Annotated in this window: 119 protein-coding genes, 9 tRNA genes, 11 pseudogenes and 2 riboswitches (1 of these 141 cut by a window edge); of the genes and pseudogenes, 45 read left to right on the top strand and 94 right to left on the bottom strand. The window is 42.8% G+C overall.

Annotated features, from left to right (window positions below; genetic code table 11):
* Positions 1–23: 23 nt before the first annotated feature.
* From AR442_RS01575 to AR442_RS01590, 4 genes are all read right to left on the bottom strand, one after another.
* Positions 24–97, bottom strand: a tRNA-Gly gene (locus AR442_RS01575).
* Between the two features lie 8 nt (positions 98–105).
* Positions 106–182 (bottom strand) — tRNA-Arg (locus AR442_RS01580).
* 302 nt (positions 183–484) lie between these two features.
* Positions 485–1903: a sugar porter family MFS transporter gene (locus tag AR442_RS01585; RefSeq protein WP_014417062.1), complete on the bottom strand. Its 1419-nt coding sequence runs from the start codon at positions 1901–1903 to the stop codon at positions 485–487.
* Between the two features lie 428 nt (positions 1904–2331).
* Positions 2332–3333 (bottom strand): NADPH:quinone oxidoreductase family protein, encoded by a 1002-nt coding sequence (locus tag AR442_RS01590; RefSeq protein WP_053285509.1) that lies wholly within the window; start codon positions 3331–3333, stop codon positions 2332–2334.
* A gap of 127 nt (positions 3334–3460) precedes the next feature.
* Here AR442_RS01590 and AR442_RS01595 point away from each other — a divergent pair, with 127 nt between their 5' ends.
* From AR442_RS01595 to AR442_RS01620, 6 genes are all read left to right on the top strand, one after another.
* Positions 3461–3925 carry an SRPBCC family protein gene (locus AR442_RS01595; RefSeq protein WP_014417060.1) on the top strand — a complete coding sequence of 155 codons (465 nt, stop codon included), beginning with the start codon at positions 3461–3463 and terminating at the stop codon, positions 3923–3925.
* Positions 3926–4036: 111 nt separating this feature from the next.
* The gene (locus AR442_RS01600) at positions 4037–4891 is read left to right on the top strand and encodes a manganese catalase family protein (RefSeq protein WP_022552682.1); all 855 of its coding nucleotides are present in this window, start codon (positions 4037–4039) and stop codon (positions 4889–4891) included.
* A gap of 237 nt (positions 4892–5128) precedes the next feature.
* Positions 5129–6691 (top strand): APC family permease, encoded by a 1563-nt coding sequence (locus AR442_RS01605; protein WP_017419163.1) that lies wholly within the window; start codon positions 5129–5131, stop codon positions 6689–6691.
* Between the two features lie 116 nt (positions 6692–6807).
* On the top strand, positions 6808–7389 hold the full coding sequence (locus AR442_RS01610) for a TetR/AcrR family transcriptional regulator (protein ID WP_007409294.1): 582 nt from the start codon (positions 6808–6810) through the stop codon (positions 7387–7389).
* A 72-nt stretch (positions 7390–7461) separates the two neighbouring features.
* Positions 7462–7791: a DMT family transporter gene (locus AR442_RS01615; RefSeq protein WP_003156023.1), complete on the top strand. Its 330-nt coding sequence runs from the start codon at positions 7462–7464 to the stop codon at positions 7789–7791.
* Complete coding sequence (locus tag AR442_RS01620) at positions 7791–8105, top strand: DMT family transporter (RefSeq protein WP_003156024.1); 315 nt, start codon at positions 7791–7793, stop codon at positions 8103–8105. The genes AR442_RS01615 and AR442_RS01620 overlap by 1 nt, the downstream gene beginning before the upstream one ends.
* Positions 8106–8164: 59 nt before the next feature.
* Here AR442_RS01620 and AR442_RS01625 read toward each other — a convergent pair whose 3' ends face one another.
* From AR442_RS01625 to AR442_RS01635, 3 genes are all read right to left on the bottom strand, one after another.
* A complete protein-coding gene (locus tag AR442_RS01625) occupies positions 8165–9379 on the bottom strand; it encodes a CynX/NimT family MFS transporter (RefSeq protein ID WP_012116961.1) in 1215 nt (404 codons plus the stop codon).
* The gene (locus AR442_RS01630; RefSeq protein WP_014417058.1) at positions 9369–10055 is read right to left on the bottom strand and encodes a FadR/GntR family transcriptional regulator; all 687 of its coding nucleotides are present in this window, start codon (positions 10053–10055) and stop codon (positions 9369–9371) included. The genes AR442_RS01625 and AR442_RS01630 overlap by 11 nt, the downstream gene beginning before the upstream one ends.
* Before the next feature lie 120 nt (positions 10056–10175).
* Complete coding sequence (locus AR442_RS01635) at positions 10176–10892, bottom strand: GntR family transcriptional regulator (protein ID WP_014417057.1); 717 nt, start codon at positions 10890–10892, stop codon at positions 10176–10178.
* A 178-nt stretch (positions 10893–11070) separates the two neighbouring features.
* Positions 11071–11170, top strand: a riboswitch (purine riboswitch).
* A 54-nt stretch (positions 11171–11224) separates the two neighbouring features.
* Here AR442_RS01635 and AR442_RS01640 point away from each other — a divergent pair.
* Positions 11225–12385, top strand: coding sequence for an MFS transporter (locus tag AR442_RS01640; RefSeq protein ID WP_053285508.1), 1161 nt, complete (start codon positions 11225–11227; stop codon positions 12383–12385).
* A gap of 51 nt (positions 12386–12436) precedes the next feature.
* On the opposite strand, the gene AR442_RS01645 is transcribed toward AR442_RS01640, so the two are convergent.
* Entirely contained in the window at positions 12437–13003 is a 567-nt protein-coding gene (locus AR442_RS01645; RefSeq protein WP_014417056.1) for a YdhK family protein, read from the bottom strand.
* 196 nt (positions 13004–13199) lie between these two features.
* On the opposite strand from AR442_RS01645, the gene AR442_RS20585 reads away from it, so the two are divergent.
* On the top strand, positions 13200–13373 hold the full coding sequence (locus AR442_RS20585) for a hypothetical protein (RefSeq protein ID WP_007409301.1): 174 nt from the start codon (positions 13200–13202) through the stop codon (positions 13371–13373).
* A gap of 52 nt (positions 13374–13425) precedes the next feature.
* Here AR442_RS20585 and AR442_RS01650 read toward each other — a convergent pair whose 3' ends face one another.
* Together AR442_RS01650 and AR442_RS01655 are read right to left on the bottom strand one after the other, a co-directional pair.
* A complete protein-coding gene (locus AR442_RS01650; RefSeq protein WP_014417055.1) occupies positions 13426–14784 on the bottom strand; it encodes a serine hydrolase domain-containing protein in 1359 nt (452 codons plus the stop codon).
* Between the two features lie 137 nt (positions 14785–14921).
* Positions 14922–15191, bottom strand: a complete 270-nt coding sequence (locus AR442_RS01655) for a hypothetical protein (protein WP_007409303.1) — start codon at positions 15189–15191, stop codon at positions 14922–14924.
* A gap of 231 nt (positions 15192–15422) precedes the next feature.
* On the opposite strand from AR442_RS01655, the gene AR442_RS01660 reads away from it, so the two are divergent.
* Positions 15423–15677 (top strand): hypothetical protein, encoded by a 255-nt coding sequence (locus tag AR442_RS01660; RefSeq protein WP_014417054.1) that lies wholly within the window; start codon positions 15423–15425, stop codon positions 15675–15677.
* Positions 15678–15734: 57 nt separating this feature from the next.
* On the opposite strand, the gene AR442_RS01665 is transcribed toward AR442_RS01660, so the two are convergent.
* The gene (locus AR442_RS01665; RefSeq protein WP_014417053.1) at positions 15735–16928 is read right to left on the bottom strand and encodes a macrolide family glycosyltransferase; all 1194 of its coding nucleotides are present in this window, start codon (positions 16926–16928) and stop codon (positions 15735–15737) included.
* 142 nt (positions 16929–17070) lie between these two features.
* On the bottom strand, positions 17071–17757 hold the full coding sequence (locus tag AR442_RS01670) for a GntR family transcriptional regulator (protein ID WP_014417052.1): 687 nt from the start codon (positions 17755–17757) through the stop codon (positions 17071–17073).
* A gap of 182 nt (positions 17758–17939) precedes the next feature.
* Here AR442_RS01670 and AR442_RS01675 point away from each other — a divergent pair, with 182 nt between their 5' ends.
* The gene (locus tag AR442_RS01675) at positions 17940–18998 is read left to right on the top strand and encodes a tartrate dehydrogenase (RefSeq protein ID WP_014417051.1); all 1059 of its coding nucleotides are present in this window, start codon (positions 17940–17942) and stop codon (positions 18996–18998) included.
* Positions 18999–19045: 47 nt separating this feature from the next.
* Here AR442_RS01675 and AR442_RS01680 read toward each other — a convergent pair whose 3' ends face one another.
* The 4 genes from AR442_RS01680 to AR442_RS01695 all read right to left on the bottom strand — a co-directional run bounded on the left by AR442_RS01680 (position 19046) and on the right by AR442_RS01695 (position 22566).
* Positions 19046–19828, bottom strand: a complete 783-nt coding sequence (locus AR442_RS01680) for a class I SAM-dependent methyltransferase (protein WP_014417050.1) — start codon at positions 19826–19828, stop codon at positions 19046–19048.
* Between the two features lie 35 nt (positions 19829–19863).
* Positions 19864–20481: an NUDIX hydrolase gene (locus tag AR442_RS01685; RefSeq protein ID WP_014417049.1), complete on the bottom strand. Its 618-nt coding sequence runs from the start codon at positions 20479–20481 to the stop codon at positions 19864–19866.
* Positions 20482–20656: 175 nt separating this feature from the next.
* Complete coding sequence (locus AR442_RS01690; RefSeq protein WP_044803011.1) at positions 20657–21529, bottom strand: DMT family transporter; 873 nt, start codon at positions 21527–21529, stop codon at positions 20657–20659.
* A gap of 215 nt (positions 21530–21744) precedes the next feature.
* The gene (locus AR442_RS01695) at positions 21745–22566 is read right to left on the bottom strand and encodes a MerR family transcriptional regulator (protein WP_053285507.1); all 822 of its coding nucleotides are present in this window, start codon (positions 22564–22566) and stop codon (positions 21745–21747) included.
* Between the two features lie 131 nt (positions 22567–22697).
* On the opposite strand from AR442_RS01695, the gene AR442_RS01700 reads away from it, so the two are divergent.
* Both AR442_RS01700 and AR442_RS01705 read left to right on the top strand, forming a co-directional pair.
* Entirely contained in the window at positions 22698–23156 is a 459-nt protein-coding gene (locus tag AR442_RS01700; protein ID WP_014417046.1) for a GNAT family N-acetyltransferase, read from the top strand.
* Positions 23157–23313: 157 nt separating this feature from the next.
* The gene (locus tag AR442_RS01705) at positions 23314–24057 is read left to right on the top strand and encodes a sulfite exporter TauE/SafE family protein (protein WP_021495024.1); all 744 of its coding nucleotides are present in this window, start codon (positions 23314–23316) and stop codon (positions 24055–24057) included.
* 41 nt (positions 24058–24098) lie between these two features.
* Here the strand turns inward: AR442_RS01705 and AR442_RS01710 are convergent, their stop codons facing one another.
* The gene (locus AR442_RS01710) at positions 24099–24938 is read right to left on the bottom strand and encodes a helix-turn-helix transcriptional regulator (protein ID WP_014417044.1); all 840 of its coding nucleotides are present in this window, start codon (positions 24936–24938) and stop codon (positions 24099–24101) included.
* A 108-nt stretch (positions 24939–25046) separates the two neighbouring features.
* Between AR442_RS01710 and fabF the strand changes: the two genes are divergently transcribed.
* Positions 25047–26282 carry a beta-ketoacyl-ACP synthase II gene (gene fabF, locus AR442_RS01715; protein ID WP_014417043.1) on the top strand — a complete coding sequence of 412 codons (1236 nt, stop codon included), beginning with the start codon at positions 25047–25049 and terminating at the stop codon, positions 26280–26282.
* A 28-nt stretch (positions 26283–26310) separates the two neighbouring features.
* Here fabF and AR442_RS01720 read toward each other — a convergent pair whose 3' ends face one another.
* Both AR442_RS01720 and AR442_RS01725 read right to left on the bottom strand, forming a co-directional pair.
* Positions 26311–27522, bottom strand: coding sequence for a Bcr/CflA family efflux MFS transporter (locus AR442_RS01720; protein WP_014417042.1), 1212 nt, complete (start codon positions 27520–27522; stop codon positions 26311–26313).
* Between the two features lie 145 nt (positions 27523–27667).
* Entirely contained in the window at positions 27668–28801 is a 1134-nt protein-coding gene (locus AR442_RS01725; RefSeq protein WP_014417041.1) for a glycerol dehydrogenase, read from the bottom strand.
* 282 nt (positions 28802–29083) lie between these two features.
* Between AR442_RS01725 and AR442_RS01730 the strand changes: the two genes are divergently transcribed.
* From AR442_RS01730 to AR442_RS01745, 4 genes are all read left to right on the top strand, one after another.
* Positions 29084–29941 (top strand): YitT family protein, encoded by an 858-nt coding sequence (locus AR442_RS01730; RefSeq protein WP_014417040.1) that lies wholly within the window; start codon positions 29084–29086, stop codon positions 29939–29941.
* A 115-nt stretch (positions 29942–30056) separates the two neighbouring features.
* Positions 30057–30584 carry a GNAT family N-acetyltransferase gene (locus tag AR442_RS01735; protein WP_014417039.1) on the top strand — a complete coding sequence of 176 codons (528 nt, stop codon included), beginning with the start codon at positions 30057–30059 and terminating at the stop codon, positions 30582–30584.
* A 276-nt stretch (positions 30585–30860) separates the two neighbouring features.
* Positions 30861–32489, top strand: a complete 1629-nt coding sequence (abc-f, locus tag AR442_RS01740) for a ribosomal protection-like ABC-F family protein (protein WP_014417038.1) — start codon at positions 30861–30863, stop codon at positions 32487–32489.
* Positions 32490–32615: 126 nt separating this feature from the next.
* Entirely contained in the window at positions 32616–33338 is a 723-nt protein-coding gene (locus tag AR442_RS01745) for a gamma-glutamyl-gamma-aminobutyrate hydrolase family protein (protein WP_014417037.1), read from the top strand.
* A gap of 33 nt (positions 33339–33371) precedes the next feature.
* Here the strand turns inward: AR442_RS01745 and AR442_RS01750 are convergent, their stop codons facing one another.
* From AR442_RS01750 to AR442_RS20775, 5 genes are all read right to left on the bottom strand, one after another.
* Entirely contained in the window at positions 33372–35525 is a 2154-nt protein-coding gene (locus AR442_RS01750; RefSeq protein ID WP_053285506.1) for an MMPL family transporter, read from the bottom strand.
* A 98-nt stretch (positions 35526–35623) separates the two neighbouring features.
* Positions 35624–36259, bottom strand: a complete 636-nt coding sequence (gene ydfI, locus AR442_RS01755) for a two-component system response regulator YdfI (protein ID WP_053285505.1) — start codon at positions 36257–36259, stop codon at positions 35624–35626.
* Complete coding sequence (locus AR442_RS01760; RefSeq protein WP_079891268.1) at positions 36252–37469, bottom strand: sensor histidine kinase; 1218 nt, start codon at positions 37467–37469, stop codon at positions 36252–36254. The genes ydfI and AR442_RS01760 overlap by 8 nt, the downstream gene beginning before the upstream one ends.
* A 154-nt stretch (positions 37470–37623) precedes the next feature.
* The gene (locus AR442_RS20955; RefSeq protein WP_014417033.1) at positions 37624–37746 is read right to left on the bottom strand and encodes a maltose O-acetyltransferase; all 123 of its coding nucleotides are present in this window, start codon (positions 37744–37746) and stop codon (positions 37624–37626) included.
* Between the two features lie 118 nt (positions 37747–37864).
* Positions 37865–38119, bottom strand: a complete 255-nt coding sequence (locus AR442_RS20775; RefSeq protein WP_014417032.1) for a maltose acetyltransferase domain-containing protein — start codon at positions 38117–38119, stop codon at positions 37865–37867.
* A gap of 146 nt (positions 38120–38265) precedes the next feature.
* On the opposite strand from AR442_RS20775, the gene AR442_RS01770 reads away from it, so the two are divergent.
* From AR442_RS01770 to AR442_RS01800, 7 genes are all read left to right on the top strand, one after another.
* Positions 38266–39303 (top strand): ROK family protein, encoded by a 1038-nt coding sequence (locus tag AR442_RS01770; RefSeq protein ID WP_014417031.1) that lies wholly within the window; start codon positions 38266–38268, stop codon positions 39301–39303.
* Positions 39300–40514, top strand: coding sequence for an MFS transporter (locus AR442_RS01775; protein WP_053285504.1), 1215 nt, complete (start codon positions 39300–39302; stop codon positions 40512–40514). Before AR442_RS01770 ends, AR442_RS01775 begins: the two co-directional genes overlap by 4 nt.
* A gap of 150 nt (positions 40515–40664) precedes the next feature.
* Complete coding sequence (locus AR442_RS01780; RefSeq protein ID WP_007409324.1) at positions 40665–40910, top strand: hypothetical protein; 246 nt, start codon at positions 40665–40667, stop codon at positions 40908–40910.
* Positions 40911–40927: 17 nt separating this feature from the next.
* Entirely contained in the window at positions 40928–41296 is a 369-nt protein-coding gene (locus AR442_RS01785) for a spore coat protein (RefSeq protein ID WP_021495034.1), read from the top strand.
* Between the two features lie 18 nt (positions 41297–41314).
* The gene (locus AR442_RS01790; RefSeq protein WP_014417028.1) at positions 41315–42451 is read left to right on the top strand and encodes a zinc-dependent alcohol dehydrogenase; all 1137 of its coding nucleotides are present in this window, start codon (positions 41315–41317) and stop codon (positions 42449–42451) included.
* A gap of 18 nt (positions 42452–42469) precedes the next feature.
* On the top strand, positions 42470–42676 hold the full coding sequence (locus tag AR442_RS01795) for a hypothetical protein (RefSeq protein WP_014417027.1): 207 nt from the start codon (positions 42470–42472) through the stop codon (positions 42674–42676).
* A gap of 7 nt (positions 42677–42683) precedes the next feature.
* Complete coding sequence (locus tag AR442_RS01800) at positions 42684–42983, top strand: spore coat protein (RefSeq protein WP_014417026.1); 300 nt, start codon at positions 42684–42686, stop codon at positions 42981–42983.
* A 65-nt stretch (positions 42984–43048) separates the two neighbouring features.
* On the opposite strand, the gene pdxR (AR442_RS01805) is transcribed toward AR442_RS01800, so the two are convergent.
* On the bottom strand, positions 43049–44437 hold the full coding sequence (gene pdxR / locus AR442_RS01805; RefSeq protein ID WP_053285503.1) for a MocR-like pyridoxine biosynthesis transcription factor PdxR: 1389 nt from the start codon (positions 44435–44437) through the stop codon (positions 43049–43051).
* 126 nt (positions 44438–44563) lie between these two features.
* Between pdxR (AR442_RS01805) and AR442_RS01810 the strand changes: the two genes are divergently transcribed.
* Entirely contained in the window at positions 44564–45448 is an 885-nt protein-coding gene (locus AR442_RS01810; RefSeq protein WP_053285502.1) for a DMT family transporter, read from the top strand.
* 76 nt (positions 45449–45524) lie between these two features.
* Here the strand turns inward: AR442_RS01810 and AR442_RS01815 are convergent, their stop codons facing one another.
* On the bottom strand, positions 45525–46103 hold the full coding sequence (locus AR442_RS01815) for a TetR/AcrR family transcriptional regulator (protein WP_021495037.1): 579 nt from the start codon (positions 46101–46103) through the stop codon (positions 45525–45527).
* 258 nt (positions 46104–46361) lie between these two features.
* On the opposite strand from AR442_RS01815, the gene AR442_RS01820 reads away from it, so the two are divergent.
* Together AR442_RS01820 and AR442_RS01825 are read left to right on the top strand one after the other, a co-directional pair.
* A complete protein-coding gene (locus tag AR442_RS01820; RefSeq protein ID WP_053285501.1) occupies positions 46362–47552 on the top strand; it encodes an MFS transporter in 1191 nt (396 codons plus the stop codon).
* A 196-nt stretch (positions 47553–47748) separates the two neighbouring features.
* Positions 47749–48111: a hypothetical protein gene (locus AR442_RS01825; protein WP_014417021.1), complete on the top strand. Its 363-nt coding sequence runs from the start codon at positions 47749–47751 to the stop codon at positions 48109–48111.
* Positions 48112–48152: 41 nt separating this feature from the next.
* On the opposite strand, the gene AR442_RS01830 is transcribed toward AR442_RS01825, so the two are convergent.
* Positions 48153–48773, bottom strand: coding sequence for an FMN-binding negative transcriptional regulator (locus AR442_RS01830; protein ID WP_014417020.1), 621 nt, complete (start codon positions 48771–48773; stop codon positions 48153–48155).
* A gap of 117 nt (positions 48774–48890) precedes the next feature.
* Between AR442_RS01830 and pdxR (AR442_RS01835) the strand changes: the two genes are divergently transcribed.
* Entirely contained in the window at positions 48891–50273 is a 1383-nt protein-coding gene (gene pdxR, locus AR442_RS01835; protein ID WP_014417019.1) for a MocR-like pyridoxine biosynthesis transcription factor PdxR, read from the top strand.
* A 30-nt stretch (positions 50274–50303) separates the two neighbouring features.
* Here pdxR (AR442_RS01835) and AR442_RS01840 read toward each other — a convergent pair whose 3' ends face one another.
* Entirely contained in the window at positions 50304–51593 is a 1290-nt protein-coding gene (locus tag AR442_RS01840) for a Na+/H+ antiporter NhaC family protein (RefSeq protein WP_014417018.1), read from the bottom strand.
* A 226-nt stretch (positions 51594–51819) separates the two neighbouring features.
* Positions 51820–52224, bottom strand: coding sequence for a MerR family transcriptional regulator (locus tag AR442_RS01845; RefSeq protein ID WP_007409338.1), 405 nt, complete (start codon positions 52222–52224; stop codon positions 51820–51822).
* 159 nt (positions 52225–52383) lie between these two features.
* Between AR442_RS01845 and AR442_RS01850 the strand changes: the two genes are divergently transcribed.
* Positions 52384–53433 carry an NAD(P)-dependent alcohol dehydrogenase gene (locus tag AR442_RS01850; protein WP_014417017.1) on the top strand — a complete coding sequence of 350 codons (1050 nt, stop codon included), beginning with the start codon at positions 52384–52386 and terminating at the stop codon, positions 53431–53433.
* A 58-nt stretch (positions 53434–53491) separates the two neighbouring features.
* Here the strand turns inward: AR442_RS01850 and AR442_RS01855 are convergent, their stop codons facing one another.
* From AR442_RS01855 to AR442_RS01890, 8 genes and pseudogenes are all read right to left on the bottom strand, one after another.
* Entirely contained in the window at positions 53492–54454 is a 963-nt protein-coding gene (locus AR442_RS01855) for an arsenic resistance protein (protein WP_014417016.1), read from the bottom strand.
* A gap of 166 nt (positions 54455–54620) precedes the next feature.
* Positions 54621–55859, bottom strand: a complete 1239-nt coding sequence (locus tag AR442_RS01860; protein ID WP_014417015.1) for an HAD-IIA family hydrolase — start codon at positions 55857–55859, stop codon at positions 54621–54623.
* A gap of 8 nt (positions 55860–55867) precedes the next feature.
* On the bottom strand, positions 55868–56686 hold the full coding sequence (gene thiD / locus AR442_RS01865; RefSeq protein WP_014417014.1) for a bifunctional hydroxymethylpyrimidine kinase/phosphomethylpyrimidine kinase: 819 nt from the start codon (positions 56684–56686) through the stop codon (positions 55868–55870).
* Positions 56687–56700: 14 nt separating this feature from the next.
* On the bottom strand, positions 56701–57459 hold the full coding sequence (locus AR442_RS01870) for a class I SAM-dependent methyltransferase (RefSeq protein ID WP_014417013.1): 759 nt from the start codon (positions 57457–57459) through the stop codon (positions 56701–56703).
* Entirely contained in the window at positions 57456–58466 is a 1011-nt protein-coding gene (locus tag AR442_RS01875; RefSeq protein ID WP_014417012.1) for a thymidylate synthase, read from the bottom strand. Before AR442_RS01875 ends, AR442_RS01870 begins: the two co-directional genes overlap by 4 nt.
* The gene (locus AR442_RS01880) at positions 58463–58927 is read right to left on the bottom strand and encodes a TIR domain-containing protein (protein ID WP_014417011.1); all 465 of its coding nucleotides are present in this window, start codon (positions 58925–58927) and stop codon (positions 58463–58465) included. The genes AR442_RS01875 and AR442_RS01880 overlap by 4 nt, the downstream gene beginning before the upstream one ends.
* Positions 58928–59004: 77 nt before the next feature.
* A riboswitch (TPP riboswitch) is annotated at positions 59005–59108 on the bottom strand.
* Between the two features lie 117 nt (positions 59109–59225).
* On the bottom strand, positions 59226–59606 hold the full coding sequence (locus AR442_RS01885; protein WP_014417010.1) for a hypothetical protein: 381 nt from the start codon (positions 59604–59606) through the stop codon (positions 59226–59228).
* A gap of 68 nt (positions 59607–59674) precedes the next feature.
* Positions 59675–60061: pseudogene (locus AR442_RS01890) on the bottom strand (dihydrodipicolinate synthase family protein); the annotation flags it as partial.
* Between the two features lie 276 nt (positions 60062–60337).
* Between AR442_RS01890 and AR442_RS01895 the strand changes: the two are divergent.
* Positions 60338–60835, top strand: a complete 498-nt coding sequence (locus AR442_RS01895) for a DinB family protein (protein WP_014417008.1) — start codon at positions 60338–60340, stop codon at positions 60833–60835.
* A 91-nt stretch (positions 60836–60926) separates the two neighbouring features.
* Here the strand turns inward: AR442_RS01895 and AR442_RS20780 are convergent.
* Positions 60927–61179: pseudogene (locus AR442_RS20780) on the bottom strand (GNAT family N-acetyltransferase); the annotation flags it as partial.
* A gap of 173 nt (positions 61180–61352) precedes the next feature.
* Between AR442_RS20780 and AR442_RS01900 the strand changes: the two are divergent.
* Entirely contained in the window at positions 61353–61694 is a 342-nt protein-coding gene (locus AR442_RS01900) for a YxeA family protein (RefSeq protein ID WP_014417007.1), read from the top strand.
* A 447-nt stretch (positions 61695–62141) separates the two neighbouring features.
* On the opposite strand, the gene AR442_RS01905 is transcribed toward AR442_RS01900, so the two are convergent.
* Positions 62142–63179 carry a flavin-containing monooxygenase gene (locus AR442_RS01905; RefSeq protein WP_053285500.1) on the bottom strand — a complete coding sequence of 346 codons (1038 nt, stop codon included), beginning with the start codon at positions 63177–63179 and terminating at the stop codon, positions 62142–62144.
* 61 nt (positions 63180–63240) lie between these two features.
* A complete protein-coding gene (locus AR442_RS01910; protein WP_053285499.1) occupies positions 63241–64182 on the bottom strand; it encodes a cation diffusion facilitator family transporter in 942 nt (313 codons plus the stop codon).
* A gap of 192 nt (positions 64183–64374) precedes the next feature.
* Between AR442_RS01910 and AR442_RS01915 the strand changes: the two are divergent.
* Positions 64375–64780 (top strand): annotated as a pseudogene (locus AR442_RS01915) (VOC family protein).
* A gap of 131 nt (positions 64781–64911) precedes the next feature.
* On the opposite strand, the gene AR442_RS01920 reads toward AR442_RS01915, so the two are convergent.
* From AR442_RS01920 to AR442_RS01950, 7 genes are all read right to left on the bottom strand, one after another.
* Complete coding sequence (locus AR442_RS01920; protein WP_014417002.1) at positions 64912–66258, bottom strand: FAD-binding oxidoreductase; 1347 nt, start codon at positions 66256–66258, stop codon at positions 64912–64914.
* Positions 66259–66656: 398 nt separating this feature from the next.
* Positions 66657–66956: a hypothetical protein gene (locus AR442_RS01925; protein WP_053285498.1), complete on the bottom strand. Its 300-nt coding sequence runs from the start codon at positions 66954–66956 to the stop codon at positions 66657–66659.
* Between the two features lie 242 nt (positions 66957–67198).
* Complete coding sequence (locus tag AR442_RS01930; RefSeq protein WP_017419203.1) at positions 67199–67384, bottom strand: hypothetical protein; 186 nt, start codon at positions 67382–67384, stop codon at positions 67199–67201.
* 194 nt (positions 67385–67578) lie between these two features.
* Positions 67579–67995: an NUDIX hydrolase gene (locus AR442_RS01935; protein ID WP_014417000.1), complete on the bottom strand. Its 417-nt coding sequence runs from the start codon at positions 67993–67995 to the stop codon at positions 67579–67581.
* Positions 67996–68319: 324 nt separating this feature from the next.
* The gene (locus AR442_RS01940; RefSeq protein ID WP_101560367.1) at positions 68320–69618 is read right to left on the bottom strand and encodes an MFS transporter; all 1299 of its coding nucleotides are present in this window, start codon (positions 69616–69618) and stop codon (positions 68320–68322) included.
* A gap of 92 nt (positions 69619–69710) precedes the next feature.
* Positions 69711–71099, bottom strand: a complete 1389-nt coding sequence (locus AR442_RS01945; RefSeq protein WP_014416998.1) for an aminotransferase-like domain-containing protein — start codon at positions 71097–71099, stop codon at positions 69711–69713.
* Positions 71100–71338: 239 nt separating this feature from the next.
* Positions 71339–72586, bottom strand: coding sequence for a Zn-dependent hydrolase (locus AR442_RS01950; RefSeq protein ID WP_053285496.1), 1248 nt, complete (start codon positions 72584–72586; stop codon positions 71339–71341).
* Positions 72587–72712: 126 nt separating this feature from the next.
* Here AR442_RS01950 and AR442_RS01955 point away from each other — a divergent pair, with 126 nt between their 5' ends.
* Complete coding sequence (locus AR442_RS01955; RefSeq protein WP_014416996.1) at positions 72713–73609, top strand: AraC family transcriptional regulator; 897 nt, start codon at positions 72713–72715, stop codon at positions 73607–73609.
* A 39-nt stretch (positions 73610–73648) separates the two neighbouring features.
* On the opposite strand, the gene AR442_RS01960 is transcribed toward AR442_RS01955, so the two are convergent.
* The 4 genes from AR442_RS01960 to AR442_RS01975 all read right to left on the bottom strand — a co-directional run bounded on the left by AR442_RS01960 (position 73649) and on the right by AR442_RS01975 (position 77427).
* Positions 73649–74809: a M20 aminoacylase family protein gene (locus AR442_RS01960; RefSeq protein ID WP_014416995.1), complete on the bottom strand. Its 1161-nt coding sequence runs from the start codon at positions 74807–74809 to the stop codon at positions 73649–73651.
* Between the two features lie 49 nt (positions 74810–74858).
* Positions 74859–76169 (bottom strand): SLC5/6 family protein, encoded by a 1311-nt coding sequence (locus AR442_RS01965; RefSeq protein ID WP_197535983.1) that lies wholly within the window; start codon positions 76167–76169, stop codon positions 74859–74861.
* A 77-nt stretch (positions 76170–76246) separates the two neighbouring features.
* Positions 76247–76624: a RidA family protein gene (locus tag AR442_RS01970; protein WP_014416993.1), complete on the bottom strand. Its 378-nt coding sequence runs from the start codon at positions 76622–76624 to the stop codon at positions 76247–76249.
* 137 nt (positions 76625–76761) lie between these two features.
* Entirely contained in the window at positions 76762–77427 is a 666-nt protein-coding gene (locus AR442_RS01975; protein ID WP_014416992.1) for a GntR family transcriptional regulator, read from the bottom strand.
* Between the two features lie 141 nt (positions 77428–77568).
* Between AR442_RS01975 and AR442_RS01980 the strand changes: the two genes are divergently transcribed.
* Entirely contained in the window at positions 77569–78765 is a 1197-nt protein-coding gene (locus AR442_RS01980) for a diaminopropionate ammonia-lyase (RefSeq protein WP_014416991.1), read from the top strand.
* A 105-nt stretch (positions 78766–78870) separates the two neighbouring features.
* On the opposite strand, the gene AR442_RS01985 is transcribed toward AR442_RS01980, so the two are convergent.
* Positions 78871–79347, bottom strand: coding sequence for a DinB family protein (locus AR442_RS01985; protein ID WP_014416990.1), 477 nt, complete (start codon positions 79345–79347; stop codon positions 78871–78873).
* A 202-nt stretch (positions 79348–79549) separates the two neighbouring features.
* Between AR442_RS01985 and cotR the strand changes: the two genes are divergently transcribed.
* The 3 genes from cotR to AR442_RS02000 all read left to right on the top strand — a co-directional run bounded on the left by cotR (position 79550) and on the right by AR442_RS02000 (position 81752).
* Complete coding sequence (cotR, locus tag AR442_RS01990) at positions 79550–80515, top strand: sporulation hydrolase CotR (protein ID WP_032866849.1); 966 nt, start codon at positions 79550–79552, stop codon at positions 80513–80515.
* A gap of 363 nt (positions 80516–80878) precedes the next feature.
* Complete coding sequence (locus tag AR442_RS01995; RefSeq protein WP_015239232.1) at positions 80879–81196, top strand: PadR family transcriptional regulator; 318 nt, start codon at positions 80879–80881, stop codon at positions 81194–81196.
* Positions 81183–81752 (top strand): DUF2812 domain-containing protein, encoded by a 570-nt coding sequence (locus AR442_RS02000; protein WP_017419206.1) that lies wholly within the window; start codon positions 81183–81185, stop codon positions 81750–81752. Before AR442_RS01995 ends, AR442_RS02000 begins: the two co-directional genes overlap by 14 nt.
* Positions 81753–81858: 106 nt before the next feature.
* Here the strand turns inward: AR442_RS02000 and AR442_RS02005 are convergent, their stop codons facing one another.
* The 8 genes and pseudogenes from AR442_RS02005 to AR442_RS02040 all read right to left on the bottom strand — a co-directional run bounded on the left by AR442_RS02005 (position 81859) and on the right by AR442_RS02040 (position 87159).
* Positions 81859–82539 (bottom strand): aspartate/glutamate racemase family protein, encoded by a 681-nt coding sequence (locus AR442_RS02005; RefSeq protein ID WP_014416986.1) that lies wholly within the window; start codon positions 82537–82539, stop codon positions 81859–81861.
* A gap of 442 nt (positions 82540–82981) precedes the next feature.
* Positions 82982–83758, bottom strand: coding sequence for a sulfite exporter TauE/SafE family protein (locus tag AR442_RS02010; RefSeq protein WP_029974195.1), 777 nt, complete (start codon positions 83756–83758; stop codon positions 82982–82984).
* Positions 83759–83817: 59 nt separating this feature from the next.
* On the bottom strand, positions 83818–84045 hold the full coding sequence (locus tag AR442_RS02015; RefSeq protein ID WP_003156135.1) for a sulfurtransferase TusA family protein: 228 nt from the start codon (positions 84043–84045) through the stop codon (positions 83818–83820).
* 33 nt (positions 84046–84078) lie between these two features.
* A pseudogene (locus AR442_RS02020) lies at positions 84079–85243 on the bottom strand (MBL fold metallo-hydrolase).
* Positions 85209–85778, bottom strand: coding sequence for a sulfurtransferase TusA family protein (locus AR442_RS02025; protein WP_053285494.1), 570 nt, complete (start codon positions 85776–85778; stop codon positions 85209–85211). The pseudogene AR442_RS02020 and the gene AR442_RS02025 overlap by 35 nt, the downstream one beginning before the upstream one ends.
* 65 nt (positions 85779–85843) lie before the next feature.
* Positions 85844–86212: a rhodanese-like domain-containing protein gene (locus tag AR442_RS02030; RefSeq protein ID WP_053285493.1), complete on the bottom strand. Its 369-nt coding sequence runs from the start codon at positions 86210–86212 to the stop codon at positions 85844–85846.
* A 44-nt stretch (positions 86213–86256) separates the two neighbouring features.
* Positions 86257–86739, bottom strand: coding sequence for a DsrE/DsrF/DrsH-like family protein (locus AR442_RS02035; protein WP_003156140.1), 483 nt, complete (start codon positions 86737–86739; stop codon positions 86257–86259).
* A 159-nt stretch (positions 86740–86898) separates the two neighbouring features.
* Positions 86899–87159: a metal-sensitive transcriptional regulator gene (locus tag AR442_RS02040; RefSeq protein WP_053285492.1), complete on the bottom strand. Its 261-nt coding sequence runs from the start codon at positions 87157–87159 to the stop codon at positions 86899–86901.
* Between the two features lie 600 nt (positions 87160–87759).
* On the opposite strand from AR442_RS02040, the gene AR442_RS02045 reads away from it, so the two are divergent.
* On the top strand, positions 87760–88221 hold the full coding sequence (locus tag AR442_RS02045) for a CarD family transcriptional regulator (protein ID WP_014416980.1): 462 nt from the start codon (positions 87760–87762) through the stop codon (positions 88219–88221).
* A gap of 644 nt (positions 88222–88865) precedes the next feature.
* Here the strand turns inward: AR442_RS02045 and cspC are convergent.
* From cspC to AR442_RS02055, 3 genes are all read right to left on the bottom strand, one after another.
* Positions 88866–89069 (bottom strand): cold shock protein CspC, encoded by a 204-nt coding sequence (gene cspC, locus AR442_RS02050; protein WP_003156143.1) that lies wholly within the window; start codon positions 89067–89069, stop codon positions 88866–88868.
* Positions 89070–89515: 446 nt separating this feature from the next.
* Positions 89516–89614 (bottom strand): molecular chaperone TorD family protein, encoded by a 99-nt coding sequence (locus AR442_RS21045; protein ID WP_074534332.1) that lies wholly within the window; start codon positions 89612–89614, stop codon positions 89516–89518.
* A 104-nt stretch (positions 89615–89718) separates the two neighbouring features.
* Positions 89719–90357: an NAD(P)-dependent oxidoreductase gene (locus tag AR442_RS02055; RefSeq protein WP_025650270.1), complete on the bottom strand. Its 639-nt coding sequence runs from the start codon at positions 90355–90357 to the stop codon at positions 89719–89721.
* Between the two features lie 196 nt (positions 90358–90553).
* On the opposite strand from AR442_RS02055, the gene AR442_RS02060 reads away from it, so the two are divergent.
* Both AR442_RS02060 and AR442_RS02065 read left to right on the top strand, forming a co-directional pair.
* A complete protein-coding gene (locus AR442_RS02060) occupies positions 90554–90997 on the top strand; it encodes an Rrf2 family transcriptional regulator (RefSeq protein WP_021495071.1) in 444 nt (147 codons plus the stop codon).
* A gap of 341 nt (positions 90998–91338) precedes the next feature.
* On the top strand, positions 91339–91680 hold the full coding sequence (locus tag AR442_RS02065) for an MmcQ/YjbR family DNA-binding protein (RefSeq protein ID WP_053285491.1): 342 nt from the start codon (positions 91339–91341) through the stop codon (positions 91678–91680).
* Between the two features lie 263 nt (positions 91681–91943).
* Here AR442_RS02065 and AR442_RS02070 read toward each other — a convergent pair whose 3' ends face one another.
* Together AR442_RS02070 and AR442_RS02075 are read right to left on the bottom strand one after the other, a co-directional pair.
* Entirely contained in the window at positions 91944–92369 is a 426-nt protein-coding gene (locus AR442_RS02070; RefSeq protein ID WP_053285490.1) for a MaoC family dehydratase, read from the bottom strand.
* A 125-nt stretch (positions 92370–92494) separates the two neighbouring features.
* Positions 92495–92869 (bottom strand): annotated as a pseudogene (locus tag AR442_RS02075) (cystatin-like fold lipoprotein); the annotation flags it as partial.
* A gap of 227 nt (positions 92870–93096) precedes the next feature.
* On the opposite strand from AR442_RS02075, the pseudogene AR442_RS20785 reads away from it, so the two are divergent.
* A pseudogene (locus AR442_RS20785) lies at positions 93097–93201 on the top strand (esterase); the annotation flags it as partial.
* 615 nt (positions 93202–93816) lie between these two features.
* On the opposite strand, the gene AR442_RS02080 reads toward AR442_RS20785, so the two are convergent.
* The 9 genes and pseudogenes from AR442_RS02080 to AR442_RS02100 form a co-directional block, all read right to left on the bottom strand.
* Positions 93817–95220, bottom strand: a complete 1404-nt coding sequence (locus AR442_RS02080; RefSeq protein WP_014416971.1) for an MFS transporter — start codon at positions 95218–95220, stop codon at positions 93817–93819.
* A 38-nt stretch (positions 95221–95258) separates the two neighbouring features.
* Positions 95259–95624: pseudogene (locus tag AR442_RS19730) on the bottom strand (BCCT family transporter); the annotation flags it as partial.
* Between the two features lie 705 nt (positions 95625–96329).
* Positions 96330–96448 (bottom strand): annotated as a pseudogene (locus AR442_RS21050) (IS1595 family transposase); the annotation flags it as partial.
* Positions 96405–96533 (bottom strand): hypothetical protein, encoded by a 129-nt coding sequence (locus AR442_RS20790; protein WP_228370356.1) that lies wholly within the window; start codon positions 96531–96533, stop codon positions 96405–96407. The pseudogene AR442_RS21050 and the gene AR442_RS20790, both read right to left, overlap by 44 nt.
* A pseudogene (locus AR442_RS02085) lies at positions 96490–96645 on the bottom strand (tetratricopeptide repeat protein); the annotation flags it as partial. The pseudogene AR442_RS02085 and the gene AR442_RS20790, both read right to left, overlap by 44 nt.
* A gap of 461 nt (positions 96646–97106) precedes the next feature.
* Positions 97107–98384 (bottom strand): hypothetical protein, encoded by a 1278-nt coding sequence (locus tag AR442_RS02090; RefSeq protein WP_029974936.1) that lies wholly within the window; start codon positions 98382–98384, stop codon positions 97107–97109.
* A gap of 181 nt (positions 98385–98565) precedes the next feature.
* Positions 98566–99734: pseudogene (locus tag AR442_RS02095) on the bottom strand (response regulator aspartate phosphatase).
* 238 nt (positions 99735–99972) lie between these two features.
* Positions 99973–100119: an NAD-dependent epimerase/dehydratase family protein gene (locus AR442_RS20240; RefSeq protein ID WP_123768418.1), complete on the bottom strand. Its 147-nt coding sequence runs from the start codon at positions 100117–100119 to the stop codon at positions 99973–99975.
* An 8-nt stretch (positions 100120–100127) separates the two neighbouring features.
* Complete coding sequence (locus AR442_RS02100) at positions 100128–100769, bottom strand: FMN-dependent NADH-azoreductase (protein WP_029974934.1); 642 nt, start codon at positions 100767–100769, stop codon at positions 100128–100130.
* Positions 100770–100964: 195 nt separating this feature from the next.
* Between AR442_RS02100 and AR442_RS02105 the strand changes: the two genes are divergently transcribed.
* From AR442_RS02105 to AR442_RS02115, 3 genes and pseudogenes are all read left to right on the top strand, one after another.
* Positions 100965–101468, top strand: coding sequence for an RrF2 family transcriptional regulator (locus tag AR442_RS02105; RefSeq protein ID WP_029974931.1), 504 nt, complete (start codon positions 100965–100967; stop codon positions 101466–101468).
* Positions 101469–102228: 760 nt separating this feature from the next.
* Positions 102229–103864 (top strand): annotated as a pseudogene (locus AR442_RS20960) (ribonuclease YeeF family protein).
* Positions 103865–103875: 11 nt separating this feature from the next.
* Positions 103876–104394 (top strand): hypothetical protein, encoded by a 519-nt coding sequence (locus AR442_RS02115; RefSeq protein WP_029974928.1) that lies wholly within the window; start codon positions 103876–103878, stop codon positions 104392–104394.
* A gap of 495 nt (positions 104395–104889) precedes the next feature.
* Here the strand turns inward: AR442_RS02115 and AR442_RS02125 are convergent.
* The 8 genes from AR442_RS02125 to AR442_RS02160 all read right to left on the bottom strand — a co-directional run bounded on the left by AR442_RS02125 (position 104890) and on the right by AR442_RS02160 (position 106174).
* A tRNA-Leu gene (locus AR442_RS02125) sits at positions 104890–104973 on the bottom strand.
* Positions 104974–105041: 68 nt separating this feature from the next.
* Positions 105042–105123 (bottom strand) — tRNA-Leu (locus AR442_RS02130).
* 8 nt (positions 105124–105131) lie between these two features.
* Positions 105132–105207, bottom strand: a tRNA-Lys gene (locus AR442_RS02135).
* A gap of 33 nt (positions 105208–105240) precedes the next feature.
* Positions 105241–105315, bottom strand: a tRNA-Gln gene (locus AR442_RS02140).
* 11 nt (positions 105316–105326) lie between these two features.
* Positions 105327–105401: transfer RNA gene (locus tag AR442_RS02145), tRNA-Glu, on the bottom strand.
* A gap of 19 nt (positions 105402–105420) precedes the next feature.
* A tRNA-Ser gene (locus AR442_RS02150) sits at positions 105421–105511 on the bottom strand.
* A 3-nt stretch (positions 105512–105514) separates the two neighbouring features.
* Positions 105515–105589: transfer RNA gene (locus AR442_RS02155), tRNA-Asn, on the bottom strand.
* A 135-nt stretch (positions 105590–105724) separates the two neighbouring features.
* On the bottom strand, positions 105725–106174 hold the full coding sequence (locus tag AR442_RS02160) for a SprT family protein (RefSeq protein ID WP_053285489.1): 450 nt from the start codon (positions 106172–106174) through the stop codon (positions 105725–105727).
* A gap of 99 nt (positions 106175–106273) precedes the next feature.
* Here AR442_RS02160 and cmpA point away from each other — a divergent pair, with 99 nt between their 5' ends.
* Complete coding sequence (cmpA, locus tag AR442_RS20250) at positions 106274–106387, top strand: cortex morphogenetic protein CmpA (RefSeq protein WP_003156164.1); 114 nt, start codon at positions 106274–106276, stop codon at positions 106385–106387.
* Between the two features lie 9 nt (positions 106388–106396).
* Here cmpA and AR442_RS02165 read toward each other — a convergent pair whose 3' ends face one another.
* From AR442_RS02165 to alr, 12 genes are all read right to left on the bottom strand, one after another.
* The gene (locus AR442_RS02165; RefSeq protein ID WP_053285488.1) at positions 106397–108556 is read right to left on the bottom strand and encodes a Tex family protein; all 2160 of its coding nucleotides are present in this window, start codon (positions 108554–108556) and stop codon (positions 106397–106399) included.
* A 72-nt stretch (positions 108557–108628) separates the two neighbouring features.
* Positions 108629–109231 carry a phosphoserine phosphatase RsbX gene (rsbX, locus tag AR442_RS02170; RefSeq protein WP_053285487.1) on the bottom strand — a complete coding sequence of 201 codons (603 nt, stop codon included), beginning with the start codon at positions 109229–109231 and terminating at the stop codon, positions 108629–108631.
* A complete protein-coding gene (gene sigB / locus AR442_RS02175) occupies positions 109231–110019 on the bottom strand; it encodes an RNA polymerase sigma factor SigB (protein ID WP_003156171.1) in 789 nt (262 codons plus the stop codon). The genes rsbX and sigB overlap by 1 nt, the downstream gene beginning before the upstream one ends.
* Positions 109985–110467 carry an anti-sigma B factor RsbW gene (gene rsbW / locus AR442_RS02180; RefSeq protein WP_007609591.1) on the bottom strand — a complete coding sequence of 161 codons (483 nt, stop codon included), beginning with the start codon at positions 110465–110467 and terminating at the stop codon, positions 109985–109987. The genes sigB and rsbW overlap by 35 nt, the downstream gene beginning before the upstream one ends.
* Positions 110464–110793, bottom strand: coding sequence for an anti-sigma factor antagonist RsbV (gene rsbV, locus AR442_RS02185; protein ID WP_003156176.1), 330 nt, complete (start codon positions 110791–110793; stop codon positions 110464–110466). Before rsbV ends, rsbW begins: the two co-directional genes overlap by 4 nt.
* A gap of 63 nt (positions 110794–110856) precedes the next feature.
* Positions 110857–111864 carry a PP2C family protein-serine/threonine phosphatase gene (locus AR442_RS02190; RefSeq protein WP_007609589.1) on the bottom strand — a complete coding sequence of 336 codons (1008 nt, stop codon included), beginning with the start codon at positions 111862–111864 and terminating at the stop codon, positions 110857–110859.
* A gap of 11 nt (positions 111865–111875) precedes the next feature.
* A complete protein-coding gene (locus AR442_RS02195) occupies positions 111876–112277 on the bottom strand; it encodes an anti-sigma regulatory factor (RefSeq protein WP_003156178.1) in 402 nt (133 codons plus the stop codon).
* Positions 112278–112279: 2 nt separating this feature from the next.
* Positions 112280–112645 carry an RsbT antagonist protein RsbS gene (rsbS, locus tag AR442_RS02200; RefSeq protein WP_007609584.1) on the bottom strand — a complete coding sequence of 122 codons (366 nt, stop codon included), beginning with the start codon at positions 112643–112645 and terminating at the stop codon, positions 112280–112282.
* Between the two features lie 4 nt (positions 112646–112649).
* Positions 112650–113471 carry an STAS domain-containing protein gene (locus tag AR442_RS02205; RefSeq protein WP_003156182.1) on the bottom strand — a complete coding sequence of 274 codons (822 nt, stop codon included), beginning with the start codon at positions 113469–113471 and terminating at the stop codon, positions 112650–112652.
* Between the two features lie 117 nt (positions 113472–113588).
* Complete coding sequence (ndoA, locus tag AR442_RS02210) at positions 113589–113939, bottom strand: type II toxin-antitoxin system endoribonuclease NdoA (protein WP_003156187.1); 351 nt, start codon at positions 113937–113939, stop codon at positions 113589–113591.
* Between the two features lie 5 nt (positions 113940–113944).
* Positions 113945–114226, bottom strand: a complete 282-nt coding sequence (endB, locus tag AR442_RS02215) for a type II toxin-antitoxin system antitoxin EndoAI (protein WP_003156188.1) — start codon at positions 114224–114226, stop codon at positions 113945–113947.
* Positions 114227–114345: 119 nt separating this feature from the next.
* A protein-coding gene (gene alr, locus AR442_RS02220; RefSeq protein ID WP_053285486.1) for an alanine racemase crosses the window boundary here: on the bottom strand, positions 114346–114409 show its 3' portion. 1106 nt of this gene lie beyond the right edge of the window; the window shows 64 of its 1170 coding nt (coding positions 1107–1170); its start codon lies off the right edge, out of view; the stop codon is at positions 114346–114348.

Consider the following 114409-nt stretch of genomic DNA (forward strand, 5'->3'; position numbering starts at 1 on the left):
TTAGTTTTCAAAGATCATTATAATGGAGCGGGTGATGAGAATCGAACTCACGACATCAGCTTGGAAGGCTGAGGTTTTACCACTAAACTACACCCGCGTTTGTATTGGCGCGCCCGAGAGGAGTCGAACCCCTAACCTTTTGATCCGTAGTCAAACGCTCTATCCAATTGAGCTACGGGCGCTTATCAGGCGACTTAACTATCATACTACCAATCAGTTATGATGTCAAGTGTTTTTTCATTTCTTTCGAAGTCTTTTTCTCGACTTCATTTATTATACACGATTTTGAGAATTTGCAAAGCCTTTTTTTCAAAAGATCATTTTCTCATTTGTCGTTATCGCTTTGTTCATCAGCGACGTTTAATAATATACCATGCACTTTAAATGAGGTCAACACTTTTACGAAACTTTTTTCTCACTTATTATTCCCTTCTATATAATAAATAAAAAAGCAGGATTCCTAGGAACCCCGCGTCTATTCAGATTACCCGCTCACCTCAGCTTCTGCGCTATTACGATCTGTTTTTTCATAAGCACGGAAGTTTTGTTCAAGCTGTTCGAGCGACAGACCTTTCGTTTCCGGAAGGAACCTTTTCACAAATATAACGGACGCTATCCCTAATAGAACAAAAATGAAGAAAGTTACAGACAATCCGATGTTGGCGAGCAGGACCGGAAAAGTTAAACCCACAAGGAAGTTCACGATCCAGAGGCAGAAGACAGTGACCCCCATACCAAGCCCCCGCAATCGAAGCGGGAATATCTCCGACAGCATCAGCCAGGTCACCGGAGAGACAGCCCCCTGCTGAAACGCAAGGAAAGTGACTGTTAATGAAAGAACCACATAAGGAAGAGCAGGCGATCCTTTCAGCACGACAGACAGAACTCCGATCAAAAGCAGCACCGCAGTCGTTCCGATCAGCCCCGTCATCAGCATCGGGCGGCGGCCGACTTTGCCGAGAAGCCATATTCCCACAAAAGTCGCGAGCACCGAAATCACACCGTTGGCGATATTGCCGATTAATGCGGCTTTTGTCTCGAAACCGGCATCTTTTAAAATTTGAGTTCCATAATACATAATTGAATTCACGCCGGTGAGCTGCTGCACTACCGCAATTCCGATCCCGATAAACACAATGCGGCGCACCCACGGAACGGCAAGATCCTTAAAGGCGGCCTGCTCCATCTCAGCTTCCTTATGAAAGGCAGATTCAATCTCAGCGAGCTCAGACTTCGCTTTCTCTTCATTCCTTATTCGCCGGAGAACGTGCAGAGCATCTTCTTTTCTTCCTTTAGAAACAAGCCAGCGCGGACTTTCAGGAACTTTCAGCATACCGAAAAACAAGAATACCGCCGGAAGGGCCGCGATAACGAGCATATAACGCCAGGCGTGAGAGGTATCACCAAGCACATTGCCGATGATAGCATTACACGTGAAGGCAAGCAGCTGGCCCGTTACAATCATCAATTCATTTTGGGTAACCATTCTCCCTCGGCTTTCCGCCGGCGACATTTCAGCCAAATACGCCGGAACGGTTACGGATGCTCCCCCAACGGCAAGCCCCAGCAGAAAACGGGAGATGATCATAACCGATACGTTAGGCGCCAGTGTACATCCAAGCGTCGCTGCAAAGAACAAAACGGCAAGGATAAGGATATTTTTACGTCTGCCGTTATAGTCCGACAATCTCCCTCCGAAAACTGCTCCGATCGCAGCCCCCAAGAGCAGGGAGCTCGCCACCATCCCTTCAGTCAAAGCCGTAAGATTAAGCTGGTCAGCTTCCGCCATAAACGGCAGCGCCCCATTAATTACACCTGTATCGTAGCCGAAAAGTAGACCCCCGAACGTCGATACCAAAATGATGGTTCTTAAAAATGAATGCTGGCTGCTATTTTTATTCATCTTCAAATCCTCCTAGTTTTTACACAGAGATAATATCGGAATATTCAGTTATCAATATTTACACCTATAACGTCTGCATACAAGTTCTGACCGTCCAAAACAGTTATATAAGAAGAAAATGATCTGAAAGCGTTATCATTTATAGTGATTATTCGCTCTCCTCTCTCGTCAAATTGTTATTTTATAGTTACTTTGTAGTGAAGTTATAATGATATTATTGGTACTTATGTTATCATCATAATTTTAAAAGCGCTTTCAGTCAATAAATATTTCAGAAAATTTTATAACTTACCTTTATATTACCTATATGTAATCAATTTATATTTTTAATCAACTCATTTTCACGATATACTCAATAGTTAATCTCTTTTCAATAAATAATTGATTATATATTGAAAACCCCCAATCAGCAGTTGGGGGTTTTTGTTTTATTCTTCGTTTATCGTAACGATCGTTCTCCCTCTCGCTTCTCCTTTTAAAAGGGCAGGAAGCGTATCCGGCAGCTCTTCAAGTGTAATTTCCTTTTGAATAAAGGCCTCCAGATCTGCAGGCTTGAACTCATCAGCTAAACGCTGCCATGTTTTCTTTCTTGTCTCCATCGGACAGAATACGGAATCGATTCCCAAGAGACTGACGCCGCGCAATATAAACGGGAAGACTGTAGCCGGGAGTTTCGTTCCCGCTGTCAGTCCGCTCACAGCAACTGATCCGCCGTACTGAATCTGGCTGAGAACTGAAGCAAGCGGCTCACCTCCGACCGGATCGACGGCCGCTGCCCATTTTTGTTTTTGCATCGGTTTTAACGTGCCGTTATACACTTCGTCACGGTGAATGACCGTCTTTGCTCCGAGGCTCTTCAAATAGCCGCTTTCGTCTTCTTTTCCCGTACTGGCCTCGACCTCGTAACCTACGGTTGAAAGAATGGAGACGGCAAAGCTTCCGACGCCGCCTGTCGCTCCCGTCACCAGCACCTTCCCTTTTTCAGGAGCGGCATGGTTTTCTTCAAGACGCTGGACGGACAATGCGGCAGTGAAGCCGGCGGTTCCGATCGTCATGGCTTCTTTAAGTGTCAGACCTTCAGGCAGCGGCACGATCCAATCTGCCGGAATGCGGGCCATCCCGCTATAACCGCCAAAACGGGAAACACCTATGCCGTAGCTTGTCGCAATGACTTTGTCTCCCTCCTTGAAACGGGCGTCATCTGAGGAAACGACGATTCCCGCTAAATCAATTCCCGGAACGAAAGGATACGACGTTACAATCTTGCCGTCAGGAATGGCAGCCAAGCTGTCTTTATAATTCACCCCTGAGTAGCAAACCTTAATCAGCACTTCACCCTCGGGAAGGTCCTGAACCGCCAGCTCCCGTACGCTGACTGAAAACCGGTCTTCACGTTGATCGACTACTAACGCTTTAAATTGATCTGTCATCACTACGTCTCCTTAAAATGAATTGAATGGCTTTGGAAAAGCATAGAATAAGTTTGATTTGATTTCAAATGTCCTGCCCCGTGTAGTATGATCAAAAGTAAAAACAGCGAAAGAGTGGTTACGCATCATGTCTGATAAACAAAACAAAGATAACAACAACAACAGCGGCAATCAGCCATTACCCGACATTATTCATACCGCCGTTTTCAAGGCGCCGATACAAGTTGTCTGGGATACGGTCTCCACTGCGGACGGCCTGTCTCTCTGGTTTATGCCGAATGATTTCACACCTCAAGAAGACAGTGAGTTTCAGCTGGAATCTCCGTTCGGTCCCTCTCCGTGCAAGCTGCTGGATATTGAAGCGCCGTACCGCCTTTCTTTTTCGTGGGATACGGAAGGCTGGATCGTTTCTTTTGTCTTAAAGGAAACGGAAAGCGGAGATACGGAATTCACTCTCATTCACGGCGGATGGAAAGAGCCGGAAGCCGTCATCAATAAAGTCAATCGGAAAAGCTCCGAGATTCACAGTACGATGGATCAAGGATGGAACGGGCTTGTCAACACGAAACTTCGCGGGGCGGTTGAGGCTTAACACAAAAGGACGGACACGCTTTCCGTCCTTTTTTTGATGCCGATACATAAAAACTGACTTTGCAAAGACACTAACAGAAGAACCGAAAACTTCTTTCAGGGGGCGCTGTTTATGTATTATTACAAAGAAGAGCTGATCAATATCATTAAACCGGACAAGCCGGACCCGGCCGCGGCCAAGGTGCTTCAGGAAATTTTAGGCGGGCACTACGGAGAAATGCGGACGATGATGCAATACTTTTTCCAAAGCTCTAATTTCAGAGGAAAAGAAAAACAGTTCCGCGATCTGCTTCGCGGTGTATTTTTAGAAGAGATCGCACACGTTGAACTCGTCCAAAGTACGATCAATGCGCTGCTAGATGAAAGCGGCGGTGAGGGCGCCGGAAATCAGGCAGCAGATCAGGCGCCGCTTGATGAAGCGGTGAAACACGCCAATCCGCACCATTTTATCATCGGGGCGCAAAGTTCTCTTCCTGTAGACGCCGGCGGCAATCCATGGAACGGGTCTTGGGTATACAACCACGGGAATCTGATTTCCGATTTATTGGACAATGTCGTGCTGGAATCAACCGGCGTGCTGCAAAAGACACGCATTTATGAAATGAGTTCAAATCAGACGTTCAGAGAAACACTCGGATTTCTGATCGTCCGTGACAACGCCCATCAAAATGCATTTACAAAAGCGTTGGAAACACTGGGTGTCGAATGGGGCAAATTATTTCCCGTGCCGAATTATGATATTGAAAAATACCCGGAATGCCGAAAATTCGTTGAGATGGGTTATCATAATACCCAATTTAATTTCAGACTGGATCCGACACGGATCGGAGAAATTCTGCAGGGAACGACGCCGAGCCGAAACGGCGGCGAATTAAGTGTGTCCGAGCCTCCTAAAGGTTTCCCCGTGCCGGAACTTCCCGAGCTTCCGAATGAGCACAGCCCCGGACTGAAAGATATGAACTTGTAACAAAAAACGCCTGTTTCGGGCGTTTTTTGTTTTTCTGAATATGAGGTTTGAATGTGTTTAAAACGGGGAATATAAGCCGGGAGATCTTGCCATACGGCCGTTATTATAATGTGAGCACATTGCTGTACATACTTCGTTTCGAAAGTTGTCCTAATTTTCCAGCCGGCCGGCTGGGTATGTTTGAATGATAATGGGAATTATGTAAAGAGAACAATGTCTTTTCTAAGGAGGCAGCGAATGTCTAAGCAAGGAAACTTCCAGAAAACTATGTCACTTTTTGATCTTATTTTAATCGGCATGGGAGCCATATTCGGTTCGGCATGGCTGTTTGCCGTCAGTAACGTCGCCTCTAAAGCGGGCCCATCAGGCATTTTTTCCTGGCTGATCGGCGGGGGAATCATCTTATTGATCGGCTTGGTTTATGCGGAACTGGGCGCCGCGCTGCCGCGGACCGGGGGAATTATCCGGTACCCCGTATATTCACACGGACACCTGGTCGGATATTTAATTTCCTTTGTCACCATTGTGGCATACACGAGTCTTATTTCTATAGAAGTCACGGCAGTCCGCCAATACGTGGCGTATTGGTTTCCCGGTTTGACCGTAAAAGGCTCCGATTCTCCGACAATTGCCGGGTGGATATTGCAATTTGCGCTGCTCTGCCTGTTCTTCCTCCTCAATTACTGGAGTGTCAAAACCTTTGCGAAAGCAAACTTCATTATTTCGATTTTTAAATATGTCGTACCGATTACGGTAATTGTGGTACTGATTTTTCATTTTCACCCGGGCAATATGACCGTTCACGGATTCGCGCCTTTTGGCTTCACCGGAATTCAGGCCGCGATTTCCACAGGCGGCGTCATGTTTGCATACCTTGGGCTGCATCCGATTGTGGCTGTCGCGAGTGAAGTGCAGAATCCGAAGCGGAACATTCCGATCGCATTGATTGTCTGTATTATCGTGTCTACTATTATTTACACCGTGCTGCAGCTCACTTTTATCGGGGCGATCCCGGCGGATACCCTGAAGCACGGATGGCCGGCTATCGGGACTGAATTCTCCCTTCCGTTCAAAGATATCGCCGTTTTGCTCGGTTTGGGGTGGCTGGCGACATTGGTCATTTTAGATGCGATTTTATCACCGGGCGGTAACGGAAATATCTTTATGAATACGACTTCACGTCTCGTCTATGCCTGGGCCAGAAACGGAACATTATTCAGCATTTTTTCTAAAGTCAATAAAGAAACCGGGACACCGCGTGCCTCCCTTTGGCTTTCGTTCGGTCTGGCTGTTTTTTGGACGCTTCCGTTCCCTTCTTGGAACGCTCTTGTCAACGTTTGCTCCGTCGCATTGATTCTGTCTTATGCGATTGCGCCGATTTCTTCTGCGGCGCTGAGAGTCAACGCGAAGAATATTAACAGACCGTTTTATTTAAAAGGGATGAGCATCATCGGACCGCTGTCGTTTATTTTTACCTCTTATATTGTATATTGGTCCGGATGGCGCACCGTATCCTGGCTTCTCGGTTCTCAAATTGTCATGTTTCTGATCTATCTCTGTTTCAGTAAATATGCTCCCAAAGATGATGTCAGCATACGGCAGCAGCTGAAATCAGCATGGTGGATCGTCGGCTTTTATGTCATGATGCTGATTTTCTCCTATCTCGGCTCGTTCGGCCACGGATTGGGCATTATCAGCAATCCGCTTGACCTGATTCTGATCGCCATCGGTTCGCTCGGTATTTATTATTGGGCAAAATATACGGGTCTGCCGAAGGCTATGATCGACAGTGATAAATGACGAATGCCGGAAAGAAGTTTGGTCTTCTTTCCGGTATTTTTATTTTAAAGGATGACAAAAAAGCGAACATGCGATAAAATGAATGACAGTCATTCATAAAAGGAGGAACCCCTCTATTGGCAAAACAAAGCTCGGGAAAATACGAAAAGATCCTGCAAGCCGCGATTGAAGTCATTTCTGAAAAAGGTTTAGACAAAGCATCCATTTCAGAAATCGTCAAAAAAGCCGGCACGGCCCAAGGTACGTTTTACTTATATTTTTCTTCTAAAAACGCACTGATATCCGCGATTGCAGAAAACCTGCTCGACACTACGCTGGACAGAATAAAAGGGAAAACGGACGGTTCTGAAGATTTTTGGACGTTGCTGGACATTTTGGTAGATGAGACATTTCACATCACCCGGCTTCATAAAGATATTATCGTTCTCTGTTATTCCGGTCTTGCCATCGATCATTCAATGGAGAAATGGGAAGCCATTTATCAGCCTTATTATTCCTGGCTGGAAGGCGTGATCAATACGGCCATTGAACAGGGTGAGGTCCACAGCGGCATTCATGTCAGATGGACGGCCAGAACGATTATCAACGTTGTCGAGAACGCGGCTGAACGGTTTTATATCGGCTGTGAACAGGATGTCGATCTCGAAGTATATAAAAAAGAAATATTCAGCTTTCTCAAAAGAAGCTTGCAGAAATGATTGGCGGAGACCGATCATTTTTGATCGCCGTAAAAATGACTGACATTCATTCATAACTGAGGTGACTGTATCATGTATTGGCTGCTTGTATTGATAGCCGGACTGTTAGAAGTCGTTTGGGCGTCCGCCCTGAAGCATGCGGATTCGCTCTTTGATTGGATCGGTATTTTCCTTCTGATTGCCGTCAGCTTTCTGATGCTGATCCGCTCTTATAAAAAAATTCCGATGGCTGCCGCATATACCGTTTTTGTCGGAATAGGCACCGTCGGCACATATGTAACGGGCGTCATTTTAGGCGAATCGTTTTCAATCGGGCAAATATTCTTTTTGGCTTTGCTGTTGTCCGGCATTTTAGGAATGAAGGTATTTACGAAAGAAACTGAAACAAGGGGTGAACATTAATGGCATGGCTGCTGTTATTTATTGCCGGAGCGGAGGAAGTTGTAGCGGCCGTTGCCATGAAACATATTGACGGTTTTAAAAAAAAGTGGCCGCTGATTGTCATGGTAACAGGCTTTATGCTTTCATTCTTTTGCCTTTCCGGAGCGATGCAGGTTCTTCCCACAGGTGTCGCGTATGCGGCTTGGACCGGCATGGGAAGCATCGGTGTTTCGGCCGTGGGCATACTTTGGTTTAAAGAAAAATTCAACCTGTCACAATTGGTGTCTCTGGGGCTTATCCTCATCGGTGTCATCGGCTTAAAACTGACAGCTTGACGGCCTGAGACAGCTTTTCAAATAAAAAACAAAGGACCCTAAGCGGGCCCTTTGTTTTTTTATGCTGTTTTGATCTGTTCCGCTTTTCCCGCTCCGACTCCGAAAATGAAGATCAGAACGGAGACTGCGATCAGCATGAATAACGGAACCGTCCAGCCGTGCGTGATGTCATGCAGCAAACCGAATACGAGCGGCCCGAACGCGGCAAGCAGGTATCCGAATGACTGTGCCATGCCGGAAAGCGCCGCGGCTTCATGAACATGCCGGGTCCGCAGGCTGAAGAACATCATCGCCAGACTGAACGCACAGCCTCCCGCAATTCCGATCAAAATGACCCATAGCGGAGTGAGAGCCGGGCTTCCGAAAAGAACGCCGGCAATGCCGATAAGGAAAAATAAAGCCGTCAGTCCGGCGAGTGCGCGCTGATTTTTCATTTTAGCGGCAGCGATCGGCACGATAAAAGTAATCGGCAGGACTGAGAATTGCATTAATGAAAGCATCCATCCCGCCTTACTTGAGCTGAGTCCATTCTGCTGAAGAATTTCCGGCAGCCAAGCGATGACGGTGTAAAAAATAAGGGATTGCAGCCCCATGAACATCGTCACCTTCCAAGCCAGCGGAGACCGCAGCAGACTGCTTTTCTTCTCTCCGTTTGTCCCAGTCGTGCGGACGGGCAGTTCGCGTCCTCGCATTTGCGGAATCCACATGACAAACGCAATGAAAGAAAGGATAGCCCAGCAGCCGAGCGCGCCTTTCCAGCCTAACCCCGCTGAAGAGGCGATCGGCACGCTGATGCCGGATGCAATCGCGCCGCACAGATTCATAGAAACCGAGTAGACGCCGGTCATGATGCCTAAATTTCCGGGAAACTTATGTTTAATGAGACTCGGCAGCAGGACGTTGCATACGGCGATCGACAATCCCAACAGGATCGTTCCGAAAAAGAGAGTGCCGATTCCGGCGATGGAGCGCAGCAGAGTTCCGGCTGTCAGGACAATTAATGATGACAGTAAGACAATCTCGGTCCCGAAGCGCCGGGACAATAAAGGAACAAACGGCGACAGACATGCAAAGGCCAAAAGCGGCACTGTCGTAATGGTGCCGGCAGCCGCATTGGTCATGCCGAGGCTGTCCCGAATTGAGGAAACGAGCGGCCCGACCGATGTCAGAGGCGCTCTGAGGTTGGCCCCTATCAATATGACTCCGATGACCAGCAATATCAGTTTTTTACGCTGACTTGCTTGCAGAATTTGATGTTCGTCTTTAATTTTCATGTTCATCCTCCATGTGTATTGTATCTTTAAATACTCTGATGTATTGGTTGACGGCCTCCATGGCCTGATCCGGTTTCTGTCCGATAATCGCGGCGGCAAGCTGGGTGTGGATCCGGATAGCAGGGGTGATTTCCAACAGGTTATGGACTGACGCACAAAGCGCCTCCGTCATATGCTCGTATAGATCAGAAAGCATGTTGTTATGGGCCGCCTGTACAATTGTTTTGTGCAGCTTAATGTCGGCTTCGGCATACCGTTTTCGATCTTCATTTTGCAAGGCCGCTTCACATTCATCCAAGCATGCCTTCAGTGCTTTCAGGTCTTCGTCATTACGCCTTTCCGCCGCCAATCGTGCAGCTTCTCTTTCGAGTGCGTATCTGACTTCTAATGTTTCAAGCAAATTTGATTTTTTAATATGGCGGTAAAATGCCGCGCCGAGAACACTGGATGAGCTGACATACGTACCGCTTCCCTGCCTTGTCTGAAGCAGGCCGGCATGTACGAGCGCCCGAATGGCCTCACGCAATGTGTTTCTGCTCACATCAAATTGCTTCATTAAATCCAGCTCAGGGGGAATGCGCGTCCCGACCGGCCATTTATCCGATTGAATTAACGATTCAATTTGCGCCACCACTTGTTCTACGAGCGACAGTCTGCTTGTTTTGGATATCTCCATCAAAACACCTCTGAAATTTGTAGGATGATTCTATCATTGGGTAATATAACATAAAAGAAGCGAAGATGTAAATCAGCGGCAACAAAAAAAGAGTGAGTTTTTCTCTCACTCTTCGGCGCTTTATGAACGTTTTATATTGACTGAGGTCACGACAAACTTGTCATGACGGTGGCGGGAAAATGAATATTCAAAGGGAGTGCCGTTGTCCAAAAAGCCTACATGCTCGACTTCAAGTATCGGGTCATCCGGCCGGCAGCCGAGATATTGCTGATCCATATCATCCGACTTGCACGCTCTGATTTTTCTGTGTGAGCCTGCGATTTTGAGCTGGAGTTCCCGCGTAATATGATCGTAGATGGAATGGTTGAGCACCTCGTCATTAATGCCGGGTATAAGGCTCGCCGGCATGTACGTTTTTTCAAGAACGTACGGTTCGCCTTCAACGATTCTGAGCCTCACTACATAATAGACGGGAGTCTTTTCATCGATGGCCAAATGTGCGGCGACATCTTGAGACGGAAACTGCACTTCAAACCGGATGACCTTGCTCTTGATATCTTTGCCTTTTAACAAATTGCTCAAGCCGAGAATTTCGTTGCTGACTACGTGAACGTGCTCATCCTGCATGGCTGATTGAATGATAAACGTGCCGTGCCCTCTTTTTCTGAAAAGCATCCCTTCAGCCGCAAGTGTATCAAGCGCCCGCTTCATCGTCATCCGGCTGCACCCGAACTCCGCAGCGAGCGTCTTTTCATCCGGGATCGGCTGATCTATGTCATATACACTGCTTTTAATCCTCTTTCTCATTTCGTTGGCGATTTTTTCGTACTTATTCATCGGTTTCCTCCGGCTGTATAATGTTTGATCTGTATAGACTCCTTACGGTTATCATAAATTTTTTTCCCTGCTTCATCAATGACGTTACAGGCGCCGATATTGAAATTTGAAAGGATTTCCTCGAATTTTCTATGGAATCTCCCTCACTATTATGGTAGAATTTTTTGCAGAAACGGACACAACCGAATATTGCATACATTGTATAACCTCAATGATATGGTTTGAGGGTGTCTACCAGGAACCGTAAAATCCTGATTACAAAAATTGTCCCGTACACTTTTTGTAATCAGGATTTTTTATTTTCTAAAAAATAAAAAAAGGAGTATCTGTACATGAATTTCAAAGTATTTCTGCTTGCAGCATCTACCATCGCAGTCGGATTGGTTGAATTAATTGTGGGCGGTATTCTTCCGCAAATCGCTTCCGACTTAGATATATCCATCGTCAGCGCAGGGCAGCTGATCAGCGTGTTTGCGCTCGGTTACGCGGTATCCGGCCCGCTGCTTTTGGCAGTGACGGCAAAGGCTGAACGAAAGCGGCTTTATTTAATCGCACTGTTTATTTTCTTCCTAAGTAATCTGGTCGCTTATTTCAGTCCCAATTTCGCCGTACTTATGGTGTCACGGGTGCTCGCTTCCATGAGCACAGGGCTGATTGTCGTCCTTTCTTTAACGATTGCTCCTAAAATCGTGGCACCTGAATACAGAGCGCGGGCGATCGGCATCATTTTCATGGGGTTCAGCTCCGCAATCGCTTTAGGCGTGCCTATCGGTATTATCATCAGCAATGCCTTCGGATGGCGCGTTCTGTTCTTGGGAATCGGCGTATTATCTCTCGTTTCCATGCTGATTATCAGCGTCTTTTTCGAAAAAATACCTGCTGAAAAAATGATTCCGTTTCGTGAGCAGATCAAGACGATCGGGACCGCCAAAATTGCCAGCGCACATCTTGTCACCTTGTTTACATTGGCGGGGCATTACACACTCTATGCCTACTTTGCGCCTTTTTTGGAAAGAACGCTTCATTTGAGTTCCGTTTGGGTCAGTGTATGCTACTTTTTGTTCGGTCTGTCAGCGGTATGCGGCGGCCCGTTCGGAGGCTGGCTGTATGACCGCTTAGGGGCATTTAAAAGCATCATGCTTGTGACCGTTTCTTTCGCTCTGATCCTGTTTATTCTTCCGCTGACAACGGTTTCTTTAATCATTTTCCTGCCTGCGATGGTGATCTGGGGATTGCTCAGCTGGAGCCTTGCGCCGGCGCAGCAAAGCTATTTAATCAAAATTGCGCCTGAGTCTTCCGATATTCAGCAAAGCTTCAACACGTCCGCTTTGCAGATCGGCATCGCGCTCGGGTCAGCCATCGGCGGCGGCGTGATCGGACAAACCGGTTCAGTCACAGCAACAGCCTGGTGCGGAGGTTTGATTGTCATTATCGCTGTCGCGTTAGCTGTATTCTCTTTAACGAGACCTGCTTTGAAAAGAAAATCCGCATAAATGTGAGACCGCAAAAAAGCCAAAGGAGTTCCTTCGGCTTTGGCGGTCTTTTTATTTTGCGGCAGCAAGCTCGTCTTCTGTCACCCATTTATGATTGGTTACTTTTTGGCCGCCGTCAGTCGGTGTATAGTCGACCATATAAACGGTTGTCTTTTTGGCTGAATCAATAACGGCTTCGGCGCCCTTCATGCCTTTCATATGGGATGCCTCGATCACGGCCTTGTCACCCGGTTTTAACGTTTTATTACCGGCGCCCTTCAGCTCTTCCTGAATGACCCATTTATGATCTTCGACGCGCTTTCCTCCCGTTTCCGGAGTGTAAGATACACTGTAAACCGTTGTATCATAAGCACCTTTTACGGTTCCTTGCGCATTTTTCATGCCTTTCATATGAGAAGCTAAAATCATGACGTCACTGCCGACCTTATAAGTCGGATTTTCGGCCTTCTTTAAACCTTTCGGCACCTCGGATGAACCTGAGTGATTCATGTCTTCGTGAGAGTGCGTTTCTTTGTCTTTCGCTTTTTCGCTTCCTCCTGAAGATTGGCTGTTGCATCCGGCAAGCGCCAGAACGGGGATCAGGAGAAACATGCTGAATAAAAATAGTCTCGCTTTCATTTCAAGAACTCCTTTGCCTTTTTGATTTTTCACTTTCCCTTTCGTTTCTTCGGTAAAACAAAAAGATGGCCTGTCATTTCTCCTAATTCTTCAAATCTCTCTTTATTGCCTTTCATCAGGTGAAATTGTTCACAAAATGTACACATTAATGGAGATGCAGTATAATTCAATTATCAGATAATAGGGGGAACTCATCATGAAAACGAAGGTTTTTGCGGTGGTATTGGGCGCTGTTTTAATGATTGCGGGGTTGGTTTTGGCAGAGGTTTCGCTTTATATGGAATACATCACAATGCTCGGAGCTATGATTTTTTCTTCTATATTTATGTCAGAGCCGAAAAGAAAATTTCGCGTCATCAAAGGGGTTTGACTTTTCTATTACCGCCGTCTTCTCAGGACGGCGGTTTTGTTTTGCATGTCACTCAGTCTATCCGCACAGCCGTTTCTTCTGTGCCGTCCTGATATAAAACAAAATGCGGGGCTGTTTGTGCTTTATCACCTGCAAATTCAATTTCAAGCGGCAGCGCCCTGACAAAATAACGGGTTTCCGTCATTGGGAATAATTCGAATGGTGTCTGCCCGTCTATTGTAAGATACAATCGGTTTTCTTTTACCGCCGCCGATGCATGTGTGTCATCCTGAAATGAGTAATTGCCGGTAAATCTGCTGTAAATCGCAGGATCGATATCTGCTTTTTTCTGATCTGCCGGACGTTTCGGAATCACGTATGGCTGATCAAATAAGATGTTTACAGCCGCGGCAATTACAGCTTGTTCAAATTGATACGATTGTTCCATATTGCTGAGATAAATCAGTGTTTTATTCTGGTCAATATACCGGATCATCAGAGTTGAATAGCCCGGCCAGCCTCCGTCGTGACTGATAACCTTCCCTTTTTGCCGGCTGTTTTGAATCATCCAGCCAAATCCGTATCCGAATTGCTCTTCTTCATTCCAATAGCCCGGTGTAAACGCTTGATCTTTAGACTCTTTGCCGATGATTTCTTCCGTATAAAGAGCCTGATCAAACAGATATAAATCTCTAATAGCGGAGTTAACGGTTCCGTCACCTTGAATCCCGTCAAGAAAGACGACATAATCGGTTTCCTCAAGATCATCCGGCAGCACATATTCTCCGGAATGAACATCATACACATAGCCATATGCATAGTTCGGGATGTTTTCTTTACTCAGCCTTCTGTTATAAATCCGCGTATCGTGCATACGAAGCGGATGAAATACGGCTTGTTTCATAAATTCAGCAAAACTCATGCCTGATACAATTTCTATAATAACCGCTAACACCACATACCCCGTATTACTGTACAGCCACTCCTTGCCCGGCGGGAAATAAGCATCCGGCTTATGCTGCTTAAGCATATCGATCACATCTTGATTAACGGCAATTCTGTCCCGGTCCCAATGTGTTAAGAACAACTCCATATAGTCCGGCAATCCTGACGTATGATGGAGTAAATGCCGAATGGTAATGCCCGGATAAGGAAAATCAGGAAGCCACTGCTCTATCATATCGTCATAACGCAGCTTCCCTTGCTGCTCTAAAATGATAACGCCCAAAGCTGTAAACGGCTTCGATACTGAGGCCAATTCAAAGACCGATTGGTCATTCAGCATCCTCTTTGTATTCAGTTCTGCAGCGCCGAATGCCCCCTGGTATAAGATGCGGCCGTTTTCCGCTGCCAATACAGCGCCGTTTATTTCATGCCTTTCGTCTAAAGTGCTGAAAAGCTGTTCAAAAGCTTGTTTTTTCTTATCGTTCATTTCACGAACCTCCATATACAAGCTGATTTACTCTTTTATACGAACGGCCGCTTTAGAAGTTTCAATATTTTCCCTTCTCGAAACACCAGTCAGTATACTGCCGCTTCAGGCAGCCGCGGAGGTTTGATGAATGTCTTTTATTCACACAATACTGTGCAGGCTTCAAATTCAACATGCTTCTCGTCTTTATTTGCACCGGCAATTTCCATGGTCGAAAACATCGCGCAGACGACGGCTTTGTATTCGTTCATGACGGTTTGAATTTCAATCAGGAACCGTTCGGATGAAGCCGCGTATTCCGTTACGTACTCTTTCATTTTGCCGATAATATCATCTGCCTGACGGCTGAAGCCGGCCGCCTCCAAGTCACTCTCAAACTGGTTTTTGTTGATCATATGAATATGCATTTTTAAAAGGCTCCTTTCAGCAGCATTTTGTGGTTATATCTACTGTAAAGGACAGGCTTGGATAAACTTTTAATAAAATATGAACAAAATATGAATTGGCTCATCGGCCTGACCGGCGGGCTTTCGGCTGTGCTCCGTTTCATTTGGACTACCTGAAATAATGACTTCTTTACTCTGTTAAAAACAGCTCATATATGATCTAATACCAGTAAAATGTTTAGGAGGCGGCCTATGTCAGCAGCAGGAAATCGGCAAAAATTTTGGGTCATGGCGATGCTTATAGCGGTCTTTGCCGTGTTCGTTTTCTCTTTTTCTGAGAATCATTCACAAAAGGACTGGCACACGGCGGTTGACCAGGCGTCAGTGAATGTCTTCGGCCAGCAGATCTTTGAAAAAGACCGTCTGGCAAAAACACTCGACGCACGTGAGGCAGAATCTCTTTTGACTCTTGTGAAACTTGCAAATGAAGAACATCACATCATCTAAAAGCCATTATAAAAAGCCTGTTTCCCTTTGGCAGAGGAAACAGGCTTTTTCCATGTATTATTGAGCATGTTTTTGTTCAATAAACCGGTCGATCCGGGCCAGAACATCCTTCATGTCCGTACAGTCTTTAAAGCTTTCATTAATGGCTTGAATGCCTTGTTTGTATTTTCCGTTATGCAGCACTTCTTTCGCGGCAAGCTTTACCTTTTCAGCGCTCACTTCATCTTTTTGCACGGTATAGCCTGCATCCAATTCAGTCAGGCGGCGCGCAACCATCGGCTGGTCTTTATCGTGCGGGATGACGACCAGCGGCACTTGATAATGAATGCCTTCATTTACACTGTTCATTCCGCCATGCGTGACAAACACGTCGGCTTGCTCCAGCACTTCAAGCTGCGGCACGTACGGGGCGATGATAAAGTTTTCCGGCGCCTGTTTGATTTTCGACAGATCGGCTTTTTCCCCGGCGGCAATGACTACTTTTCCTTCAAAATCTGAGAACGCGTCTATGCACAGATTGAAAAACGCTTCCGTGTCCCCGAGCACCGTTCCCATTGAGATATAAATGACTTTTTCATTCTTTAATGAGTCAATCGGGAAGTCGACGCGCCCTTTTCTCTTCGGAAAACTCGGACCGATAAATAAATACTCATCTCCGAATGTCTCACTTTCGGGCTGAAAATACCTGCTTGTATAGACGACGTTCAATTCACCTGTGTTGTTCATAAATTGAACCATGCTGTCAGGGGCGACACCGTATTTGTCTTTCATCTCGGCCAACAGCTCTTCACATTCCCTGTCCGGCTGAAACGGCACGCCCGATTCCGGATGGAGCGGCAGTATTTTCAGACGGTCTTCATTGAATAGGAAGGATGCTGAAGAAGAGATGCCGGGAATGTTGAGATAATCCCGCACCAGCTCTCCCGCACCGAATTTATCATAATAGACGGCGTCGAATTGAATGTCCTCTGACAGCCGCTGCACAATATGTAAAATCTCCAGTGACGTTTTGATATGAACCTTTAAAAATGCAAGTATGCCGGACGGACTGCCGGGATCAATAGGTGTCATTCTGAGCAGATCGCTGTGAAGATGAACTTTCGCCCCTACTCCTTCCAGTCTGCTTTTGTATTTTTCCGTTGAGATATAATGAACGTGATCGCCCCGTTCGCTGAAGGCCTTTGTCATACCCAAAGTCGGGTTTACGTGTCCTTCTGCGGGAAAATTGATCATCAGAATATGTTTCGCCATTTTTCAAACTCCTTTGCCTTTTTTGCGTCTCTTCCATATCCATCATAAATGACGCGGAAAAAATCATGCAAGGAACATCCGTCAGGTCTTTATGACGGTTCGATGACATCGGCAAAAAAAAAGACAAGGCTTTTCACCTTGTCTATCGTGATGATTCGTCTGTTTCTCCCGCTTTGAGCACGCCTTTCAGATGTTCTTCATCATGCTTGAGATGCTCCGTCATATATTGCACGGCTTTTGTTTTATCGCCCTTTTTTATTTCTTCAAAGACTTTCCGGTGCTCATGCAGGATAACCTCCGCACGGTCATCGCCTTTAAAATTAAGAACTCTGCAAAAATTAATCAGCACATTGACATGCTCAAGCAGCATGGCCAGCCGGCTGTTGCGGCTGAAATCCACAAGGAGCCGATGAAACGACTCGTTTAAGGAAATAATCTCAGTCTCTTTGACGCCTTTATTGATGGCTTCTTCCGTCTCCCGCAGCTGTTTTTCAATGAGGTCAATTTCACTCTCAGCCGCTTCATCAATAACGAGTTCGACCGCCAGTGATTCAAGTGACATTCTGATTTTATAAATCTCTTCAACATCCTTAACGGACAAAGAATAAATGACAAAGCCGTTTCGATCGTCTGCCGTCAAAAGCCCGTCCTTTTCAAGGAGCCGCATGGCTTCTCTGACCGGCGACCGGCTGACTCCGAAATCCTTGGCCAGCTGAGTCTCATTCAGCCGTTCACCCGGTTTAAAAATCCCGTCAAATATCATTTTTTTCAATTGGGAATAAAATTGCAGATAATACGGGATTGGCTTATCTAATTTAAAATTATCCATCTTTCCTACCTCTTCATACAATTTAGGCCTTATTGTTACCATGATCATATAACAGTTTATCTATGGAAGCAACATTCCCGAGCTTGTCAGCATATCGGATGTGGCGTAATATGGAATTATGATGAACGACGGTCGACGGTCTGCCGTAAACCGAAAACAATTCATTCAGAGGTGACGGAAACATGAAAACTTACAAGATTGCCAGCATACCGGGGGACGGTGTGGGGAAAGAAACAATTCCGCAAGCGGAGCGGGTGTTGAACGCGATCGCCGAATTACATGGAGGCATTGCCTTTGATTTCACTTCTTTTCCGTGGAGCTGCGAGTATTATTTGGAGCACGGGACTATGATGCCGGATGATGGATTAGAAACGTTACAGCACTTTGATGCTTTGTTTTTGGGAGCGGTGGGGAATCAAAAACTCGTCCCCGATCATGTTTCGCTGTGGGGGCTGCTCATTAAGATACGCCGGGAATTTGAACAGGTGATTAATGTGCGGCCGGCAAAGCTCCTGCCGGGAATCACTTCCCCCCTCGTTAACCCGAAGGATTTTGATCTGATAGTCGTCCGCGAAAACAGTGAGGGCGAGTACAGCTCTGTCGGCGGCAGAATCTATCAGGGTGAGGACGAAATCGCCATACAAAACGCGGTCTTTTCCCGCCGGGGTACGGAAAGAGTGATGCGGTATGCTTTCGAACTGGCGGAAAGTCGGCGGAAACACGTCACAAGCGCGACGAAATCAAACGGTATTATTCACTCGATGCCGTTCTGGGATGACATCTTTAAAGAGGTCAGCCGGGAGTACGCCGGGATTGAGACGGATTCCCAGCACATCGATGCACTGGCGGCCTTCTTTGTCACGCAGCCGGAACGCTTTGATGTCATTGTCGCTTCGAATTTGTTCGGAGATGTGCTGACAGATATCGGCGCGGCGATTATGGGAAGCATCGGAATCGCTCCCGCAGCCAACATCAATGTAAACGGCAAATACCCTTCCATGTTTGAGCCTGTTCACGGCTCCGCCCCGGATATTGTCGGAAAAGGAATTGCCAATCCTATAGGCCAAATATGGACGGCGAAATTAATGCTCGATTCATTCGGAGAAGAGGAACTGGGCCATCTCCTCTTACAATCTATTGAAACGGTCACAAACAGCGGCATTCTGACTCCTGATGTCGGCGGAAAACATTCAACGGAAGATGTCACTTCCGCTATTATTTCTCAAATCAAGAACAGATAATACGAAAAAACCGCGGGCAGGAAAACTGCACAGCGGTTTTTTTCGTCTCAGACGGGACGGACCGCGCAGAAACAGGCCGATTCACCTGTGAAGCCCGCAATACGGCCTGATTGATCCTTTTCTACAGAAAAAAACCGCTGTATATCACGAGGAGCATCCAGCATCTGTTTTTCCAGTAATGCGGCTTTCTCTTCAGTCAGGCCTGCCCGTTCACACCAGACGGTAAATTGAAATGGTTTCAAAAAGCAGACAGCGGATTCAATCCGGAAGCCGGCTGTCTCCAGAAAACGGAGCCATTCTGTTTTTTTCCACGCCCGAAAGTGGCTCTGATCCCGTTTCTTTTCAATGTCATTATAAAAATGGTCATATTCATCCTTTTCAGGTGCGGTATTGTCAATGAGAAGCAGTCTGCCGCCCGGTTTGACAACCCGAAACGCTTCATGAACAAAGGCTCTGACATCGGGAAAATGATGCGCCGCGATTCTGCATGTGACGATATCGAAAGCAGCATCGGAAAACGGCATCTTTTCAGCATCGCCATTTTCGAATGACACGTTCGTCCATCCGTTTCCGGTTATAAATGCTTCAGCGGCTGCTAACATTTCTTCCGTGAGGTCATATGCGATAACAGAGCGTACGAGAGGAGCGAGAGCGTTAGCCGTATGTCCGCCTCCCGTCGCGATATCCAGCACGTTCATATGCTTTTCGGCACCGGAAGCTGAAACGAGATACGCCAAATCCTCTCCTGCGGCGTGTCCTGGACTAGTCACATATTTCGCGGCGTTTTTGGCAAATTGCCGCTGCGCCTGCTGTTTAATTGAATCCTCCATTATAATCGGGCCCCCTTTTCTTTCTGATTGCTGCCTTAATCAAAATAAACGGGTTCGTCCGGATGTTTGAGATATGCAAACATCCTTTCAATCTGACTTTCCGTATTGCGGGCTTCAGATAGCGGCGGCAGTTCCGTTTCCGCAAAAAAGCCGGCCGCGCTTGTTTCCGTTCCCTCCCTGAGCCGGCCGCCGATGATCTCGCATTTGATAAACACTTTGTAAACGTGGACGGCGGACGGCGGATGGGAATGGCATTTCTTATCCATTACAGCTAACAGTTTAACGGGCTTTACGTCGATTCCCGACTCCTCTTTTACTTCTTTGACAGCGGTCTCGCCCGGAGAAATCCCGATATCAGCCCATCCGCCCGGCAGCGCCCATCTGCCGTCGCTTTTCTCTCTTACCATTAATATGCTCTGATCTTTAAAAACTGCCGCTCTGATATCAACTTTCGGAGTGGGATAGCCCGTGTCACCGGCGAATACGTCTTTAATGATTCTTTTGTCGATGCCGGTATGATGCGCCATGATATCCACGCTTATTTTTCTTATTTCTTCAAATCTCTCAATATCATATATGTCTTTGGAATAAGCCAGCCCCGCTTGCGCCGCGGATTGAAGCTGTTTTGCCCATTCAAGCCATTTTGGCTCCATTTTTTCACCGCCCGTTATGTTAATTGACGAAACCCTGAGGGTCCGGGTATTGCACCTTGAGAGTACCGGTGCCCATGATCCGTTTCTGCTCCTTGTTTTCTGTTTATGGAGGGGCGAATCCTGCCGGGAAAACAGAAAAAAGCCATTCATTTGCTGAATGGCTTTTTTTCATTTTCTATTTTTCTTTCATGACGAGAACGACGCCTGAAACAATAAGGGCCGCCCCGATCCAGAAGGTTCCTCCGATCGTCTCTCCCAGCAGCAGCCAGCCGAGCAATGTCCCGGAAAGCGGCTGAAAGAAGAAAAACAGACCGCCGCTTGCCGCATTCAGCAATTGCAATCCGCGATTCCAAAGCATGAACGCGCAGGCGGTTGAGATCACACCCAAATATAAAAGTCCGCCCCATATCTCAGGCCGGGCAAGCTGAGACAAAGGAATCTCCTGAAGCGGGCCCGCTGTAAACGGGGTCAGGATGACAAATGCGACGCAAATGGAATACGTTGTGACGACAAGCGGTGAGTAATGGCCGGGAACCCGTTTCATCAGCACGGACATCAAAGCCCATGTCAGCGCCGCAGCCAGAAGCGAGAGACCGCCGAGCTGGCTCGACATATCGAGATCTCCGTTCCCCACAATGAGCAATACTCCGATCGTCGCCAGCCCTGTCGATATTCCTTTTTTCAGCGTTAACCGCTCTTTCAACATCAGCCGGGCAAATACAACCATAAATGCGGGAGTGGATGCCGTAATAATCGCACCCATCTGCGCGGTTGATAATTTCGTGCCGATTTCCTGCGTGACGATCGAAATCGTGTTGCCGATCAATCCGATCGCAGCGATCAGTAATAAATCACGTTTATGAACTTTCCAGGATTGGCGTGTAAACAAACTGAGAATCAAAAGCGAAAGAAGCGCCACCGCATATCTCAGCCATACCAGTTCAAGCGGCGGAATGACCGCTACCACAACTTTTACAACGACATACATACCGCCCCAGATACTGGCGGCCAATGCCAAATAAATCGAACCGAACAATGTATTTTTCAATTTGATGCACCCTCCGTTATCATATTAGGTCACGTTATATGCCCTAACGGAGAGAAGCGCAGTCACTTTCCTCCATTAAGGGCGGAGAAGTGCTGCCGGTACATCATGTTCAAATAAGGGCGCTAGAAACATATCGTGTTTCACCTCAATTGCAATCTGATTTTTCTCATTATACAAGGTTTGTTAAAAGACGTAAATGAACGGCGGCATCGGCTTTATGGATTGCGGACTTGCAGCTGGATTCTTGTGATCTGATTGTCAAACCCGTCCGCCACAACCTCATCAAGCATATATTCTTCATATGCATAATCGCCCATTTCCAGCCCATACTCTTCAATAAACTGCATGATGCTGCGGTAAGCCGCTTCCGCTTCATCCCCTATTTGGTACCCGACGGCATAAAGCCCTTTCGGCTTGATATGGAGGTCTCTATTCTCTATGCCTTCTTCTGTCTTCATATAAAAATGGGTGTAGTTGTAGAATTCTTTTTTCAGAATCTGCTCCCGCGCAAACAGTCCGCCGACCGGATGCCCCTGATCGAGCTCATGTACCCGCATATAACGGATCAATTCGGAAATGGCGGCAGTGTATTGCCGTTCTGGCAAATGGAGTACGGGTCGTCCTATCATAAGTGTCTCTTCATCTAATCGCTGCAATGAGACGGAGGAAAAGTCTGTCTCCAAGGCTTGTTCGGTCAGCTTCACCTTTGTCTGAATCATCCTTTGCAGGTGCTCCAGCTTTTTGATTTTGCTTTCGATTTCTGAAGATTTCTCTTTTAAAAGCGTGATGATACCCTCAGGAGTTTTGTCTGTTAAGAGCGGTTTGATCTGCTTCAAGGGCACGCCGACCTCCTTAAACAGGCCGATGACCTGGAACAGTTCGAATTGATGATAGGAATAGTATCTGTATCCGTTCGCTTTTTTGATTTCCGGAGAAAGCAGGCCGATCTCGTCATAATGGAACAGGGTTTGTTTTTTTACGTGGCACAGTTTTGCAAATTCACCCGTTGTGAAGTATTTTCTGACGTCTTCGCTCATAATGCCTCCTTGACTATACGGTAACCATATCCTTTATGATGATCATTGTATCCGAGAGAAGGCTGATTCACAAATGGCTTACGCAATGAAAGCTTTACCGTCTCAAAAAAAGCGGAAGAGGAGTCTCAAGTATGACGATTGAAATCAGAACAGTCACGGAAGAAAACCGTGCCGATATACTGGCGCTTCATGTAAGGGAAAGCCAGACTTCATTTATTGAAACCGCGGAAGAGTGCTTACAAGATGCTGAGGATTGCCGGCATTATCAGCCGGCCGGTCTTTATGTTAACGGGGAATTGGTCGGCTTTGCCATGTACGGATGGTTTCCGGAATATGATGAGGAAAATGAAAACGGCAGAGTGTGGCTTGACCGTTTTTTTATTGATGAACGTTATCAGGGACGGGGATTGGGCAAGCTGTTGCTTGATGCCCTTATCCGCCATCTCGTTCGAATATATGATTGCAGACGGATTTATTTAAGCCTGTTTGAAGATAACGTCCACGCATTGCGGCTTTATCAAAAATTCGGCTTCTTATTCAATGGAGAGCTGGACTCAAACGGGGAAAAAGTGATGGTGAAAGAGCTGTAAACCCTCTGTATAAAAGCGATTCGGCTTCTTGCCAATACCTTAAATTTGAGGTAACATAAAGATATTAGACGACGGTCGACGGACTACGGTCGATTATTAAAACCTGATACAGCGGAGCGGAACATGGTGATCAGGCATCTAAATGGAGGAGAAGATTGTGCTTATTATACTCGTTATGTTTCTTCTCGGGATTATTCTCGGGTTTATCGGCGCCGGGGGAGCCGGTTTTGTCATTGCACTTTTAACTATACTGTTTCACGTACCGATTCATACGGCGTTGGGCACCTCCCTTGCCGGAATGGCTTTCACAAGTTTATCTGGGGCTTTCAGCCACTACCGTGAAGGCAATATTCAGATGAAAATCGGTCTCATCGTCGGCGTTTTTGCGGCATTCGGTTCGTTTTTCGGGGCAAGGCTTACTTCCCTTATCCCCGCAGATTTGCTGCATTACTTGACGGCGGGCATGCTGTTTTTATCTGCTCTGCTTATTTTAGTCCGGTTATTTATTGTAAAAGAAACACATGAAGATTCCGGACGGCAAAGCAATCTGAACATATGGGTGAAAGCCGTTGTACTCGGTGTCATCGCAGGAATCTTGTCCGGAACATTCGGGATCGGCTCTGCCCCTTTCATCCAAATCGGCTTAATGATTCTTTTGCGCTTATCTATCCGCCAGTCGGTCGGCACCACCATGCTTGTCATTATCCCGCTTGCGGTCGGCGGAGGACTCGGTTATGTGACGGAAGGATTTGTCGATTATATGCTGTTGGTCAAAGTGCTGATCGGAACGATGTGCGGCGCATATGTCGGAGCGAAATTCACCAACCTCGTGCCGAAAGTCATTCTGAAATCAGCCATCTTTTTAACACCGGCCATCGCCGGTCTCATGCTTTTATTTTAAACTGAAACGGGAGGCGGCCGCCTCCCGTTTTTTTCTGTTCTTCACCTGTTTTCGAAGAGCTTTTTCAGCTTTGCTTCCGTTTCGGTATGATCTACCGGCGTATACACACTGCAGCGCAGATCACTGTTGCCCTGAACCTGAAATGAAGTCAGGTTAAAGACCATTTTTCCCGCCTTCGCGTGGCGGAACTCAATTAATACTTCGGGTGCCGAGCTGACTTCGCTCTCATTCCACAGCGTATGAAATTCCGAATACGTTTTCTCCATTTCTTCTATAAACTGAGAATACCACGTATCAGCTACATACTGGCCGTAATACGTTCTGAAAATGGCGATGAATCCTTTCACAAAGTGCTCCCAGTTCACGGCTAAACTTCTTAATTCTTTTCTGGAAAACAATAGCTCTATGAGATTCCGTTTTTCAGGAGGAATTTGTTCAAAATCTAAAAACACGTGAGCCGCGGCCTGGTTCCATCCTACGATATGACACCGCCTGTCCGAGATAATGGTGGGACAATAACGGAGCTCCTGCAGGATTTTTGAAAGCGACGGGCTGATAACCGCTTCTTCCTCCGCGGTAAACGGCTGCTTCACGCCCTCCTCAATGGCAAGCGCGTATAAATAATTTCTCTCATCTTTGTTGAGCTGCAGCGCATCGGAAACGGCGTCCAATACGGCTGCGGACACTTTAATATCTCTGCCCTGCTCCAGCCACGTATACCACGTGGTGCTTACGCCGGCTAATTGCGCGACCTCTTCTCTTCGGAGTCCGGGCGTTCTTCTCCGTGTGCCCATCGGCAGCCCGGCCATCTGCGGAGAAATTTTGGCCCGCTGCGTTTTTAAAAACTCTGAAAGCGCCTGCAATCTTCCTTCTGGTATCATACCGAATCTCTCCTCTCTTACCCTGGTATTCATTATACTAGGATAATCAACAACTTGTAATAGGATAATTGCGAGTTACAATAAATACATACCGAAGGAGGAATGACCATGAAAAGAGTTGTGATCACCGGAATGGGAGTGATTTCACCTCTCGGCAATGATGTGCATACATTTTGGAAACACCTGACGGAAGGAAAATCGGGAATCTCTTTCATCGATTCGTTTGATGTCTCCGATTCAAAGACAAAAATAGCCGGCACCGTCCGTGATTTTGACGCAGAAGAAAGATGGGGCAGAAAAGAAGCGAGACGGCTTGACCGTTTCAGCCAGTTTGCTTTAGCGGCAGCGGAACAGGCGCTTGAAAGCTCCGGGATTCAGCTCGATCAGATTGACCGTGAACGCCTCGGCGTGTACGTCGGCTCGGGAATCGGCGGCATCACGACTTTGATTGATAACGTTCATACTTTAAATGAACGGGGAGCGCGAAAAGTGAGCCCGAGCCTTGTCCCCATGATGATCTCAAACGCGGCCGCCGCTCAAATCAGCATCAGATTAGGCGCGCTCGGCCCCTCACTTTCTCCCGTCACCGCGTGTTCCATCGGCAATACGTCGATCGGGGAAGCTTTCAACGCCATTCGGAATGATGACGCAGATATCATGTTTGCCGGGGGAGCGGAAGCGGCGATTACGAATTTGTCATTAGCCAGCTTCGGCAATGCCCACGCGCTGTCAGCGAGAAACGAAGACCCCGCCGCGGCAAGCCGGCCGTTTGACGCGGATCGCGATGGGTTTGTCATGAGTGAAGGCGCGGGCATCTTAGTATTGGAATCATTGGATAGCGCAATCGGCAGAAACGCCCCGATCCTCTGTGAGGTGCTCGGCTACGGCGCAAGCTCTGACGCCTATCATATGGTAGCCTCCCATCCGGAAGGAACGGGCGCATACCTGGCGATGAAAAACGCTTTGAAAAAGGCGAACGTTTCAGCGGAAGACATTGATGTCGTAAGCGCTCATGCGACAAGCACAAAAGCCGGAGATCTTTCTGAAACATTGGCCATCAAGACATTATTCGGGGAGCTTGCCTATGACATTCCGGTTACGGCCAACAAATCAATGCTCGGCCACATGCTTGGCGCGGCAGGCGGCGTTGAAGCCATCGCTCTGACAGAAAGCCTGAGACACGGCATCATTCCGCCGACGATCAATCTGCAGCACCCTGATTCGGCATGTGATTTGGACTATGTAGCAGACGGACCCCGCCAGCAATCGTTAACGATCGGCCTTTCCAACTCATTCGGCTTTGGGGGGCATAATTCGGCGATCGTGCTGAAGAAATATGAATAGCGGGCATCAAAAAAAGGAGTGAATCATTTCACTCCTTTTTTGCTTTCTCCGGTTTTGTTGTTAAGGCGAAAAAAGCGATGGAACCGATAACGGATGTCGTGAACATTATTGCCCCCATCGGCACGGCCGTCGCTTCATTCATCCCCACAAGCGGCGACACGATGGAACCGAGAAGAAGCGGAAGCATGCCGAGCAGTGCGCTTGCGCTTCCCGCGCGGTGTCCCTGCTTTTCCATCGCCAATGTAAAGGTGCTTGTCAGCGTCATGCCGATCGTAATCATATAAATAAAAATGGAAATCACCAGTGCCGCCAGCGGCCCGTGAATGATTGTCATGACGAGCAGAACGGCAGTCGCCGTCATCGCTGTAATCACGCCGATTCTCAGCAGGCTTTTTTCGTGAATGATCCCGCCGAAACGCCCGATGATAAAGCTTCCGGTAATGATCGCCAGACCGTTTATGCCGAATAAAACACTGAATACCTGAGGCGTTACTCCGTAAATATCCTGATACACGAAAGGCGTTCCGGAGACATACGCAAAGCTCCCGCCGTGAATAAAACCGACCGTCAGCGCATAGCCGATAAATGACCGATCCTTCAGCAGGCTTCCCATTGTCCGCACGGAATTTCCGATGGAGCTCGGAATCCGCTTTTCCGGCGGCAGGGTTTCTGTCAGCTTGAGCGCAATGATGATTACAAGCAAAAAACCGATAAACGTTAAAAAGAGAAAAATCGTATGCCATGATGCAAACGGAAGCAGTAAAATCGCGCCTCCCGTCATCGGCGCCACCATCGGCGCGACGGCGGTAATGACCATCAGCAGCGAGAAAAATTTAGAAAGCTCTCTTCCCGTAAACACATCTCTGACGATTGCACGGGATAAAACGAGTCCTGCCGAAGCGGTGAACCCTTGAAGAAAACGGGCAATCACTAGTGTTGCAATGTTCGGTGCAAGTGCGCAAAACAGAGAAAACAACGCAAATAAAAAAATACATAGTAATAACGGTTTTCTTCTTCCCTTCGCGTCACTTAACGGGCCGACAACAACCTGTCCGATTGTCAGCCCGATCAGACATGCGGTTAAACTGAGCTGGACAAGCGATGCGCGGGCGCTTAAATCTTCAGCGATTTCAGGGAAACTCGGCAGATACATATCTATATTGAGCGGCCCCAGTATCGCAAGCATGCCGAGAAGAAAAGCAAGCGCAAGCCGCTCCTTACCGGTCGGATTATGCAGCATATCGTTCCCACCTTTCCTTTGTCAATCTCTCAAAACATTTGTATATTGTATCATAATTTTTTCTTTATTTTTAAAAGTTTTCAAAGGGCACAAAAAAACCAAGGGCTGTAACAGCCCTTGGTTCCGGGTCACGCGGTAAAAGGTTTTACGCGTGTTTTTCTTTAAATGCTTTTGCGTATTGATCAGCCGCTATAATGGCATCCGCCACGTCGTCAGCCGTCACGTCAAAAGCGGCATGAATCGTTTCTTCTTCAATCGTCGCGGCTTCTGCCACTTTCATAATGTCCTCTTTAGATGCGTCTTTCAATTTGATGTCTTCAAGTGTGACAGGCAGCCCCAAGCTGATATAAAACGCGATATACCGCTCAATTTCCTCAAGCGAACGTTTTTCCAGCGCCAATTGAACGAGCGTGCCGAATGCCACTTTTTCACCGTGGGTCAAGTGATGGATTTCACCTTCAAGCGCGGTAAATCCGTTATGAATGGCATGTGCCGCAGCTAAGCCGCCGCTTTCAAATCCCAGTCCGCTCAGAAGTGTATTGGCTTCAACCACCGCTTCCAATGCGGGCGTAACGGCTTTCGCTTTCACAGACTCATAAGCGAGACGGCCGTATTTGAATAACACCGCTTCACATTTTTCCGCGATAGCTTCTCCGGCGATGGTAGGAATTCCGCCTGCCATCGTTTTACCGCCATTGGCGATGACACTGCGCGCCTCTATCCACGTCGCCATCGCATCGGCAATCCCTGATGCTAAAAAGCGCGGCGGAGCTTCCGCGACGATTTTCGTATCGACCAGAACCAAGTCAGGATTCTTATGATAGAAACGATAGTTTTCGAACGCGCCTTGTTCAGAATATACGACAGACAGCCCGCTTGTCGGAGCATCCGTTGAAGCGGCCGTCGGCACGATAACGGTGTAGCCGTTTATTTCATCTGATACGGCTTTGGCGGTATCAAGCGTTTTACCGCCGCCGACTCCGATGACAATAGTCGCGCCTGCTTTTTCTGCGATGCCGGCAATTCTTTTCATTTCTTCCTGGGAGGCTTCGCCGTTGAAAACCGCCTCTTCAGAAGAAATATTGCTTTTCTTTAATTCAGCCGTCACCTTGTGGCCCGCGATATCCCATACGGTTTTGTCCGCAATGACGACGGCTTTTTCACCAACGCCCTCCAGATGTCCGCCGATCGTTTCAATGGCGTTTTTTCCCTGCACGTATTTGGCCGGACTGATAAAAATTCGTTCCAATGTCATCATCCCTTCTTCGTTGTCTTTCATTACATTTCTCTTATTGATAGAGCAGAAATGAAAACTCTTCTGATATAATTCCTCGTTTTAACTTGATTTAAACCTCATATACACTGCAGAAAAATCAATTTTCACGGCATTGACAAGATGTGAAGGTGTCTATATAATCTTCGATATTGAAGCTGATCATTCTTTACTGAATGAACAAACGAGATTGTGAATGATTCGTCTTAAAAATTATTTAGTTCTGCTGGATAATTTTTGAGGCGTTTTTGTTTTTTATATATTTTTGACTGCAGAGGAGGTTTGCACATGAAGAACATTTGCAAGGATATACTGATGATTATGGCCGGAGCCTTTCTTATTGCGGCGTCCGTGGAATTTTTCGTCATCCCGAATCATTTAGGGGACGGCAGCACCGTGGGAATCGCTCTCGTGTTATATTATCTTTTCCATATACCTGCAAGTATTACGACTCTGGTTGTAAATTTGATTTTTATCGGGCTGGCTTATAAATTTTTAACAAAAAAAACGATTTTATACACGATACTCGGTACGGGGATGACTTCTGTTTTTCTCAGCGTCGTCAGCTTTATTCCGTTCGGCGTGCACGACATGGTGCTCGGGATTGTATTCGGCGCTCTGCTGATGGGAGCGGGGCTGGCATTGATCTTTATCGCTGACGGATCTACCGGCGGGACCACGCTTTTGGCGTATTTATTGAATTACACAAAGGGCTTTAACATCTCGAAAAGCATGTTTTATATGGATTGTGTCATCATTTTCGCATCCGTTTTAGCGATCGGCATCAATCACATGCTGTATACGTTTATATTCGTATATCTGTGCGCCAAAATCGTCGATATTGTCATTGAGGGTTTCCATAATAAAAAAGCCCTCACCATTATGTCTGACCAATACGAAGAAATCGCCAAAGCCATCACCTCTGAGTACGGCAACGCGGCGACGATTTTTTACGGATACGGGTATTACGGCAGCAAAGACAAGCGCATTATCTATGTCGTCATTAAAAAGAACGAATTGCTGAAAATCAAAAAACATGTTCAAAAAATTGACCCGAAATCATTTATCGTTATTCATGAAGTAAAAGAAGCTGTCGGAGGGCAATTCGGGTTTACAAACCTGCCCGCCGCCGCAAATGAAAAATAACCGCCTGCAGTGTATAGCTGCAGGCTTTTTTTATTCGGCTCTTCCCCGCTCAAAGGTTTTTACATCTTTCAATCGAAGTAGTAAATGAAACCTTTTTGATGGAGGAACATAAAAAATGAATATCAAAACTGACAGGCTCGTCATTCGGACATTTGAACCGGAAGATTGGCAGGATGTCTATGCGTACACATCAAATCCGAATGTCATGAAATATATACCAGAGGGTGTCTTTACCGAAGATGATGCCAGGAAATTCGTTACTGAAAACAGCGGTGAACATGCCGGGAAGTTTCCCGTTTTATTGAAGGATGAGAAAACGGTCATTGGCCACATTGCTTTTTTTCAGTATTTTGGCGATCATACGTATGAAATCGGCTGGGTGTTTCACCCGGAATATCAGGGCAAAGGATATGCTTCAGAGGCGGCGCGCGCCGTGCTGGCATTCGGGTTTAACAAGATGAAATTACACCGGATCATTGCGACATGTCAGCCGGAAAACACGGCTTCGCACCGGGTGATGGAAAAGATCGGGATGAGACGGGAAGGCTTTTTTAAAAAATGCATCCCCCATGATAATGAATGGTGGGATGAATATTATTATGCCGTTTTAGAAGAAGAGTGGGAAGTCTCCAATCTGGAATAAAAAGGCTTATACCCTTTGCTTTTACAGATAAGTGTGTGCTACACTGTTTGTAACAAATACGAAGGGATGATGGGTGGACAATGATTAACTAATCTTATTTTGACCGTTTGAAATCAAATATTTCAAATCAGAAAAAATAGGATTAGTCTGCCCATTTTCTATACGATACGAAAGCTATGTGAAAATAGCTTATTTGATCATGCACAGGTACGGCTAATCCTTCCAAATCAATTGGGAGGATTTTTTTGTCCTCCCTTTAAAGCGAGGGATTGACATATGAAAGAAATGTTAAAAATAAGCGGCATCAGTTATGAAATCAACAGCGTTCCCCTTTTTGAACAGATCAGCGCGAGCGTTCAGCAAGGTGACATCATCGGCGTTATCGGTAAAAACGGCGCCGGCAAATCGTTATTGCTGCAATTGATCTGCAATCAAAAAGCGCCGTCACAAGGACAGATTCAGATGATGCAAGATGTGAACATATATATGGTGGAACAAGAAACGGAAGCTTATGATTCCGGCCATCCGGAGCCTGCGGAGGCAGCCTTGTTAGAAAAGTGGAACGTGCCCGCACGCGCCTTTTCGCAATTGAGCGGCGGAGAAAAACTGAAAGCCCGTCTTGCCAAAGGTTTCTCCTCCTCAAGCAGCCTTTTGTTATTAGATGAGCCGACGAACCACCTCGATCAGCACAGTTTAGAAATACTGCTGAATCAGATCAAGAATTACAAAGGCACCATTATTTTCGTTTCGCATGATCGTGCTTTTATAGATGCAGCGGCGACAAAAATCTGGGCCATCGAAGGAAAGAAACTCATTGAACATAAAGGGAATTATTCAAGCTATATGGAGGTCCGCAAACAGAGAAGGCTGACACAGCAGCGGGAATATGAGAATCAGCAAAATATGATCAGACGGATTGAAGCTCAAATGAACGAGCTGAGCGCCTGGTCGAAAAAAGCCCACGCCCAATCAACGAAAATAGAAGGCTTTAAAGAATACCATCGTGTAAAAGCAAAACGCACGGACGCCCAGATTAAATCAAAGCAGAAGCGTCTTGAAAAAGAGCTTGAAAAAGTGAAAGCAGAACCGGTTGAAGCGGAGTATGAAGTCCGTTTTTCCATTGAGCACCGCAAAAAAGCGGGAAAGCGTTTTTTAGAAGTAAGGGATGTCACAAAGTCATATGACGGCCGAACGCTTTTCAAAAACGTGAATTTCACTGTGATGCACGGTGAAAAGATCGCGATTACAGGCCCGAACGGCAGCGGGAAAACAACATTATTGAAGGTCATCCTCGGTCAGGAAAAAGCGCAGGGCGGCATATGGATATCTCCGTCTGCAAATGTCGGATATTTAACCCAGGAAGTATTCGACCTTCCGCTTGATAAAACCCCCGAACAGCTTTTTTACAAAGAAACGTTCGAAGCAAGGGGCAATGTGCAATCCCTCATGAAGCATTTAGGATTTACCGCAGCGCAATGGACGGAACCCATCGGCAAGATGAGCATGGGAGAGCGGGTCAAATGCAAACTGATGGCGTTTATTCTGGAGGAGAAAGATGTGCTGATTCTGGATGAGCCGACAAACCACCTTGATCTGCCGTCACGCGAGCAGCTTGAAGACACTTTGGCCCGATACGACGGAACGCTTATCATCGTATCTCATGATCGCTACTTTCTCGAAAAGACGACGGACATCCGGCTTGATATCTCAAATGGCAGCGTCCGAAAACAATGGAAAGAATCTCCCTCCGTCAGGGACGATGCTGAAGAACTGCGATTAAAGCTTGAAACCGAACGGCAGGAAGTCCTCGGAAAACTCAGCTTCATGACTCCGGCTGATAAACAATATCGTGAGCTTGATCAAAAATTCAAAGAGCTGACGGAAGAAATCAAGAAATTGAAATGAATGTAAAAGCCCGTGATTGTCACGGGTTTTTTTTTTGAAAGTTCACGTATCATGAAGAATAATTTCAAACTGATTTGTACAACCTACGTTCAGATTTATTATGAGCATGGTTCAGGGGGGCAAAGAATGGCCAAACGCATCGGAATTACGGGAAACATTATGGCTGATCAATCCGGTCCTTTCCCGGGTTATAATCGGGCATATGTCAATAATGATTATATTCAGTCTGTTTCTGAGGCCGGCGGTGTGCCGTTTATACTGCCGGTGATTCAAGAGACGGCGCTTGTAAAGGAACAGGTCTCTCATGTTGACGGGATCATTCTGTCCGGCGGCCAGGACATAGACCCGCTGTTTTACGGCGAAGAACCTTTACAGGCTTTAAGAAAGACCTTTCCTGATCGGGACGCCTACGAGAAGGAGCTGATTCTCACGGCGGTTGCTTTAGAAAAGCCGATTCTGGCCATCTGCCGGGGGATGCATATGTTAAACGTCACTTACGGGGGAACTTTATATCAGGATCTAACACACGCTTCGTTTGCTGACATTAAGCATGACCAAGAAAAAGACCCGCCGTTAAAAACCCATCATGTTTCCTTTGAAAAAGGGACACGTCTCCATTCTTTGTTTGGCGATTCAGCGCGGGTGAATTCATTCCATCACCAGATCATAAAAGAGACGGCGCCTTCGTTTAAAGCCGCGGCTTATGCGAAAGACGGGGCCATTGAAGCGATTGAACGGACGGGTGAATTATTTGTCGTCGGCGTGCAATGGCATCCCGAAATGCTGACAAAAAAACATGAAGACATGAAAAAGCTTTTTTCTCTTTTCATGAATGCGATCAGCACATAAAAAAAGCAGATCATAACGATCTGCTTTTTCATTTTATTCTTCCGGTTTCTCCGGTGTTTTGCCTTGTGTCAGCTTATGGCCTTCGATATCCACATTCGGAATGATCTTATCCAGCCACTTCGGCAAGTACCAGGCCGCATGTCCCATCAGCTTCATGACACTCGGAATAATGGTCATTCTTACAATGAACGCATCAAAAAGAACACCGAAGGTCATTGCCAAGCCCATGGATTTGATCGTAGCTTCTCCCGCAAAGATGAATCCCGCAAAGACGAAAATCATGATCAGTCCCGCCGCTGTTACGACAGGTCCGCTATGTTTCAATCCGGCATGGATGGCTTGTACCGGATTTTTTGTTTTGACATATTCTTCTCTCATTCTGCTGACAAGGAATACTTGATAATCCATCGCCAGTCCGAAAAGAATACCGATCGCTAAAATAGGCAGGAAGGCGAGAATCGGGCCTTTTTCCGGAATGCTGAGCAAGCCGGTGAAATTCCCATCCTGCAGAACGAATACCGATAAGCCGAGTGTAGCGGTCATCGTCAGCAAAAAGCCGACGACGGCGGCAAGGGGCACGAGAAGCGAGCGGAAAACAACGGTCAGCAATACAAACGCAAACCCGACAATGAGAATGGCGAATTCCGGAATGGCATCGTTTAACCGATCTGAAATATCAATGTTCACCGCGGTTGACCCGGTGACGAGCAGGCGGATGCCGTTTTTGTCTGATCGTTTCCGTATATCCTGCACTAACTCTTTCGTTGCCTTATCATTCGGCCCGGTTTCAGGCACTGCCGTAATAATGGCATAGTCCCCTTTTTCGTTCGGCATGGCCGGTGTGACGCTCGCCACATTGTGCAAGTCCTTCATTTCGTTCACGGCGTCTTGAAATGCTTCACTTTTGTTCCCCTTGACCCCTTTTGCATCGGCAACAATTGTCAGCTTGCCGTTAAAGCCCTCGCCGAATCCTTTAGACAAAAGATCATAGGCGCGGCGATCCGGGCTGTCTTTCGCTTTCATTCCCGCATCAGGCAGCCCCAGCTCTAAATGCATGGCCGGCAGACTGATGACGGCTAAAAGAATAATGCTGAAAATGCTTAACAGAATAGGCTTCTTTGTAACGAAGCGCCCCCAGGCATTCGTGTCGGCGCTTTTCTTTTCTTTCTTCTTGTTTGATTTCGGAATCATCCGTTTTCCCACGATTGACAACACCGCAGGAACCAGCGTTACTGATGCCAATACAGCCATCAGCACACTGAGTGCCGCAGTCAATCCCATGGCAGACATGAACGGAATGCCGACAACGGTCAATCCGCAAAGCGCGACGATCACGGTCAGTCCCGCAAAAACGACGGCGCTGCCAGCCGTTCCCGCGGCTTTAGCGATCGATTCATTTTTTTGTACACCTTCGCCCAAAAACTGACGATGCTTCGTAAAGATAAACAGCGCATAATCAATCCCGACGGCCAGTCCGATCATTCCGGATAATGAGAGACTGACCGAGGCTATCGTAAAGAACTGTGTCCCGATTAACGTCAGCGCGACGCTTACGCCTAACCCAATCAGGGCCGTGACAATCGGAAGCCCCGCTATGACTAATGAACCAAACGTAATAGCCAGTACGACGAATGCCAGCACAACGCCGACAATTTCAGATACACCGCCGATTTCAACACCGGCCCCCGGCACATCGCCGCTGAGCTCCGTCTGCAGACCTTTGTCTCCTGCGGCGGACAGACTGTGTTTAATATGTGAAACAGACGCATCCGTAATGTCATCCGCCGCTTTTTTGTACGTAATATCGGCATATGCTACTGATCCGTCTTTAGAAATGGTTCCTGTCTCAAAAGGACTTGCAATCGAAGCGACTGAATGATCTGTTTTGATCTTCTTTAATGTCTCTTCAATCGCTTGTTTTTCCGGTTTTGACGTCAATTTCTTCCCGTCTTCAGCTCCGAAAATAACCCGTATGCTTCCTTTATCGGGACCCTTTGAAAATTCTTTTTGAATCATATCCATCGCCTTTTCAGAAGGTGTGTCGGGAATTGACATATCCTCAGAAAAAGCAGGTTTTAACGAGATGGCGATCACAATCGAAGCGATCAGTATCACGAGCCACGCACTGATCATTTTTAATCGATTGCGGGCAGACCATCCCCCTAATTTATATAAAAAACCAGACATCGAATACTCCTCTCCAATCATTACTTTCTGCCTAATTGTAGTTCACATTCACATAAAAAAAACGTACATAGGGGCATGTACGTTTGGGCAGTTTTTCATTATATATTCAGTTTCAGAATGCCTTTTTGCATGGCAATGGTGACGGCTTCCGTCCGCGAATCAGCGCCTAATTTGTTATAAATTGATGTTAATCTCGCTTTTACCGTCCGCTCTGAGATTCCTAAATCGAAGGCGATCGCTTTGCTTTTATGTCCTTGCGCAACGGCTTGCAGAACTATGATTTCCTTGTCCGTCAGCTGTGTTTCATTGGCATTTGCCCGTTCCATTTTCATTTCCCGGAAACGCCGCAAGATGTCCGGCTGCAGAAGCACTTCTCCCCTGACTGCCGCATCCATCGTATGAAATAAGGTTTCTGAGCTTGTGTCCTTCAGCAGATAACCGTTCGCGCCTGATTCGATGCCTTCTATCATCAGATGATCTTCATTATAGGTCGTCAAAATAATGATCGGCACATCAGAATGCTCTTTTATCTGTTTAATGGCTTCCAGCCCGCTCATTTCCGGCATGTACAGATCCATGAGAATGACATCGGGCTTTAGTTCCTCTGCGAGGCGGACGGCGGTTTTCCCGTTTTCCGCTTCTCCCGTTATGGTGTAATGGTCATTTGTTTCTATCAAAAGCTTCAGACCTTCTCTGACGACAAGATGGTCATCTGCTATTAACACTTTATACATGTTCCGCCTCTCCCTGAATTGGTATGATGATCTCAATTTGAGTCCCCGCTGATCTGGCGCTTGTTATACGGAAAGTACCGTTCATCATATTGACGCGTTCTTGTATCCCAAGCAGCCCGTAATGTCCGCTTTTTCTCATTTCTGTTCCGGCATCAAAGCCTTTCCCGTCATCTTTGACGGTTATGCGGATCTGTCTCTCTTCTTCCCGAACGGACACCCAGACATTCTTTGCTTCTGCATGCTTGGCGGCGTTTGTCAGGCCTTCTCCGATCATGTAATGGCAATTCTCCGCCGTATGAACGTCAAGCACATGATGCACGCTGTAATCTAAAAAACAAGACAGCCCGGAGGCTTCTGTAAAATGGTTGATTTGTTCAGTGATGCTTTCTTTTAAGAAACCGATCTCTTCTGATTTACTGCGAAGGTTATCAATGGCCGAGCGCGCATCAGCCAATGTGCCCTTCACTCTGTCCATTGACTGGCTGATGATGTCTTTCGCTCTGTCAGTGTTATCTTTCGAAAGATGAACTTGCACCGCTTCAAGCTGCATGTGCAAGCTGACCAATCCTTGGGCAAGCGTATCGTGTAAGTCTCTCGCCATCCGCTGTCTTTCATTCTGAAGCGTCAGCTGTTTCACTTGCCGGTGAGCGAGCTCTAATTTTTCAAGCGTCATCTGTGTTTTTATTTTTTCATCAACTTGCGCGAAAAATGTGGCCGCATACGTGATAATCACGATCATGATGGGAGCGGCGATAACGATGAAACGCAGCAGATGATGCGGATGCTCCTGATGCAGGGCTGTTATGGACATTAAAATGAAAAGATAGAGTATGAGCAACGTTTTTCCCTTATCCGCCATTCCGATAATCTGCCCGATTAAAAAGGCATAGAGACCGATGACCAGTGCGATATAGCCGCCGGTCATCAAGTTAGCCGATGTATATATGATAAATCCCTGTATGATGAAATAAAGAAACGTCTTTTTCTTCACCCAGCGATGGGAATGCCAGTGCAGCACGGTAAAAATGACGATCAATATCGTGAATAACAGCTGCAAAAAAACCGTCCAGCTTTCATAAATGTACTGCAAAGAAACTGATGCGGCATATACCATTAAAATAAACGCCAGACCGGGCACCCGAAGCGCAAGCATATGCAATGAGCGTCTGTCACGGGAGACGTAGTCTTCTTGATGTTTTGTACCAAACAATCTCTGTCCACTTCCTTTTAGCCGACCGGCCTCACGAGGTTTTATTCTATTTGTCATCATACCATATGTGCCTTCTTCTCACCTTCCCCTTCTGTCCCTGCATGACGGGTGAAAGAAAAAACAGCCTGCGGGATTGTTCGCAAGCTGTTTTTGTTCATATCTTTTTTATGACCTTCCCCGGGTTTCCGGCCATGACGGGATTTGGCGGGACGTCTTTCGTAACGACTGTACCGGCCGCAATGACGGAGTTTTCGCCGATGGTGACGAAAAATGACACAGCTGCCTCCGATCGTAATCGGAATGCCGTAACCGCTTTTATTTCTTCCTCCCGGCTGTATAGATCCCGACATTCGGCCCTATCATACAGTTATCGCCTATTCGCACGTCAGCCATGTCTAAATGGTGCAATTACAGCCGGCATAAAAATGATCACCGACATGAATATTGGTTCCGATATCACAGTGAAAGTTATGCTCGATGCCCGGTTTTTCCCCTGCCGTCCCGAACAATTCTCTGATGAGCGCTTCTTTTGTTTCAAACGCTTCCGGATCGGCGTCGTTTAATTCCCGGACAAGCCTATGCGCCCGGATGTTTTTCTTCCTCAGCTCTTCCGTTTCGCGTTCATAATAGATTTTGTTATCAGAACTCATGTGTCGAGCCTCCATTTTCAGCAAGGATATTCTGTTTATTCTCCGCTTGAAAACAATGTTAACCCGTCTTGACTGATTCGGTAAGTATATTTTAAACTACTTTTAATAAGTCTTTTAAAAAGTGATTAATAAAGGGGTGCAGAATCATGGCAAATACCATTAATAATACATCCATTGTAAAAAAAACGAATGAAGAAACAATCATTGAAGCGCTGCTGAAAACGGATGCGGCCACCATTTCCTTTCTCTCTCAACAAACAGGGCTCAGCGCCGCCACGTGCGGAAACATTTTACATGAATTAAAAGAACGCGGCGAAGTTATGGAACTGGAACCGAGCGCCTCAACAGGCGGAAGAAAAGCAAGGCAGTTTACGTTAAATGCGGACAGTCATTTGGTACTCGGCATATCCGTTAAAACAGAAGGCGGCGTCCATTCGATTGACGTCGCGCTGGCAGATTGGCACGGTGACTATATTGAAAAAGACAGCCACTTTTATGATGTCATCAATTATGACGTCATCGAACGGCTTACTGACGAATGGATAAGGCGGTTTCCCAATATAAAGGCGATCGGCATGGGGGTTCAGGGTGTGGTCAGCCACGGCATCATCGGCATTTGTGACACTGAAGAGCTGTGTGATATCCCGATGCAGGAAAGACTTGAAGCCAGACATTCTGTCAAGGTCAATGTAGAAAACGAGATGCATTACGCTTTGTACGGATTTTATCGCGATCAGCAATATTCCGTCCCGAAAACCATCGCCATGGCCGCATTTGTCAAAGACAACCCTCCGGGAGCGCGCTTCGTTATAGACGGGCGCTTAGTCAAAGGCAATACGCAATTCGCCGGAGAAATTTCTTATATTCCATTTGAAACGACACGGAAGCAGCAGCTTGAAAAGCTCTATTCACCTGATTCTTTTCCGGAACTGGCTGTTAAGATGACAAGCGCCATGATTTCAATCATCAATCCGCAGGCCATTGCGTTTATCGGAGAATTATCAAAGGGATTGGATATGGAACAGGTTTATGAAGCATGCTCCGCTTTTGTCCCGAAAGAACACATGCCCGAGCTGATTCTCATAGATGACATCCAGCCCTATTATCAAAAAGGATTGATTGCCATCACATTAAAATCTCTGCGTTTTCCGCTTCATTTGGCAGAGAGGGAACTGATTTCATGAGTAAACAGGGCATTCAAAAATGGAAACTTTCCCTTTTTTTTATTTTTTCGCTGCCCGGACTTGCTTTCTCATCCTGGATTTCCCGCACGCCTGAAGTCAGAGAAACGCTGAAAGCCTCGACTTCAGTGATGGGATTGATTATTTTCGGCCTTGCATGCGGCTCATTAATCGGTCTGTTAAGCGCCAGCCGGATCATCTCGCGGAAGGGAACCAGATTCGCAGCTCTGATCAGTGTTCTGATTGTCATTATCGGGATATTCGTCATCAGCGCAGGTGTTTTTGCCGCTTTCAAAAGCATCGTATTTGCCGGACTGATCATCTTCGGGCTCGGCTACGGACTTGCGGAAGTGGTCCTTAATGTAGATGGTTCCGCCCTTGAACGCGCCGCCGGGAAAACCATGATGCCCGCATTGCACGCATCGTTCAGCGCCGGCACATTGATAGGTGCGGGACTCTCCTCTCTCGCTATTTTATTCAAGGTTCCCGTGCTCGTTCACCTGCTGCTCATTGCCGGAATTGAGTTTATCCTGATTTTTACTTTCTTCCGGTTTCTGCCGGAGGACACCGGGAAAGAAGATGCCGTCTCAAGGCGGCAGGAAGTCTCAAGCGAAAAGCCGGAAAACGTCTGGACAGAGCCGCGCACACTGCTGATCGGGCTCATCGTGCTCGGAATGGCTTTCGCAGAAGGGTCGGCCAATGACTGGCTTCCGCTCACCATGACGGATGGTTTTCACGTGACGCACGCGCAAGGCACGGCGGTTTACGGGGTCTTCCTCACCGCTATGCTGATCGCCCGCATCTTTGGCGGGGCATTTTTGGACCGGTACGGACGCGTGCCCGTTCTTCGTCTCTGCACCGCCGTCAGTGTCATCGGACTTTCCCTTGTAATTTTCAGCGGAAACCTCACAGCAGCCGTAATCGGCGTCTTTCTTTGGGGAATCGGCGCCTCCCTCGGCTTCCCGGTCGGCCTTTCCGCAGCCGGCGATGACCCAAAAGGAGCAGTTAAGCGGGTCGGAGCAATCTCCTTCGTCGGCTACTGCGCCTTCTTAGTCGGCCCTCCCGTTCTCGGACTGCTCGGTGAAGAATTCGGCCTTGTTAAAGCACTGATCATCGTACTGATCGGCATCGTGCTCAGCGGGCTCGTCTCCCGCGCGGCAAAACCGCCCGCGCATCAGAAAAACGTTCATGACACCAACAGCCATTCCATGTGAACAAGAGGAAGCGATTGTGCTTCCTCTTTTTTTTGATGCACCGTCAGGCTTTTTCTCCGCTTTTTCTTACAAACAAAATTTGTAAGACTAGAGCTCTTTTCTCAGGGGAAATTAATTACGTATTTTTAGAAAGGGAGGTTTCAGACGATTATGGAAAAGCGTGAATTAGCGGCTCACGAGTCGCTGGACTTACATGAAATCATTAACTTCAAGACGCTTTGTGTAGCGAAATCCAAGCTCATGCAAGGGCTTGTGTTTGATCAGGATCTGAAAACGTTAATGGAAAAAGACGTTCAGCAAGCCTCTCAAGACCTGGCTGATCTGCAGGCGGTTTATGAACGGGCAACGTTTCAGGCTCCCGTTCCTCAAAACCGGCCGACTTCGATCATCAATTGAAAGGAAGGTAAGCATCATTGAATCATGACCATTTAGATCCGATCAATTCATTACATGTCCCTGAACTTGCGGATATGACATTCGCAATGGATTTTCTCATACGCGCCAAAGAAGGCGCCAGAAATACCGCCGTCGCTTTAACAGAAACCGCTTCACCTGATGTAAGAGCTTTGCTGCGCAAACAGCTCATGCAGGGAATCGCGATGCATCAGGAGATAACAGACTTGATGGTCAGCAAAAAGTGGTTTCACCCGCATGATTTGAGCGAACAGTATAAATTGGATCAGCTCTCTGCAAAAAATACCCTCATGGTCGGAAGCATGAACCTGTTTCCCGTTGAAACAAACAGAAAAGGGATGTTTGACCGCACACCTGATGAACACTAACACTGGAGGTATTACAGCATGAAGGCCGTAACGTATCAAGGAGTGAAAAACGTCGTTGTCAAAGACGTGCCTGATCCGAAGATTGAAAAACACGATGACATGATTATAAAAGTCACAAGTACGGCAATTTGCGGATCAGATTTACATTTAATCCACGGACTCATCCCGAATTTGCAGGAAGACTACATCATCGGCCATGAACCGATGGGCATCGTGGAAGAAACCGGTCCCGGCGTGACGAAAGTCAAAAAAGGCGACCGCGTCATTATTCCTTTTAATATCGCCTGCGGAGAATGCGTTTATTGTAAGAATCACCTGGAAAGCCAGTGTGATCAATCAAATGAGAACGGCGATATAGGCGCTTATTTCGGCTATTCAGGAAATGCCGGCGGCTATCCGGGAGGCCAGGCCGAATATTTGCGCGTTCCATTTGCGAACTTTACCCACTTTAAAGTTCCCGAAACATGCGAAGAACCGGATGAGAAACTGAGTGTTATTTCCGATGCGATGACAACCGGCTTTTGGAGCGTCGACAATGCCGGCGTAAAAGAAGGCGATACAGTTATCGTTCTCGGCTGCGGGCCCGTGGGCCTTTTCGCTCAAAAATTCTGCTGGTTAAAGGGAGCGAAACGCGTAATAGCCGTAGACTATGTCAACTACCGTCTCCAGCATGCGAAACGGACGAATAAAGTAGAAATCGTGAACTTCGAAGACCACGAAAATACAGGCAGCTACCTGAAGGAAATCACCAAAGGCGGCGCCGACGTTGTCATTGACGCCGTCGGCATGGACGGAAAAATGACGGATCTCGAGTTCCTCGCCAGCGGATTAAAACTTCAGGGCGGGGCGATGAGCGCATTGGTCATCGCGTCCCAAGCGGTGCGAAAAGGGGGAACAATCCAGATTACGGGTGTGTACGGCGGCAGATACAACGGGTTTCCCCTTGGCGATATCATGCAGCGGAACGTCAATATCCGATCAGGACAAGCTCCGGTCATCCACTATATGCCGTATATGTTTGAATTGGTGTCAACCGGCAAAATTGATCCAGGCGATGTTGTAAGCCATGTCATTCCGCTCAGTGAAGCGAAGCACGGCTATGAGATGTTTGACACGAAAACAGATGATTGTATTAAAGTTGTACTCAAACCTTAAAGAACGGAGGCTACAGAAATGGCCAGCGCCTTACATGAATTACTCGAAATTCAGGAGATGGCTTCTTTTAAGTCACTTTGTCTGACGAAATCCAAAACCATGAAAGCGCTCGTATCCGATCCGCAGCTGAAAGAAATCATGCAGCAGGATGTGGATACATCAACAAGGCAATTGCAGGAATTTGCCTCGATTTTATCTGATGCACAGCATGAAATGAGGAGATGAATCACGAATGAATCCGATTATTGAATACTTGACGGGAATGAATGCACTGACAGACCAAATTGTCGCAATGGATTTATTGAATTCGGCAAAAAGCGGTGTCAGAAACTATGCGATGGCGGCGACGGAAGCCGGAACGCCTGAAGTGAAAGCGATCCTCACCCGGCACTTAGAAGAAGCCCTTGACATGCACGAGCAAATCTCACGCTATATGATGGAAAAAGGCTGGTATCACCCGTGGAACACAAATGAACAAGTCCGGCTCAATTTGCAAAATATTGATACGGCGCTCCGCCTGCCCGTCCTATAAATCGTTTTGCTGCTGAGACTGCACCCCTGACTCAAGCTTCAGTATTTCAAACTGTGAGCTGCCTTTTACAGCGCCCAGGCGGCTCTCAGTTTTTTTATACCTTCTTGTATATTGGTTTCAGAAACCCCCGCGAAACCGAGAGAAACTGTTTTTTCAGGGAGCTGTTTTTGATAGGTGAGAGACACGGGATAGATTTTGACGCCTTGTTCCTCCGCCTTTTCAATCAGCTCTTTTTCACTGAAAGGCAGCTGAACGTCAAGTAAAATCCGCAGCCCGGAATTTTCTCCGCGAATCCTGACGTATTGTCCCAGCTCGCGCCGCACGGCCTCTAATAATACCGCTCTTTTTTTCCGGTACAGCTTTCTCATTCTGTTAATATGTTTCTGCCACTCTCCGCTTTTGATAAATTGAGCCAGCGTCAGCTGACTGTGGCAGGAGACGGTCTGCTTATATAAAGAAGCGATTTCCCTGCCTTTTTCGATAAGCGGCAAAGGAAGAATCATATAGCTGATGCGCAGCGAAGGAAGCAGAGATTGGGAAAACGTTCCCATATAAATAACACGGTGATGCTGATCAAGCCCTTGCAATGATGGGATCGGCTGGCCGGTGTATCGGAATTCACCGTCATAATCATCTTCTATAATGAATGATTGATGTTCCTTCGCCCATTTCAGCAGCTGAATCCTTCTGTTTACCGGCATAATCGTTCCTAACGTAAATTGATGAGAAGGCGTGACATATACAAGACGCGGCCGCTCTTCATTCAGCTTCCGGATACAGACTCCTTCATCATCGACGGGTATCGGAATGATCTTCATGTGATTGGCTTTAAAAATCTCCCTCGCTCTCGGATAACCCGGATCTTCATATCCGATGGATAGATTTGCTTCAAATATTATGCACAGCATTTGCAAAAGAGCAGGGTTTCCGGCGCCGACTATCACTTGTTCAGGAAGACAATTCACGCCGCGCGACTGATATAAGTATTCTGAAATGAGCGTTCTCAGTTCAAGCTCGCCCAAATCATCCCCGGGCCGATACAGCTCGTGCCCATATTGATCTAAGCTTGCAACCATGCTTTTGCGCCATGCCGAAAAAGGAAAATGAGCGGCATCCACAGTGCCGTAGTGAAAATCAATCCATTGGCGGTCTTCCTTCGCCTTTGTTTGAACAGGCGAAGCACCCGGCTTTTTCACATAGACGGCGTCCGAGTCATAATCGGCAAACCATCCGCTTCTCGGCTTACTGACAATATAGCCTTCGGCGGCAAGCTGTTCATAGGCACGCTCCACAGTCGTCTGACTGACGGAAAGCTGACTTGACAAAAGCCTTTTTGAAGGAAGCTTCAGTCCTTTAGGAATACGGCCCTGATGCATATTTTCCTTAAAATGCCGATAAAGCTGCTGATAAAGCGGAATATCCAGATCTCTATTTAAAAATGGCGTGATATCCATTTTTATTCCCTCCAAACTGGCATTCTTCTTTTTATAAAAACTGGCCATTTGTATAAGGCCAATTTCAGTTTATAGTCATTATAAACTTTGAAAATGGGTTTAGAAATATATATTGGAGTGATTGGAATGAATAAGGCCGCAAACGGCTGGATTAACGGATTTATCGGCGTGCTCATTTTCAGCGGCTCGCTTCCCGCGACCCGCTTGGCTGTAGCGGACTTTGATCCGGTATTTCTCACCGTATGCCGCGCCGCGATAGCCGGTATATTGGCAGGCGCTCTGCTCCTCATTTTTCAGGAGAAACGCCCTGCCAAAAGCGACATCATTTCATTAATAACAGTAGCGCTCGGCGTCGTGATCGGTTTCCCGCTGCTTACAGCATTAGCGCTTCAGCATGTCACATCCGCTCATGCCATTGTCTACATCGGGCTTCTTCCGCTTGCGACGGCGATCTTCGGCGTACTGCGAGGAGGCGAACGGCCCAGGCCGGTCTTTTGGATTTTCTCGGCTGCCGGCAGCATCCTCGTAGCCGGACATGCTCTGCTGCAAGGAGGGGAATCCTCTCCGCTCGGTGATACGTACATGATCGCTTCGATTATCGTGTGCGGTCTCGGTTATGCCGAAGGCGCCCGCCTCTCCCGGCGGCTTGGCAACTGGCAGGTGATCTCTTGGGCTCTCGTTTTATCGCTTCCCCTTATGTTCATCCTGTCTTTCTGCTTCATGCCGGACTCATGGTCAAACATCGGCGCGCCCGCACTGCTCAGTCTTGCATATGTCTCAATATTCAGCATGCTGATCGGCTTCGTATTCTGGTATCGCGGACTCGCCCAGGGAGGCATCGCCGCGGTCGGACAGCTGCAGCTTCTGCAGCCTTTCTTCGGACTGTTACTGGCCGCCATGATTCTCCATGAAAAAGCAGGATGGGAACTTGCGGCGGTAAACGTCGGCGTTATCGCTTGCGTGGCGGCCGCCCGGCAGTTCGCAAATCAATCAGAAAAGGCCGAACAATGAACTTGTTCGGCCTTTCATTATATTCCGCCCATAGGCAGCAGAAGTCTGCATCTCTTTCACATGATCCGAGTATTTTTCAGGCAGGCTGAACTCCCTTAAACGCACTCATCACCAGATCATGCACATAGGAATCATTCACCTCATCACCTGTGATCAACAGGCGATAGAAAATCGGTCCGTAAATGAGATCGATGCTTACGTCAATATCAAGATTCTCTCTTAATTCACCTTTTTGAATTCCCTTTTCCAGAAGGCCTTTCGCTTGGAGGCGGCGGGGCTGGAAAAATCGCGTGCGATATTCTTCCGCCAATTTTGCATCCAGCTGCCCCGCACCGATTAATTCCTTAATAACGGTTCCTTCCCGGCTCGTCAAAAACCTTGCTAAATTCGTGGCGTGGGTCAATATATCTTGCACTGTTGATCCTGTATCGGGCACAGGCAGTCTGTCCGTAGCGGTCGAAAGAAAGCTGTCCATGATAACGGCAGCCTTGTTTGACCACCATTTATAAATCGTTGCCTTACTCACTTTGGCACGCTCAGCAATTTTATCGACTGTCACCGCGTCAAAGCCATTTTCCAACAGTAGGTCATAGGCTGCAGAAAGAATCGCCTTATGTGTTCCTTCATCGCGCGGCCGTCCTCGTTTACTCTGCACATGAATCATTCCTTCCCGAATTATAAACGATACGTTCAGTATACTTAACCTGTATAAAAAAAGAAAACAGAAACCCATTTACAAAACTGAACGTTTAGTATATCATTTTCTTATAATAAAACTAAACGTTTAGTTTACAAAATAACTTGAGGGAAATCTTGATGAAACACAGACTCCAAAAGCCTCTGCGTAAAGGAGATGAATCAGCAAATCATTTATCAAGCATCATAAAAACCACTTAAAAAGGAGTTCATTCATATGGCTAAAGAAAACAAACAGACAGCAGATCAGGGAATTTCACCTGGTTTAACCCTTCTTCTCGCAATGGCATGCGGTATCATTGTCGCTAATCTTTATTATGCACAGCCCTTGGCAGGATTCATTAGTGCGGCAATCGGACTTTCTCCAAGCAGCGCCGGACTGATTGTCACGCTGACCCAAATCGGATACGTTGCCGGCTTACTGTTTCTCGTCCCTTTGGGAGACATTATCGAAAACAAAAAACTTGTCGTTGTATCACTCCTTCTAAGCGCAGCCGCTTTGACACTGACAGCATTTGTGAAGCATGGAACACTGTTTTTAACCGCTGCGTTTTTCATCGGACTGGGATCCATCGCAGCCCAAGTGCTAGTTCCGTTCGCATCATACCTTGCGCCAGACGCCGCACGCGGCCGGGTTGTCGGCAATGTGATGAGCGGCCTGCTGCTCGGTATTATGCTTTCCCGTCCGATATCCAGCCTGGTCGCTGATATATGGGGGTGGAATGCCATATTTGCTTTATCCGCCGCGTTAAGTGTTGTCCTGGCAATCATCTTATCAAAAGTGCTTCCTGCCAGAAAACCAACAGCAAACACAAGCTACACCGTCTTACTCGGTTCAATGTGGAAGCTGCTGCGCACGACTCCGGTCTTACGCCGCCGTGCCATTTATCATGCGTTTGTATTTGGCGCTTTCAGCTTATTCTGGACGACTGTGCCTTTATTATTGTCCGGTCCTGCTTTTCATTTTTCTCAAAAGGCAATCGCGCTGTATGCATTAGCGGGCATTGCGGGTGCAGCGGCTGCACCGATAGGCGGCCGTCTGGCTGATCGCGGCTTGACCCGGCTTGCCACCGGAATCGCTCTCGGTGTTGTCATCGTTTCTTTATTACTCCCGCTCATGATTCAGAGCAGCTCCCCCGTCGGAATAGCAGTTCTGGTGGCCGCTGCTATCCTGTTGGATATGGGGGTATCTGCCAATCTCGTACTCAGTCAGCGTGCCATTTTTTCGTTGGCACCTGAATTTCGCAGCCGATTAAACGGATTATTTATGGCAATCTTCTTTCTCGGCGGTGCTATAGGATCATCAATCGGAGGATGGGCATACGCCTCAGGCGGGTGGAGTATCACATTATGGATTGGAATCGCTTTTCCGGTCATAGCATTGCTTTATTTCACCACAGAGAAATAAGCCTTTCACCAAAAATAAGCCGTCAGGACCAAGCTGACAGCTTTTTTTGGTGTATTCTTCTTTACATCCATCCGAACAAAAAATCCGGATTCATGAAAAGATGATATTGATTCTTTACGCCCCGCTCACATAGCAGAAACGGTAAAACCATGTCATAATATGTTAAGAAATAATTGCGCCATAGGCAGGTGAACACATGAAGAAGTATTTATATAAACACCTTTTGTTAGCTCTCGTTTCGTCCGTTTGCTTTTTATTGGTCTTTTATGTGGGTTTAAAAATGACACAGGAAGACACACCGCCGTTGTCTTCTTACCCGTTTTACCTTTTTATTTATCTTTACATCGCAGCCGGATATTTGACGGTCGGCCTTGTTTTAGCTTGTATGACTGATATCTTGAAAAACCGCTGGACATTGAATAAAACGTCTTCCATTCTATTGAAACTTATCGTTTACTTCCTCATACCGTATGCTATTTTTCATTCTTTCTTCATTTTAATGGCGCCGTTGATTTATGTGCTGTTTGAGTCGTTATTCATCCTGAGAAAAGCTTCGTAACCTGAAAAAACATACCGCATGCTGCCGGTATGTTTTTAGTTTCAGTTGTTCGTAGTGATCCGTTTGATGTTTTCTTCCATCAAGCCGGAAATGAGCTGTTCGTTTGTATGAGGAATCTGTTTGAGCTGTTGCACGACCAGCCCTTGTCTTGCGGCTGAATGATTTTGACTCAGCTTTGCTTTCCCCTCTATTTTGCTGATTTTGATTTTAAAGCCTTTTACCCCTTTGTTCATGCCTGCCAGCAATTTCGCATCGACATCCTCTAATTTGTACGGGCTGTCGGGGCTTTCGTATTTCAATACGAGATCACTCATCGACTGCACGGTTTCTTCCTCATCCAAAAGCTCCGCCTCTCCGTAAACATGAACCGCCACGTAATTCCATGTGGGAACAGCCTGATTCGTCTCATACCATTTAGGCGAGATATAACAATGAGGCCCTTGAAAAACGGCTAACACGTTTTGGCCATCAATCTCTTTCCATTGGGGGTTCGGCAATGCAAAATGACCGTATAAGCATTCGTTATTCTTACTCATCATCAATGGCAGGTGGGTTGCATACGGCATGCCTTCCGCCGTTGAAAACAATGCTGCGAAACCATACTCTTTAATTACATCGCACGCTTCAGCTTCACTCAGCTGAAATGGAGCGGGAATATACATAAAAACTCTCCTCTCTGAACATGGATTGATAAAGCGCTTTCCGCTATAATAAGATATCAACTGACATTTAAAAAGGTACAGTTTTGAATAAATATACATGTCAGAGGAGAACATCTGATGAAAAATATGATTTTCGCTTTCGAAAGCGATACCCCGAAATACAAACAAATTTACGAGCAATTTAAAACATTGATTGAGCAGGGAAATATTCAGGCAGATGAGCGGCTGCCTTCAATTCGGGAGCTGGCAGATTCTCTGCGGGTAAGCCGTAATACAACGCTGATGGCCTATGATCTGCTTTTAGCGGAGGGATACATTCGCGGAGAAACACGCAAAGGTTATTTTGCAAATGAAGTAGAACCTTCTTTATTTCAACAAGAAAACGATGTTGTTTACGCTGAGAAAACCGAATCAACTCAGCCGATCCTGATTGATTTTCGTGCCGGAGCCGTCGATCAAAATCATTTTCCTCTGAAAACATGGAGAAAATTATACAATCAAGTTTTGACATCAGAGAAAAGCTTTCTGTACGGTGAACCGTTCGGCGAGAGAGACCTGCGTGAACAAATTGCCGCTTATCTCTTGGAATCCCGCGGAGTGAAAACAGATGCGGATTCCATTATCATCGGCAGCAGCACCCAGCAGATGCTGATATATCTCAGCCGGATTCTGAAAGAGGATTTTTCGGGAATGATCGTTGAAGACCCGGGATTTGACGGTGCCAGAGCGGCTTTTCAATTTCACGGGCTTTCTCTGGAGACGATGCCTGTCTATGAAAACGGAGCTGATTTTTCTCAATTACATGCAATGAAAGAAAAATTAATCTATGTGACCCCTTCCCATCACAGCCCTTACGGCGTAAGCATGTCCATTCAGCAGCGCCAAACTCTGATCAATTGGGTGAATCATAGAGAGGGTTATATTCTTGAGGATGATTATGACAGTGAATTCCGTTATACACAGCAGCCGTTTCCCGCTCTTGCTTCCATTCAATCAGACCGGGTGATTTATTTGGGGAATTTCTCAAAATCCTTTCTTCCGGGCATCCGCATAAGCTATATGGTTTTGCCGCAGCGCATTTTGCACCGGTATAAAAAAAGGTTTATTCATTTCGAAAGCACCGCTTCTTCGCTTAACCAGCTGACCATGGCTGAATTGATGAAGGCCGGTGAATGGACCCGCCATATTAAGCGCATGCGCATTGTTTATAAGCGCAAAATGCAGCACTTGATTTCACATGTAAAGCAGCAGTTCGGCGATCATGTGACGATCATCGGCGAGCAGTCGGGATTGTATATATTGGTGAGAGTTCACCTGAACTATACAGAAGAAACATTAATCGAACGCGCTTTTCAGTACGGAGTGAAGGTATATCCTACCGCCGTTTATTTTGTTGCCGAAAAACCCGAACCGCCGATCATAAAGCTGGGTTTCGCCCATCTCGATACGGATCAGATCACACATGGCGTACAGCTTTTAAGAAATGCTTGGCTGACATGAAAGAAAAAAGGCGCCGAACGGCGCCTTTTTTTATTTCGTATTTCTTGTGAATTTCGGCAGTCCAAATATGATGGCGGCGATGCCGCAGATTCCGATGAAAACGGGATAGAAAGAGTATGGCAGGATGCTGACTGGTGAAATATTCCCGAATTTTCCGGCTGATAACAGCTGCGCGCCGTAAGGAATCAATCCTTGAATCATGCACGAAAAGATATCCAGAATACTTGCCGATTTTCTGTTGTCGATGCTGAATTTATCAGCGATATTCTTTGCAATCGGCCCGGCTGCAATAATGGAGATCGTATTATTGGCCGCAGCCAGATTCGTCACGCTGACCAGTCCGGCAATGCCGGCTTCGGCGCCTTTTTTCGAACGGATTCGTTTCGTGATGAACTCCAGTAAAAAGTCGATCCCGCCGTTTTGTTTCATCACGCCGACCATCCCTCCGATCAGCATGGACAGGATGATCAGATCGCTCATTCCGGCAATTCCATCCGTAATCGCCTTAAAATAAGAGTCAAGCGTCAGGCTGCCGCCCGCTAATCCGATGATTCCCGTCAAAACCAATCCGCCGAATATGACAGCCATCACATTAATACCGATTAACGCAAAAACCAACACGGCGACATAAGGGAGCACCTTAATCCAGTTGTAAGATTCAGCACCCGTATGGCCGGCGTGGCCTGCCGGAATAAAAAATAAGATAATAACAGTCACAATGGCAGCAGGCAAAACAATCAGAAAGTTCGTTTTGAATTTATCCATCATTTGTGTTTTTTGCGTCCGGACTGACGCGATGGTCGTATCGGAAATAAAAGAAAGATTATCTCCGAACATAGCTCCGCCGACCACAGCCGCCATTGTAATCGCGCCGGAGATGCCAAGCTCTCCGCTCAAACCCGCGCTGATCGGCGCAACCGCCGCAATCGTGCCCATTGATGTTCCCATCGATATAGAAATAAAACAAGCAATGATAAACAGCCCCGGCAGCAAAAACTGCTGCGGAATAACGCTCAAAGCAAGGTTGACAGTTGAATGCACCGCTCCCATCGCTTCAGCCGCTGAAGCAAAGGCACCTGCCAATATAAAAATCATAACCATAATGATAATATCAGGATGTCCCGCACCGGAAGCGAACCATTCTATTTTTTGATTGAGCGATTTCTTCCGGTTAAATAACAGCGCAAAAGCTGACGCAATAATCGCGGCAATCAGGATCGGCAATTTATAAAAATCTCCGGTCACCAGACCAGAGCCGACAAAAAGCCCTACGAATAAGACTAAAGGCAATAACGCCCAAGGGTTCTTTTTATTGTTCATCTGGGTAAACCACCTCTTTTCAGCATTAAAGTCGCTAATCACAGTCTAAGCAACATTTCACACTTTAAAAGTCTGCAGTGAAAAAGTCAAGCTGAAAAAAGGATAAGTAATGATTGATAAGATAGAAAAAAAAGCTGTTTTGTTTCCTCTCTTTAAAAAATAAAAAAACCAAGGCTCGTTTCCCTTGGTACATTTCATGCGGCCCGGCGTCCGGGACACCTTCTCTTCATTCAGAAATACATTCAGCTTTCAATCTGTTTTTAAGTTTCGCTTCATTTTCAAGGATATCTTCGTAATCCTCAATCTTCCTGTTTAATCGTTTTATGGTTTCATCAATTTCCCTCTGTTTCTCCGTCAGCCTTTTCCTTTCATTTATCAGGATGTTTTTTCGGGGTTCGATCGTATGATCGGCTCCTTCAATAAATAAAGCGGTATATTCAATCAGCGCCTCAATCGACAGCCCGGCACTTCTCATGCATTTTATAAATTGAATCCAATTCACATCATCTTCGTCATAATCGCGGATGCCGCTTTCATCGCGTTTTACCGGAGGAATCAGTCCTATACTTTCATAATACCTAAGCGTTGCGGCTGATAACTCAACCTGCTTTGCAGCCTGCGCAATCTTCATATTCTTACCACCCGTCCTTCATACCTTTCATAAGCGTGCCATTATAGAATATCATTTCATAAAAAAATAAACCAAACTCCTTGACTTAAAGTCCGCTTTAACATTTAAAGTAAAACCGAACAGAGGATTCATCACTTTATCTTGGAAAGGAAGATAACCATGTGTAATAATCATCCGACTCGTGTATTAAGCGCTCCGCATGCAAAAGCTAAATTTGAGCGGACGACGATTGAGAGAAGAGCATTACGGCCGCACGATATCCTGATTGATATTAAGTACAGCGGGATTTGTCACTCAGACATCCACAGCGCATTCGATGAATGGGGCGGCGGAATCTTTCCGATGGTTCCCGGGCACGAAATTGCCGGAGTTGTGGAAGCCGTGGGTGAAGACGTCACCACATTTGCCGTCGGCGACCGTGTGGGTGTAGGCTGTTTTGTAGACTCCTGCGGGGAATGTGAATACTGCCTTAACGGAGACGAACAATATTGCACAAAAGGCGTTGTTCAGACTTATAATAACCTGGACTACGACGGAAACCCTACATACGGCGGCTACAGCCAGAAAATAGTTGTCACTGACAGATTCGTTGTCCGGATTCCCGATCAGCTGGATTTGGATGCTGCCAGCCCGCTATTGTGCGCGGGCATTACCACGTATTCTCCGCTGAAACACTGGAATGCCGGCCCCGGCAAAAAAGTGGCGATTGTCGGAATGGGCGGGCTCGGACATTTAGCCGTTCAATTCGCGCACGCTTTAGGCGCAGAGGTCACCGTCCTCAGCCGCTCAATGAACAAAAAAGACGAAGCGCTTGAATTTGGAGCCGATCATTACTTTGCAACAAGCGACCCGGATACATTTACTGAACTGGCCGGACGATTTGATCTTATTTTAAATACAGTATCCGCGAACCTTGACGTAGATGCCTACTTATCTCTGCTTCGCATTGACGGTACATTGGTAAATGTGGGAGCGCCCGCTAAGCCGGATTCATACAGTGTGTTCTCCTTAATCACGGGCCGCCGCAGCATTGCGGGTTCACTCGTCGGTGGTATTCCGCAGACTCAGGAGATGCTTGATTTCGCCGCCGAGCACGGCATTGCTCCTAAAATTGAAGTGATACCGGCCAATCAAGTCGACGAAGCGTACGAACGGGTTCTCCAAAGCGATGTCCGCTACCGTTTCGTCATTGATATTTCAACTTTATAATCGATATAAAAAACATACCAATATTTGTTGGTATGTTTTTTTCTGTTCAGATTATTTTTTATTTCAGCAGCCATCCGGGCACCGCTTTTATATAAACCAATTCGCCTATCAGCTCAACAATCGTCTGTGTGACGATAACAGCGGCGGCCAATGGGGCCCAAGCATCCGGCAAAGCCAGCGCTAACGGAAGGACTGCGAGTGAATTTCTTGTGCCCGTGCTGAAGATCAATGCTCTTCCTTCACCTGTATCCAGACGGAACGCATTTGCGATAAACCGGGAAACAAACGGCATAATGAGCAGGAATAACAGATAGATTGGGATCACACGTATAATGATGTCAGCATCACTGATGACCTTGCCGATTTGTGTGGCGACGACCGCCAGTAAGACCAGAGCCATAAAAGGAACAGGCAGCCACGCCGTCCATTCCAGCACCTTTTCTCCCGCCGGCTTCTTATCAGCCCATAATTGAGTCATCACCGCCGCCAGCAGCGGCACCGCTATTAACAATAAGAATGCTTCCAGAAACGGTCCCGCATGAACAGCTCCTATCACTTCTTTCCCGATAAACAGCCACAGGTATAACGGAAGCAATACCATCTGAACGGCGAACAAAACCGGCGTGGAAGCCAGTATTAATCTCTCATTTCCTTTGCCGAGCTGAGTAAAGACGATGACGTAATCAATACAAGGTGTAAGCAATACCAAACAAACCCCTAATAATATAGGAGGAGATTGAGGAAAAATGGCGGTTAACACCCATACAACGACAGGTACAGCTAAGAAATTACCGATCAGTAAAGCCGCCATAAACTTGAGGTTTGACATGGCTTCCCTCAGCTTCAAGAATGGGATTTGGGCAAACATGGCATACATGAGAACAGCGATAAACGGTGATATCGTCCATCCCCAGCGAAGTCCTGAATCTTTCCCGGCGATCCCCGCTATTCCTCCGATCACAAGAGTCACACCATATATCCAAATTTGCTGTTTTTCTAATGTCTCTCTGGTTATTTTCATTGGCTGACACCTCTTCCCCGCCCATTATACCTTCTTTTCTGCCGGAATTAAAAAACACCAAGGGTCTGTGACACTTGGTGTTTTTGGAACGCGGCCGAGAGATACGGATTGAGAACCGTTAATTCTTGTAAATAACCCTCTAAAAGTATTTTTGACGTACTGTTCCTTATCGAATAAAAGCATCCTCTTTCATTTCCAAAGCATCATCCAGCCATCTCGGGTGCATCGGCAAGAGATGTTCAGGTAATTCATGGATATCAAAATATCTGATTTCCATGGCTTCCTCTGTGGACTTTTTCAAAGTGCCGCCGATGACGTCACATTGAAAACAATTGGTAATAAAATGGCTGACTCTGCCGTCAGGGTATATAAAGGTTTGTGAACTCGGATCAGAATAAACGCCTATCATTTTAGAGACTTTCACCACTAATCCAGTTTCCTCTTCTATTTCTCTTATAATTGCTTGTTCAACTGTTTCACCAGGTTCCACATGTCCTGAAGGAATGCCCCATAAACCATTATCAGCACGCTTCATTAATAAAACGGAACTTGATTCTTTCATTATAATTCCAGCGACTCCGGCTTTCACTTGTTCTGTCCATTGGAAATCCGGTTTTTTCCGTACTTCTGCCTTTATTTCATTATCGAACAAGTCTTTCAGATCGCGGATCACAACATCCGGATTTCTAAAATCATGTTTTGCAGGAAATAAAGTATTTTGATCAGAAACTAATACGGAAGTTATACCTATTTGGTTTGCTCCGACAATATCTGTTTCAGGCGTATCCCCGATCATAACGCATCTCTCTTTATCCTCAAAAGGCTCTAGTACTTTTTCAAATATTGAAGACGCCGGTTTTCCAATTATCATCGGCTCTTTAGCAGCTGCTGTTTTAACAGCCGCGACTATAGCGCCTGTCGCGGGAGCTGGTCCGTTAGCGGCAGGAAATGTTTTATCCCCGTTTGCAGCGATAAATGAAGCTCCGCAACGGATGAGGTTTACTGCCTTATGCACATCCTGAAATGTAATATTTTGATCCCATCCAATGACAACAGCCTCCGCCTGATCTTCCGTAAGATCAATACCGGCCTTTTGAATTTCACTTTTAAGTTGGTCATTTCCCAATATATATGCCTTCTTTATTCCTTCACTGACAAGGTAATCAGCTGTTGCCCCCCCCGCAGTAACGACTTCATCAATACTTGCTGAAATCCCCAGTTTATGAAGGCGTTTCACAATCGTTTCTCTTGTAACACAAGGATCATTCGTTAAAAAGCGAATGGCTTTCTTTTCTTCACGGAGTCGTTTTAAAGAGGCCACAGCTCCTGGTAAAGCTTTATCTCCTATATATATCACTCCGTCTAAATCAAATAAAAATACATCATAATTCTTGGAGATCATCATAACACTCCTTAAGCGGTTGTCTCTTGGTTAATAGTTGAGCGATACGCAAAATGATTTGTAGGGCCTTGTCCTTTCCCGATTCCTAAGGGATGTTTAATGGCTGCTGAAATGAATTCCTTTCCAGTTGCCACTGATTCCGGTATGCTGTGCTGCTTTGCCAGCTCTGCAGTTATCACAGCTGAAAACGTACATCCTGTTCCATGAGTATGCTTTGTATCAAATCGGGGAGAAACAAATTCCTCGAAGTCCTCGTCAAAGTACAAAATATCACGGGCTTCTCCATTCAGGTGCCCCCCTTTTACGACAGCACTTTTCGCCCCGTATACCTCCACTATTTCTTTCGCCGCATCACGCATCTGCTGTACAGTCTCGATTGATTTGCCGATGATTACTTCCGCTTCCGGAATGTTCGGTGTAATAACAGTTGTTTGGGGTATTAATAATTTCTTCAAATGATCAATGGCGTCCTTATGGAGCAGATGATGTCCGCTTTTAGCAATCATAACCGGATCCATCACATACGATTGAATATTTGCGTCTTTTAACTTTTCTGCCAGCAATTCAATAATTCCTATACTTGCAAGCATACCGGTTTTGACAGCATCAGGTTTTATATCATCCATGACACAGTCTATTTGCTGAGATATATTCTGAAGAGACATCTCCTCAAAACTTTTCACACCAAGTGTGTTTTGTGCAACAACTGATGTAATAACAGCCATTCCATATACCTTTTGTTCCTGAAATGTTTTTAAATCCGCATGAATTCCCGCCCCTCCGGAAGGATCAGTCCCAGCAATCGAAAGCGCTTTATAAATATCCGTCAATTTACACTCCTCCTTCAGGCAGGTTTCACTGCTTTAAAAATGACAAAAGGCGGATATTCCTTTTCACATTTCCAATTATTAAATTGAAACTCTTTCTCTATGGCTTTTACATGCTCTTGGTCAATATCGTTTAACGTTGGTTCTGATAAAGTTACATTTTCAAAACCTGCATGAGTTAATAGTTTATAATACATTGACTTCGGCCAATGAAAATCATTTAAAATTAAATCTGCTTGTCCCGGAACATGGAGCCATTCATTTCTTTCTTCTCCGTAAGAATATTCTTTCCCCGGTATTCCATTGCGGAAGGTTGAAAATTCAATTCCGGTTGAATCAGGATTCGTATCGAGTATGACAAATGAAGCTCCTGGTTTTAACACACGAAAAATTTCATTTATGATACCTTTGATACGCTGGTCACTATCCGTATTAATAAAAACATAACAGGCCATTGCAGCATCAACCGAGTGATCTGGTAAGAAGGAAAGATTATCGTGTTCAATTAAATGATAGTCCACATGAGGATGTTGTCTTTTTGCCTTTGCTATATCTAACATCTTCCTTGATTCATCGACTGCGATCACATTGCAGCCTATTCTGTCAGCCAGCCTATAAGCTACCTTTCCCGGACCGCATCCGAAATCGAGCACCTTTTTAATCTCCGCTTTATCAAAAGTACGAAAAACAAACTCAAAACCTAACGTTTGTTCTAAAACGTCATTATAAGCATCGAATTTACCAGCAACACTGTCTTCTTTCCATGAAGTTTTCATTGAATTTCCTCCTTTTGCTCAATTGAGAAATAATGAAACCACTTATTCCTGACGAAAAATTGATATATAGGAAGTAAACTTTGAAATAGAGAATGATCCATATCCCGTTTATATGCAATATGCTGGTATATACTGAAAAGGAAAAGAATCTGTTTCCAGTAATCAGGTAAATCAAGCATTTCAATATCGTTTTTAGTCATAGAAATGTGATCTTTCCTAAGTAATTCTTCATACTTTAAGACTGTTTCAATGGACGGCCAGTTATTTCCCTCAGGCATTTTCGGAAATTCAAATTCCGGAATATCATGGTGATTTTCAGCTTCCTCAAGCACCGTTTTCGCCCATTCATGATCTGAATCATAAATATGGATTGATCCCGCATTATGAAAATATTCTCCGACTTCTAAACGCAGTTCTCTGGCCATTAATTCCTGCATGAACGTAAATGAGAAAAGATCACTGATCATCCCGCGAAAAGCATCATTTGCACGCATGACAGAAGACATGTATAATTCGCCTTCCCTCACAAAAAACTGCAAACCGATTGTGCAGGAAACATCTATATTTTCTGAAACGAAGAGTTCCGAAGCATCGAATATTTGAATAAATGCCCTTTTTGAATCAATATCTTCTTGTGTCAAAAGATTTTTTATTCTATTCCATTGATTTAGTTTTGCATTTCCGAATTCAAATATTTTAGGCCCGTACGCAGTGCCTGTTAATGTTTTTTTATTCATTGAATATGAAGGCATTTTTTTATTGTAATAACTGATAAAATCTAAGTCGTTACTCCCCGATAAATACCATAACACTTCAGCAAAATTAAACACGATATTGGTTTTTCTTGAGGATAAATAAGTGACACGTTCTATTGGATTTTCCAGAGTCAGATGGTAGTTCAATTGTTCTCTGCTTTTTTGTCCGCGCGGTGAATTGAAAAATTCAGGGTTGTGATAGATGTCATACAGCGTTTCCGTATATGCTTCATGAAAAGTTCTCTTTCTCATTGAGATTCCGCCTTATATGCTGCAAAGATATTTTTAATGTTCTCTAATAAATCATCTGTATCTTTATAGCTGATGTACTCAACATCCGCCACTGCATTTAACCCTTGAATTAAGAAAGCATAATCCTTGTCCTTTTCTAGAAATAGCACGATCTTTTTTTTCAAGGCAGAAGCCCATCCAATTTCTATATGTGTTCCGGGAGAAGCGGGTGATCCGGGGAATGCTGCAAAAAGGTCGCAAGTGCTTATTTCATCAAAATCAATTTTAGTGCATTGAAGGGGTGTCATGAAATCCTTCCCCCACCCTTCCCGCTTGTGAGCATTATGAACCAGCCATCCTTCATTCTCAAAAAAGGAAATTAATGATTCCAGCTTTCCCCTCTCATACGTACTCATCAATCCAGTTTTCTCATCTACTAAACTTTTAAAAGGCCCTGCCAGAAAAACTTTTTTCGTCGCCACTTCATATCACCCTTTCAAAATAAATAAAGCCACTTTCCTCTATGGAAAGTGGCTTAAATATAGATAAGATAAAGAATCTCTCTAATTTTTCACTTCCCTACGCTGGTATTAACCAAATCAGGTTCAAAGGGTCAGGACGTATTGTCTCTTCTCAGCTATTAAAGCTCCCCTAGTGACTTTTTATAAATATTTACTTTAATTCTATACTATTCCATATAAATAGTCAAACAATGACCGGCAAAAAGCGCTGCGGATATCACTGGGATTCCCCTTCAATATTGCAGCTTACCCACTAGTTTTAAAACCTTCCGGCCTCTTTTTTCCTGCCAACGAATAAGGTCACAGCAACACTCGCTGAACTGACCAAAGTCCCCAGAACGGCAGCAAGAATTGTCAAAAAGCCATGGGGAATCAGAAATCCAATCGGAATGAGGCCCGCAAACGTGAGAACGATAAAACATTGATAGACGCCGGATATGATTCTCACAACCAAGCTGCTAAAAAAGGACATGACGAATGGCGGAATGAACAAACATAAAATGATTCCGAGTGAGATCAATAAAATCATAGGCTCGTCAAAAGAAATGACACGATCGCCGGGAGACTCTTCAGCCGCCGCGAATACAGCAAATATAGACATCATCAGCGTAAGAAAAACAAGAAAAAACCTTTTCAGCAACGTTATGACTCCTTTTTATAAAAACGGGTATCCTTTTTTTTAAGACGATAACCATTTTATGTTATCAAATGAAATAATATGAAGTCAATTGATGAATGAATAACGTAATAAACGGCTTGCTGCTGTGTCGGTCTTATATAAGGGGGAAAACCAATCAGTACAGAATCAATATTGGTTTTCTCGATGTGTTTCATCAGTTTGACGGCATCACTGGTTCTTACGGCTGAAACACCGAACATCAGTTCAACATCTTCAAATTTTCGCTGATTAACATACTCAATGATCTGAAGACGCTCATCTATGCTGAGTGAATGCTGTTCACCAGTCGTGCCGCATATGAGTAACGAATGGATACCGCTGTTTTTCAAATGTTCGACAATAGGATCAAATCCTGCTGAATATAAACGTTCATCTTCATGAAAAGGCGTAGGGATAGCAACATTAAAATTTCGCATGAGAATGTCCTCCAAGTACATATTCTTGAATATCTGCAGAGTATCATATAACACTGTCTGACATTTAAAAAGGTACAGTTTCAGATAACTCAACATGTCAGATGTAAAGGCCGACACACAAAAAAAGCAGGCAAAGAGAGCCTGCTTCATTGCTTCGTCTTACAGCGGCCCATTCCCCGGATGGCTTGACAAATATGAGTAATAAGGCAAACTGAATATAAAAATTGTGCTGATGAGGCGGGGTTAATAATTTTAGATTTAAAAGGTGAAACGCACATGGATCATCTTGTGGGAATGGTGTATTCTGCCGTTAATGAAAATGACAGCCGCTTAATATCCATTGTGTCAGACATGTCACAGCAGGAGATTGATTATAAAGGACCAAATCAAACATACAATAGTACAGCTCAGCTAATAAGACACTTAGCATATGTTGATCTCAACTGGATATTCAGAATAAAGGGTGAACCGATACCAAAGCAGCTGGAAGAGAAGTATGGACCAATGTTAGATCAGAACAATAAGATCCCTTTCATTTCCGGTGTTTCATTAAAACAAATTCTCACTGATTATGAAGAAGTATTCAGCATGTTTAAGTCTGTTTGTTATCAATTAACTGACGATCAGCTGAATCATACAGCAGATTATGAGGCAGAAAAACAAGCAACCATTCAATGGGGAATATGGCATATGGCAGACCATAATAGATATCATCAAGCTCATATTCATCAGCTTCGCAAATGGTATGAAGAGAAACAGAAACTTGGCAGTTAAAGCCTTATTAGGAGGAGCAAGGATAAATTCATTACAAATGTCTATTTTCACTGACTGCCAATCAATTAAAATGGTCAGACAAAAAATCGCTATTACATTTGCAACGTATCTTAATCCGGCCGGCGCAGTTGTTTTCAGCATAATAAAAAAAAGACCGCTTTCCCCTCTTCTTCAACGTAACTGACATCATCATCTTCATTTTTCTTAACATAGGTTCAGCAAATCGTTCCTCGGTATATTCCACACATTGTTTTCAAATGCAGGTGCAATTCTCCCTGAAACAGCAAATGGTTGTTTGGTTTATTGAATTCTTTCATATTAAATGGAGTCATTTTAATGATCATATCAGTCTCCTTCCAAACGAGATTGCATTTACCCATTATTTGTTATTCTGCAACTGAATCATTATCTTTTATATCAGGAATTCTTACAAAAAAGTAAGGTGAGTGTAAGGTATCCGCATTTATTCGATATGCAGTGTTCACTAGAATAAGAAGTATAAAAGGAGTGATGAAGAATGAAAAATATGAGCATTTTCATTATTATATTAGGCTGCCTATCGGTTTTCATATTAGGAGGCTGCGCTGATCAAGGCGCCGTGCTGGAAAGCGATTATTACGTACAAATTCACGGAAAAGCGGAAAAAAACAAAAATAATAGCAACTACGTTTACAATTTAGAAGGGTATAACGAGAAAGGTAAGAAAAAGATGGTTTCTTTCTTTGTTGAAAAGCCTTATCAAGAAGGTGACATTGTACGCGTTCCGAGGAGCTATGAGGGTTATACCGGAGGATCTGAAGCTATTAAGGCCGAGAAACTGCCTGAAAAGATCAAAGACCGATTCAACATTGTGAAATAACAGCGAGTTGAGCAGATATTTAAGTCTGCTCTCAATTTTTTACGACAGGTTCATTCGAATGCAAAATGCAGGATGGCTCCTTGGGCCACTTCTACATAAAAGATTGTGCAAATTAAGCACACCCTCCCCATTTTCTTTTTTTTGGCTGGTTACAACTATCGGAAGTGACATTGACAATTCTTCTATGGTCCCAAGTAATTAATGAACTCTATAGTGGGCGGATACGTATACGGCGGGGTTTGCAGTTTTTTAACTTCTTGTTATTTGAGCTATTTCGACTTTTACTTGAAAGAATTAAATTAGAGAGTCTGAACGAGGAGTGAAGCACGCGCTCCATGTGAATCCATTTAGTTCAAACTGAATATGCGCGGACTAAAATAGTTGCACTGATGGACGTATTCAACACAAAAAAGAGCAGGAAACCCGTAAGTTACTGCTCTCCTCAGTCTATCCGCCGTTCATTTGTTTTACAATGTATTCAGCATCATTTCCTACACCTTGAAGCAGCGCTGAACCTCGCCTATGCTGCCAAGGCAAACCAATAAAGTACAATCCCTCCGCAGCTGAAACACCCCGGTGATGTATAATTCGGCCTTCCTTATCCAAAACACCTTCTATTTTCATCCAACAAAGCGGATTCTTAAAGCCAGTTGCCCAAATGATATTGTTTACTTCTAATGAAGATGAATCTTTAAAAATGATTTCATTTTGCTTTCCGGCTATGACTCTTTGTTTTAAGATGATCTTCTTCTGTCTTATTGCATGTTTTAATTCATACCCAAATATGGGGTCGCCTTTCTTTTGAATGAACTTGCCTACTATTGATGTATGACTTGCATGTAAAACTCCTAATTTATCAAACCACCAAAAGATGCTTCTTTTTCCAATCCATAAAGGGAAATAAGCCGGTTTATTACTGCAAGCCAAATATGTAGCTCTTTCTTTGGATAATTCAACAGCTATCTGAGCTCCGCTATTCCCGCCGCCGATTACCAGTACATTCCCGGGCGCCAGTTGTTTTGAATGTTTATATTGTGAAGAATGTAATTGATGAATATGATCGGCTACATCCCTTGATATTGATGGAATGTTAGGGGTATGAAAAGGACCTGCGGCCATCACAAGATTTTTCGTTTGATATTCTTCCCGGTTTGTTTTTATTAAGAAATCGTTGTTTAATTTTTGGACACTTATTACTTCTGTCCGTAATTGGATCGGGATTTCAAATCTTTCAACATATTTTTTCAGATAAGCAGCAATTTCATTTTTTGAAGGAAGTCCATGCTTGTCTCCTTCAAGCGGCATTCCAGGCAAAGAGCTGTACATTCGAGAAGTAAATAAAACCAATGAGTCATACCGGTTTTTCCAGCTTTCTCCCACTTCATGACTTTTATCCAAAATGATAAACTTTTGTTTCGACTTCTTTAGATAATATCCTACTGAGATTCCTGCCTGACCGGCTCCGATTACTATCGTGTCGTACATATGAATCCCCCTCCGGTTTTATCTTAATTGTCAGCAGACAAGTGAGTCCCTATTTCCTCCTTTAATGATGATGATGGTCACGCGGATTCTCAGTTTGGGCCTGACAAAGAATCGTATTGTCGTGATTATGCGCTGCTGTTTCCATTTGAATGGTTACATGTGTAATGCCTTTATCTCCAAGTTCATGTTCAATTTTGCGTAAAATACTTTCACTTTCAGAAATGGTCAGTTGATCGTTAACAACAGCGTGGCAGGAAAGAGCATTCAATCCGCTTGTGATAGACCATATGTGCAAATCATGAATGCTTTGAATTCCTTCTGTCTCTTCAATTGTATGAATGATGTCAGTGACATCGATATTTTCCGGAGTTCCTTCCATTAATACGTGAATGGAGTCTTTCGTCACATGGTAACCGCTTCTCAGAACAAGAATAGCCACAATGACACTGGCCGCTGGATCTGCCCAGCTCCACCCGAAGAAGATGATAAGAATCGCAGCCAGTATGGCACCTACAGATCCGAGCATGTCACTTATCACATGTAAGTAAGCCCCTCTTATGTTCAGGTTATTCTTTGTATCTCCGCCGTTCAGCATTATCCAAGCGACCAATATATTCACAGCTAACCCGATGATACTAATCGTCAGCATGCCGGTTGTTGCTACCTCCGGCGGATGAGAGAAACGTTTGATTGCTTCATAAATGATATAAAGGGAAATCACTATTAATGCAACACCGTTTATCACAGCTGCGAGAATCTCAAATCGTTTGTAGCCGAATGTCTTATGATGACTTGCCTTTTTTTCGGCCAATTTAAAAGCAATCAGAGCAACCATTAATGAGATTGAATCACTCAGCATATGGCCTGCATCTGACAAAAGCGCTAAACTATTGGTTAAAAATCCGCCTATCGCTTCTATTATCATATAACCTGTAATCATGATAAAAGAGATCAATAAAACCTTCTTATTGGACCCGCCAGCGTGATTGTGATTGTGACCCATAAAAATCTCCTCCTTATCTCATACACTGCATTTATTATTTCTTTTCTGTTATGAAGCATTCTAACATGGACACAAAAATAACTGTATATGATTATATGCTCATATACGAATATATAGGTTCTTTACTGAAATGTCAAAATCTTTTCAATGAAAATGTCCAATACTTTATATTGCTCTTAATCAATGATTGCTATGAAGCCGCGGATTACAGTAATTACTTCAGGCGCAGACAATTTAGAAAAATCGCTGCACTTCTATCAGGATGGCTTGGGTCTGCCTACAGAAGGAATAGCCGGTACAGATTTGAACATGGCGCAGCTGCTTTTTTTGACTTGCAAACGGGACTGAAACTTGCCCTTTGGGACCGTAAAAACATCGCACATGAATCAAACGTTACGTTAACTGCTCCAAGCCCTGCGGAATTTACATGAGGACATAACGTCAGCAGTAAAGCTGAAGTCGATAAAGTCATGGAACAGGCAAAACAGGCAGGAGCAACGATAACTGACCCCGCTCATGATACTTTTTGGGGCGGATACGCCGGTCACTTCCAAGACCCCGATGGACACTTATGGAAATCGTTTGGAATCCGCATTGAGATATAAGTGAATAACCACATTTCAGAAATGAAAACAACAATAAAAACACACCTGAATGTTCTGGTGTGTTCCAATAATAATGTTTAGAATGCAAACGCAGCATTTTATTTTGTTTCCCAAAACGATCAAACTATTTATACGATGGCGGGATGCTTTGCGGAAAACGGAATACATTTTCGGGATCGTATTTCGCCTTTATTCTTTGAAGCCTTGCAAAGTTTGAACCATAATATGCTTTTCCGAAGTTCTCGATATTTTGATCCGGAACATTCACATATGAACCTGTTACATATGGTTTCATCAGCTGACGCACTCTTTCAACTGATGCAAGATTCGAAGCTTCTTGTGATTTATTTTTCCAACTAGCCGTCCATTCCGTATAAAACAATGGCCGGCGCCAATAGAAGGCTGTTTCACTGCTTGGAACTCTGCTTATCGCGCCGCCCCAATTGATAAAAAAGAAATTGGTTTCTGTCCCAGTCGCTTTTTCTAAAAATTGTCTCATTACTGCAATAGGTTCTTCCGGCCAAAGATTGAGCGCCCACGCCGAGGAGAATTTAACACTCTGATCAGATCTGCCGGGAATCGGTTCGTCAGGATCTAAGAAATCTATACAATCCGGGTAGTATAGTGTTTTGATTACTGTTTGTGCCGGCGTTCCGGCATTTAATAAAGGTTTTAATAATTGAACCAGCTCTGGTTTTGAACCGAGGAATAATCCTTCCGCATGGCACAAGCCATTTACTTTGCTGTAAATCTCAAGATAGCATCCTAATCGTTCGTCTGTAAACGGCGACCATTTTTGCCACGCTTTAAATACCGTTTCTAACTGTTCCCACGGCCAAATAATATTAAAGACGGTTGCGGTTTTAGGGGCACGGTGAACTTTGAACGTATATTGGGTGTTATATCCGAAATTGCCTCCCCCGCCGCCTCTGGAAGCCCACAGTAAATCTTCATTGCGGGATTGATTTGCTTGAATAATCCTGCCTTTGGCATCTACCATTTTCAGTGCGAGAAGGTTATCGCTTATCAGGCCGATCGATCGGGAAAGCACTCCAAATCCGCCTCCCATCGTGATTCCTCCGATTCCGACGGTTGGACTGTCTCCGAACGGGGCCATAAAACCTTCCCGAGCTAAACCTTTTACAAGCGGGCCGACGTGAATGCCGGTTTGAACGGTTGCTACCGCGTTTTTTTCATCTAAGAAAACTTTATTCATGTCACTCACATCAATAACAATCCCATCACTTACCGTGGAAAGATTTTTATCCAGAGCATGGCGGCCGCTTCTGACACGCATAGGCACATTCTTCTCACGAGCCCATTTAATAGCATTACTTACATCGTATGAATTTTGTGCAAAAACAAAGACAAGCGGACAGACATCAACATAAGGGTTCCAATTCTTAACCGCCTGTGTATAGCCGGGGTCCCCTTTGAAGATGACGCGTCCTGTTAACTGTGCTGATCCCATCTATTTCACTCCCAATAAGCATTTGATTCCGATACCAGTATATGTAGGAATTGGACAAATTCTTAGACAGATGATCTGTAAACTTAAAAATAGATACCTATACGCGAAGATGATATAAAAACAAAAAAAGACAAGAGCGGCAAGCTGCCGAAACTCTTGTCTCTCCTGCCTTTTTTATCATGATAGGCACTTACATTTATTGGCGTGGTATACCGACCAAACTATGGAAGTCCATAGAAATTTATGTTTGCCCTGCTATGCGTGGTTCTGCTGAGACACCGGCTGAGCAACCTTTCTGTTTGATCCCCCGACAAGAATCTTTTTCTTTATCGTTTTTGCACCCCTGTACGGGTAAAATCAATACACATGAATTTTATCTTTTACATGATGAAAAGCTCTTATTTTTTCTTCTTGTGCTTACGTTTGCAATCATGTTTTTCCTCTTTCTTATGACATTTTTTACATTTCGCTTTTGCTGCTAATTTTGCCGCTTTTACCTTTGCTTCTGCTGCTCGGGCTCTTGCTTCTTCCGCTCTTGCTATTGCCTCTTCCGCTCTGGCTCTCGCTTCTGCTTCTCTTGCTGCTTCCGCTCTTGCTTCGTCGTCCGCCATATCAAAATCATGGCCAAGGTCACAGGCTTCGTTGTATGGCTTTTTCTTCTGAACGTACTGTTGATCTTCACCTTCGTTATAATACATTACGCCACTCCTTCTCGCATTTTTTAATCTCTTCATACTATGTAAATAAAAAACCCCAGCTTGGACTATTATGTTGATGAATCGACACATTTTAGGGCAATTTTCATTTATCGATGCAACAGATTCTGGATGCTTGATGAAACTTAAATGATTTATGATAAGCAGCGTAAAAAGAGAGACTGCGAAAAAGGATGCTGCGCGCTGCAGCATCCTTCTGTACCAACTTTTTGTGTTTTTGACTTTTAGTTTGCTTGCTGTGTTTGTTTTACTGGTTCTTTGCTAAAAAGTCCGACAATGTTCCACAAGATAATTGCAGCAGCTATGATTAAACGAGCCGTACTGACTTCTTGGTTAGTAAACAATTTATAGCCATATATTGATCCCAATGCTGCTATGCAAAAAATATTGAACCATTTACTCCAACGCAATTAGAAAACTCCTTATTAAATAATTACATTTTCAAACAATGCATTATAATATTAACAGATTTTTCAGTATTTAACCTTAAATTTTTCTTAATTGTCGTTCAAGTAAAAATCATTATTACTATTTTGTTTTTTCCTTGAAGAACGAGTACCTTACCTCTTCACCCTCCACAACCATTAATCAAAGTACGGGATTATCAGTATATTGTTCCCTGATTGTTATACAGCGCATTTCCTTTCATAAGCTTTTTAATCCCTTCGGTGTAATAAGGCAATCGTTGACTTGCCTGTTCAATATCAACCCATTCTATTTTCAATATTTCTTGAGCATTTTTAATTCCTTCTTTCCCTCCTGTAACTTTTGCTTCAAATGTAAAAAATATGGCGTGATGATTTCTCTTTATAAATTTCGCTTCATTAACAGCTAGTATATCCCCAATTTCAACTTCCAGCCCTGTTTCTTCATATACCTCACGTACAGCTGCTTCTATTAGATTTTCATTAAGCTCAACTTTTCCGCCTGGAAGTGACCAATGCCCCTCATGATTATCTACCATTACTATCTGATTGAACTCATTTCTAATCAATGCGTATACAACTTTAACTTCTTCCATATGACTCTCCTTTACTAAAAATATTTTTTAACCGCTTATTTATATATTTACTGTAAAGAATATAAAGGGATATAACAGCTGTTTTTTTGTAATACATCAAACTTACAACCGTTCAAGCGCATCATTTGTATCGTTTTAGAACCTTTTTTAAAAACGACAGTCTATTGAGCAGAGCAAATAAGAGTAAACTTTAAAAATAAAAGAGAACATAAAAAATACCAAAGGCTGTTACACCCTTGGTATCATTGAGATGCAGCCGGGAGGACTTACGCTTCATGGGTTTTTCAACCACAGGAGCCTCGCACTGCTTTTAAACATAAGATACTATTCCTTACTTCCAAGCGACCATATCACCACCGGAATTAATAATAACGATAATATCCCTCCGCCAAGTGATAATGTCAGGTAATTGGCACCTGCTACGACCATTCCGGACAAGGCTCCGCCGGCGGCTCCGGACAACGCAATCAAAACATCCACAGTACCTTGGGTTTTAGCCCGTGTTGACGTTTCAGTTGAATCAACAATCAGTGCCGTTCCGCTTATCAAACCAAAATTCCATCCTAACCCGAGCAAAGACAGAGCAATGACCATAAGAATCATAGAATCTCCCGGTGCAAATGCCGATATAAGCCCTGCCAAAAGCAGCGTCATTCCGGAAGATACAGCCATTACAGTACGGCCTAATTTATCCGCAAGCACACCTGTCACCAAAGAAGGGAGATACATGGCGCCTATATGAAAACCGATAACAAGACCTACCGCTCCTAAGCCATGGCCGTGATGTCTCATATGGACCGGTGTCATTGTCATAATAGCAGTCATTACAATTTGAGTAAGAATCATAACCGCCGCACCCGCAATAATACCTTTTTTGTTCTCTGTGTGTTCGTCGGCGGTCACTTGTCCTCTATCATCAGGTGTTTGGCCGGCCATTTCTATTGTTCTTGCTATGACTAAAGGGTCAGGACGTAGCATGATGAAAAGAGTAACACCTGCCAACATATATGCTGCCGCCGCTAAAATGAATGGACCCGCCAGTGACGGAACACCAATGGAGCGAGCGAAGTTCCCCATTACATTCACTAAATTCGGGCCTGCAACGGCACCGAATGTGGTAAAAACCATAGTCATACTGACAGCAGTCGCCCGCTGTTTATGATTTGCCAAGTCCGTACCCGCATAACGGGCCTGCAGATTTGTCGCTGTTCCCGCACCATAAATAATCAAAGAAGCAAACAGCAGAAACACACTATTTAAAATAGCCGCAATGATGACTCCTATCGCTCCCAGTCCGCCAATCATAAATCCGGCTGAAAGACCTGTCCGGCGGCCGTAACGCTGAGAAAGCCTCCCCACAAATAACGCGGCGCCTGCTGATCCTAAGGTAAATAAAGCAGAGGGCACACCGGCAAACGCATCTGTACCAAGCATTTGCTGTGCAATAAGCGCACCGACAGTCACTCCGGCCGCCAACCCTGCGCCGCCGAAAATTTGTGAAAGACTGACGACAAACAAAGTACGCTTATATAATCTTTTTTGTTTATCAGGAGAACCTATGAATTGCTCCAATAATGCCGATTGAGTATCTGACCCTTTTGCACTGTCTTTGTGAAGCATAATCCGACCTGCCTTTCTATAACCTCCAACAGATTTGGATTATCATAACACGCACAAAAAAACCATACAATATAATAATTGTATGGCGGACAATATTAGATATGCTCATCCAGCAGGCGTTTAAGAATCAGCAGTCCCTGCTCAAGCTCCCCAAGCGTTTTCGGTGCACAGACAGACACCCTTACAGCCCTTTCCGGACAACTGTTCCCGACGACAAAACGTTCAGCCGCGTATACTTGCACTCCATGCTGTGCGGCTGATTTTTCAAATGCAGCACCTGTCATATTTCCGGGTAACAGTAACCATCGAAAGATTCCCGTCTCAGCACCTGCACACGTATAGCCGGTTAAATATTGATCGACCATTTTGTTTCTGCGAATAGTCTGTTCACGATGACTGTCAATTAAGATTTCAAATTGATTCGATACGATCGTCCGTGCAGTGAGTTCTGCTAACAGCGGGGAAACGGTTATATTTAAATTGTAAAGCGCCTTTGAAATCGGCTCCTTATATTGACTCGGGACGGCGACATACGCCATCCTTAACCCTGGTGCCAGTGATTTTGATAAACCGGCAATGTGAATGACCTGTTCCGGTGCAAATGATGCGATGGCCGGAAGCGGATTCTTGCCAAGAAGATGGTACGAGGCATCTTCAATAATGAATTGGTTATATTTTTTTGCAATTTTCGCGATCATTTTTCGATTCTCAACAGACATAAAGGACGCTGTCGGATTATGATAATCCGGGATGAGGTAGATGCCTTTAATATTTTCATTTTTACACGCATATTCAAATGAGGCAGGGCTCATCTCATTGTTCTCTGATTTGATCGGCACAATCTGCACACTCAGCATCGAAGCGGCAGTTTTCAAGCCTGGGTATGTATGGTGATCAACTCCAATGCGGTCTCCTGGTTTACAAAGACTCGCCAATGCCGCGGCAATCGCATTTTGCCCGCCGTTTGCAAATAAAATGTGATCAACGGACGTTTCAAATCCGCCTCTTCGAATCAGCTTAACAGCCGCATCTTTCTGCCAAAGACTTTCACCCGTCCGGCCATAGCCAAACCACTTTTCATAATCTTCCTCTTGCAGCATACTTTTCAGCTGGAGCAGCAGCGGCTCATAAGAAGCCTGATCCGGAAGCGTCGCCCCCATTTCAATCAGATGCTTCGGCTTTGTATCTTCCAGCAGATACGCATTCGATAACGCATCATAAGCAACAAAAGTCCCGCTCCCGACAGAGGCACTCAGCAGACCCTTTAACTCGCAGACTTTAAAAGCCTTTGAAATGGTGCTTACATTTAAATCCAAAAAATCAGCCAGTTCTCTCTGAGGAGGCAGTTTGGTTCCGGGTAATAAAACTTCTTGTAATATATCCTGTTCTAATTTCTCTGCAATCGCTTTATAAATGGGTTTTTCCGTTTTATCAATCGCCGGCTTCCAGCTCATCGGATAGTTTTCAAAAGAATTGATCGGCATGATATGCATCCTTTTTCATTCAATTATATGATCACACCGTTTATAAAACAATTTTCACTTAACAGACGCAAAAGTTGACATAAAAAAAAGCCAAAGGCGGTTAAACCTTTGGCATGATTGATACGCCGGGAAAAATTGAACTTTCATCAGAGATATCAATGATGAGAAGAGCTTTTCTGTACGACACTCTTTATCTTCACTCTTTATCTCGATTTGTATTCCTTGATGTTCCCGTTTCCTTAGTTAGAAGAAAGATCACTAACGACATCTAATAATACATTGACACCTGCAGCCAAGTCATGATCTTTCGTGTATTCTTCAGGATTATGGCTGATCCCCTCTATACTTGGAACGAAAATCATAGCCGTCGGACAGATACGGGCCATCATTTGTGCATCGTGCCCGGCACCGGATGTCATCCGTTTTGATTCCAGTCCCCGTTTATTTGCAGCCCGCTCAATTAATGCAACAATGTTTTTATCAAATACAACGGGATTGAAACGGACTAATTGTTCAGATGTGATAGATACGTTTTCAGCCTCTTCCAAATCTTTCAGGTAATCGGCCAGTGCTGATTCTTCTTCTTGAAGTCTCTTTTCGTCCGGATCTCGCAAATCAACTGTAAGTGCTGCCAATGATGGAATGACATTGATAGCATTTGGCTCAAAACTGATTGTTCCGACCGTGGCGACAGTTTGGCCGTTAGACATATTGGCACGTTTGCGCAAATACGTTATGATTTGTGCGGCTGCATGCCCGGCATCCTGACGCATATCAGTCGGAGTTGTCCCGGCATGATTTGAAACGCCTTGAACCGTTATACGCTGCCAGGAAATCCCTTGCAAATTCTCAACGGCACCGACCGGAATGCCTGTTTTGTCTAAAATCGGCCCCTGCTCAACATGAAGCTCAATAAAGGCGTGCGGTGTTAAAAAGCCGGGCTTTTCTGTTCCCTCATATCCTATACGCTTAAGTTCTTCACCCAGTTTCGTCCCATCCGTACCGCGGGTCTGAAGCGCCTTTTCTAAAGAAAGTCCTCCGGCGAATACGAGTGATCCCATCATATCTGGAGTATATCGCACACCTTCCTCATTGGTAAAAGCCGCAATGACAATCGGACGCTCCGGTTTGAAGCTGGACTCCTTTAAAGTGTTTATGACTTCAAGTCCCGAAATAACCCCGTAACATCCATCGTAAATACCCGCGTTGATGACCGTGTCGATATGAGAGCCGATCATAATGGGCGCATCATTATTCTGATCAGAACCATACCATACCCCGAAAATATTTCCGATTTTATCAATCATAACCTCTAAGCCTGCTTTTTTCATCCATGTTACCAATAAGTCCCGTCCCGCCTTATCTTCATCGGAAGCAGCTAACCTTGTGAGTGTGTCATTGCGGTCACGTCCGATTTCACCAAGCTCCTTAAGACGGCTGAGTAAACGTTCAGAATTCATGTAAAGGTTCACATGTTCAGATGCCATTTTGCATTCCTCCCTGTACTGAGTCAATCGCTTCATTGATATAACAATAATGTTATGATATATAAGAATTCATCATCTTAATACCAATATTGGATTTAAAAATATAAGTATATTGAGGTGTTTAACATGCAAACGCAAAACTTTCTGATGGATGACAGTCTGCAAGATTTGACGAAACACCATACAATTGTTATGCCGGTTGCTTGCTATGAAAAAACCATTAAGAACCATTTGCACGGATATATTCCCCTTCATTGGCATGATGAAATTCAATTCGTGCTTATAATAAAAGGAGAAGCGCTGTTCCAAGTAAATGAGGAATGGGTGGTTGTCCGTCAAGGCGACGGGCTGTTTATTAACAGCGGCTGCCTGCATATGACAAAGGAGCATGGCAGTTCAGATTGTCTTTATATCTGTTTAAATGTCTCCCCGCATTTCGTTTTATCACAGGAACTCTACACGACCTATGTAAAACCTTTGATTCACGCAACGAATGTCCCTTACTTATATATCCACGCAGACGACCCTTTAGAAAAAAACATTCTGAATGCTGTATTAGAGATCCACAAATGCATCGAGCAAAAATCCCTCTTTTATGAAATAGATATCACGATGAAACTTACGTCTGTTTGGAAACACTTAATCGCCAATTGCTTCCACCTTGAATGTATCGAAACAGAATGGTTGAAGAACCAAAGGATGAAGAATATGCTGAGCTGGATCCATCAGCATTATGCTGAAAAAATCACATTGGAGGATATTGCGAAAGCCGGGCAGCTAAGCCGTTCTGAGTGCTGCCGCTATTTCAAGCGCTTTTTAAAATGTTCTCCGTTACACTACGTTATAGATTACAGAATTCAAAAAAGCTTATATTTATTGCAGCAAAGAGATGCGAGTGTGACAGACATTTCTTATCAAGTTGGTTTTAACAGCACAAGTTATTTCATCAGCAGGTTCAGACATGCCATGAAGATGACGCCGCTGGCTTATAAAAAACAAAAAAACAAAGAAAGACAGCACTGACTGATTCAGTAATTGCTGTTTTTCTTTGTTTCATGTGTTTTAGGATAAGCGAATTTTAACTAATTCCGCAAAATACGCTGCACCGGTTAAAAGAATGTCATCATTAAAATCATATGACGGGCTGTGTAATGGAATATGGCCCTTTTGATCATGCTCATCACCATTGCCAAGAAAAACAAATACACCGGGAACCTTCTCTAAAAAAGCCGAGAAATCTTCTGAAATCATCATCTGATTTATGTTAGAAGTGACATTCTCTTTTCCGGCTGTTTTGGCAGCAGCTTCAACAGTAAACCCGACATATTCTTCCCAATTCGTCGTTGGAGCAAATTCATGTGTATACTCAAACTGACACTCCGCACCATGCATCTCACAAATCCCGGAACTGATAGTCCTCATTTTTTCTTCGAGAAAACGTCGGGTGTCAGGAGAATAACTTCGCGTATCACCTTTGATTTCCACATAAGTCGGAATCGCATTCCTCACCCCGTCTGTTACGATTTCCGTACAGGATATAACGGCAGGAACGCTTGGATCTAAATTTCTGGACACAATAGTCTGTAAGGCGAGAATAATTTGCGACGCTATGACCAATGGATCAATACTCATATGAGGGCGGGCTGCATGAGCGCCTTTTCCTTTAATCCGGATGACAAAGTTATCTTCACCGGCCATAATTCCCCCGGGGCGGGTTGCAAAAGTACCCGCCGGCAATCCAGGCATATTATGCAATCCGTAAATTTCATCGAGCGGAAATTGTTCAAAAAGTCCATCCTCAATCATGGCCCTCGCACCCTTGCCCGGTTCTTCCGCCGGTTGAAAAATAAAACACACGGTGCCGTTAAAATGTTGTCTTTCACTCAATATTTTAGCTGTCCCAAGAAGGATTGCCATATGTCCGTCATGACCGCAGGCATGCATTTTCCCTTTATTTTTAGACACATACGAATGATCTGCTGCTTCAGTGAAGTGTAATGCGTCCAGTTCCGCTCTGATTCCTATAACCTTTGAACCTTCTCCCGCTTTTAAGGTGGCGACTATACCTGTTCCGCCCAGACCCGAACAAACGCTTACTCCCATTTTTTTTAATTCTTCAGCAATATACACTGAGGTCATGTGTTCTTCAAAAGCTGTTTCAGGTATCATGTGGAGGTCATGTCTCCATTTTATTAATTGATCTTTCATTGTGATATCATTCATAAAGACCACTCCAATATAATCATTAAATAGAAAGCGTTTACATAAATAATTAAAATAAAGCAAAAATAATTGCCGAAACAGTGATGACACCAATAATCGTAACAAAAACATTACTGATTTTATTTCGATACATTTTTAATACTGGCAGCTTACGAATGGCATACATAGGGAGCAGCAATAGAATAACAGCCCCTATCGGTCCGCTGATGCTTTCAATGATGCCTAGAATACTTGGGTTGATATAAGCTATTAGCCAGCAAGTGACAAACATAAAAAACAGAATGATAAAATCTGTTTTTTTCTTATTATTTCTTGATGGAAAAACCTCAACAATGATATCCCGCATGGCCTCATAGGCTCCTATATAATGTCCTAAAAAGGATTTCGTAATTGCGACAAATGCGATAATCGGGGAAAGACAAGCAATAAACGCTGAATGAAAATGGTTGGCGAGATAAGTGAGAATTGAGATGTTTTGTTTCTTTGCCATAGCAAGATCTGCCGGCGACAAACTGAATACACAGCTGTATACAAAAAATAAAACAGTAAGTATCATCAATATATAACTGTATTTTTGTATTTGGGCACATTTATCATCAGCAAATTTGTCTCCATAACACTGCCTTTGAGCTACAACGAATGGTGAAATCATTGAATAATGATTAAATGAAAGCACCAGGACAGGGAATGTCATCCATACCGTCATGAACATCCCTTGTCCTGATCCGGATAATGATAGGTGTGTGACATCCAAAATGGCTGTATTCCATTTAGGTATCAGATAGATCCCCATCAAACATAACGAACCTATAAATGGATAAACTAACAAACTCATAGTCTTCATGACCGCATCCTGACCAAAACGCACGATAAACAGTAATCCTGCTATCAGAAATCCGGCAGTTAAACCCCTTGGCGGCTCTGGCATGTTCATTTGATTCACAATAAAGCTTTGAGCTGTATTTGTAATGGCAACTGAATACATTAACAGGATGCTGTAAATCGCAAGAAAATAAATGACAGTGAATACTCTTCTTGCTTTCGCCCCAAAGTATTCTCCTGTCACCGCTAAAATCCCGTCTGTTGCAGAACCTGCCGATAAAACAAATCTGGCCAAAGCTCTGTGAGAAAAGTACGTAATCGGAAAAGCCAGAACAGTGATGATTATCAGAGGCAGAATGCCCCCTATTCCCGCATTAATTGGCAAAAAAAGCACGCCCGCGCCTATTGCTGTGCCAAACAGGCCTAAGACCCAAATTGTATTTTGCCTGCACCATTTAGCCGGATCTTCATAAGAGGCATTATTCGATGAAGAACTCCGGCACCGCACATCCACATCCTGTTCTATAGACATATTTATCCTCCCGAAAAAAGAATGTCATGCTCTGGAACATCACGAATTACCATGAAGCCGGGCAGCTTTTCACTCGTATATATTTATCCGGAATACGCGATGACTTCAATTTCAATCTGTACATCTTTAGGCAACCGGCTTACTTCAATTGTGGATCTCGCAGGACGATGGTCTCCAAGATATTTACCATATTCCTCGTTAACAGCTTTAAAATCACCTAAATTTTTAAGGAAAATAGTCGTTTTCACTATATTTTCAATTTTTAAATCCTCTGATTTCAGAATGGATTCAATGTTTTTTAAAACTTGAATCGTTTGTTCCCTAATATCAGCCGGAACTTCATCCGTGTTTGGATTAACAGGAAGCTGTCCTGATAAAAATAAAAAATCTTGTACTTTAATGCCTTGAGAATAAGGTCCGATCGCTTTTGGTGCTTTTTCTGTAAAAACTGTTTTTAACATAATAATCACCTTCTCCTTATTGATGTAAAATTCTAAATATTCTTCACAAAAACTGAATTGCTTTCAGTTAAAAGTAATATATCACATATCTCATATTAGTCAAACGAAAAATTCATACAAAAAAGCCTGACGAGTTGTCAGGCTTTTAATTGGCTGTTTAAAATGATTCGAGTCAGACTGTTTTCCCAGTTACTCCTTATGGCTTTCAGTCCTTGTTTAAGATCTTTATTCTTCATTGCGTCTAATATTTGATTGTGTTCACTGCAGGATGCATTCATTGCGTGATTTTGACTGAAATACCGAATTTCAATTCTCTGTATTTTCGTTTTTTGTCCTTGCAGTAATTTCTGCAGTTCAGTATTATTTGAGACTTCAATGATCTTTTGATGAAAGGCATTATCCAATTTCAGCGCTTTTACCTTATCATCCGTCTCCATTATTTCATTCATTTGCTTATTTAATTTTTCCATCTCGTCTATATGATCTTGTGTAAATCTTGAAAGTGCCTGTTCAAAAGCGAGACACTCGAGAGACCAAACGACCGAGTAAACCTCTTTCGCATTTTCCAGGTCAATAGGTGCTACCACTGTCCACCGATTGGCTTTCGTTATGACAAGACCTTCATTTTCAAGCTGAAGCAGCGCCTCCCGGACCGGCGTGCGGCTGATTCCGAGTGTCTCAGATAGATCTTGATTTCTCAGTCTTTCTCCCGGCTCAAGCTTACCTGTTATAATCCACTCTCTCAGAAACTGATAAGCTTCAACTTTCATAAATGTTCGTTTTAATTGGTGCTGTTGGTTCATTGTCACGTTTTCACCTCTTTAAAACATCATTTTACATGTAATATACCACATTTCAGTATATCGTTTGCGAAAAAGAAAAGTTGCTTTACATTCCGATCCATGTATAATGTGATATATCACATATTGGAAGGATGAAGAAATTTGTTTGCGAATATTGATTGGGTTTCGAATCATTTCAGATCTGATACGTTACCTCAGGAATCTTCCTATTTCTCTGCAGAGGAAACAAAAAAAGCGCTTCATTTTCATTCCGGCATTCCCGGCTATCAAGCAACACCGCTTCACTCGTTAAGAAGTCTCGCACAATATCTCGGCATAAACAGTCTTTATGTCAAAGATGAATCTAAACGCTTTAGCCTTAATGCTTTTAAAAGCTTGGGTGCTTCATATGCGATTGCTTCTTACTATAGTAAAAAACTTAAAATCGACCTTAATTCCATTCATTTTAACGAATTGGTTGAACTTGTAAAAAGCGCTCCTTCTGCTACATTTGCTACAGCTACCGACGGTAATCACGGAAAGGGACTGGCATGGGCGGCTTCCCTTTTTGGACAGAAAGCAAAGGTATATATGCCGAAAGGTTCTTCTCCCGCGAGATTGGAAGCCATTAAACATTTAGGTGCTGATGCGTACATTACAGATTTAAATTATGATGACACTGTTCAAATGGCGGCAGATTTATCTGAGAAACATCATTGGATTTTAGTTCAGGATACGGCTTGGGAAGGATACCAGCAAATTCCTCTCTCTATCATGCAAGGATATACAACAATTATTGCAGAAATATACAAACAAAATGAAGATTTCTTCAATACAATCAGTCATGTTATCCTTCAGGCTGGAGTGGGATCTTTCGCTGCTTCAATGGCAGCTTCCCTATTAAATGTAAAAAGCGGGAATAAGCCCAAAATCTCCATAGTTGAACCCGAAAGCGCAAATTGTCTGTACCGGTCAGCCCAAAGCGCCTCTGGATCACCTGTCCGAGTATACGGTGATCTTTCTACAATGATGGCTGGGCTTGCCTGCGGCGAACCCAACCCATTCGGTTGGAACATTTTGAGAACATGCAGTGATTATTTCTTTTCCTGTAATGACAAGATAAGCGCATTGGGGATGAGAATATTGGGTAATCCTATTGATCCGGATCCGAAGATTATTTCTGGTGAGTCAGGTTCCGTACCATTAGGTTTGCTGCATGAGTTAAGTAAGAATACTTCAATGGAACAGATAAAGAAGAAATTAGAATTAGATCAGTCATCTAATGTGTTAATGATTAATACAGAAGGTGATACTGATCCGGAAAATTATCGGAAAGCGGTTTGGGGAACAGATCATTAAAACAACGGCAACATGTTTGTTTTAATGATTTATAAAAAGCCTTAACTTTGGGTGAAGTTAAGGCTTCCGTTATTTCCCCTTCCCGTGTAAAACTCAATCATTTAACTAGTCCCAAATTAAAGGCCTGTCCACTTCAGCAGTTCTGAGATAGTCTAAAAGCTGACCGGTATGTACGGACTCATGGTAAGCGATTCTTAATAACATGTCTCCTAGTTCACGAATATATCCAACATCAGACCTGTCAATCTTTATATCTGTTAAATCTGTTTCGTTTAACGATTTGATGAATGTCAAAAACTCGGCCCGATACGGTTTTGCAAATTCTAATTCTTCGGTTACTGTGGTAAACGTTTTTGATTCATACGGGTTTTTAGATTCCTCTGAAGACTCATTCATTTGTTTTAGTAAAATGTGATGATAAAGAAATTCCGCTTCTAATACATGTCTTATCATTTCCTTACACGACATTGCTTCGGAATCGGGGCGCCAGTCCATTTTTTCCTCAGGTATAGCTGTCCATAACTTGATGCTTCGCCGTCTTACTTCTTCAAAATGTAAAACAATAAGGTCAATCGTATTCAAGTGTTTTCCCCCTTTTATTTTTAAGAATAATTCTCCTTTTTCCCGGAAAAAACCTCTTTAAATAAAAAACATATTCTTTCCCGACTCGCTGGATTGATAATCAAACCATTTTTAAGATAAGGAGATATTCATTCATCCATACAATAGACTCTGGCTGAACATATACTGAATGATAGTTTTCATCAGAAAGGAGAAATCAGCTTTGGCAAAATATCGGATCATGACCTTTGACGGGGGCGGTACCTTAGGTGCTTTAAGTTTACAACTATTGAACAGACTGGCTGAAGAAAATCCAGCATTAATAAGTCGAACCCATGTATTTGCGGGAAATTCAATCGGTTCATTTACTGCCCTTGCATTAGCAAGCGGAAGATCTCCGAAGGAAACACTTCAGTATTTTGAGGATGAAATCCTGCCCGCATTCAGCACTTCCCGGCCGGGCGGACCTGTTTTCAATCAACAATTGCCATATTCCGGTTTTATTAAAGCGGTACGAAACTTTTTCCCGCCAGGCCTACGTCTTAAAGATGTAAGAAAACGAATTGTTGTCCCTTCATTCAAATTATACTCCCCAGCACTGGATCGTTGGACGCCCGTATTATTTCACAACTTTCCCGGCTCTCCCTATTTAAATGAGAAAGTGAGTGATGTCATACTGCGGAGCAGCGGTGCCCCCGCGACGCAGCGAGCCTATCAAAACTACGTGGACGGATATGTAGTGGCAACGAACCCCAGTACGGCCAGTATCGCGTTTGCGGTTGGTAAAGCCAACGTGCCATTGGATCAAATTGCGGCGCTATCCATCGGTACAGGTGAAGCCCCGACTCGGTTAAGAAGAGATACGAGGGGGTGGGGAATGGTAAGTGCGGATAACATACGTCCCGAAAATCTGAAGAACCTTCCTCCAAATTGGGGAGTCCTTTTGGACAGGTCGCCTAATGAACCTTTACTGCCATTTCTTCAGATGATCTCCGGCGGAAATGGCTACTATGAATCCATGGTCAGCGCGAATCTGCTGGGAGATCGCTTTTTCCGGTTAGATCCGCGGATTCCTAACTTCTCCAAAACAGACCCTTCCGTGGTTCCCGCTGTCATTGAAATTGCGAACAAAACCAACTTACAGCCTGTGAATACATTTATAGAGAAAAACTGGAACGACAGCCACTAAGTAAGTCAGAAGTTTACGTCATCATACAATGAACAAAAAATACCAAGGGACTCAAAACCCTTGGTATTATTAATGCGGCCGAGAGGGTTTGGACCTTCACGGGGTATTTATACGCTGGGCATTCGATAAAGTGAAATCTTATTACCGCCCGGCATTTCAAACACTGAAGTTAAACATTACAACCAACAATCGGGCCATTTAATTGAATAGGACTACTCAAAAGTCGCTTCCCATTACGTAAGGGAAGCGACTTTTTAGATTTGATTTTCAAGTTCCTTTGACAAATTTTGAAAAGACCATTGACTATTCAGTTGAACTGTATTAAGTTTAACTATATAGTCAGACTGAATAGAGGATGAGGATATGAAACATAAATTATTACCGCTGTCTGAAACCATGCATTATATTTTATTAGCTCTGCGGGAGCCGCTGCATGGCTATGCCGCCATGCAGAAGATCGAAAAGATGAGTAACGGAACTGTTATTTTAGCAGCCGGCACATTATACGGCGCGATTGAAAACTTGAATAAGCATGGCTGGATTGAACCTGTTGGAGAGTCGGGCCGGAGAAAAGTTTATATGATAACTGCGGAAGGAAGCGCCATTTTGAAAATGGAACAAAACAGGTTACTGCATATTTTATCCCTGCACGAAGGAAGTGAATCGAATGAAGACATTTAAGATGTTTTTTGATATTGAAAAAGAGGAGCAATGGCTGAACGAACAATTACAAAAAGGCTATCGTTGTACAAATATCAGCGGATTAGGAATATACACTTTCGAAAAAACCGACAAAAAATATGTGATGAGACTGGATTATCAAGATTATTTATCAAAGAAAAAATTCGAAGATTACAGAGAGATCTATGAAGACTTCGGCTGGAGTTATATAAATGGCCCTTGGGGGCTTGGAACTCGATATTGGCAAAAAGAAGATGATGATCAAAATGAAATCTTCTCGGATCGCCAATCAAAGAGTAATTATTATAAAAGACTAATGAGTTTTTCATCTTGTTTTGGGTTACTGTGCTTGTTTTATTGTAATATGATTTACACGAATTCAGGTTTGTATTTAGCTGAAGGTCTGTGGAGTATGGAAGGCGCAATGTTTTGGAAAGCATTTTTATTTGAAACTCCATTTGCCCTTTTAAGGTCGCTTCCCGCTCTTATGGCCGTTCTCTTTGGCTGCAGTTTCTATAAAGCGTATCGAAAATATTCAATGTTAAAAGAACAATAACGCGGGGAAGTTACATTTAAAGAAGTAATCGAGGATCATGTATCTGCCGAAGCCGGGCGCTTTAACGGAAAAAAAGCGCCCTGAATTTGCTGATAAATCAGACGGCTCATTTTGTTAATGATACATACTTATTTACAATGGCTTGAGCGAGACAAGCTGATGAATCAACAAAGGTAAGTTCGCTGCTTTTTTGATCCGTGACCATATTTAAATCCGTACATGCAATGATAACCGTATCAACCTTTTCTGCTAATTCACGGTGTAATTCATCATATAATGTACCAGCCTCATCGGTTTGACCTTGTTTAATCTTTTCTATTATGTGATCGACATAGATTTGCCAACTATCTTGATGTAAAAAATCATAACCTTCTCTGTTTAACGCTTCTTGAAATATTCCAGATTGAACCGTAGGAACGGTGGCTAAAAGAGCTGCTTTTTTTGAGCCTTTAGGTATTTTTTTTATGGTTTCATCAACCATGTTTAGTAAAGGGACTGAAAGCGATTTTTTTATTTGATTAAAATAAATATGTGCGGTATTACATGGGATTGCAATAAAATTAACACCCGTTTTTTCAAGCTTTACAGCCCCCTCAATAATTGCATTTTCCATGTCCGTATGATTGAGAGGTTTATTCATGTAGAAAGGAGTCGGACAAGAATAAATCATCATATGAGGAAAATCCATGTCGTGTATTGCTCCATATATTTTTTGGCACTCGTCTACTACTTTATCTACAAATGGCCCAGTAGATTTTGGCCCCATTCCTGCCAGTATTCCAATCATAATTGTCCTCCTCTGTAAAAATGTGTACGAATACGATCACGATGAGTTATTCTTGTGTTTCTCATCTGAATCTGCTCTCATTTCTTTTTGGCTGTCTTCTCCTATTTTATCATTTCATTAATCGAAAAAGGGACTTTAAAAAAGATAGCTGGCAAACCAGACGACTTGCTCTTGGGCGCCATGTTTGTTAAAATCACCATCTTCGTTTTAAAACGTACAGGTTTATAGTGTCCCATAACGCTGTCCTAAATAAAACACTGGTCGCAACTAAGTCAAATGTTTTTCACGGTACTATAGTCAAGACTTGCCCAAGTCACCATTATCAAAAAGAATTTCATCAAGCACTTGAAACATTTATTGAACGTGAGCAAGTGTTATAACATGAATAAGAAACCAAGGAGTGATGAATCTTTTAATCTTTCATTTTACCCGCTGACTCATATCAAAGGAGCTCTAACCAAATTTTAATAGCTGTCGCACTTATTAATAACGCTAAAATCCATTGCAGGAATTTTGTATTTACTTTTTGCCCAACAGATGCGCCAATAGGAGAAGCAATTAAACTGACAATCATAAGAACCAGAGCCGGTGCAAAAAGAACCTGGCCCGTGATTACTTTTCCAACTGTTGCGCCAATAGATGAAAGAAATGTAATCGCAAGAGATGAAGCGACTGTGATTCTAACAGGGATATTTAAAATCGATAACATAATGGGGACCAGGATAAAAGCGCCGCCAGCTCCTAAAATACCTGATACGCCGCCAATGATAAACGCTAGGGACGAAGCCAACCATTTATTAAATATCACTTCTTCGTCTTCGCTATGTTCTTGTCCTTTTTTAGGTATAAACATTAAAACAACTGCTAGTATAGCCAGAATTCCGTATATAAAGTTAATTCCTTTTTCAGATATATAATGAGAAAAGTAACTCCCCAATACACTCCCTAAAAGGATGCTGCTTCCCATGTACATAATTAATGCTTTATTTAAAAAACCACTTTTACGATAAGCCCAAACACCGCCAAGTGTCGCAAAGAAAACTTGAATAGCCCCTATCCCTGAAACTTCATGGGCAGTTAATGACATCACTCCCACTAAAGAAGGAATGTATAATAGCATTGGATAATTAATAACTGATCCGCCAATACCCATCATTCCGGAAATAAAGGCACCAATAAACCCTATAATGAAAAGAGTTGTGATAAAGGCAATATCCATTTTGGTTCCTCCTTTCAAAGAAAAAGGGCATCTTTGTATTCGATACCCTTTCACATTTATTAGCCTTTTTTAATCCAGAATTTCAATACATCGCCTTCATCAGTTTGCTCTAAAAGGTCATGCCCGCCTGATTTAGACCAAGCTGCAAGATCATTTTTAGCTCCCTTATCTGTTGCATGCACTTCTAATATTTGACCTGATTCCAGTTCATTCATCGCTTTCTTTGTTCTGACGATTGGCATTGGGCATGCCAGGCCTTTTGCGTCTAATACTTTATCTGATTTCATGTTCATCTCTCCTCTTTTTAATAGAAACTTGTGTTACCGTATTGCACAGCGGTTTGGACCAATCTCCATTTCACGCTGTTTTTCTTCATCTGGGCTGATTTTCCCCATGTTTGTTTCTCGAATCTCTTGGTATGCATTTGGCTGCGGAGGCAAATGATCTGTTACTAGGTGTCTAAATTCTGTTTCATCCGCAATGTTCAAACCATGGTTCTCGCTAAATAATGTACGTAGTTTTTTACCAACACTTCCATTCTCATTTAGCTCGTCAATGATCATAAAGTGTGCCGGTAATACAATTAAATCCTTTGATAACGCGTTGTAACGGCTATAAAGCGTTGTTCTTAAATCTCCCGCCCAATCTTCTGCCATACCGGCTAAGTCTGGTCTTCCGATTGAATCAATAAACAAGATATCACCTGAAAGAAGATACTGATCATCGACAATGAAAGAAGTGGAGCCAATCGTGTGCCCCGGTGAATAAATCGGTTGAATGCCAATCTTTGTGTTTCCAATGACAATATCGTTGCCTTCTTCCAGCGGCTGATAATCAAATACCGCTTCTTCTGCATCTTTCGGCGGTAACCAGTAGGTTGCTTTTGTTTTTTCAGCTATGACTCTGCCGCCTGAAATATGGTCTGCGTGAAGATGTGTATCAAATACGTGAGTAATCTCCGCGCCCTTCTCTTTCGCAAAGTCTATAAAAATATCCGCCATACGTGTCGCATCAATAATCGCTGCTTCACCATTGGAAATGACCATGTATGACAGGCAGCCCTTACCGATACGAACAAACTGATACATCTCACCGCCATCTTTTAAATCCCCGACTTTTACCGGCTCTAAATGTTCACTCCATGCTTTCATTCCACCCTTAAGATAGGATACAGAATGACCTGCTTCAGAAAGCATTTCGGATACCATGACGGATGAACCTTCTTTTGCACAAACGACCAGCACTTCTTTATCAGAAGGAATTTTCTCCAAGATACCTTCTACGCCATCTAAAAGATCGAAATACGGTACATTTAAATAGTCAAAACAATGTCCTTCGATCTTCCAATCGTTAAAGTCATTTTCATTACGCACATCCAGAATAAATAAAGATTCTTTGTTAAAGATTTTTTGTGTGACTTCTTTTGCGGTAAGTGCTTGAACGGTCATGTTTACATACCTCCTTTTTCTGTTTTACCTGTCCAATCCCGCATACCGGGGACAACATTAATAACCTTTTTAAAACCTTGTTTTTTCATGGTGTGGGCCGCCATTTCACTTCTTCTTCCCGAATGGCAGATAATATAAATTTCATCATTTTTGTTTAATTCGTTAGAGCGCTTTTCCACTTCACCTAGAGGGATATGCACAACTCCAGGAATATGAGCATTTTCATACTCCTCTATCTCTCGTACATCTAAAATGTTAAGAGACTCGTCACTATCCACTTTCTGTTTGAAAGCTTCTAATGAAATCTCAGGAATTGAAGCTGCATTTTCTGCTGAAAGCTCTCCTCCTTTTCGAAGAAAGTGACGAAGGACTTCGCCCTCTGCTTCAGTACCTAGATATTCATGGCCTGTACTATTTGCCCATGCTTCCAGATCTGCTGTAGAACCTTTATCTGTCGCTTGAATTTCTAATATGTCACCAGCTTTTAAATCCTTCATACTCTTCTTCGTTTTTACGATAGGCATTGGACACGCCAAACCTTTAGCGTCTAGTACAATATTTGCTTTCATCATTTTTTCCTCCTTTTCTCATATAGGGGTGGGGGTATATAAATATGCAAAAAGTTACTCTCTGGATGTTAATACCATGTATTCATACCACCTTTTATATTTGTGATATTTTTAAACCCTTGTTTCTTCAATATTTTACTTGCCTTTATACTTCTCATTCCGCTTTGGCAGCTCACAAAGACGTCTTTGTCTTTCGAAAGCTGATGAGTTTGACGAGGCAAGATAGACAAAGGAATATTTTTGAACCCTTTAATATGCCTTGTGCGGAACTCATAAGGTGTTCGTACATCTATAAACTGTTTGTCTTTATTTTTCAGCTCTGACTTTAAATCAGCAGTTGTTATTTGTTTAACACCATGCAATGGGAAAAAACGTCGAAATACGATCCAAAGTAAAAATAAAATGAGTAAAGTATTGAACATTACTCCGCTATTCATAGTGTTATAACCCCCTTCACTTATTCAATTTGCAATGGATAACATTAGATAAATAAGTTGACATTGCCTTCTTCAGCATCTGCCAAATAAGCAGCTACACCAGCATAGTCGATATCATCTAATAGTTCTTTTTCCTGTAAACCAAGAAGATCCATTGTCATCGTACAAGCTACGAGCTTTACACCTTGTTCTTGAGCCATCTCAATCAACTGAGGCAACGTAAGTGCATTATGCTTTTTCATCACATTTTTAATCATTTTAGGGCCCATACCTGCAAAGTTCATTTTAGATAAACCCATCTTATCAGCACCGCGAGGCATCATCTTTCCAAACATTTTTTCAAGAAATCCTTTTTTCACTGGAATCAGCTCTTCTTTACGTAAAGCGTTTAATCCCCAAAACGTATGGAAGATCGTCACTTCATGATCGTAGGCAGCTGCACCATTTGCAATAATATAGGCTGCCATTGCTTTGTCATATTCGCCGCTAAATAAAACAATTGTTGTGCGTTTTGTTTGTTTTGTCATGTCTATTCTCCTGACTAATCACTATTACCCCAGGGGGTATATCGGAATTAAAATTTTTTCGAAAGATCTCCTATTATTCAACCCGAAATACCGGCAGGGGTATATTATAATAAATATAAAAATTCGTCAACCTTAAAGATGATAGGTTGATGAATTTTTTTATCGGCTCTTTACCAATAATTCGACCGCTTCTTTTACTAAGTGTTGTGTGTCTTCTCCCTTTTCTAAACTTTCACGAACACAATGTTCAAGGTTTGTGCTCACAATCAAACCCATTGCTCGATCGATCGCATTACGTGAAGCAACTAATTGGGTCACAACCTCTCTGCAATCTTTTCCTTGTTCCATCATGGTCAATACACCTTTTATCTGTCCTTCTATCCGGCGTAAGCGATTTTTAATCTTTTGATCATATTCCATGCGTTGAACTCCTTCTTTGAAATTTATATATTTGCATGTTATCAACTATCACTTCATACTATGCTTTATCACACTACATTATTAACTAGATAATGTTTGTGAATCAATATTATACCCTTACAGGTATACTGTCAATTTTCAAGACGGCATGAGAATGATTATAAAGAGTTAATATTAGTACCCCCTGTTTTACGTTAAACCCAAAAGATTAATCACAAGAAGTCTCCATATTTACTTAACATGCTCTTAATTGCATAATTGGTATCCTTGAGGAGAAGAAGACATCGAAAAAGTAAAAAAGTAAACAAACCTAGGATTCAATTGCTGTCATTGATGTCAAGTCATGAACTCCTAAAGGAGATTTAATAACTCATTTTCAACGAAAAACTGATCTCTGTTAATTAGTCGAGATTCCAAGATATACACGGACCAATTGACCTTTCCTTTTTTAGGAATCCCACAGGCTCCCTCTTGTTTTGATGTTGTTTTTTAAAAAAAGTTATTGACACCAATAAATGACCATGTTATCATTAAAAATTTGATATCTCACTCCATATATGATAACCTTAAGTTAAGTTCCTATATATGGAGGTGGATGATATGTTTCAAATTGGCGATAACATTGTTTATCCAATGCATGGAGCAGGTACAATTGAAGCCATAGAAGAAAAACAATTCTTAGAGGAAAAACAACAGTATTATGTCATAAGAATGTCAATCAGTAATATGACAGTTATGATTCCAACGCGTAAAATATTGAGTTCAAATATACGGCCGGTTACTGATATACGTGCATTAAAACACATTATACACATTTTTCAGCATGGAGAATCAGATAGGCTACTGCCGTGGAAGCAAAGGTATATAGTAAACACGAACAAAATAAAAACGGGTGAAATACAAGAAGGCGCTGAAGTTGTACGTGATTTAAGGCGGATGAAGAAAGAAAAAGCACTTAATTCAAGCGAAAAAAAAATGTTGGATCATGCATATGAATTTTTGATTAGTGAACTGGAATTCATTAAAGGAATCACTGAAAAACAAATAAAAAGTTTTTGCTAAGGTTAATTTTAAATAATGTTTTGCATTCCAAAAAGCACCCGAAAGTTTTCGGAATATTACGATTAGATGTTTAACTTCTTCAACTTACTTTTAAAACATTAACCCCTTTTATTACCCCAACAATCTAATCTGTTTTATTTTTTTCTTCAACGAACATTTGAATTTTTATCAAAAAACTCGATGAAATAGTCACTTGATTTTTGTAATCCTGATTCACACTGGCACGGACAAGGAGCCGTAAGGATGGAAGAGAGGCAGGGCTTTCATTGTTTTAGGTCTAAGTGATTATTTCCGGAAGAAAAAACAACCACTCTCCTCTTTATCTTTAAGAATTTCTTACATCTGCTTCCACAGTGAATAGCAGTTGTTTATCTTCTTTTCATAAAAGAGATATGCGAATTGTAACAAAGAATAACATACAGATATATTGAGAACATAAAAACAAATCATTTATATATATTCCACATATCGTCAATCCGGTATGTTATACTGTAAACAATCCTTTGAGGTTTTAAACCTTTTTCTTACCTTGTAGCAACTGTCCCTACTCGAACGTTGAGTAGGGTTTTTTTATTCAGTATGATACAGAGAACATAAAAAAACAGGCCCTGCATAAAGAGCCTGTTTGTATAAACGATTAAAGATTAAGCAGTTTTTTGAACGTTAGCAGCTTGAGCTCCACGAGCACCTTGCTCAACGTCAAACGTTACTTTTTGACCTTCGTCTAAAGATTTGAATCCGTCACTTTGGATTGCAGAAAAGTGTACGAATACATCGTCTCCATTTTCACGTTCGATAAATCCAAAACCTTTTTCTGCATTAAACCATTTAACTGTACCTTGTTCCATTTTTGTTGCCTCCTAGTGTGTTACACATTGTATTACTATCCTTGCCCAAAGTATCATCAAGACGAAAAGTCGATATTCATACTATCCTTTACACGAACAAAAATAATTCTCCTTTATCATAGCACGAAACGGAAATAACTGCAAATTAATAATGTGTTCATTCATGTTTTATTTGTTAAACCTGTCGATACCAGTGCAAAATAAGATGCCTGTTAATAGCTATGGTTTGAAAACACCGTGAAAATGAATCACGAATGCCTTCAAACCCAGTACTTCATATTGATTGTTAAAGGTTTCTTTAAAAAGCTCAGCTGTTTCTTGTTCAAGTACAAGATATTCTTGACTGTTCACTGGTATAGCTTTGTTTCTGCACAAGTTTCCAAACGATCACTCAAGTATACCCTTATTTTAACGGTATTAACTTGTCATGTTTGTTCCTCAAACAATCAAAGTTTACGGTCTAAATAAACTGATTCACATAGGGGAGCATGGAGAGAGTTTGGCCCGATAAAGAGCTGGGTATAATCTTCATACGCTTTTTGTATCCCGGCTGGCCATTGCTAATAAAGATTTAATCGAGATGGAGATCATTTTCTGACCTTCAATAATTTTACACAGGATTAGGAAAGATACTTATTATACATGGAACTTATTCAGCTTCTCCAACAACTGTAAAGCGTTCATTTATATGTTTTGGATTTTCAATTTCATCCAATACTGCAATTGCATAGTCTGCATAGCTGATATAACTTTCGCCTTTCGAATTCACAAGAAGATGATCTTTTCCTGACTGATAAAATCCAGTTCTTTTCCCGTCTGGGTCAAATACCGCTGAAGGACTGATAAATGTCCAGTTAATATCAGAAGTTTCCTTTAGTTCTTGCAAGTTACGACCTTGCCCTTTAGCTGTTGGAATAAAAATCTCCGGGAAATCAGGTGTATCCATTACACTGACAGTTTTATTTTCGTCTACATAAAGACTCCCTGCTCCACCTACAATTACAGCTCTTGTGCCCGTTCCTTTTAATGCCCTAATTAATGCCCGGCCAGCATCTACATGTGCCTGTTCTTCTCCTAATGGAGCACCGAAGGCATTAACTGCTACATCTAACTTTTTTAGATCATCCGATGTAAGATCAATTATATTTTTTTCAATGATTGAAATCTTTTCCTCTTTAAGTTTTGCAGCATCTCTTACAATTGCAGTTACTTCATGTCCCCTGCTTACCGCTTCTTTCAAGATAAGACTTCCAGCTTTTCCGGTTGCACCAATGATTCCAATTTTCAATTTAAAGTCCTCCTAATCATTCAAAATTTCAAATGTAACCATATTGATTACATGTAATAATTTTAGTTACACCTCGTTTATTTGTCAATACTTTTATCATCTTGTTAATTGAGCATATTAGAGTAAAAGAACTTGTAATACATTCAGTTACAAGTGTACTATAAAGAGTGAACGTAATTAGGATGGTGAAGAAATCATGTCTATTAGCAGCCGTTTTGCTGTAGGAATTCATATATTGGCTCTTATTGAAATAAATGAAGACGGAATTAGCACTTCTGAATTTTTAGCTGGAAGTGTAAATACAAATCCCGCCTTCATAAGAAAAATTATGGGGATGCTGAAAAAAGCAGGTTTAGTAAAAGTTCGGCCAGGTATTGCAGGAGCTGAATTAGCGAGGGATTTAACTGAAATCACCTTACTTGATGTTTACAGAGCAGTTCATGTTGTTCAAGATAAAGAATTGTTTAGTATACATGAAAATCCCAATCCTCAATGTCCTGTAGGCCGGAACATTCAAAGTACAATTGGTCCAATATTTGAAATAGCCCAATCTGCCTTGGAAAAAGCTCTTGGGCATATCACAATTGAGGATGTGGTAAAGGATATTATTGAAAAAGAAAAATTGACCAATAATTGTTAAATGATTTCACAGAAAATCTTTTATCAGACTGGGGATAAGAAAAATGGCTTTTTCATGAACAAAAAAAGAGCAGACATAAAGTCTGCTCCTTTTGATGAAAGATTTAGATTACGGTAAGGGATATAAATATGCTCATGATACAGAGGAAAAATTAACGACAATGCAGACGATGCCAGATTCTTTAATAGGGGTGAGTATTACTATCCAACAACTCAAGGTTCAGAAGCTAAGTTCAAACAAATACTTGAGGAAATCACGGATTGTATAAAAGAAACCGCAAATCTTAGTTTGAACGAATATGTTCTGTATATAAAAATAATGAGGTATGGAGTGAATTGATAATGAATTATGATGAAATAAAAGATTACTGCCTAACCTTTCCAAACTCTTATGAAGACCATCCTTTTGGAGATGGTTGGACTGCAATTCGGCACAAAGGGAATAAGAAAATATTTGCACTTATCTTCACCCGCGACGAACACTTATGTGTCAACCTTAAATGCGAACCTAAAAGGGCTGATTTTCTACGTAGTCTTTTTGAAGAAATCAAGCCCGGATACCATATGAACAAGGAGCATTGGAATACTCTTACCTTAGATGGGGGACTCCCAGAGCACCAAATCCATGACATGGTAAAGTACAGCTTTGAACTGACAAAACCAAAAAGTAAAAAGGAAACATAACATCGAAGGATAGAACGCTCATTATAGATATTCATCCGGTGCAATGATACAGAGAAATATGCAAAAAACCTCAAGGCAGCAATGTTTAAATTCGTATTTACGAGATGATTTTTTCGTTATTGTTATTCCTTTGTTTCTTGACATAAGTTGAGCAAATAAAAAAGAGCAGACTCAAAGTCCAATCAATTCATTAAGATGATTGCTTATTTCATCCAGACACCTATAAAAAATGAAAGGTGACGATGATATGCCACAAAAGTCATTTAGCGTTTCATTAATACTGATAACTCCCCTTCAAACACTTTTTCCTCTTTCTGATTATAGGTAGATAACGATACAGTAAGTATCCCCGTCTGGCTTTTATTTGGTTTTTTATCAATAACCTTAACAATAGTGTGCAGTTTATCATTAGGGTAAACGGGTGCTAGGAATTTTATATTATTCATTCCTGTCCCAGCAATAATATCGTCTTCATGACACCCTTCTTCAATCCAAAGCTTAAAAGTAATAGATAACGTTTGTATTCCAGAAGCAATAATTCCATTAAATCTGCCCATTTTTGCTTTTTCTTCATTTAAATGCATGTATTGTGGGTCATACACTTCTGCAAAATTCATTATATTCTCTTTTGTTAATTCAAAAGATTTAGTTTGAAAAACCTGCCCAATGGTAAATTCATCCAACTTCATAAATAAATCTCCTTGAATCTAAACTTTATTATTAAATCTACGTAGCATTTTAACATACTGGCTCTCACACAACAACTTAACGGTGAAACAATTGTTCCCCTATCAGGAATGAACAAGCACATTGTTTTTGTTTCCTTGCTTTTAACCTCTTTATAATCAGGTGTTTTCTTATAAAGACCAAGGCGGTCGCCATCACTATCACCCGGCATATGTGTCATTTTCTCATAAGAATCTCCAAGCTTCTCATAATAAGAATAAGCAGTAAGCTTGCGAGAACTTTCTTCTGGCTGATAAAACGCAAGTTGAATATACTTCCCGTCATCATATACACGAATTATGGCGTTATCTCTTTTGTACTCATCTGAATCTGCTCGCATTTCTTTTCTGACTTTCTTCTCCTGCTTCATCACTTCATTAATTGCATTATCATATTTACTACCGCTGCACGCAGTCAGCAGAAGGATGAAGGTGACTGACAAATCATACGGCCTACTATACAGTAACAGATGAATTTTCCGCAAAAAAAATACCAAGGGCGATCTACAACCCTTGGTATCATTGATGCGGCCGAGAGGACTTGAACCTCCAAGGGTTATTCACCCGCAGGGCCCTCCATCTATATTCATAAAACTATTGCTCAGTTGTCAGCATGTTAAGTAAATTACGAATTTCCTTGTTATAACTTTTAATTTCTTCTTCATTACAACCGGTTTTATCAAATACTGCATTAGGTATCATTCACGATTTCGTGATGCTCAACGCCTTAGCTAAAACTGAAGCTGCGCGCGGAGCAATTGATCTTGCCGCAACCTGGCTGCGTAAAGGGTTTTAATTCATCTATTGTTTCGTCACATAGAGACTGCTGCAAATAAATAAAAAACAAACAGATCCACTCAAATAATTGAGTGGATCGTATATTGATTCAATAACTTATCGCAAATATATTCACGTTGGAATAATGGAACTTTTGATGAGCTTTTTAATCGGGCTGGTTATTATTTTGTTGTTGAGATGTCCCTAATTGAAAAGCTAACTCCACAACAAACTCTATTTTTTCACCAGTTCACCCTCTTCATATCCAAAAAACCTTTGTTGATAAAAACAATAGGATTATTAGTTAGCGTACAAGTTCTCGTTTTCTGCTTTGGGCCCCATATAGAAAACAAAAAGCCAGCTCTCCTTCGGGAGAAGAACTGGCATAACAAAGCTTCTTATTTCTTATTTTGCTGTATTGCTCGGACCTTTTAATTTCTCTTCGTTCTTGCGTCAATGTTTTATTATTAGGACACAACCAATAAAATAATGACGATCGAGAATAGCAACGCTGCTTTTGCAAAGCAGTAAGCCCTCCAGAATATAAAAGAGCTGCAGTCATTGCTGCTCGGATAATCCCAGCTTACTCTGAGTCTGTATTTCGAGTAGCCGGTCAATTAAATGGATGTTTTTTTCATTCCTTTTCTGTTTGTTCCATTTTCCACCACAGTGAATCTTTTGGATTTTCAACAGCTTCTTGAAACTCAGCTTTAGAAGCAACTGTTGGGTAAGAACCTTTTAAAGATTTACCTGAAGTATCTTTAAATAAGGTTAACACAACTATTAAGCCAATTAAACTAACTGCTAATAAATAGAAACCCGGCGCCAAATTGTTTCTTGTCACATGGGTTAACCAAGAAGCAACTAAAGGTGTTGTTCCGCCAAAAATAGAAACTGATAAGTTGAATGTCCAGGATAATGTTCGATATCTAATGTCAGTATGGAACAACGTAGGTAAAGATCCTGGCATAGTACCTTCGTATACAGATAATACAATACCTAACATTAAAAGTCCTATAAATAAAAATATTAGACTCCCCATATTAAGAAATTGAAAAGAGATAATCGAAAATACAATTCCTAATACTAATCCAATTGTTATAACTTTTTTATTTCCTAATTTATCTCCCAATTTACCAAAAGTTAAAGCGAACGGTACCATAATAATCAATACAATTGCTGTAATCGGTGTACTTATATTATCACTTATACCAAGGTTCTCATCTAAATAAGAAGGCATATAACCTAACAATAGGTAATTGGTTATATTGAAAAATGCCACAAATACGATACATAAAAAGATATCTTTTTTATATGTTTTAATGACTTCTAATAAACCTGGTTGTTGTTCTTGGTTTTCAGAGATGTCATTTTCAAAGATTGGTGATTCATCTAAATGACTTCTCAAATATAAACCAAATAATCCTATTGGAATACTTAAGAAGAAAGGAATTCTCCATCCCCAACTATTCATTTGAACATCAGATAAAGTCCAGAAAAGTACTGTAACTAAAACAGACGCTACTATATAACCAGATAATGTGCCGATTTCTAAACCGCTGCCTAACCTTATACGTTTATTATCTGGAGAAGATTCTGCGATATATACCATTGCACCAGCGTACTCTCCACCCACAGAAAAACCTTGCAGAATACGAGCTAAGAGTAATAATATAGGGGCCCATACACCAATCTGGTCATAGGTAGGAAGCACACCAATTATTAAAGTAGATAAAGCCATCATTAAAATAGTAATTGTTAATACTATTTTCCGACCAAATTTATCACCCACTTTACCAAAAATAATTCCGCCTACCGGTCTAAGTAAGAAGGCAATTGCAAATGTAGCAAAAGTAAATATTAACTTTAATTCATCGTTTTGAACCGGACTGAAAAAGTTTTTACTAATAATAACTGCCAAATAAGAATATAAAGCAAAATCAAACCATTCCATCGCGTTTCCTATCCCTGTAGCAAACACGCTTTTCTTCGCTTTTTGAATGTCTACAACGTTAATTTTTTTCTTGTTAAACTTCATTTAATAATATCAACTCCTTAATTATCAAATCCACATTATACAAGCGTATAAACGGTCCAAGCATGCAGTCCCAGAATGTATAGCATAATGCTTCTCTAAAGTCTGGGGGTTTCTGTTTCACCTGATGGAGAGCTAACGGCATAGTGGATGATTGGTTCAACTGTACCTTAAAAGACTAGACGAATATCCATACCAGCGCCAAATAACATTGTAAACCAGGAAAGAAGGATGAAATTCAGTTTTTTCGCTGGTTTCCTTAACTTATTTTTGCCGATTGGACTAAAAATAATACAAAAAGCAACAAAAAGAGAAACATCCAACAGATAATACCAGCCAAAGCGGTTAGTGATATATCCTTGGGCTGTGGTTGGTGTTTTCTGCAGACTATTTGGAGAAATGATTCCCCTTCATACAGCTCTATTGTGAATATTATCACAATCAAAAAAAAACTTTTATTTCTTCAAAGGATCCTAAACCTATATTTTAGTTCTTCCATTACGTCTTTATTTACTGATTCTATCTTTATTACCCCGCAATCAGGTGAAACAAAACACTATAAACGTAGCATACCTTTTTAAAATCTGACAAGCCCAACAGGGTGATAGAAACCCGGCTAAAGCCAAGCTAGTCAATGGATAGAAGAAATTTTTTTGTTTTTCCCAAGGAATAACCGTCTGCGTTTAACCTAGCCCAATTAGAAAGAAAAAGAGCAGGAGTAATCCTGCTCTTCCATTCAAAACTTTAATTTGTATGAAGAATGTCGTATACCTTTTCGACTTTCTTTACCTATTAATCAGTATACAGACTACAACAGAAATAAGTAGCACCGGGTATGAAATAATGGATGCATTTAAACAGGCCAATCACCGACAATTGAATTTATTGCATGACACCTAACAAAATTTTTTTTAAAATCCAGCTGGAAATAAAGAAACATTTCTTAGGTAATGGTTTTATTTTTGGTATATCGACATGTATTTGTTCCCCTTCCCTGTAATCCTAATGTTTCGATATGAACATTTAATCCTTTCATACATTTATCACAATTTTAACAATCTTTTAACTGAACTGGGTAAGTTGAACAAGGATTAAACATTGAATTTTGACAATCACAAACTGTCATATGTGTCCGTCATATCAAAAGAATCTCTTTAAGGTGTTGTTTAGTGCTTTCGTTACGGCGACTATCGACAAATAAGAACCAAGCAAAGTATTGTCCAGATAGTTTGAGTATTTTGATCACTTTGAAAATAAGTTATTGAAAATACACTACCTAAAATCACTGCAGCCAATAGACATCGGCTGATTTTCATCAATAATCTCCCCTTTTTTATTTTTCGTAGAGAGCATTAAGCTTCCTCGTTCATGAAAATAATCAGCGACTTCAATCGAAAAATTTTCAACATCAGCAAACATTTTCCTCGAAGTCTTGGTATTCTTCCTTGCTTAGCAGCACTTTCTCTGCTTTGGCAAATTGGAGTTTGAGGCATTAGTAACTACCTATAAAGATGAAAATATTTGTGCGATGTCTACTGCAGATGACTTACTTTAGGTAAGTGGGCAGTTTGTGGGCAGTAGATCATTTAAAAATAAGCACAAAAAAATACCAAAGGTGGTTAAACCCTTGGTATCATTGAGATGCGGCCGAGAGGACTTGAACCTCCACGGGTTATTCACCCGCTGGGTCCTCAATAAAGTGAAAGCTTATCATTAGTTACAAAACCCCGTCATTTCAAGCATTTGAAGCTATTCATTACATCCATTTACACCGTTTTATATTAATTTTGGGCACAAAATGGACACTCACTCACTTTCAAATATGAGTTATTAAATAGTTATGTATCTGCTCACATTCCTAATATGTGTGTATAACTACGTATATATAGTTATACTTGCCATCTAACACCAAAGCGAAAAAACGGATCGTTCATTATAATTTTCTCTGTATCAGTATTATAATCTAAGGCAGGCTCTAAAGGAGAGGTTTCCTTACAGATATCAACCATTTTATTTAATGTATATACTATGTGACTTCTAGACATACCCTTTTCTCCAGGAATAAGTAAATCGTTTATTACTTTTACAAAGGATTTAATTGGGATGTCCTCATAATGTGCTACTTCTGCAAGTCCTTTAAGAATAATCTCATATGAGTCTAACTTTGAACCATCTTTCATATCATACGAATTTCTTTTTTGACCTTTAGTAACTTTTCCGTTTTTTAATTTCTCTAATAAGGTTACATTAGTTTGAGGCAATTTGGAATAAATGGTTTTCAGATCATCGGGGTCTAAATTAATTTTATACTGACTATCACATTGCTCTCGTACTCCATGTTGTTTGCAAAAATGTGCACAAATCTCCTGCATAAGATAAGGGTTTTTAAAGCTGTTCTCAATGAAAGATTTAATAACCTCTCCTCCAAGAAGAATATTTAATTTTTCAAAACCGGAAGTAGGTATGAATTCTAGTTCCTTTTCTTCCCATTCAGGCACTCTAATGTTATTAATCCTAGCTTCCATATCTCTTTCGGCTCTCACTACATCCTCGCCTCTATTAGGAATTAATATAATACAAACATGGAGTTTCTCCAATATGTATGGTTTTAACTTATGTATTATTTCAGTTTGTTCGTGTGGTTCTAAATAATGAAAATCATCAAATACTAATATAAATTCATTATCTATTAAATACTTTGTCGTTTGTTTGAGCAAACTTTTTTTATACTCTTGAGTAACTTCATTTTCACTTATCATTTCACCTTTAATTCCTGCTGAACTGTTAAATTTAGCTTTAAAAAAATGAAGAAATGATTTCGCCACAGAGACTTCTGCTTCAGCAGAAATATGAGCTTCAACAGCGTCTTTAGTTCTAACTGTATTAGTTTCATTACTAGGAACCTCAATTAAAGATGCTATAACCTCTTCTAAAATTTCCCCTTTTAAATCACTCGGCTGAATAAAGACCACCTTGTCAGCCGGCAAGCATTTTTTCGCTAAAACTGTTTTTCCAATTTTAGAAGGGCCTGATAGAACTATTATCTTCCCTCCAAACTCTAGTTCGATTTGAAGATCATTTTCAAGTTTTTTTTCCTTCCTTTCATTGTATGTATATTCGGGAATCGAACCAGGAGTGAATACCTCACTTGCTTTTATTTTGCTCATAGAAATGCCTCCAATTTTTTCATAATTTCCTAGTAATATTATACTCTTTTTTTACAAAAAAACACAAAAAAAAGAAGAGGATAATTCCCCTCCTCTTTATGCACCAACTCGATCTGCGGCAATTTTAAAACTGTCATTTGAAGCACTGTCCACACCTGCAAAGTGAACAAACGTTAAAATGCTACTCAACACCATTACTCCCAATAGAATTCGGCTGATTTTCATTAATAATCTCCCCTCTTTTTATTTTTCGTCTAGCCTCAATACTCATGCGATAAAATTCATTCGAAAGTTTTAATTCCCCTGTTTGATAAAAATAATCGCCTATTTCAGTTGCAAAATTCTCCATGTCAGCAAACATTTTTCTGTCAGCTAGATAAGAAAATGCTTCATTAATTAATTCATATTCACCGTGTGAAAAATAAAGTCCTTCTAAAATTTTAAATTTTTCAATGTACTCTTTATCATTTTTATTTTCAGCCTCACCTTTCCCCTTCATGAAATACTTCAGAGCTAAATCAATATTATCTTTTTTGGCATAAACATGAGTCAAAGCAAATAAGGCTTTCGTCAAAAAGCTGTGTTCAGATTTTTCAAAAACCTTAATCGAAAACTTTAAATGAATAGCAGCTTTCTCATAATCCTTTAACTCTTCATAACAAATCCCAATATTCATGTGGGACATACCGATCAGGTGATCAATTTTTGTGTGCTCCGCAATTTCTAATGCATTCAAAAATTGTTGCAACGCTCTTTCAAATTCCAAGAATCTATCAAATTTCCTGCTACTATAAACTGACAGCGCAATGTTTGAACAGCGTATTCATCGAACTTCTGAAATATTTTCAAAGCACGACTAGCATAATTCATCGAAAAGTAAGTCTGTTTCATATAATAATAAACGTATGAAACTTTGAAAAAAAACTCAGCTTTTTCTATTTCATCTTCCACTTCAGAAAGTTTTGTTTCAGCAATCCTATAAGCACTTATTGCCGTTGTTAATTCTTTACGTCTGAACTCGTACATACCTGTAAAAAAGAAATAGTAATACTCAAGCATACCCGTTAATTGCCCTTGCTCTTCCATTTCTTTTATTGTTTCATACGCACTATTTAAATCATCAATCCTTTTCGATTCCATATAACTCAACATTATCTCGTGTCGGAATTCAAGCAATTGATAGTATAACAAAGCGTCTTGATTTTCTTCCATATTCACTAATTCTTTTTCCACTTCTTTTCTTATATGCTCAGCCTGCTCAACTTGATCATTTTTAATAAGAGTATACCAATCATTCAATTTTTGAGTGACTAGGTCATACGGAATTTTTCTGTTTTCATCCAAGAGAATCCGTTACAAGCAAATTCCTCCAATACAAAATTGCAAGAATATTTACATTAATTGTATTATGGCAGATTCAACATTTCTTGACAAAGTTAAAATGTAAAAAGGTACGAATTGTCTATTGAAGAAATTATTCTTTTCGTGTTTATTGCGGTTATTGTAAGTCTTTTGTTTCTTGACACGTGATCCATAAATAAAAAAAAACAAAACACGCTAGAAAATGTTCTAACGTGTAAAGATTACTTCATTGTTTACTAAAACTGAATCTTTTGAGGAACGTGTTCGACCGATTACCTCGGGTCAATGCAAATACTTGATGGCCATTTTGTATTAATTTAGGAAGGAGGGCTCGACCAATTACTCCAGTCCCCCCAACAACAATGATCTTCATACTATTTCTTATTTACCTGCTAATCTTGAAGCAGCTTCTTCAACTTCTTTATTTGCTTTTTGTAAAACATCCTCCGGACTCAGTAAAGCTGTTCCTTGCACTCGGATAATTTGATAATCCTCAATACCGAGGAAATTGAACATTGATTTCAAATATTTATTTGAGTATTCAACTTCTTCATACCAGTCATCATTTGTATAAATTGATCCGCTAGCTTGTATGACAAGCATTCTTCGTCCATCTTTAAGCAGACCTACTGACCCAGTGTCAGTATATTTAAATGTTTCACGTGCGATCATAATATTGTCCATATAGTCTTTTAATTTTGATGGAATATTGAAATTATGCAAAGGCAAAACGATGACATACGTTTTTGCACTTTTGAATTGTTTCAATACTTCTGTCATGCGTTCTGTTACTTTTTGTTCATCACTTGTCAGTTCTTCGCCTTTTCCTGCCTTATCCCATGCACTTAAAACTGTTTTATCAATCAAAGGCACTTCAACACTATATAAGTTAATTTGCTCAAGCTCTTCACTCTCTGGAATTAATTCTTTGTAAGCCTCTAAAAAGTGGTTCATTACCCGTAAACTGTATGATGATGTATCATCTACTTTTGGATGTGCGTTAATGATAAGTGTTTTGCTCATTTGAAACTCTCCTTTTATTTTATATTAAAGACTAGATTAATCGACGATTAACTCGGTCACTAATATAAGCCTTGTATTTTATTTTGTCAAACGGAACAAATAATATCTAAAGAAGGGTTTTAAGATTGACTATCATCAAAAATACTCCTAAGATACAATGTGATAACCCTTAAAATCAAAAGCAGGTGAGTTTATATGCAGTACAGTGTTGGGGTTGAATATGCTTTACATTGTCTGGTTTATTTAATAGATGTTCCCTCCAAGGAAAGTGTGGGGATTCGGGACCTTGCAGAGTTCCAAGGACTTTCAGAAACATTTCTTTCAAAAGTTTTCGGTAAATTATCTAAAGCTGGTATTGTAAATTCTGTCCCTGGTGTAAAGGGAGGATATAGGTTAGCAAAATCCCCAGAAGGTATTTCCTTTTGGGATATAATAGAGGCTGTTGAAGGACCAAAACCCATTTTTCAATGTAAAAATATTGTAAGCAATGGTCTACTTTATCGAGACAAATGCAACTCTTGTGAATCCAGCAATTCTTCTTGTACAATTAACTTGGTAATGCTTGAAGCAGAAGAACAGATGCGTAATTATCTTCGTAATAAAACGCTCGCATGGTTAAATAAAGAATTGGACGTAGTATTGCCTAAAAAAACAAGGACAGATACTCGGGAATACTTCATAAAAAAAAGCTCTGACTAAATTAATTAGTTAGAGCTTTTTTGTGCTTCAAGATGCCTTTAAATTACAATTCATATTATGTTTTTTCGTTTTCCATCTCGACGTTTATATTTTTGAAACCATCTTAGGAATACTTTTGATCATTGGTTTCAAAACAAGAATAACTGCTGTATTGAGTGGTGCTATGTTGATTATTTTCGCTCTAGGTTTAACAGTAGGAACAGGTTTTAAGACTTCTCTTGACTATTCTGTATTCTCTGCATCTGCAGGTGCAATCATATTAATTTATTTTTAAAAAATACCCTATAGTATAGATGCTTTACTGATGAAAAACACTGTAGAGGCTAAATCATTTTCACTAGAGTCAGACAAATAGCCCTCAAACCTCTAAAAAATAGGGAAAGAAATATTGAAGCATAAAAAAGGAGCAGACATAAAGTCTACTCCTTTGTTTTCGTTTCCTTCCCTTTAACTTCTTCATAATCAGGTGTTATCTTATAAGACCAAGTCGGTCGCAATACCCATCACCCGGCATATGTGCCATTTCCTCAAAAGAATCTATAAAAGCTTATTTTCATTACACTTTCTAACATCGCCTTACATCATTTCTATAGGTTTGAATGAATAATGGTTAATAATTGGTGAGTAAAAACCCCCTTAATTCCCCACTTCTCCAAATCTCATTACATTCAATTCATTACCTCTTCTTCAACATTTTTTTCGAACTTCACATCCTATCCATGGTAATATTTAGATATAAACTTACTGGAAGGATTGTCCAATGAAAGTATTTGAAGCAAGGTCTTTGTTATCTGAAGCTGAAAACCGAGCAAACGATTATAAAGAATTGAAAAATCAAATGATTAATTTGAAAAAAGCATTTAAGGCTGTTGCTGATCTTGATGATAGTGAGTTCTCTGGGAAGGGAGCAAACAATATTAAAGCATTTTTTCACGATCACACCGGTGTAGCTGATCAATGGATTGATTTCATTGATATGAAAATCGCTTTCCTTACTAGTATCTCCGGTATTCTGGAAGATGCCAGCTTATCTGATGCATATATCGAAGAATCTTTCTTAGAACACGAACTGGCAAACGCATATAGAAAATCACAAGCAATGATGTCCGAGCAGAAGAAAGCAATGAAAGATATACTGAGTGATATTGATGACATTCTTCCACTTGATTTATTTTCAACAGAGGCTTTTAAGGATGAGCTCTCGTCCGCCGAAAACAAACGAAAAAAAATTATTGAGAAAATAGGCGATACAGACGAGAACTTAAAAACTGAATATGCAATGACTGAACCTAACGAACAATTTATTAAAGCAGACTTTCAAAAGTTACAGGAATCAACAGGTAAGGGCAAAAACGCTTCACCCATACATTATAATGCCAAGGCTTATCGCGAGAGTGACATACATAAGAAAAAAGGCGATATCGAAAAGCGGTCTGAAGCTTATTTAAAGATCAAAAAAGAGGAAGCTAAAAAACGCGAAATTAAAGATTTGAAAAAACAGCTTGTAAATGTAACAGATCCTGACGAGTATTTAAAAATTGCTAAAAAAATTGGATACGAGAATTTGGAGCCTGACCAAAAAGTTTATTTCCGCCAGCTCGAAGAACTTCAACAAAAAGCCGATATCGGAAAAGGTATTGCAGTTGGAATGTATGAAGCCGGTAAAGATACCGTGATGGGTCTCTATCAACTTGCAATGCACCCTATTGAAACGCTTTCTGGAACGGTGAACGCAGTCTTACATCCAATCGATACTTATAAGATCATAGCAAAAGATTCTTGCAATAGTTGGTCCGAAGGGTATTGATAAAGTATCCAAAGTTGCAAAAGCCGGTTCAAAAGATGCTGCAATTAAGACGCTCGAAGTTTCAAAAGCAGGAATAAAAAAAGGTATTGAATACGTTAAAATACCAAATGTTTTTGAACAACAATATGCAATGGCTGGCGGTTCAGGGACTTTTCCATTCAACACAATTGACGGGGAGAGTTATAAAAACTCTGCACTTGAAGTTTTTAAAAACCAGTCTGCTACACATGGTATAAAAAAAGCAAAGCCGCATGAAGTTGTAAACGAATTAGAGACTTTTCAAAGCAGGAAATACATTTTTGGAGGACAATCATTTCTCATTGATAAACGTGGAATGAAGCATATTTTAGAGCGCCATCATCCTAGTTTATGGGATGGTTCAGTTAAGTCTCGTCAATCTTTTCTCAATAAAGAGATGACTGTTAGCGATGTTGCAGATGCGATAGAATCAATCATGAAACAAAACCGTGAAGAGTTAGTACAAAAAGGAACAAAATTCAGTTATCAAATTAGAGGAACGTATAAGGGTCAGCAATATGTTGTAGGCTTTCAAAAAGGAAGAGTAGGTCAATTCTATCCGGAAAAATAGGAGAGGTAAGAATGTTTTATATACAATCATTAATTCTCAAGCCAAATAAGAAGATAAAGGATCTTTCAGTCTTAAAAAAGAATGTTAACGATTACTTTGTCCCCCTTAACAATATAGAGGAACTAAAGAACTTGAAATCACAGTTAGATCCCTACTATTTATCTGGGGCGATTATTTTAAAATATGGTGAACAAGATTTGCTTGATGCCACTATGTGGGACTTGGTTGATCAATTGTGGGCTTATTTTTTGAATTTAATTGAAGAAACTATTGAAACAGGAGAAAGCGAAACTTATTTTCCAGATCAACCACTTCTATTGAAAATGAAATCAATATCGAATGATATGTTGTTATTTGAAATTGATGAAAAACAAAAAGTATTACTGCCGAAACTTGATTTTTTTAAAACACTCTTAAAAAATGCAAAAGGTTTCTTTGAAACTATGATTTCTTTTTTAGAAGAAAACTGTGATTATGACTACGAACTAAATAAGATCGATGAATTGCTAACCAAAATTAAATGTGTGTGAGGCTAAATGTGAATTACTCTGGAGTGATACTCTGGAGTGAAAAAGTTCTTTGAAGAGAATAAAAAATATTCAATTCTTACTGAAAGCGTCACTGATAAACAAATCTTTTTCATGGTTAGCATCCACGCATTTTCTTATTTTATCCATCAAAACAAAAATTTTCTGCTGAAAAATCCCTTTAGGGCATTGTGCCTTTTCTTATGGTTATTTATTCTCTCACAAATAGCACAAGATAGTGGATAAAAAGATGAAGAGTAGCAACTTGCCTACTCTTCTTTTTAAATGGGAAATATTTAAGATAGAGGTTGGGTTTTCCGACCCACTCACCAATATAAATTACATCCAAATAGCTTGCCCAACAACACTTTTTATCCGACCTAACCCGTGGTCTCCAATTCTCTCTAATTCTAGTAAATTATAAAATATTCTACAGGGTTGCATTTTATACATAAAAAAATAATACCAAAGGTAGTTAAACCCTTGGTATCATTGAGATGCGGCCGAGAGGACTTGAACCTCCACGGGTTATTCACCCACTAGGCCCTCAACCTAGCGCGTCTGCCATTCCGCCACGACCGCGTGCTATGAAGCTGTCTTTCCACTAAGCATATAAGCTAGTGATGATGATCAGCACTTTGAAAAGAAAGTGCGGGTGAAGGGACTCGAACCCCCACGTCGTAAGACACTAGATCCTAAGTCTAGCGCGTCTGCCAATTCCGCCACACCCGCGTGACAAGTGGTGAGCCATGAAGGACTCGAACCTTCGACCCTCTGATTAAAAGTCAGATGCTCTACCAACTGAGCTAATGGCTCGCTCTAAAAGTGATTCAAAAATTTTAAATAAAATGGCTGGGCTAGCTGGATTCGAACCAACGCATGACGGAGTCAAAGTCCGTTGCCTTACCGCTTGGCTATAGCCCAACGAAGGTAAATGGTGACCCGTACGGGATTCGAACCCGTGTTACCGCCGTGAAAGGGCGGTGTCTTAACCGCTTGACCAACGGGCCGTCTGGTTGAGAACTTATCTGGCGGAGAAGGAGGGATTTGAACCCTCGCGCCGCTTACGCGACCTACACCCTTAGCAGGGGCGCCTCTTCAGCCACTTGAGTACTTCTCCATATGGCTCCACAGGCAGGATTCGAACCTGCGACCGATCGGTTAACAGCCGATAGCTCTACCACTGAGCTACTGTGGAATAATCAGACTTTCTTAATTATAAATGATGCGACATATTGTGTCAAGAAGCAACATTTATTTTTTTGAGAAAGTGTCGTTGTCTCTCAACGACTTTTATAATTTAACATAGAACATTAAAATGAGTCAAGCCTTTTTAAAAAATTCTTTTGATTTTTCCTCTGCACTTTCCGCAGGCATATCTTTCCGGGTTCATTGCCCGCTTCTTTATATACTGTTGGCCGCAAGCCGCGCATCTATACATATATGTTTTCTTTTGTGTCTTTTTGGTTTGCAGCGGCGTGCAGAATCTCGGCGCTCCGACTTTCTGAAGCAGGTCTCTGAAGTCTTTGTCTCTGTGCTTGTACCCTTTTCCCTCAAGATGAAGATGATAATGGCACAGCTCGTGTTTGATGATTCCTATCAGCTCGCTCTGCCCGTGTTCGATCAGATATTTGCGGTTTAATTCGATGTTATGGGAAGACAGCATGTACCGGCCGCCTGTCGTTTTCAGCCGGTCATTGAAGAAGGCTCTGTGACGGAACGGCTTTCCGAAATCTTGTGCAGAGATGTCTTCCGTCAGCTTTTGAAGTTGTTCGTTATCCATAAGTGCACCCCGCTTTAAAAACATTGAACGGGACAATTCACCGTTCGCATACAATGAGTTAAAACCGACCTCTAACTAAAAGCTGAGGAGGAATGAGCCATGCCGAATTGGCTGATGAAACAAATGCAAAAAGCGTTTTTAGAAAAGGATAATTACCAAATCAAACTGCTGAATCAGTGCTGGTATTTCTACAGAAAAAAACACTGCTCGTAAGCAGTGCTTTTATTTTACCATAGACAGCGACACTCTGCCTTTTTGCACGTCCACCCCTTCGACCCATACGGTGACGATGTCTCCGACCGATACGACGTCGAGAGGATGTTTGACGTATTGATTGCTCAGTTTTGAAATGTGCACAAGCCCGTCCTGTTTGACGCCGATATCGACGAAAGCGCCGAAGTCTACAACGTTGCGGACGGTGCCCTGCAATTCCATTCCTTCCTTTAAATCCTCAAGCTGCAGAACGTCTTTTTTCAGCAAAGGCTTCGGCACTTCGTCACGAGGATCTCGCTCCGGCCTTGTCAGCTGCCCGCAAATATCCGCAAGCGTAATCTCCCCTATACCGAGCTCTTCAGCCGTTTCAGACAGCGGCAATGCGCTGATTTTCTCTTTTGCGTCCGCGCTTCCGATCTGATCCGCAGTGAGCTGCAGTTTTTTGAGCAGCGCCTTTGTCTCTTTATAGCTTTCCGGGTGTATCCCGGTGCGGTCGAGCGGCTCCCGTCCTCCGGGCACTCTCAAAAAGCCGATGCACTGTTCATATGTTTTTGCGCCGAGACGCGGGATTTCTTTCAGCTCTTTGCGATTTGTAAATTTTCCGAGCTCTTCCCTTTTTTTAACGATATTGCCGGCAACGGTTTTGGATAACCCGGCTACATATTGAAGCAGCGCGGCTGATGCTGTATTGACATTCACCCCGACTTGGTTGACGACGGTCTCTACGACAAAACGGAGTGATTCATTTAAATGCTTTTGGCTCACATCATGCTGGTATTGCCCGACGCCGACGGATTTAGGTTCGATTTTCACAAGCTCGGCCAGCGGGTCCTGCAATCTCCGCGCGATGGAGACGGCGCTGCGCTCTTCGACCTGAAAATCCGGAAATTCTTCACGGGCGATTTCTGACGCGGAATACACGCTTGCTCCGGCCTCATTGACGATGACATAATAAATGTCCCGCTCTGTTTCTTTCAGCACATCAACGACGAATTGCTCTGTCTCCCGTGATGCCGTGCCGTTTCCGATCGCCACAACCTCGACTTCGTACCGGTCCAGCAATTCTTTGATTTTTTTCCGGGCTTCCGCTGTCTTTTTTACGGGAGCGTGCGGGTAAATGACGTCGATTTTCAACACTTTTCCCGTCTCATCAACAACTGCCAGTTTGCACCCCGTACGGAAGGCCGGATCGACGCCGAGCACAACTTTTCCCTTCATCGGCGGCTGCAGCAGGAGCTTACGCAGGTTTTCAGCGAAAATATGAATCGCCTGCGCATCTGCTTTTTCTGACAGCTCTTTGCGGATATCGCGCTCAATAGCCGGCTGGATCAGACGTTTGTAACTGTCCTCAATGGCTTCTTTCAGCGTTTCTTTCACAGGCGTTTCACGGCGTTTGATGATTTGCTTTTCTAAATAAGTTTTTATCTGATCGGCGGGCGGTTCGATCGCAATCTTTAAAATGCCTTCTTTTTCACCGCGGTTCATCGCAAGCACTCTGTGAGGAACGACCTTTTGGATCGGCTCTTCGTACTCGTAGTACATTTCATAGACGTTTTTCTCGTCATCTGCGGCTGACTTGCCTGCCGCGGAAGTGAGAATTCCTTTTTTATACGTTTCCTGGCGAATCCACTTTCTGAAATGAGGATCATCCGAGATTTGTTCGGCTATGATGTGCTTCGCGCCTTCAATGGCTTCCTCTCTTGAAGCGACTTCTTTTTCTGCACTGATATATTGATCAGCGATGTCGTGAAGGCGGTTTTCTTTCGGGAGAGAAAGAATATAGTCCGCAAGCGGTTCAAGGCCTTTGCTTTTGGCGACGGTGGCTTTTGTTTTCCGTTTTTGTTTGAAGGGACGGTATAAATCCTCGACTTCCTGAAGCTTGACCGCTTGTTCGATTTTTTGCTTCAGCCCTTCCGTCAGCTTGTCCTGCTCAGAGATCAATCTGATGACTTCTTCTTTCCGCTGCGTCAGGTTTTGTATGTATTGCCACCGCTCGGAGATTGCCTGAATCTGCACCTCGTCCATTGAGCCGGTCTGCTCTTTTCGGTACCGCGCAATAAACGGGACGGTATTGCCGTCTTCCAGCAGGCGGATGACACTTTCGACATGTTTTTGGGATAACGCTGTTTCTTCAGCAATTTGTTTTTTCAAAAGGGCTAACGTTTCCATATCACAAAAGCCTCCATCTCTTCATTCTTTCTCTAGTGTATCAAAAAACGGCGGAACATAAAAAAAGCAGCCTTACGATAAAAGCTGCCCTAGAATATAGGTCAAATCATCACGTCTGGATGTTGTGTACGGATGAAGTGAGTTTGATATATCTTCTATTGAGTGTCCCTGCTTTAAGCAGGTGCGGATATGCGGAACCTCAAGCCCATCCGTGTAGATGATGAACCTCGCCCCTTTTTCGTATGATGACGTATACGTTTTGTATCTTTGCGGTTTGCCTGAGAGGTAACCCGAAATCGGCAGCGGATGAAAGACTTCGCCTGATGGGGAGTGCAGGAAGAAACGGACATTGCCGATCGAGCAGTATGTCAATTCCCTTTTGATGAAATTGATTTTTAAGATGGAGGCAGTCGCCCCTCTTTTGTTTTTCATCGCTTGATTGCAGCGCTCAATGATACTTTCCACATCCTCATCCGCATACGTTTCCACGATGTCTTTAATGGCTGACGAGGATTCATTGGCAAGAGATCCGCTGCCGAGACCGTCCGCTACCGCGCAAACTAATTCTTCTTCATTCGCCTTCATAAAAAAGCTGTCGCCGCATATGGACTTGCCTTCTTTATTTAATTGGTATACAAGAGTTTGAACATGTTCATTTTCTTCAACCTGAATCATTACATTAGCTCCATGGAGGGATCTCCAATCAAGGCCTCTCTCAGTTTTTTCACCGCTTTCCGCTGCAGGCGCGAGACGTGCATTTGAGATATTCCGAGAATGTCCCCTGTTTCTTTTTGGCTTTTATTTTGCACAAATGTTAGATCGATAATCTGTTTTTCGCGGTCGGACAGCACATGAAGCACGCTTTTGATCATCATCTGCTGGTTGACGCGTTCGTATCCTTCCTCCTGCGAACCGACGATATCTAAAATCGTGACGGTGCTTCCGTCCGCATCCGCTTCGATGCTGTGATCGACAGACAGCGCCTGATAGCTTTTTCCCATCTCCATCGTTTCAAGCACTTCCTCTTCTGACACATCGAGAAAGGCTGCGATTTCCTCGACTTTCGGCGACCGCTGCGTCTCTGTCGTCAGCTGATCCACCGCCATTTTAATGCGCGGCCCGAGTTCTTTAATCCGTCTCGGGACGTGTACGCTCCATGTTTTATCTCTGAGGAAGCGTTTGATCTCGCCGATGATGGTCGGAATCGCAAATGCTTCAAAGGATTTGCCGACCTCGGGATCATACCGTTTAATGGCTCCGAGAAGTCCGATCATCCCGACCTGGCGGAGGTCTTCGTGAAAGCTTTTTCCTTTTGAATATTTCTTTGCCAGCATTTCGACGAGATTGGTATACACCTCGACGAGTGTTTCCTGGGCTTCTTTATTATCATGTGTTTGAAAGTCGCGTATGAGCCGATCAACTTCATCTTTAGTTAGTTTCGTAGTTTTTGATGGTTGTGCCATGATCAACTCGCTCCCCATTTAAATACTTTGTCATCGCCACGGTTACGCCAGAGTTGCTTTGAACTTTGACTTCATCCATGAGCGTTTCCATTAAATACAGACCGAGCCCTCCTTCTGACAATTGATCGACTGTGTGTGAAGGTGTGTACGGCCCGAGATCCTGCTGCTTTTGATCAAAATCAAAGCTGTCTCCCTGATCGGCGACAATGACCTCCAGCCGATCCTCAAACACACCGAACCGCACGGATACTTCTCCCTTATTTTCATCGTTGTATGCATGCTGGACAGCGTTTGTACAAGCTTCGCTGACAGCGATTTTTAAATCTTCAATGTCATCATAGGTATAGCCCATTCTGCTTGCGACCCCTGATAACGTAAGCCTGACGATTCCTACATATTCCGGTTCGGCCGGAATTTTCATCTCTATATAATCAACTGATGTACTCATTGCACGCCACCTTCTGACTTTGCCGAAATGTCGATGATGTCCTTAAGCCCCGTAATTTCAAACAGACGGACGAGCCGGTCGGAAAGATTCTCAAGCTTCAGAGAGCCGCCTTCCTTGCTCACCGTTTTAAACACGCCTACAAAAACGCCTAAACCCGTACTGTCCATATAGTTTACATCTTTTAAGCAGATTCTCATGTCCTTCCCCTCGTTTGCCAGGGGCATCAGCTTTTCACGAACCACCGGAGCTGAGTATACATCGATTTCTCCAGCGATATTGATTTGTATATCTGAAAGATTCTCCTTCATATCTACCGTTAAATTCATCGTATCACCTCTGAAAGTTATCCTTACTCGTGCTAATGGCTTTTTACCCGTGCTGCTGTTTTTTTAAACCTTTCTTTTCAAAACAATTAACGTAAAATCGTCATGAAGCTGAAAGTCCTGGAGTCTCAGCAGGCTGTCGTAAATATTTTTGACCATATCCTGCGCGGAGCAGTCCATATGTTCTTCCAGCATGCGCTGAATGTCGCTGCGTTCTAAGAAACCGTTTTCGGTACGGCATTCGGTGACGCCGTCAGAAAAAAGAACGATCATGTCTCCTTCGTCCATGTGCTGTTCATATTGGCTGTAATCAAAATCCTGAGAAATTCCCAGCACCAATCCTTTTGCCTCCAGATCATAAAACTTTTTTTCTTTTTCAGAGTAGTAGAAGCCCGGTTCATGCCCCGCAGAAGCATATGTAAATTGGTGATTTTTCGTATTGTAGTTTGCGTAAAACATGGTGATAAACATGCTTGAGTCCACGTTCTGTTCTACAACGCGGTTAAGATTTTTCAGCACTTGGGAGGGGTGAATGCCGGTCTCCGGAAGAGAGTCCATGGCATACTTGATCATCGACATGCACAATGCGGCAGGTATTCCTTTTCCGATGACATCGGCTATCGCGATGTTAATCGATTCCTTGTCTTTGACAAAGTGATAATAATCCCCGCTCATCTGTTTGGCGGGGACGCTGATTGCCCCGATATCCAGATCTTCTTCTTCAGGAATTTTTGTGCCAAGCAGCGTCTGCTGAACATTTGCGGCAATTTCAATTTCTGAACGAAGCTCCTGCTGGATATCTCTCAGACTTTGATGTTCCTGATAAGCCATCCCGTAGCCAATCATGACTTCTATTAAAAAATCCAGCGAATGAAAAACATCTTCCGGCAGATCCGGATACAGTTCCTTTACTACTTTTCGGTGGATGCTGATGATCTCCTCCGGAGGAACCTGATGTTCAATCGTTTTTCGGCTGAATTTTTGGGCTTGATATAAAGATGTTTCTGTTAATTCGGCTATATATCGGCTAAGCAGCTGATGATACCGCTGCTCTATAACCTCCCTGAAATCCACGTTCTAACCTCCTACCGAAGCCATTTCACGGCTTGAATCTCTGTTCCTTCCTCTGCAACAGATTGCAGGCTGAATTCGTCCATCAGCCTTTTGACGCCCGGAAGTCCCGCTCCCAGTCCGCCTGACGTTGAAAAGCCGTCTTCCATCACTTTACGGATGTCGGGGATTCCGGGTCCTTTGTCTTCTGCTATAATTTTAAGGCCTTTTTTCCCTCTGTCGTTTACTTGTTCTATGCTGACCTGGCCCTTGCCTGCATATAAGTAAATGTTTCTGGCCAATTCTGAGATAGCCGTCGTGATTCTGGCCTGGTCCACCGTGCCGAAGCCTAATTCCTTCGCAACGTTGCGGCCAAGCTGTCTGGCGGCTACGATATCCCATTCTGTCATGATTTTCACACAGGATTGGTCGTTCATCGCTATTCCCCCAATTCCCGCTTCAATGTCTCAAGCCCTTGCTCTAAATCGAGCGCCGTTTCAATTTCCTCAAGTGAGATTCCGAGTTCAATCAATGTGACCGCCACAGCCGGCTGAATTCCCGTCAATACGACATTTGCGCCCATCAATTTAGACATGGTGATGACATCGCCGAGCACTTTCGCGATAAATGAATCGATCATGTCAACGGATGTCAGGTCAATGACGACCCCGTTTGCGCCGGTTTCATAGATTTTGTTCAGCAGATCTTCTTGAAAATGCAAAGCTGTCTGGTCGTCAAGTTCCCATTGGATGGATACCAATAAGCAGTTATACAGTTTCAGGATCGGGATTTTTGGATGTCTCACAATGTTATTCCCCCAATGAAACGATTTTTCGATTTGTCATTTCAAGCGCTGTTTGAATTCCTTTTTGAAGGGTATTCTTCGTAATAACCTGCGACAAATCAATTCCCAGATTAACGATCGTCTGCGCAATCTCCGGACGGATTCCGACGAGCAGGCATTTCGCGCCGACAAGCCGCACCGCTTCTGATGCCTGAATAATATGGTGCGCCACCATCGTATCAACGACCGGCACGCCCGTGATATCAATTAATACAACTTGTGAACGGTGCTTTACGACGCCGTTTAACAGATTTTCCATAATGTGCTTTGCACGCTCCGTATCAATCGTCCCGACAAGCGGCATGACCGTTACATGCTCAAATACCGGGATCAGCGGAGCCGACAATTCCTGAAGCGCGATTTTTTGCAAAGTAACCGTTTTTTCCCAGGAGATAGAATACTGATTTAAAATTTCCGTGTTGATCGGATTGAAAAAGCTGTCTATTTCCAAAATCAAATCTGCTCTGTCCTGATCGGCCATATTAAGGTCGACCATCGTTTCGTAAAGCAGTTTCCAAAACTCTGACAGAGTAGCTGAAAGAAGTTTCAGTGACAGACCGAGCTGAACGGCGCGCAGTGCGAGCTCACTGATCTGCTCTTCCGTAGCCTCGTCATTTTTAGTCGATAATAAAAGAATGTCTATATAGTCTTTACAAATATTTTCACATATGTGATTCGTAAGCTGATAGTCTTCCTGATTGCCTACTTCTTTTAGTTTGGCTGTCCAAGTATCAAGCAGTTCATCATGCTGATCAATGATGAACTGATACACTTTCTGATTCGACATGGGTTTCACTGACCTCCCGACACAAAACAACAAATTTTGTTTGATTATCTCTTTATTATAGCGCTTATGTTTTTCGAAAACAAAAAAAGTTGCTCTATATGAGCAACCAAAATATGACTAAAAATCAATGAGTGCCAAACTGATTTGCAGGGCTTCATCAACCTTATCCATCATTTCATCATCCAGATGAGTTATTTTATCCGTTAATCTTTGCTTGTCAATCGTCCGAATTTGCTCCAGCAAAATAACGGAATCTCTTTCAAAACCGTAGCGTTTTGCATCAATTTCGACGTGGGTTGGTAATTTCGCTTTCTGTATTTGGGCTGTTATGGCTGCAACAATAGCAGTCGGGCTAAAGCGATTTCCGATATCATTTTGGATCACTAAAACCGGGCGTACGCCGCCTTGCTCTGAGCCAACAACAGGAGATAAATCAGCAAAATAAACATCGCCGCGCTTTACAATCAAAATGATTATCCTCCGCTGACTAAGCGCTCAACGGTCGTTTCTGCTTCGCACTCAGCATAGTGAGCCTCAGAAGAGATATTCAAGTTGATTTTCGCCATTTCCATATACCCGCGTCTCATCAAATCACGGTTATGGCGAGTTGTCCGTTCGCTGACATACGCTCTCACTGCTTGTGATATCAGTTCGTTTCTGCTTCGTTTCTCCCGCATCGCTACACCATCCAATTCAGCTACTAAGTTTTCGGGCAAGCTGATTTTCATTTCGGTTCTTGCGCTGGATTCAGACAAAAAACATACACCTCCACCAAACTTACGGATACGACCAATTCATCCATCCAGACATAATGATACCATTATTCAAACGTCAAGCAAAGCTGTTTTATAAATTCTCTTTTTCCGGATGACGGCTACTTGCTTGTATTATCTTGCAGTAAAGGATTTCTTACTTCCATTATACTCTCATTTTCCAAA

It is taken from the genome of Bacillus velezensis (genome assembly GCF_001461825.1).
GTDB lineage: Bacteria > Bacillota > Bacilli > Bacillales > Bacillaceae > Bacillus > Bacillus velezensis.

Bases quoted from the DNA above. Each gene is read 5' to 3' on its own strand.
- AR442_RS20240 (WP_123768418.1), bottom strand. From the start codon at position 100,119: ATGAAGATCATTGTTGTTGGGGGGACTGGAGTAATTGGTCGAGCCCTC.
- AR442_RS01640 (WP_053285508.1), top strand. From the start codon at position 11,225: ATGAATTTCAAAGTATTTCTGCTTGCAGCATCTACCATCGCAGTCGGA.
- AR442_RS01905 (WP_053285500.1), bottom strand. From the start codon at position 63,179: ATGTACGACACGATAGTAATCGGAGCCGGTCAGGCAGGAATCTCAGTA.
- AR442_RS02025 (WP_053285494.1), bottom strand. From the start codon at position 85,778: ATGATGAAAGCAAATATTGTACTAGACGCTAAAGGTTTGGCGTGTCCA.
- rsbX (WP_053285487.1), bottom strand. From the start codon at position 109,231: ATGATTCAGGTTGAAGAAAATGAACATGTTCAAACTCTTGTATACCAA.
- AR442_RS01970 (WP_014416993.1), bottom strand. From the start codon at position 76,624: ATGTTAAAAACAGTTTTTACAGAAAAAGCACCAAAAGCGATCGGACCT.
- AR442_RS01795 (WP_014417027.1), top strand. From the start codon at position 42,470: ATGGCCAGCGCCTTACATGAATTACTCGAAATTCAGGAGATGGCTTCT.
- AR442_RS02115 (WP_029974928.1), top strand. From the start codon at position 103,876: ATGTTTTATATACAATCATTAATTCTCAAGCCAAATAAGAAGATAAAG.
- AR442_RS02030 (WP_053285493.1), bottom strand. From the start codon at position 86,212: ATGAATAGCGGAGTAATGTTCAATACTTTACTCATTTTATTTTTACTT.
- AR442_RS01735 (WP_014417039.1), top strand. From the start codon at position 30,057: ATGAATATCAAAACTGACAGGCTCGTCATTCGGACATTTGAACCGGAA.
- AR442_RS01910 (WP_053285499.1), bottom strand. From the start codon at position 64,182: ATGGGTCACAATCACAATCACGCTGGCGGGTCCAATAAGAAGGTTTTA.
- AR442_RS01820 (WP_053285501.1), top strand. From the start codon at position 46,362: ATGGCTAAAGAAAACAAACAGACAGCAGATCAGGGAATTTCACCTGGT.
- AR442_RS01845 (WP_007409338.1), bottom strand. From the start codon at position 52,224: ATGAAGATTGCGCAGGCTGCAAAGCAGGTTGAGTTATCAGCCGCAACG.
- AR442_RS01720 (WP_014417042.1), bottom strand. From the start codon at position 27,522: ATGCTGCATAATCCGACCGGTAAGGAGCGGCTTGCGCTTGCTTTTCTT.
- AR442_RS01590 (WP_053285509.1), bottom strand. From the start codon at position 3,333: ATGACAGATCAATTTAAAGCGTTAGTAGTCGATCAACGTGAAGACCGG.
- AR442_RS02010 (WP_029974195.1), bottom strand. From the start codon at position 83,758: ATGGATATTGCCTTTATCACAACTCTTTTCATTATAGGGTTTATTGGT.
- AR442_RS02165 (WP_053285488.1), bottom strand. From the start codon at position 108,556: ATGGAAACGTTAGCCCTTTTGAAAAAACAAATTGCTGAAGAAACAGCG.
- AR442_RS02160 (WP_053285489.1), bottom strand. From the start codon at position 106,174: ATGGATAACGAACAACTTCAAAAGCTGACGGAAGACATCTCTGCACAA.
- AR442_RS01600 (WP_022552682.1), top strand. From the start codon at position 4,037: ATGTATTATTACAAAGAAGAGCTGATCAATATCATTAAACCGGACAAG.
- AR442_RS02015 (WP_003156135.1), bottom strand. From the start codon at position 84,045: ATGAAATCAGATAAAGTATTAGACGCAAAAGGCCTGGCATGCCCAATG.
- AR442_RS20790 (WP_228370356.1), bottom strand. From the start codon at position 96,533: ATGAAAATCAGCCGATGTCTATTGGCTGCAGTGATTTTAGGTAGTGTA.
- AR442_RS02005 (WP_014416986.1), bottom strand. From the start codon at position 82,539: ATGATTGGAATACTGGCAGGAATGGGGCCAAAATCTACTGGGCCATTT.
- fabF (WP_014417043.1), top strand. From the start codon at position 25,047: ATGAAAAGAGTTGTGATCACCGGAATGGGAGTGATTTCACCTCTCGGC.
- AR442_RS01780 (WP_007409324.1), top strand. From the start codon at position 40,665: ATGGAAAAGCGTGAATTAGCGGCTCACGAGTCGCTGGACTTACATGAA.
- AR442_RS01830 (WP_014417020.1), bottom strand. From the start codon at position 48,773: ATGTATATTCCCGCTCCATTTCAGCTGAGTGAAGCTGAAGCGTGCGAT.
- AR442_RS01840 (WP_014417018.1), bottom strand. From the start codon at position 51,593: ATGAACAATAAAAAGAACCCTTGGGCGTTATTGCCTTTAGTCTTATTC.
- pdxR (WP_014417019.1), top strand. From the start codon at position 48,891: ATGAAAAATATGATTTTCGCTTTCGAAAGCGATACCCCGAAATACAAA.
- AR442_RS01870 (WP_014417013.1), bottom strand. From the start codon at position 57,459: ATGAAAACTTCATGGAAAGAAGACAGTGTTGCTGGTAAATTCGATGCT.
- AR442_RS01850 (WP_014417017.1), top strand. From the start codon at position 52,384: ATGTGTAATAATCATCCGACTCGTGTATTAAGCGCTCCGCATGCAAAA.
- AR442_RS01670 (WP_014417052.1), bottom strand. From the start codon at position 17,757: ATGGATAATTTTAAATTAGATAAGCCAATCCCGTATTATCTGCAATTT.
- AR442_RS01995 (WP_015239232.1), top strand. From the start codon at position 80,879: ATGAAACATAAATTATTACCGCTGTCTGAAACCATGCATTATATTTTA.
- AR442_RS01860 (WP_014417015.1), bottom strand. From the start codon at position 55,859: ATGATGATCTCCAAGAATTATGATGTATTTTTATTTGATTTAGACGGA.
- AR442_RS01810 (WP_053285502.1), top strand. From the start codon at position 44,564: ATGAATAAGGCCGCAAACGGCTGGATTAACGGATTTATCGGCGTGCTC.
- AR442_RS01750 (WP_053285506.1), bottom strand. From the start codon at position 35,525: ATGTCTGGTTTTTTATATAAATTAGGGGGATGGTCTGCCCGCAATCGA.
- AR442_RS01630 (WP_014417058.1), bottom strand. From the start codon at position 10,055: ATGGAGATATCCAAAACAAGCAGACTGTCGCTCGTAGAACAAGTGGTG.
- AR442_RS02070 (WP_053285490.1), bottom strand. From the start codon at position 92,369: ATGAAGTTGGATGAATTTACCATTGGGCAGGTTTTTCAAACTAAATCT.
- AR442_RS01955 (WP_014416996.1), top strand. From the start codon at position 72,713: ATGCAAACGCAAAACTTTCTGATGGATGACAGTCTGCAAGATTTGACG.
- AR442_RS01675 (WP_014417051.1), top strand. From the start codon at position 17,940: ATGAAAACTTACAAGATTGCCAGCATACCGGGGGACGGTGTGGGGAAA.
- cmpA (WP_003156164.1), top strand. From the start codon at position 106,274: ATGCCGAATTGGCTGATGAAACAAATGCAAAAAGCGTTTTTAGAAAAG.
- AR442_RS01825 (WP_014417021.1), top strand. From the start codon at position 47,749: ATGAAGAAGTATTTATATAAACACCTTTTGTTAGCTCTCGTTTCGTCC.
- AR442_RS02065 (WP_053285491.1), top strand. From the start codon at position 91,339: ATGAATTATGATGAAATAAAAGATTACTGCCTAACCTTTCCAAACTCT.
- AR442_RS02090 (WP_029974936.1), bottom strand. From the start codon at position 98,384: ATGAGCAAAATAAAAGCAAGTGAGGTATTCACTCCTGGTTCGATTCCC.
- AR442_RS01710 (WP_014417044.1), bottom strand. From the start codon at position 24,938: ATGATACCAGAAGGAAGATTGCAGGCGCTTTCAGAGTTTTTAAAAACG.
- AR442_RS01895 (WP_014417008.1), top strand. From the start codon at position 60,338: ATGGATCATCTTGTGGGAATGGTGTATTCTGCCGTTAATGAAAATGAC.
- AR442_RS02205 (WP_003156182.1), bottom strand. From the start codon at position 113,471: ATGTCGAATCAGAAAGTGTATCAGTTCATCATTGATCAGCATGATGAA.
- sigB (WP_003156171.1), bottom strand. From the start codon at position 110,019: ATGGCACAACCATCAAAAACTACGAAACTAACTAAAGATGAAGTTGAT.
- AR442_RS01685 (WP_014417049.1), bottom strand. From the start codon at position 20,481: ATGGAGCCAAAATGGCTTGAATGGGCAAAACAGCTTCAATCCGCGGCG.
- AR442_RS01950 (WP_053285496.1), bottom strand. From the start codon at position 72,586: ATGGCATCTGAACATGTGAACCTTTACATGAATTCTGAACGTTTACTC.
- AR442_RS01620 (WP_003156024.1), top strand. From the start codon at position 7,791: ATGGCATGGCTGCTGTTATTTATTGCCGGAGCGGAGGAAGTTGTAGCG.
- AR442_RS02080 (WP_014416971.1), bottom strand. From the start codon at position 95,220: ATGAAGTTTAACAAGAAAAAAATTAACGTTGTAGACATTCAAAAAGCG.
- AR442_RS01770 (WP_014417031.1), top strand. From the start codon at position 38,266: ATGGCAAATACCATTAATAATACATCCATTGTAAAAAAAACGAATGAA.
- AR442_RS01855 (WP_014417016.1), bottom strand. From the start codon at position 54,454: ATGAAAATAACCAGAGAGACATTAGAAAAACAGCAAATTTGGATATAT.
- AR442_RS01790 (WP_014417028.1), top strand. From the start codon at position 41,315: ATGAAGGCCGTAACGTATCAAGGAGTGAAAAACGTCGTTGTCAAAGAC.
- AR442_RS02105 (WP_029974931.1), top strand. From the start codon at position 100,965: ATGCAGTACAGTGTTGGGGTTGAATATGCTTTACATTGTCTGGTTTAT.
- abc-f (WP_014417038.1), top strand. From the start codon at position 30,861: ATGAAAGAAATGTTAAAAATAAGCGGCATCAGTTATGAAATCAACAGC.
- AR442_RS02000 (WP_017419206.1), top strand. From the start codon at position 81,183: ATGAAGACATTTAAGATGTTTTTTGATATTGAAAAAGAGGAGCAATGG.
- AR442_RS01680 (WP_014417050.1), bottom strand. From the start codon at position 19,828: ATGGAGGATTCAATTAAACAGCAGGCGCAGCGGCAATTTGCCAAAAAC.
- AR442_RS01665 (WP_014417053.1), bottom strand. From the start codon at position 16,928: ATGGCGAAACATATTCTGATGATCAATTTTCCCGCAGAAGGACACGTA.
- AR442_RS01645 (WP_014417056.1), bottom strand. From the start codon at position 13,003: ATGAAAGCGAGACTATTTTTATTCAGCATGTTTCTCCTGATCCCCGTT.
- AR442_RS01585 (WP_014417062.1), bottom strand. From the start codon at position 1,903: ATGAATAAAAATAGCAGCCAGCATTCATTTTTAAGAACCATCATTTTG.
- AR442_RS01695 (WP_053285507.1), bottom strand. From the start codon at position 22,566: ATGAGCGAAGACGTCAGAAAATACTTCACAACGGGTGAATTTGCAAAA.
- AR442_RS01615 (WP_003156023.1), top strand. From the start codon at position 7,462: ATGTATTGGCTGCTTGTATTGATAGCCGGACTGTTAGAAGTCGTTTGG.
- AR442_RS01900 (WP_014417007.1), top strand. From the start codon at position 61,353: ATGAAAAATATGAGCATTTTCATTATTATATTAGGCTGCCTATCGGTT.
- AR442_RS02045 (WP_014416980.1), top strand. From the start codon at position 87,760: ATGTTTCAAATTGGCGATAACATTGTTTATCCAATGCATGGAGCAGGT.
- AR442_RS01595 (WP_014417060.1), top strand. From the start codon at position 3,461: ATGTCTGATAAACAAAACAAAGATAACAACAACAACAGCGGCAATCAG.
- AR442_RS01745 (WP_014417037.1), top strand. From the start codon at position 32,616: ATGGCCAAACGCATCGGAATTACGGGAAACATTATGGCTGATCAATCC.
- AR442_RS01960 (WP_014416995.1), bottom strand. From the start codon at position 74,809: ATGAATGATATCACAATGAAAGATCAATTAATAAAATGGAGACATGAC.
- AR442_RS01800 (WP_014417026.1), top strand. From the start codon at position 42,684: ATGAATCCGATTATTGAATACTTGACGGGAATGAATGCACTGACAGAC.
- ydfI (WP_053285505.1), bottom strand. From the start codon at position 36,259: ATGTATAAAGTGTTAATAGCAGATGACCATCTTGTCGTCAGAGAAGGT.
- AR442_RS02195 (WP_003156178.1), bottom strand. From the start codon at position 112,277: ATGAACGACCAATCCTGTGTGAAAATCATGACAGAATGGGATATCGTA.
- AR442_RS01875 (WP_014417012.1), bottom strand. From the start codon at position 58,466: ATGAGAAAGAGAACTTTTCATGAAGCATATACGGAAACGCTGTATGAC.
- AR442_RS01935 (WP_014417000.1), bottom strand. From the start codon at position 67,995: ATGGAAGAAGTTAAAGTTGTATACGCATTGATTAGAAATGAGTTCAAT.
- AR442_RS01635 (WP_014417057.1), bottom strand. From the start codon at position 10,892: ATGAATAAGTACGAAAAAATCGCCAACGAAATGAGAAAGAGGATTAAA.
- AR442_RS01700 (WP_014417046.1), top strand. From the start codon at position 22,698: ATGACGATTGAAATCAGAACAGTCACGGAAGAAAACCGTGCCGATATA.
- AR442_RS01605 (WP_017419163.1), top strand. From the start codon at position 5,129: ATGTCTAAGCAAGGAAACTTCCAGAAAACTATGTCACTTTTTGATCTT.
- AR442_RS01730 (WP_014417040.1), top strand. From the start codon at position 29,084: ATGAAGAACATTTGCAAGGATATACTGATGATTATGGCCGGAGCCTTT.
- AR442_RS20585 (WP_007409301.1), top strand. From the start codon at position 13,200: ATGAAAACGAAGGTTTTTGCGGTGGTATTGGGCGCTGTTTTAATGATT.
- AR442_RS01650 (WP_014417055.1), bottom strand. From the start codon at position 14,784: ATGAACGATAAGAAAAAACAAGCTTTTGAACAGCTTTTCAGCACTTTA.
- AR442_RS01920 (WP_014417002.1), bottom strand. From the start codon at position 66,258: ATGGGATCAGCACAGTTAACAGGACGCGTCATCTTCAAAGGGGACCCC.
- AR442_RS01625 (WP_012116961.1), bottom strand. From the start codon at position 9,379: ATGAAAATTAAAGACGAACATCAAATTCTGCAAGCAAGTCAGCGTAAA.
- cspC (WP_003156143.1), bottom strand. From the start codon at position 89,069: ATGGAACAAGGTACAGTTAAATGGTTTAATGCAGAAAAAGGTTTTGGA.
- rsbW (WP_007609591.1), bottom strand. From the start codon at position 110,467: ATGAGTACATCAGTTGATTATATAGAGATGAAAATTCCGGCCGAACCG.
- AR442_RS02100 (WP_029974934.1), bottom strand. From the start codon at position 100,769: ATGAGCAAAACACTTATCATTAACGCACATCCAAAAGTAGATGATACA.
- AR442_RS01660 (WP_014417054.1), top strand. From the start codon at position 15,423: ATGTCAGCAGCAGGAAATCGGCAAAAATTTTGGGTCATGGCGATGCTT.
- AR442_RS01925 (WP_053285498.1), bottom strand. From the start codon at position 66,956: ATGTATTATAACGAAGGTGAAGATCAACAGTACGTTCAGAAGAAAAAG.
- AR442_RS01975 (WP_014416992.1), bottom strand. From the start codon at position 77,427: ATGAACCAACAGCACCAATTAAAACGAACATTTATGAAAGTTGAAGCT.
- AR442_RS02035 (WP_003156140.1), bottom strand. From the start codon at position 86,739: ATGACAAAACAAACAAAACGCACAACAATTGTTTTATTTAGCGGCGAA.
- rsbV (WP_003156176.1), bottom strand. From the start codon at position 110,793: ATGAATTTAACGGTAGATATGAAGGAGAATCTTTCAGATATACAAATC.
- AR442_RS01655 (WP_007409303.1), bottom strand. From the start codon at position 15,191: ATGCATATTCATATGATCAACAAAAACCAGTTTGAGAGTGACTTGGAG.
- AR442_RS02040 (WP_053285492.1), bottom strand. From the start codon at position 87,159: ATGGAATATGATCAAAAGATTAAAAATCGCTTACGCCGGATAGAAGGA.
- pdxR (WP_053285503.1), bottom strand. From the start codon at position 44,437: ATGGATATCACGCCATTTTTAAATAGAGATCTGGATATTCCGCTTTAT.
- AR442_RS01725 (WP_014417041.1), bottom strand. From the start codon at position 28,801: ATGAAAGACAACGAAGAAGGGATGATGACATTGGAACGAATTTTTATC.
- AR442_RS02060 (WP_021495071.1), top strand. From the start codon at position 90,554: ATGTCTATTAGCAGCCGTTTTGCTGTAGGAATTCATATATTGGCTCTT.
- AR442_RS20775 (WP_014417032.1), bottom strand. From the start codon at position 38,119: ATGAGTTCTGATAACAAAATCTATTATGAACGCGAAACGGAAGAGCTG.
- AR442_RS01775 (WP_053285504.1), top strand. From the start codon at position 39,300: ATGAGTAAACAGGGCATTCAAAAATGGAAACTTTCCCTTTTTTTTATT.
- AR442_RS01945 (WP_014416998.1), bottom strand. From the start codon at position 71,099: ATGCCGATCAATTCTTTTGAAAACTATCCGATGAGCTGGAAGCCGGCG.